Source organism: Pseudomonas sp. c313 (assembly GCF_055407145.1).
On sequence record NZ_JBUZRD010000001.1, the window covers coordinates 283,331 to 397,920 of the forward strand.

The window sequence follows — 114,590 nt, forward strand, 5'->3', positions numbered from 1 at the left end:
CCGGGCCAGGCCTTTGTGAAGGTCGTCCAGGCCGAACTCGAAAGCTTGATGGGCGTGGCCAACGAAGATTTGAACCTCAGTGCCGTGCCTCCGGCCGTTGTGCTGATGGCCGGTTTGCAAGGTGCGGGTAAAACCACCACCGCCGGTAAACTCGCGCGCTTCCTTAAAGAGCGCAAGAAAAAGACAGTGATGCTGGTGTCGGCCGACGTTTACCGTCCGGCGGCCATCAAGCAATTGGAAATGCTCGCCGGCGAAGTAGGCGTGACCTTCTTCCCGTCCGACCTGAGCCAGAAGCCGGTTGATATCGCCCAGGCGGCTATTAAAGAAGCCAGGTTGAAATTCATCGACGTGGTTATCGTCGATACCGCCGGTCGCCTGCACATCGATGAAGAGATGATGGGCGAGATCAAGGCGCTGCATGCCGCGATCAACCCGGTGGAAACCCTGTTCGTGGTCGACGCCATGACCGGCCAGGACGCGGCCAACACCGCGAAGGCCTTCGGTGATGCACTGCCGCTGACCGGCGTGATCCTGACCAAGGTCGACGGCGATGCCCGTGGCGGTGCCGCGCTGTCGGTGCGTGCCATCACCGGCAAACCGATCAAGTTCATCGGTATGGGCGAGAAGAGCGAAGCGCTCGAACCATTTCACCCTGAGCGGATTGCCTCACGTATCCTCGGCATGGGCGACGTGCTCAGCCTGATCGAGCAGGCCGAACAGACCCTCGACAAGGACAAGGCCGACAAACTGGCCAAGAAGCTGAAGAAGGGTAAGGGCTTCGACCTCGAAGACTTCCGCGATCAGCTGCAACAGATGAAGAACATGGGTGGCCTCGGTGGCCTCATGGACAAGCTGCCGAATATCGGTGGCGTCAATCTGGCGCAAATGGGCAACGCCCAGGGCGCGGCAGAGAAGCAATTTAAACAGATGGAAGCCATCATCAATTCAATGACCCCGGCCGAGCGCCGCGACCCTGAGCTGATCAGCGGTTCGCGCAAACGTCGGATCGCCATGGGTTCCGGCACCCAGGTGCAGGACATCGGTCGCTTGATCAAGCAGCACAAGCAGATGCAGAAGATGATGAAGAAATTCTCCGCCAAGGGCGGAATGGCCAAAATGATGCGCGGCATGGGCGGAATGATGCCTGGTCGCGGCATGCCGAAAATGTAAAGAATTCGCGCAAGAGCTTGCTCTTGCTCCGACCCACAGGGATGTGGGATCTCCAGCAAACCCGCACGTGCGGGAGCTGACTGGCCGTTTTTAACGACGGCTCCATTGCAGATCTGAATGGCACGCCGACTAGGCGCCAGAAAAAGACATTTGCAAAAGTCCGGATATTCCTTAGAATATGCGGCCTTTCGGGCACCTATGCCCGCTGTGCATTTAGTTTTGCAGCACCGACTACAGGAACGATCTTCACATGCTAACAATCCGTCTTGCCCTCGGCGGCTCTAAAAAGCGCCCGTTTTACCACTTGACCGTAACCGACAGCCGCAACCCGCGCGACGGTTCGCACAAGGAACAGGTTGGTTTCTTCAACCCGATCGCTCGTGGTCAAGAAGTCCGTCTGTCCGTGAACCAAGAGCGCGTAGCCTACTGGCTGAGCGTTGGTGCACAGCCTTCTGAGCGTGTTGCTCAGTTGCTGAAGGATTCGGCTAAGGCTGCGGCCTGAGCAATATGAACGCGACGCCTGTTGTTGCTGATGATTTGATCGTTATCGGCAAGATTTACTCTGTTCACGGCGTTCGCGGCGAAGTAAAGGTGTACTCCTTTACTGATCCGACTGAAAACCTGTTGCAATACAAAACCTGGACGCTCAAGCGCGAAGGTAGCGTTAAGCAGGTTGAGCTGGTCAGCGGACGTGGGAACGACAAGTTCCTGGTCGCAAAGCTCAAGGATCTTGATGATCGTGAAGAAGCTCGTCTTCTGGCCGGTTACGAGATCTGTGTGCCGCGCAACCTGTTCCCTGAATTGACCGACGGCGAGTACTACTGGTACCAGCTGGAAGGTCTGAAGGTTATCGACCAACTCGGGCAATTGCTCGGGAAGATTGATCATCTTCTGGAAACCGGCGCCAATGATGTAGTGGTGGTCAAGCCTTGCGCTGGCAGCCTGGATGATCGCGAACGCCTGTTGCCCTATACCGAGCAATGCGTGTTGAGCGTCGACCTGGCAGCGGGCGAGATGAAGGTGGAATGGGACGCGGACTTCTAAGCGTGGCTAATTTGCGCGTAGAAGTGATCAGTTTGTTTCCCGAGATGTTTTCCGCCATCAGCGAGTACGGCATCACCAGTCGGGCGGTGAAACAGGGGCTCTTGCAGCTCACCTGTTGGAACCCGCGAGACTACACGACGGATCGACATCACACTGTAGATGATCGCCCATTTGGCGGTGGTCCGGGCATGGTGATGAAGATCAAGCCCCTGGAAGATGCTCTGGTTCAGGCCAAGGCAGCAGCCGGGGAGAAGGCGAAGGTAATTTACCTGTCCCCTCAAGGCCGTCAGCTGAATCAGTCGGCGGTACGCGAGTTGGCGAATCAGGCAAGCTTAATCCTGATTGCCGGTCGCTATGAAGGCATTGACGAGCGTTTTATTGAAGCTCATGTCGATGAAGAGTGGTCGATTGGAGACTATGTCCTGTCTGGCGGCGAGCTGCCGGCGATGGTCCTGATAGATGCGGTTACACGACTGCTGCCTGGAGCTTTAGGGCATGCGGACTCCGCGGAGGAAGATTCCTTCACGGATGGTTTGCTGGATTGCCCGCACTACACCCGACCGGAGGTGTATGCGGATCAGCGTGTTCCCGACGTATTGCTAAGTGGCAATCACGCACACATCCGGCGTTGGCGTTTACAGCAGTCCCTCGGGCGGACCTATGAACGACGCGCCGATCTTCTGGAAAGCCGCTCGCTTTCTGGAGAAGAGAAGAAGCTGCTCGAGGAATACATCCTCGGGCGGGACGATAGTTAACAACGTATCGATGGTAGATCCGACGATCTACCTTAGGAGCACAGCATGACTAACAAAATCATCCTTGCACTCGAAGCAGAGCAGATGACCAAAGAGATCCCTACCTTTGCCCCGGGCGACACTGTTGTCGTTCAGGTGAAAGTGAAGGAAGGCGACCGTTCGCGTCTGCAAGCGTTCGAAGGCGTGGTAATTGCCAAGCGTAACCGTGGTGTGAACAGTGCTTTCACTGTTCGTAAAATCTCCAACGGTGTTGGCGTAGAGCGTACTTTCCAGACCTACAGCCCGCAAATCGACAGCATGGCCGTTAAACGTCGCGGTGACGTACGTAAAGCCAAGCTGTACTACCTGCGTGACCTGTCCGGTAAAGCAGCTCGCATCAAGGAAAAACTGGCTTAAGTCCAGCTTCCCGATGCAGAAAAAAGCAGCCTTCGGGCTGCTTTTTTGTGCCCGCGATTTGAGCCCGGCCTTGGGGAAAAATCCGGGCAACTGCTACGCTGGGCGCGATAGGATCTACCACATCACATGAATCCCCACCGAGCCCTCATGCCCGCCATCGATCATCCCCTGATAGACCGTTTCCTCGATGCCCTCTGGCTGGAAAAAGGCCTGTCGGACAATACTCGTCAGGCCTACCGCAGCGATCTGGCCTTGTTCAACGGCTGGCTGCAGGAGAAAAACCTGGAGTTGATCAATGCCGGTCGCGAGCTGATCCTTGACCATCTGTCCTGGCGCTTGGAACAGAGCTACAAGCCGCGTTCCACCGCGCGATTCCTCTCCGGTGTGCGTGGCTTTTATCGTTATTTGTTGCGGGAAAAGCTGATTGCCGTCGATCCAACCCTGCAAGTTGATATGCCGCAACTGGGTAGGCCTTTGCCCAAGTCCCTATCAGAAGCTGACGTCGAAGCCCTGCTGGCGGCCCCCGACCTGAGCGAAACCATCGGCCAGCGTGATCGAGCCATGCTGGAGGTGCTGTATGCCTGCGGTCTGCGAGTTACCGAATTGATCAGCCTGACCCTGGAGCAGGTTAATTTGCGCCAGGGCGTACTGCGGGTGATGGGCAAGGGCAGCAAGGAGCGGTTGGTGCCCATGGGCGAAGAAGCCATCGTGTGGATCGAGCGCTACATGCGCGATGCCCGCAGCGAACTGCTTGGCGGGCGTCCCAGTGATGTGCTGTTCCCAAGCCAGCGCGGCGAGCAGATGACCCGCCAGACTTTCTGGTATCGCATCAAGCATCAGGCCAAGGTCGCCGGCATCAGTAAGTCGTTGTCGCCCCACACCTTGCGCCATGCTTTCGCTACCCATTTGCTCAACCACGGCGCGGATTTGCGGGTGGTACAGATGCTGCTGGGGCATAGCGATTTATCCACAACCCAGATCTACACCCATGTGGCCCGGGCGCGCTTGCAGGATATGCACGCCAAGCACCATCCTCGCGGGTGAAATAGCTTGCGCAAAAGACCAATTTACCTGCGACAGTCTGCCCCCCGGCCCAACTGTGGTAGGCTTTGCCGGTTCGCAAAGGGGACGGCCCAAACCCGTGTTTCCAGATCGGTATTCTTGCTCCCGTCCCAGCATCTGCCTTCAGGAGTTTCCATGCGTTTGACCCAGATTTTTGCCGCCGCAGCCATTGCGTTGGTATCAACCTTTGCCGTCGCCGATGACGCCGCCGAGAAGGCGATTCGTAAGAGTCTGGAAAGCCTCCAGCTCGAAACACCGGTGGAAAGTATTAGCGCCAGCCCCATGACCGGCCTGTATGAAGTCAAGCTCAAGGGCAGCCGCGTGCTGTACGCCAGTGGCGACGGCCAATACATCGTCCAGGGTTACCTGTTCCAGTTGAAAGACGGCAAGCCGGTCAACCTGACCGAGAAAGCCGAGCGCCTGGGTGTGTCCAAGTTGATCAACGCCATCCCGGTAGCGGAAACCGTGGTCTACCCGGCCATTGGCGAGACCAAGACTCACATCACCGTCTTCACCGACACCACCTGCCCGTACTGTCACAAGCTGCACGCCGAAGTGTCTGAGCTGAACAAGCTGGGTGTGGAAGTGCGTTATGTAGCGTTCCCGCGTCAGGGCCTAGGCTCGCCAGGCGACGAGCAGTTGCAAGCGGTCTGGTGTGCGGCTGACAAGAAAGCGGCCATGGACAAGATGGTCGACGGCAAGGAAATCAAGTCCGCCAAGTGCACCAACCCGGTTTCCAAACAGTTCGCCCTGGGCCAGTCCATTGGCGTGAACGGTACGCCGGCCATCGTTTTGGCTGACGGCCAGGTCATTCCGGGCTACCAGCCTGCACCACAAATCGCCAAACTGGCGCTGGGTGCAAAATAAACAGTATCGTCGAGCCTTTGACGATCATGCCCCGCCGACAGGTCGACGGGGCATTAATAGAGAGCCGCAGTTGTGCGGCTGTTTTTCACGGCCGACCTTGAGTCGGCCGTTTCATGGGGAGTTCTTCAGTGAAACCGGTCAAAGTAGGCATCTGTGGGTTAGGGACCGTCGGTGGCGGCACCTTGAACGTACTTCAGCGTAACGCCGAGGAAATTTCCCGCCGTGCAGGGCGTGGGATTGAAGTGGCGCAAATTGCCATGCGTACGCCAAAGCCCCAGTTCCAAACGACCGGTATTGCGATTACCAACGATGTCTTTGAAGTCGCCACCAACCCAGAAATCGATATCGTCATCGAGCTGGTGGGCGGTTACACCATCGCCCGTGAACTGGTGCTCAAGGCCATCGAAAACGGTAAGCACGTGGTCACCGCCAACAAGGCGCTGATCGCCGTGCACGGCAACGAGATCTTCGCCAAGGCCCGCGAGAAGGGTGTGATCGTCGCCTTCGAAGCAGCAGTCGCTGGCGGTATCCCGGTGATCAAGGCCATCCGTGAAGGCCTGTCGGCTAACCGCATCAACTGGGTCGCCGGGATCATCAACGGCACCGGTAACTTCATCCTTACCGAAATGCGCGAGAAGGGCCGTACCTTCGAAGACGTGCTGGCCGAAGCCCAGGTACTGGGTTATGCCGAAGCCGATCCGACCTTCGACGTCGAAGGCATCGACGCCGCCCACAAATTGACCATCCTGGCGTCCATTGCCTTTGGTATCCCGCTGCAGTTCGACAAGGCCTACACCGAAGGCATCACCAAGCTGACCACCGCTGACGTGAACTACGCCGAAGCCCTGGGCTACCGCATCAAGCACCTGGGCGTAGCGCGCAGCACTGCGGCCGGTATCGAGTTGCGTGTACACCCGACGCTGATTCCGGCCGATCGCCTGATCGCCAACGTCAATGGCGTGATGAACGCCGTGATGGTCAACGGTGACGCTGCCGGCTCGACCTTGTTCTACGGCGCTGGCGCCGGCATGGAGCCGACGGCTTCGTCGGTGATCGCCGACCTGGTGGACGTGGTTCGCGCCATGACCAGCGACCCGGAAAACCGCGTGCCGCACCTGGCCTTCCAGCCTGACTCGCTGTCGGCTCACCCGATCCTGCCGATCGAAGCCTGCGAAAGCTCCTACTACCTGCGCATCCAGGCCAAGGACCATCCGGGCGTGTTGGCCCAAGTGGCCAGCATCTTGTCGGAACGCGGCATCAACATTGAATCGATCATGCAGAAGGAAGTCGAAGAACACGACGGCCTGGTGCCCATGATTCTGCTGACCCACCGTGTGCTGGAACAGCACATGAACGATGCCATTACCGCGCTGGAAGCCCTGCAGGGCGTGGTTGGGCCGGTGGTGCGGATTCGCGTCGAACATCTTAATTAATGCAGCTGCAAGCTATCAGCTACAAGCTTCAAGTAAGAGCCGAGTCGCTCTAACTTGTAGCTTGCAGCTTGAGGCTTGAAGCCCAAACCGAAGGTTTGCTTTTATGCGCTACATCAGCACCCGCGGCCAGGCACCGGCCCTGAATTTTGAAGACGTCCTGCTGGCCGGTTTGGCTACTGACGGCGGCCTGTACGTGCCGGAAAACCTGCCACGCTTCACCCAGGAAGAAATCGCCTCCTGGGCCGGCCTGCCGTACCACGAGCTGGCGTTTCGGGTCATGCGCCCGTTCGTCACCGGCAGTATTCCGGATGCCGATTTCAAGAAGATTCTGGAAGAGACGTATGGCGTGTTTTCCCACAGCGCCATCGCCCCATTGCGTCAGCTGAATGGTAACGAATGGGTCCTGGAGTTGTTCCACGGCCCGACCCTGGCGTTCAAGGATTTCGCCCTGCAATTGCTGGGTCGCCTGCTCGACTACGTGCTGGAAAAGCGCGGCGAGCGCGTGGTGATCATTGGTGCTACCTCCGGTGATACCGGCTCGGCGGCCATCGAAGGTTGCAAACACTGCGAAAACGTCGACATCTTCATCCTGCATCCGCACAACCGTGTATCGGAAGTGCAGCGCCGGCAGATGACCACGCTCTTCGGCGACAACATCCATAACATCGCCATCGAAGGCAACTTCGATGACTGCCAGGAAATGGTCAAGGCCAGCTTTGCTGACCAGAGCTTCCTCAAGGGCACGCGCCTGGTGGCGGTGAACTCGATCAACTGGGCGCGGATCATGGCCCAGATCGTCTACTACTTCCATGCAGCCCTGCAGCTGGGCGGCCCGGCGCGTTCGGTGTCGTTCTCGGTGCCGACCGGCAACTTCGGCGACATCTTTGCCGGCTACCTGGCGCGCAACATGGGCCTGCCGATCAACCAACTGATCGTCGCCACCAATCGCAACGACATCCTGCACCGCTTCATGAGCGGCAACCAGTACGTCAAGGAAACCCTGCACGCCACACTGTCGCCGTCGATGGACATCATGGTTTCGTCCAACTTCGAACGCCTGCTGTTTGACATGCACGGTCGTAATGGTGCGGCCCTGGCTGGCCTGATGGACAGCTTCAAGCAAGGTGGCGGCTTCAGCGTTGAGCAAGAGCGCTGGACCGAAACCCGCAAACTATTCGACTCCCTGGCCGTGGATGACGCCCAGACCTGCGAAACCATCGCCGAAGTCTACGCCCAGACCGGCGAGTTGCTGGACCCGCACACCGCCATCGGCGTCAAGGCCGCGCGGGAATGCCGTCGCAGCCTGGACATTCCGATGGTGATCCTCGGCACCGCCCACCCGGTCAAGTTTCCGGAAGCGGTGGAAAAGGCTGGTATCGGCAAGGCGCTGGAACTTCCGCCACACCTGGCGGACCTGTTCGAGCGTGAGGAGCGTTGCACGGTATTGGCTAATGACCTGAAAGCAGTGCAGGCGTTTGTCAGTCAGCATGGTAATCGTGGCAAGCCGCTCTGATCCCAAGGCTTTACGTGGTTGATCAAGCCCGTCTTCGTGACGGGCTTTTTCATTGTGGCGAGCCATACTTGCGCAGGCGACTGACAAGAACAATCAAGGAACCAACACGGTGTGTTTATCGACCCGAGGGTACGTATGGCTGGTGTGTGTGCTGTTGCTCGGCCATGGGCCTGCAAGCCTGGCCGCTGTCAGTCTGCCCTTCAAGCTGGTGCCGGCGTTTATCCCGCTGGAGCCTTTGTCCCTGACCCCCGCCGAGCAGCAATGGATGGCGGCCCATCGGACATTGAAGGTGGGCATTTCCATTGATGACTACCAGCCGATTGATATCACCCGCGACCACAATCGCTACCAGGGCATCAGTGCCGATTACCTGAGCCTGATCGGTGCGCGTCTCGATGCGCCGATGCAAGTACTGGGCTTCGCCGAACGAGAACAGGCGGTAGAGGCCTTACGTACCGGAGCTATCGATATTCTCACCAGCGCCAACGGCTACGAGCGCGACGTGCCCGGGCTGCGATTTACCCGTGACTACATGCCGGATCGCTCGGTGGTGGTCGTGCGCCGGGACGACACTACCCAGAACGACGACCTCAAGGACAAGAAGGTGGTGTTGCTCGACGGCTACGCCAACGTCAATAACGTCCATAGGGCGTATCCCGACAGTCATATCATGTTGGCGCCCAACCTCTACAGTGGCCTTGAAGCGCTCAAGCAAGGCGATGCCGATGCGTTTATCGGCAACGAAGTGATCGTGCGGGCCTACAAGTCGCTGCGCCCCTACCTGGGCTTGCAGATCAAGGTGGAGAGCAGGCTCGCGCCCATTGGCTTTGCCTTTGCCACGCGTGAGGTCGACCCGCTATTGGGGACGATGATGGACCGGGCGCTGTCGAGTATCGATGAGTCGGTGCAGCGGGAAATCCTGGCGCGCTGGACCACCGGCCTGGGCGTCGGCCTTGCGGCGGAACGTATAGCCTTGTCGGCCTCGGAGCGGGCGTGGGTGCTTCGGCATCCTCATGTGGTGGTGGCGTCCCAGCAACTGTCGCCGTATGTATTCAAGGACAAGGAGGGCCAGTGGGTGGGCCTGAATGTCGATCTGCTCAACCGGATTTCTCGTATGACCGGCGTGCAGTTCGTCCTGGAGGAAGTGTTTTCTACCACGCAAACCCTGGCGTTGCTGGAGACGGGCAGGGCGGATATGAACACCACCTTGGTCGAGAATCAGGAGCGCAAGGCATTTCTCAATTTCAGTCATGGTTTTGGTGGCTCCGGATGGGTGTTTATCCAGCGCGTCGACGCACCACCACTGACCGGTTTGAGCGAGCTTTCCGGCAAGGTGCTGGCGCTGCCGGCACGCCATGTTCTGGAAAGTTACATTCGCCGTGAGCATCCCGAGATTGAGCTGCGGTCGGTGGGTAACTATGCCCAGGCCCGTGAGCTGGTGATCCGGGGTAATGCGGCGGCGACCATACAGAGCGAAGTGGAGGTGCAGAGTTACCCGGCCGATGAGTTGCGCGTCGGTCGCAGTGTCGAGGGCAAGTGGTCGGTTAACAGCCTGTCGGTGCGCAAGGACCAACCCGAGCTGCTGAGCATTTTGAACAAGGCGCTGGAAGTGCTACCCGTGGCCGAGTTGAGCGCTTTGCGCCTGCGCTGGCTGGGCACTGTGCCGATCCCCGTGCCGGCCTGGCAGCGTGTGCCGCCTTGGGCTTATTGGACGGTCGCCATGGCGATCCTGTTTGTGCTGGTGTCCCTGGCCTGGAACAGCCGGCTCAAGCGCCAGATCCGCCAGCGGCTGGAGGCTGAGCATCGGCTCAACGATCAGTTGGCCTTCAAGAGCGCTCTGCTCGATGGCATGCCCAACCCGGTGTTTGTGCGTGATCTGGCTGGCCGCTTGGTGACTTGTAACACCAGCTATGAGCAGCAGTTGGCCACCCGGCGTGAACAGATTCAAGGCCTGACGCTGATGGAAAGCGGCCTGATGCCCGAGGCGACAGCTGCGCGCCTGCACGCCGGTCACATGGAGCAACTGGCGACGCAACAGTCGCTGTTTGTCGATCGGCAACTGGAATTCAACGGTGGGACCTTTCACGTCTATCAATGGACGGTGCCGTTTTTTGACGCTCAGGGCCAATTGCAGGGCTTGCTCGGTGGCTGGATCGACATCAACGAGCGCAAGGTCCTGGAAAACCAGTTGATGGACGCACGCCAGGCCGCCGACGAGGCGAACTATGCGAAAAGTGCTTTCCTCTCGACCCTGAGCCACGAGATTCGCACACCAATGACCGCCATCATCGGTTTGCTTGAATTGGAACAGGAGCGAGCCTTGGCCGAAGGCAAACCCGTGTCCGAAGCGCTGCGTGTGGCCCATCGCTCGGCGCGGGAGCTGATCGCGCTGATGGGCGACAGCCTGGATCTGGCCAAGATCGAAGCGGGTCATTTACAGCTGGCGCCGCAAACCACCGACCTGAAGGGCTTTTTCGTAGGTATTCAGCGGCTGTTTGAAGCCATGGCCCAGAAAAAGAACCTGCACTTGACCCTGGCCTTTGATCCGGCGGCGCAAGGGTATTACTGGTTCGACCCGCTGCGCCTGCGCCAGGTGATGCATAACCTGTTGGGCAATGCGCTCAAGTTTACCGAGCGCGGAGAGGTTCGCGTCAGTGTCGCCTGCAAGCTGGACAAGGTAGGTGGCCATTACCTGCACTTGTGTGTCGAGGACAGCGGGCCGGGTATCGGTATCGAGCAACAGGCACGGGTGTTCAAGCCGTTTATCCAGGTTAGCGCGCTGACGGCGGCCGAACACGGCGGGACGGGCCTGGGCTTGAGCATCTGCCAGCAACTGGTGGAGTTGATGGGCGGCACTATCACCCTGAAAAGTGTCGTGGGGGAGGGCACAGTGGTGTGCATCGACCTGTACCTGGACCGGGTCAGCAGTGACGATGTGCCGGCGGCGCCTGTTGTGCCGTTGCCGGCTGCCGGCCGCAGCCTGTCGGTGTTGATCGTGGATGACCTGCCGGCTAACCGTCTGGTGCTGGCTCAGCAGTTGCAGTTTCTCGGCCATCAGGTGGTGGCCCTTGATTCGGCCGAGGCGGCCTTGCAGCGTTGGCGCCACGAGGTGTTTGACGTGCTGGTGACCGATTGCAACATGCCGGGCATGTCCGGCTATGCCTTGAGCGAAGCCATCCGCCGGATTGAAGCGCAGGAGCAAAGACCGCGCAGCGCGCTGGTGGGCTGCACGGCCAATGCCCTGGATGACGAGCAGCAGCGTTGCCAGGAGGCGGGAATGGACGAGCTGCTGGTCAAGCCGATCACCCTGGAACACTGGGCCCGGGTGCTCGCCCGCGTGGCGCCTTCGCGCTCCTTTGATATCCATACCCTGCGCACCATGACTCAGGCCGACGGGCCGGTCCTGCAGCGGATGTTGCAGGAACTGGCGAAGAGCCTTGAGCATGAACAGGAAGTGATGGCCGCGGGCTTGGCGGATCAAGACCTGGGGCGATTGACCGCCTCGCTGCATCGCCTCAAGGGGATTTGTTGCCTGGTGGATGCGTTGCCGCTGGCTAAGGCCTGCGTGGCGCTTGAAACCTGTGTCCGAGAGCAGCATGGCGACGAGATCGAGGCGCATTGGCTGACGCTGTGCCAAGCGCTGATTGAGTTGCGCAGTGACCTTGAACCTTATCTGGATGAGGGCAAATAGGACTCGTCCTATGGGGTTTTACCGGGGCTTTGGCTAGTCTGGGCAGCCTCGCGTCTCCCCGGTAGAGTTTCTCATGCGCTCCCTTAACGTCCTGATCCTTGAAGATAACCCGTTCCAGCTGATGGCCCTGCACCAGATGCTCAATGCCAACGGTGTGTTCAACGTGCTGACGGCCGAAAGTGTCGAGGCCGCCCGCCAGTCACTGGAGAGCAAGGGGCCGGTGGACATCGCTATTTGCGATCTGTACCTGGAGCAGGGCGATGGCCTGGAACTAATCCGTGAGTTGGCCGAGCGTCGGCTGGCTCAAGTGCTGATTCTGTTGAGCAGTGCCGAGCCGGACGTTTTGGAGGGCGTCGCGAACATGGCACGCCAGGCCGGGCTCAATGTGCTGGGGTGCTTGCCCAAGCCAGCGTCGGCCAAGTTGATCGGGCAATTGTTGACGGCTTGCCAGCAGCGCTTGCGTCCAGGGCCGCCGGTCATGTCTTGGGAACTGGTGCGTCAGTTGCTGGGCTTGAGTGAAGTAGAGACGCTGCCACCCTCGCCGGATGTCAGTCAGGCTGCCATCGCGCGCTGCGCCAATGCCTGGTTTCAGCCTATCGTCAGTCAGGCGGGAGAGTTGCAAGGGGTTGAGGCGCTTGCCCGGTGGCAGCATCCTGAGGGCGAATTGCTGTTGCCCGAGGAGTTTCTTCCGGCGCTGGAGTTTGCTGGCCTGGAAGAAGCGTTTACCTGGCATATCCTGGAAGAGGCGCTAGGCATTGCCTCTCAGGTATTACGGGATACGGGCAAGGTACTGCCGGTGGCGGTCAACCTTGCGGGTCGGATGCTGGAACATCCGCACTTTCCCCAGATGCTGCAAGGGTTGTTGCAACGCTACGCCGTACCTGCCAGCAGCCTGACCCTGGAACTGGTCGAAACTTCTCGTTTAAAGACCGATAGCGCCCATATCACCGGTTTGCTCCGCTTGCGGATGATCGGCTGCAAGCTGTCCATCGGTGACTTCGGCGTGGGTGGCACCAGTTTGCAGCGCTTGCTGGAGCTGCCCTTCACTGAACTGAAAATCCCGCCTGCCTTCGCCTGCGGGATGGCGGGCGATGAACGCAAAGCTGCGGTGGTCGCCGGGGCCATGGGTATGGCTGGGCATCTGGGCGTGGGTGTGGTGGTCACCGGTATTGAAACCGCTGCCGACCGTGACGCCGTGTGTGAATTGGGACCTGCCTGGTTGCAAGGCTGCTTTATCGCTCCCCCCATGTGCGCTCAAGCGCTAAAGAGATGGATCGTGCAGTACCCGGGGTTTGCGGTCTAGGTTAGACCGTGTTCTTGCACGTAAATGAACAGCGCTGCATCGCTGGCCAGTCCGAGCTTGCGCATGGCTCCGACTTTTTGCGCACTGACGGTCTGTTTGCTGCGATGGAGGTTCGCCGCGATTTCGCCCACCGTCAATCCGGCAGCCAGCAGGCGGATCACTTCCAGTTCACGGGGTGACAGTTGATCCTGGGAATGCAGCCGATCAGGGCCTGCCAGGCTTAGCGCCTGACGAATGGTGTGTGCCACATAGGGTCGTTGGTGCTGTGCCTGCCTGATCGCTTCAGGCAGCTCATTCGCTAGGCTGGCCTTGCTCAGCAGGCCCATGACGCCCAGTTCCAGGATGGCGTGAAATAACCCGGCGTTATTGAGCATGGTCACCACCACGATGGGCAGGGTCGGGTAATGGCGACGTAGCTGTTCAATCAGGCGCAAGCCATCTGCCTGGGGCTCGGCGGGCATCATGAAGTCGGTGACCAGCACATCGCAGGGGCAGTGTTGCAGCAGCTCGGTAAGGGCTTGGGGGGAGTTGGCTTCACCGACGATGCTCAGCCGTTCGTCGTGCTCCAGTACCGCCCGCAAACCGATGAGGAAAATCGGATGGTCATCGGCGAGGACGATGCGCAATGGCTTTTCAGACGCTCTCAAGGCGGGCTCCCGGGATAATCCGGGGATTCTAGCCTGTTAGCGGGGGGAGTGAGCTGAAGGCGGTGCGCAGCGATGCTCAAAAAATGCCGCTTTCCCTCCTTTATAGGTCTGGCCAATAACGTCAATGGCCCAAGAGTCGTCTGATTTCAGGTTATTAAATAAGCAGTTATGAGCGATCGTTTTTTCATTGTCATGTTGCAAGCGCATGCTCTTTAAGTTATTCCCCTACAGGCCCCAAAGACGAAAAGGCGAACTTTCCTACGTCACAAGTAGTCACTAAGGGTAGATGCAGCTCCCGTTTACACGATTGTTTTCGAACTATTGAGTGGTGATCGAGATGGAAAGTATCAGCCTATTGCTCGGTGAAGCACTGAGCCCTTATCAGGTTACGCTGACCACCTCTGGTGTGCAGGGCGAATGCCTGGTGACCGTGATGAACCCAGCCGGTGCCATTGTTGTCGAGCGTGAAGTCGACCGGGCGCAATTGACCAACAAGCGCTCACTGGTGGACGTAGTGGACTGTCTGCACCGCGACTTGATGATCGCCGAAGGGCGCCTGGAACCCTCGGTTATCGCGGCGTTGCGCAACGCGGCCCTGACCCGTACCGGCGCGGTGGCATGAAGAATTATTTTTATTTGGAACCTTCCTACGGTAGGGCGAGTCAGATTTTGTAACAGCAAGATCAAGCATTGTGCTCCGGTGCTTGTAGCTTGTTGTACTGGTCTTTATAGGCCACGTTTAACCCCGAGTCGTCTCCCCACTTCTCGGGGTTTCTTTTTGCCCGGGATTTGTCATTGGCCTGGAGAGTCTTCGAAAAACTGCGGGTTGTCTTTCAGGTATTGTTCGCGCAGCACCGGGTCGAGCCATGAGGCGTAGGACTGTAGCAGTGGCTCCTGGGGAATGCTTTGCAACACGTGGTCGATGTGTTCAATGGCTTGTCGACCCTGGGCCGTGTCGGAGCAACCGATATGGATTCGCTGATAAAGCGCGGTGCCGGTGATCGGATAGAAGATCAAGTCGTTGGGATCAATACCCTGTTGCCGGGCCTGATAACGAATTTCCGTCCAGTAGCCCAGCACAGCTTCCAGTCGCCCCAGGCGCTGCATTTGCAACAGGCTTCCCAGTGCATCGTTGCCGTAATGCGGCGCTAGTTTGTGCGGGTCAGTGTGTTGCAATCGCTCATCAATGAAAGGGCCATAGCTGCGCTCGGCGACTACCCCAAGGCGCGCGTCCCTGGCGTCCAACAGCTTTCCCAGGTCGACCTTGCCGTCAACGACGAAAGGCGCCAGCGCGTCCTGTTGGGATCGACGGATCGCCACGCCATTGCTTAGCACCGCGAACGCTTGGGTGGAAAATACAATCGACTTTGCTCGTGCCGGCGTCCACAGCAAGGACGGATCGCAGGTGAAGGAGGGCGCCAGCAGCATTTGCATGCCTCGGGCACGGTTGACGTGGAGGATCTGGTGCCGGTATTCCGGCAAGTGTTCAATGAGTATTGGCAGAAATTGGTCGACGGTGCCCTGACCCTTTTGCGGGCCTTCGAAAATGGTCATCGGCGGCAGGTCGCGCACCAGCCACGTCAAGGTTTCCTCGGCCTGGCTCGATAGCGGCAGCGCCCCGAGCAGCGAAGTAATGAAAAACAGGCGAAGGAAGCGTCTCTTGAGGCGACAGGCCATTATCTTGAGTGTTCTCCTGAAAACCGCATCAGATAGCGCCATCTTTACGCAAACGGGTAATGGCCGCGTCGTCGTAGCCCAGTGAGTTGAGCACCACAGCGTTGTGCTCTCCCAACTGCGGGCCGACCCACTCGCAGCTGCCGGGGGTGTCCGAGAGTTTGGGCACGATGCCGGGCATCTTGAAGTCCTTGCCCCCTGGCAGCTTCGCCTGGAGGAACATCTCGCGGGCGAGAAATTGCGGATCGCCGAGCATGTCTTCAGCGCTGTAGATCCGGCTGGCGGGTACCTCGGCCTGGTTCAACTGCTCTACCACTTGTTCCAGTGGCAACGAATTGACCCAGCGATCAATCACCCCATACAGCTCGTCGCGCCGGCTGTCACGGCCATCGTTGCTGGCAAGTTGCGGGTCATTGGCCAAATCCTCGCGCCCAATGACCAGCATGAAACGCTTGAAGATCGCATCGCCATTGGCGCCTATCTGCACATGCTTGCCGTCGGCGCTGGTGTGGATCGACGAGGGTGTAATTCCCGGCATGATATTGCCGGTGCGCTCGCGGATAAAACCGAACACGTCGAACTCCGGAATCATGCTTTCCATCATGGCGAAGATGGCTTCATACAACGCCACATCCACCACCTGGCCCAGGCCACCGTTGACCTCGCGATGACGCAAAGCCATCAGCGCGCCGATCACCGCCCACAAGGCGGCAATCGAATCGCCGATGGAAATCCCGGTTCGCACCGGCGCACGGTCCTCGAAACCAGTGATATAGCGCAGGCCACCCATGGATTCGCCCACCGCGCCGAATCCCGGTTGATTCTTCATCGGCCCGGTCTGGCCGAAGCCCGAGAGGCGCACCATCACCAGTTTAGGGTTCAGCGCGTGCAAGGTTTCCCAGCTAAGGCCGAGTTTTTCCAGCACCCCAGGGCGAAAGTTCTCGATCAGAATGTCCGCATCTGCCAGCAATTGCTTGAGGATCGCTAGGCCGTCCGGGTGTTTGAGGTTCAGGGTCAGCGACTGTTTGTTGCGCGCCTGGACGAACCACCACAAGGACGTGCCTTCATACAGCTTGCGCCATTTGCGCAGAGGGTCGCCGCCATCCGGGGATTCGACCTTGATCACCTCGGCACCGAACTCGGCGCAGATGCGGGACGCGAAAGGGCCGGCGATCAGAGTGCCGAGTTCGATGACTTTCAGGCCGGCAAGCGGTTTGGCGGTAAACGACATGAGGATCCTTTCAGGCGCGTGGCGTGTTTGTGATGCCTTTTAACATAGGCGAGCGGTGCAGGGATAAGGATGATATAGCGCAGGATTCGTTGAATGCCCCCTCCATCGGTTAGACTTGCCGCCTTTCCCTGTCTCTAGAAGTCCGTTCATGGCCCAGCCGTCCACGACCTACAAATTTGAACTCAACCTCACCGACCTCGATCGTTCGGTGTACGAGAGCGTCAAGCGGACCATCGCCCGCCACCCGTCGGAAACCGAAGAGCGCATGACCGTGCGTTTGCTGGCCTATGCCTTTTGGTACAACGAGCAGTTGTCGTTTGGTCGTGGTCTGTCAGATGTAGACGAGCCAGCCCTGTGGGAAAAAAGCCTGGATGATCGGGTTTTGCACTGGATCGAAGTCGGCCAGCCCGATGCCGACCGCCTGACCTGGTGCTCGCGTCGCACCGAACGCACCAGCTTGCTGGCTTACGGCAGCTTGCGGGTCTGGGAAGGCAAGGTGATTCCCGTGGCGAAAAACCTGAAAAACGTGCACATCGCTGCCGTGCCCCAGGAGATTCTCGAAACCTTGGCCAAAGACATGCCACGGGTGATCAAGTGGGACGTGATGATCAGCGAGGGTACGATCTTTGTGACCGATGACCGTGGCCAGCATGAAGTCCAGCTTGAATGGCTGGTTGGCGAGCGCGGCTAGGCATTGGTTTTATGCGGCCTCCTGTAGGAGCGAGCTTGCTCGCGATGAACCTGAGGACAACGCGTTTATTCAGGCAACACGCGTCATCGTTAACGACCATCGCGAGCAAGCTCGCTCCTAGAATTTAAGAGAAGCCCCCGTCACCCCATGCGTATCGAACCTCGCCCGCTGCCCGCCGTCCTGCCATTTCTCGGTGAACTGCCACCGCTGTTGACCCGACTCTACGCCGCACGTGGGGTGGAGTCGGAAGCCGAGCTGGATAAAAGCCTGGCACGGTTGATCCCGTATCAGCAGCTCAAGGGTATCGATGCCGCAGTGGACTTGCTGGTGATCGCCCTGGAGCAGCGCCAGCGGATCCTGATCGTCGGTGACTTCGATGCCGACGGCGCCACCGCCAGCACCGTGGGCATGCTTGGCCTGCGCTTGCTCGGTGCCGCTCACGTCGACTACCTGGTGCCCAACCGTTTTGAGTACGGCTATGGCCTGACCCCGGAAATCGTCGCCGTGGCCCTGCAGCGCGAGCCGCAGTTGTTGATCACCGTGGACAACGGCATCTCCAGCGTCGAAGGCGTGGCGGCGGCGAAAGCGGCGGGGCTCAAGGTGCTCGTCACCGACCACCATTTGCCCGGCGACGAACTACCGGCGGCTGATGCTATTGTCAACCCGAACCAGCCAGGCTGTGAGTTCCCCAGCAAAGCCCTGGCCGGTGTTGGCGTGATCTTCTACGTGCTGATGGCCTTGCGCGCCCGTTTGCGCAGCCTTGGCTGGTACGAGAGCAAACCCCAGCCGAACATCGGCGAGCTGTTGGACCTGGTGGCCCTGGGCAGCGTGGCCGACGTGGTACCCCTGGACGCCAACAACCGCATCCTGGTCTATCAAGGCCTGGAACGCATTCGCGCCGGTCGCGCCCGGCCGGGGATCAAGGCGATCCTCGAAGTGGCCAAGCGCGATCACGCGCGCATCACGTCCACCGACCTGGGTTTTATCCTTGGCCCAAGGCTCAACGCCGCCGGCCGTCTGGATGATATGAGCCTGGGCATCGAATGCCTGCTCACCAGCGACTTCGCCGCTGCCCGGGAAATGGCCGCGCAACTGGACGGCATGAACCAAGACCGCAAGTCCATCGAGCAGGGCATGCAGCGCGAAGCGCTGGCCCAACTCAAGGACTTGCCGGTGGAGTCCATGCCGTTCGGCCTGTGCCTGTTCGATCCGGAGTGGCATCAGGGCGTCATCGGGATTCTGGCGTCGCGGATGAAAGAACGTTACTTCCGCCCGACCATCGCCTTTGCCGATGCCGGCGACGGCCTGCTCAAGGGGTCGGGGCGCTCGGTGCCGGGCTTTCATATTCGCGATGCCCTGGCGGTGGTGGCTAGCCAGCACCCGAACCTGATCGCCAAGTACGGCGGCCACGCCATGGCGGCCGGCCTGACCTTGCCTGAAGCCAATTTCCCGCTGTTCGCCGAAGCCTTCGACGCCGAAGTACGTCGGCAGTTGCGCGAAGAAGACCTCACCGGCCGCCTGCTATCTGATGGCACCCTGGCGGTCGAGGAATTCCACCTGGAACTGGCCCGCGCCCTGCGCAACGCCGGGCCGTGGGGCCAGCATTTTCCCGAGCCGTTGTTTCACGGTGTGTTCCAGTTGGTGGAACAGCGTGTGGTGGGCGAGCGGCACCTCAAAGTGGTACTCAAGAGTGAATGTGGCTCGGTGAAACTGGACGGCATCGCCTTTGGCATCGACCGCGAGATTTGGCCAAACCCGACCATTCGCTGGGTGGAGTTGGCCTACAAGCTGGACGTCAATGAATTTCGTGGCCAGGAAACCGTACAGTTGATGATTGCCCACATCGAGCCGCGCTGAACCCTGTGCAATCCCCCGTTGTCGACTAATCTCTAAGTACTGTGTGATTGGTCTTGTGACCTTGTCTTTTTTCAGCCCGCCGGGGACGGGTTTTTCGTCGACCTTTCAAACAGAACCCTGGAGCCTGCCCACTGCATAAAAGAGGTGCCCCATGAGTCTGCTGCTTGAACCCTATACCCTACGCCAACTGACCCTACTCAACCGCATTGCCGTGTCGCCAATGTGCCAGTACAGCGCCGTTGACGGCCTGGCCAATGACTGGCACCTGGTGCACCTCGGCAGCCGTGCCGTCGGCGGCGCTGGGCTGATTTTTACCGAAGCCACTGCCGTGACTGCCGATGGTCGGATCACCGCCCAGGACCTGGGGCTTTGGAACGACGAACAGATCGAACCCCTGCAACGTATCACCCGCTTCATCAGCGCCCAAGGCTCGGTGGCGGGGATTCAATTGGCCCACGCCGGGCGCAAGGCGAGCACCCATCGGCCGTGGATCGGCAAGCACGGCAGCGTCAAGCCCGAAGACGGCGGCTGGGTACCTATCGGGCCATCACCGATTGCCTTCGACCCGCAGCACACCGCACCGAAACAGTTGGACGAAGAGCAAATCCAGGGCGTGATTGCTGATTTTGTCGCCGCCGCCAAGCGCGCCTTGAGCGCAGGTTTCAGCGTGGTGGAAATTCATGCCGCCCATGGCTATTTGTTGCATCAATTTCTCTCACCCCTGAGCAATCAGCGCCAGGATCAGTACGGCGGCTCCTTTGAAAATCGCATCCGCCTGGTGCTGCAGGTCACCGAGGCGGTGCGCGAGGTCTGGCCGCAAGAACTGCCCCTGTTTGTGCGGGTGTCGGCCACTGACTGGGTTGAAGATGGCTGGAACCCGGACGAAACCGTGGAGCTGGCCCGGCGCCTGAAAGACCTGGGCGTCGACCTGATCGACGTATCGTCCGGCGGCACCGCCGCCAATGCGGAAATCCCTATAGGCCCCGGTTACCAGACCCGCTTCGCCGAGCGCGTGCGCAAGGAATCCGGTATTGCCACCGGCACCGTGGGAATGATTACCGAGCCTGCTCAAGCCGAGCACATTCTGCGCACCTGCCAGGCAGACATCATCTTCCTGGCCCGTGAGCTGTTGCGTGATCCGTACTGGCCGCTACATGCCGACGATGACCTAGGCGGACGCAAGGCCATCTGGCCGGCGCAGTATCAGCGTGCGACGCACAGGGATCAGCCTATTCATGAGTCTGACCTGCGGGATTGATCGTGCGTTACGTGTATTTGCGCTTGTCCGGTGCTGGCGGGAAGTACTGGTACAACCAGGTTTCACTCAAGGTCCGGTCATTGGTGCGGATGAACAGTCGCAGTTCCACGGGCTCCACACTGTCACTGGTCGGATACCAGTCGAACAGGATTCGATAGCCCTTGATGGCATCCAGCACCAGCACGCTGAAGTCCTTCAGTTCGCCATGGGAGCAGGTGACTACCGGCTCGATCCCCGTGCCCTCTGGCAAGCGGTCGAGGCCGCCCCCTTTGAAGTCCACGGCAAAACGTCGTGCCCAGACGGGCGGGTAATGCTCGCCCGGCGCCCAACCTTCAGTGAAACCACCCATGCCCGAACGGGTGGCGTCGACCTGCGCCAGAGGTGTACTGACCGGCGGTAACGCGCTCCAGTACAGCTTGTAGCCGTAGTTCAACGAGTCGCCTGCGGCCACTGGTTTTTTCGGAGTCCAGAAAGCCACGATGTTGTCCATGGTTTCACCGGTAGTAGGAATTTCCAGCAGGTCGATAGAGCCTTCGCCCCACGAGGTTGTCGGTTCTACCCACAGGCTTGGACGCTTGCTGTACCAGTCGACCGTGTCCTGATAGCTGGCGAACTCATGGTCGGTCTGCACCAGGCCGAAACCTTTCGGGTCTTTGTCGGCGAAGGCGTTGAACTGCAAGGTCGCCGGGTTGTTCAGCGGGCGGCAGATCCACTCACCGTTGCCGCGCCACATCGCCAGGCGATCCGAGTCGTGGATTTGCGGGTGGATGGTGTCGCACATCCGCCGTTCATGGGTGCCACAGCTGAACATACTGGTCATCGGTGCGATGCCCAGTTGTTCAATGGTGGTGCGGGCGTTGATATGGGCGTCGATGGCCATGACGACCTGGTTGGCCTGGCAGTCGATGTCGAAACGGTAGGCACCCGTGGCGCTCGGCGAGTCCAGCAGGGCGTAGACCACGAAACGGGTGCTGTCCTTGTCCGGGGTCTCGAACCAGAACTGGGTGAAATCGGGGAATTCCTCGCGCTTTTTCGCGTAGGTGTCGATTGCCAGGCCGCGGGCAGAGAGACCGTACTGACCAGTGGCATCCACCGCGCGGAAATAGCTGGCGCCGAGGAAAGACAGCACGTCGTGCCGATCCAGTTCTGGGGCCTTGAACAGCTTGAACCCGGAAAAACCCAGGTCACCTGTGAGCTGTTTGGTATCTACCGTGGTTTTTTCGTAGTTGAACAGCTCTGGTCGAAAATGCACCTCGCGAGCCTGGCGGGTTTTCGGGTCGACGCTATGCATGCGCACTGGCGTCTTGAAGCCCATGCCGACATGGAAAAACTGCACGTCCAATTGGCCGTTCACCTCTTTCCACAACGAATGCTTGCCGTCGTAGCCGATGGCATTGAAGTTCTGCGGGGTCATGGTCGCCAGGGTCGGCGGCAGCACCTGCTTGGTGTCCTGGTAGCGCTTGCCGGCCAGTTGCTTGGCCTGGATCTTCAGTGCGTCGAAGTCGAACGCCTGGGCCTCGCCATCAGCGGTGCGATTACCCGCCCAGGCCTGTGCAGCCAAGAGGCCGCTGGCCGATAGACCGGTGTAAGCCGCGATGGCCATGGACGCTTTGAGCAAATTCCTGCGGTGCATAGAGACAACCTGTCGTGGACAATCCCGCGCCGTTCCTGGCACGTGCTGGATCAGAAATAACGGTTCGGACATGCCTTCGGCCAAACGCAACGGACATTAAACAGATGCCAAATAGCTTAAGCCGTTCGGTGGCGGATAAAAAATGATTGATAGCGGGTTGATGGCGTTGCATATGAAACAAAATATGTAGGAGCGAGCAAGCTCGCTCCGAAATGCTGGTTAGCCCACTTCTCCTACCGCCCGCCACGCCTCATCAATCGCCGCATGGGCATAAGCGCTCCACGCCGCATCCGAGTTGGCGATGCTTACATGCCCCACGGGCTTGCGCGCCAGGTTCATCAGCTTTTCGCTTTCGTCGGCATCATCAAACAGGCTGTTGGAAAAGTACGCATAACCATGGGTCCAGCGATTGATCGTGATCGCCAGGATGTCCGTCTCATGGTTGAACCCGCCTGGGCCGAGCATGCGTTGCAACTGATCGCGCAGTTGCGCCTCAAGCACTTCGAAGGTCTGCCCATACAACCGACCGCGTCCGGCGCGGGCCTGGTCGCGGGCGTTCATGCCGCTGTTGGGGCTGGTGGGCACGTAGACCATGTGCAAACCAATCGGCTGCGTTGGATCGCGAGGGTGATCGTAGCCGCCCATGCTCACCGGGTAGTCCAGCTTGATCCGGCTGTAGGGCTGGGTGGCCGCGTAAATCTCATGCACGCCGAGCTTCTGGAACGACTGCCAGTTGCGGATCACCACCTTGGTGTACACCAGCGGGAATTTCACATTCTGGCTCAGGGCGTGGGCCTGTTCCGCCGGGAGGTCGCGCAGCAGGTACGGAATCATCATGTTGTAGCAGGCCAGGATGCAGCGTTTGCCGCGTACCTGGGCGAGCTTGCCGCCACGGCTGTAGCCGATATGCACGCCGTCGCCAACGTTGCGCACGCTGACTGCGGTGCTGTTCAAGCGTATCCGCACCGGTGCCTTGGGCTGATCAAGCTTGGCGTAGTCAAACGCTGCCAGCACCACGTCATCCATGGTGTGCCCCGGCGCCACGGCCGGAATCAAGCTGCGCACCATCAGGCGTGCCAGGGACGCGTTGCCATCGGGGAAGTGGTAGATGTAGGGCTCTTCCATTTCCGCCGCAGCTTCTTCGCTGATGGGCGCCAGGTTCATCCCGCCGAAGCCGGGGAAGCCCACGTTGTAGGCATCGGACGACGCAACAGCATCAATGCTCAGGGCCATGAAGTCATTGGTACGGCTCTGGAAGTACTTCACCGCGCCTTCAGACAATCCCACGTCCTTGAGCAGGAAATTGCGATAGCTGGTGACGGCCAGGTAGTCGGCCTTTTCCTCGGCGGTCTTGCCTGGCAGGTAGTCCTTGGGTGCGACGTGCAGGGCGATCAGTGCCTGGCGGTCGGCTTCGGGTAGCGGGAAGTCGTTGATGAAGTCGCTGATGGCGCGGGCATGCAACTGATCCGGGGCGATATCGTCGGCCACCATTGGCGTCGGGTCGCCGGTGACCAGTTTGTCTTCACCGAAGTTTTCCTTATCGAAGAACACCCCGCGCGACAGGCCCAACCCCGGATAGAACTGACGGTCGAAGGCGGTCTCGAAGCGTTTGATATTCACCCCGAGTTTTTTCAGCAGGCCGTTCACTTCCTGGCTGTACAGATGATTGGGCGACTGGAACGCCTCGCTGCCGCCATAACCGATGATCATCCGGCCACCGGCCTGGAGCTCGTTGCGCTTGGCATGGCCGCCGAAGTCATCGTGGTTTTCCAGGATCAGGATCTTCGCCTTCGGATGTTTCTCGCGGTAGAACCAGGCCGCTGACAAACCGCTCAGGCCACCACCGACCACCACCAGGTCGTAGTCTTCAGTGATCGGCAGTTTTTCGGTGTCGAAGACCTTTTTCTCCCAGCCCATCTGGTGGGCAATCTCGAACGAGCCGACGTGGCTGCCCCGAAGGCCCGTGAGGGCCGGCGGGTAGTAAGGGCCATCGGGGGCGGCCTGGAGGATTTGCAACGGCGTCATACCGGCAGCGATGGTGATGGCGACGCCGTTGAGGAAGTCGCGGCGGGTAATGTCCATGGGAGAACCTACAAATATTTATTGTTATGAGGACCCCTGTGGGAGTGAGCTTGCCCGCTCCCACAGGGGTAAAACGTCAGTGCTTGAACATCACATGGCGAACCGTGGTGTAGTCCTCCAGCCCGTACATGGACATGTCCTTGCCATACCCGGACAGTTTCTGACCGCCGTGAGGCATTTCGCTGACCAGCATGAAGTGGGTGTTTACCCAGGTACAGCCGTACTGCAAGCGTGCAGCCAAACGATGCGCACGACCGACATCGGCGGTCCACACCGAGGATGCCAGGCCGTAGTCAGAATCGTTGGCCCAGGCCAAAACCTGTGCCTCATCGGTGAACTTGGTTACCGACACCACCGGCCCGAACACCTCGCGCCGCACGATCTCATCGTCTTGCTGCGCATCTGCGAGCACCGTAGGCTCAAAGAAGAAGCCATTGCCTTCCACCGCCTTGCCGCCGGTGATCAACCGAATGTGGGATTGCGCCATCGCACGCTCGACAAAGCCGGCCACGCGGTCACGGTGTTGCGCGGTGATCAGCGGACCCAGTTCGGTGTCCGGATCATCCTGCAAACCATATTTGATGCTGGCAACGGCCGCGCCCAGCTTCTCGACGAAGGCATCGTAGATACCCGCTTGCGCGTAAATCCGGCACGCGGCGGTGCAATCCTGCCCGGCGTTGTAGAAACCGAAGGTACGAATTCCCTCTACAGCCGCATCGATATCGGCGTCATTGAAGATGATCACCGGTGCCTTGCCGCCCAGTTCCATGTGCATGCGTTTAACGCTGTCGGCGGTGCTGGAAATGATATTGGCACCCGTGGCGATGGAGCCTGTCAGCGAAACCATGCGCACTTTCGGGTGATTGACCAGCGGGCCGCCAACACTTGGCCCACGGCCAAACACCAGATTGAGCACACCGGCCGGGAAAATTTCAGCGGCCAGTTCCACCAGGCGCAGGGCGGTCAGCGGGGTTTGTTCCGACGGCTTGAGTACCACGGTATTACCGGCGGCGAGGGCCGGGGCAATTTTCCAGGCGACCATCATCAGTGGGTAGTTCCACGGCGCGATGGAGGCGATGACGCCCACCGGGTCGCGGCGGATCATCGAGGTGTGACCAGGCAGGTATTCACCGCCCGCCGACCCGCTCATGCAGCGGCTGGCGCCAGCGAAGAAGCGGAACACATCGGCAACCGCCGGGATCTCGTCGTTCAGCGCAGTGCTGTAGGGTTTGCCGCAGTTGTCCGACTCAAGCTTGGCCAGTTCTTCGCCATGGGCTTCGATGGCATCGGCCAGTTTCAGCAACAGCAAGGAGCGGTCTTTGGGCGGCGTCTGCGACCAGCCTTCAAAGGCGGCATCGGCGGCACGCACCGCAGCGTCGACCTGTGCTTCACTGGCTTCCTTGATCTCCACCAGCACGCGGCCCAGCGCCGGGTTGAACACCGGCTGCGCCGGGCCTTCACCTTCGACCAGATGGCCGTTGATCAGCAGTTTGGTTTGCATATGAGTGTCCTCTTCAAACAATTATTTACCGCCGCTACCGGCCACGCTTTCACCGCCGCGGGTCAGGTAATAGGCACCGAGAATGGGGAACATCGTCACGATCATCACCAGCATCGCCACCACGTTGGTCACCGGCACATCCCGTGGTCGGCTCAATTGGTTGAGCAGCCACAGCGGCAAGGTGCGCTCGTGGCCGGCGGTGAAGGTGGTAACGATGATTTCGTCGAACGACAAGGCGAACGCCAACATGCCGCCGGCCAGCAACGCCGAACCGAGGTTGGGCATGATGATGTAGCGAAAGGTCTGCCAGCCGTCGGCGCCCAAATCCATCGACGCTTCGATCAGGCTGTGGGAAGTGCGGCGCAAACGGGCGATGACGTTGTTGTAGACGATTACCACACAGAAGGTCGCGTGGCCGACGATGATGGTGAACATCCCCGGCTCAATCCCCAGCGTCTTGAAGGTCGCCAGCAACGCAATACCGGTGATGATCCCCGGCAGGGCAATCGGCAGGATCAGCATCAGCGAGATGCCTTGCTTGCCGAAGAACTCCCGGCGATACAGCGCGGCCGAGGCCAGGGTGCCGAGCACCATCGCAATCAGCGTGGCGATGGCGGCGATTTGCAGGGACAACTTGATCGCTTCCAGCACGTCGGGCCTTGAGAAGGCGACGCTGAACCACTTCAGGGTGAAGCCCTGGGGCGGAAAGCTGAACGCCGCTTCTTCGGTGTTGAAGGCGTAGAGGAAGATGATCAGGATTGGGAAATGCAGAAAGACCAGTCCGCCCCAAGCCGCAACTTTTAGACTCCACGAAGCTTTTTCAGAGTGCATCGAAGGCCCCCAGGCGTTTGACGATAGACAGGTAAACCGCGATCAATACGATGGGCACCAGGGTGAACGCCGCCGCCATGGGCATATTGCCGATGGCGCCTTGCTGGGCGTAGACCATGCCGCCGACGAAGTAGCCCGGCGGGCCTACCAGTTGCGGCACGATGAAGTCGCCCAGGGTCAGCGAAAAGGTAAAGATGGAACCGGCAGCAATTCCTGGCACCGACAGCGGCAGAATCACCTGCATGAAGGTCTGGCGCGGCTTGGCGCCCAGGTCCGCCGAAGCTTGCAGTAACGACGGCGGCAAGCGTTCCAGGGACGCCTGGATTGGCAGGATCATGAACGGCAGCCAAATGTAGACAAACACCATGAACCGCCCCAGATGCGAGGTGGACAAGGTGCTGCCGCCGACACCGGGAATCCCCATGATGAACTGCAGCACCGGCTCCAGCCCCAGGTGCTGGACGAACCACTGCGCCACCCCACCCTTGGCCAGCAGCAGAGTCCAGGCATAAGCCTTGACGATGTAGCTGGCCCACATCGGCATCATCACTGCGATGTAGAAAAACGCTTTGGTTTTACCCGTGGTGTAGCGCGCCATGTAGTAGGCGATGGGGAACGCGACGATAGCGCTGGCGATAGACACCACAATCGCCATGCTCAAGGTGCGTAGGATGATGTCGAAGTTCGACGGCTGGAACAGCGCGGCGAAGTTGGCCAGGGTTAGGTCCGGCGTCACTGCCATGGTGAAGTCGTCGAAGGTGTAGAACCCTTGCCACAGCAAAGTCAGCAATGAACCCAGATAGATCGCACCGAACCAGATCAGCGGCGGTATCAGCAGCAGCGACAGGTACAGGTTGGGCTTGCTGTACAGCAGGTTGGAAAACCTGCGCATCGGCGATTGAGTCAGGGCCAGGCTCATGTCACACCTCGCCTGCGAAGTCGGTCAGCGGGGTCATGGCTTCCCGCGCCCAGCGGGCGGTGATCGGCTGGCCGGTCTGGTGGCCGACGCTGATGTCCAGCCACTGGTTGTTGGCCTGGCTGATGTTCAGCGCCTGGCCGTTTTCCAGTTTCAATTCATAGCGGGTGGCGCTGCCCTGGTACTGGATGTCATGCAGCACGCCGCTGACTTCCACTTCGCCACTGCCTAGCGGGCCTTCGGCGAAACGCACATGTTCCGGGCGGATCGAGAACGGCTGTGGGCTGCCGCTCAAGCGCTGCGCCAGGTCGCCACGAATCACGTTGGAGGTGCCGACGAATTCGGCGACGAAGGTGGTGGCCGGTTTCATGTACAGGTTACGCGGGGTATCGACCTGTTCGATGCGGCCCTTGTTGAAGACCGCAACCCGATCAGACATCGACAGCGCTTCAGTCTGGTCGTGGGTGACGAAGATGAAGGTGATGCCGAGCTGGCGTTGCAGCTTTTTCAGCTCGCTTTGCATTTGCTCGCGCAGCTTCAGGTCGAGGGCGCCCAAGGGCTCATCGAGCAGCAGCACGCGAGGGCGATTGACCAAGGCGCGAGCCAGGGCTACCCGCTGGCGTTGGCCACCGGACAGTTGCACCGGCTTGCGCTCGCCATAACCGCCGAGGGCAACCATGGCCAGCGTTTCTTCGGCGCGATTGAGGCGCTCGGTCTTGCCCACGCCTTTGACTTTCAGGCCGTAGGCGACGTTGTCCCGCACGTTCATGTGGGGGAACAGCGCGTAATCCTGAAACACGGTGTTGACGTCCCGCTGATAGGGCGGCAACCCGGCGGCTTCTTTACCGTGAATGCGGATGGAGCCGGCGCTTGGCTGCTCGAAACCGGCAATCAGGCGCAGGCAGGTGGTCTTGCCCGAGCCGGAAGGGCCGAGCATGGAAAAGAACTCGCCGTCCTGGATATCGATGGAAACCCGGTCAACGGCTTTCACTTCGCCGAACTGACGGGAAACGTGGGTGAATTGGACTGCAAGCGTCATGGTGCGGTGCTCCAAAAAGGCGCGCTTTGTATAAAAATTGAATCTGAGGCGATGCGGAAAGTTCGCAGCCTCGTTTCACTCGACAGCTCCTACAGTCGGCGTAGGAGCTGTCGAGCGAAGCGAGGCTGCGATGTTTTGAGGTTGGGACTAGCGACCGCCCATGATCGCAATGTAATCCTGGGTCCAGCGGCTGTACGGCACGAACTTGCCGCCTTCAGCCTGCGGGGTTTTCCAGAAAGCGATCTTCTCGAACTGGTCGAAACCGTTGGTCTTGCAACCCTCGGCGCCGAGCAGTTCACTGCCCTGGCAGGCAGCCGGTACCGCTGGCAAGGAGCCAAACCACGCCGCGACATCACCCTGGACTTTCGGCTGCAGCGACCAGTCCATCCACTTGTAGGCACAGTTGGGGTGTTTGGCTTCGGCGTGCAACATGGTGGTATCGGCCCAGCCGGTTGCGCCTTCCTTGGGGATGGTCGAGGCAATCGGCTGCTTCTCGTTGATCAGGCCGTTGACCTGATACGGCCAGGCGCTGGACGCCACCACGCCTTCGTTCTTGAAGTCACTCATTTGCACGGTGGTGTCGTGCCAGTAGCGGTGGATCAACGGTTGCTGGGCACGCAACAGATCGAGCGCGGCCTTGTACTGGGTTTCGGTCAGCTCATACGGGCTCTGGATGCCCAGTTCCGGCTGGGTGCTCTTGAGGTACAGCGCCGCGTCGGCGATGTAGATCGGGCCGTCATAGGCCTGCACGCGACCTTTGTTCGGCTTGCCGTCCGGCAGGTTCTGCGCCTCGAACAGCACGTTCCAGCTGGTAGGTGCGGTCTTGAACACGTTGGTGTTGTACATCAAAACGTTCGGGCCCCACTGGTACGGGGTGCCGTAGGTTTGCTGGCCAACCACGTACCACGGCGCATCTTTGAGGCGCGGGTCGATGTTCTTCCAGTTGGGGATCAGCGAGGTATTGATCGGCTGCACACGCTTGCCGCCGATCAGTCGCAACGAGGCATCGCCCGACGCAGTGACCAGGTCGTAGCCACCCTTGGCCATCAGGCTGACCATCTCATCGGAGGTGGCGGCGGTCTTGACGTTGACCTTGCAGCCGGTTTCCTTCTCGAAACCGGTGACCCAGTCGTAGTTCTTGTCGCTTTCGCCACGCTCGATGTAGCCGGGCCAAGCGACGATATCCAACTGGCCTTCACCGGCCCCGACCGCCTTGAGCGGTTCGGCGGCCTGGATACTGACGCTGGCCAGCAGCGCGGTGGTCAGGGCACTGAGCAGTGCGGTCTTGTGCGCAGACATGGGGATTCCCTCTTCTTTAATTATGGTCGGGGCAGTTTTTGCAGCAGGTGATGTGTGAGCTTAGTTGTTGTTTTAAAGATGCTGACCGTGACGCGCCATGATGTGGCGCACTACGCTGTAGTCCTGTAGCGAATCACTGGACAGATCTTTCCCATACCCCGAGCGCTTCAAGCCGCCGTGGGGCATTTCGCTGACCAGCATGAAATGGCTGTTGATCCAGGTGCAGCCATATTGCAGGCGCGCCGCCACTTGCATGGCCTTGTCCAGGTTCTGCGTCCACACCGAGGAAGCCAGGCCGTATTCCGAGTCGTTGGCCCAATCCACCGCCTGCTCCAGTTCGTCGAAGCGGGTCACGGTGACCACCGGGCCGAACACTTCGCGCTGGACGATTTCATCGCTCTGCTTACAGCCAGCCAGTAAGGTCGGCTGGTAATAGAAGCCAGCGCCGGAATGCACGGCCGCGCCGGTCACGCGTTCGATATGGGGTTGGCCGAGGGCGCGCTCGACGAAGCTGGCCACGCGGTCGCGTTGGCGGGTGCTGATCAGCGGGCCGAGTTCGTTGTCGGCGTCGCGCTTGCCGGCAAAGCGCAGGCTGCTGACTGCCGCGCCGAGATCGGCCACCAGCTTGTCGTGAATTCCCGCCTGGGCATAAATGCGGCACGCAGCGGTGCAGTCCTGGCCGGCGTTGTAATAACCGTAGGCGCGTACGCCCTCGACCACGGCCGCCAGGTCGGCGTCGTTGCAGACGATCACTGGCGCCTTGCCACCCAGTTCCAGGTGGGTGCGTTTCAGTGTCTTGGACGCGGCTTGCAGAATTTTTTGCCCGGTGACGATATCGCCGGTCAGCGACACCATGCGCACTTTTGGGTGGCTGACCAGATGACTGCCAACACCTTCACCGCCGCCACACAGAATGTTGATCACCCCACGCGGCAGCAATTGGTTCAGCGCGGGCGCCAGGGCGAGGATCGACAGCGGCGTGTGTTCCGATGGCTTGAATACCAGGGTATTGCCGGCGGCCAGGGCCGGGGCGATTTTCCAGGCGGCCATCATCAGCGGGTAGTTCCACGGCGCAATCGAAGCAACGACCCCGATAGGGTCGCGGCGCACCATGCTGGTGTAGCCCGGCAGGTATTCGCCGCTCAGTTGCCCGGTCTGGCAACGCACGGCGCCAGCGAAGAAGCGAAACACATCGACGGTGGCGCTCAAATCGTCCTGGCGCGCCAGGTGCAACGGCTTGCCGCAGTTCAACGATTCCAGGCGGGCTAGATAGTCAGCTTGTTTTTCGATGGCATCGGCGATGCCCAGAAGAATGTTCGAACGCTGCTGTGGCGTGGTTCGCGACCAGCCGGCAAAGGCGCGGTGGGCGGCGAGGATGGCGGATTCGACCTGCTCGGTGCTGGCTTCGGCGATATGGGTGAGGATTTCACCGGTGGCCGGGTTGACGATTGGTTCGACGAAACCCTGGCCTGGGACCAGTTCGCCGTCGATCAGCAACGCGGTGAGCAGCGGTGTGGGCGCGCCAGACATTTTTCGCGATCTCTTTTCTTGTGTGGTCATGGGCGGTCTCTTGCAAGGCGCCTGACCTTCTCTTATGGATGAGCAGAGACTAGAGGTCAGGCGCGAGGTCAACAAATACTAAATACTGAAAGCAGCATTCGATTAAATAGATGGCTTGCGCGGGTGAGGTTGTTCACGGGCCACGGTGAGGAACGGGTCCACCAGGGGCGGGCGCGCCGTGCCCCGGCGCCAGGCCAGGCCGATGTCGAGGGTTTGGCTGAGGTCGGCAATTGGCCGTGCCTCAATGATGTCGCCTTCCAGGGACCAGGGGCGGTAGGTCATGTCGGGTTGGATCGACACGCCCAAGCCTGCTGCCACCAGGCTTCGAACCGCTTCGGTGGAGGCGGTGCGCAAGGTGACGCGGGGTTGCAGCCCTGCACCGGCCCACATGCGCCGGGCGTTGTGGTCCATTTCGTCGACGTTCAATTGAATCAGCGGTTCGCGGGCCACGTCGGCGAGGTTGATGCTGTCGTGTTCCAGCAAGGGATGTTGGGCCGGTAGCCACAGGCGGTGGGGCGAGTGAGTGAGGACTTCGGTCTGCAAGGCATGACGATCTTCGAGGTTGGAGACTATTAGCACGCCGACATCGATTTCGCCGCTGACCAGCAAATGCTCGATATACGGGCGTTCATCTTCCATCACCCGAAGCTCGACGTTTGGGTAGGCGCGCTGGAAGCGGGTCAGCAAATCGGCCAAATAATAGCCGGCCACCAGGCTGGTCACCCCGATGATCAGTTGCCCGGCCACCTGGTCGGTACTCTGTTGCAGGCTGCGCTTGGCATTGTCGACGGTGGCGAGGATCAAGTGTGCCTGGCGCAGGAACTGATGGCCCTGGTGGGTGAGGGTCATGCCTTTGGCGTGGCGGTTGAACAGGTTGACGCCGATTTCCTGTTCCAGTTGCTGGATGGCCAGGGTCAGCGTGGACTGGGAAATGAACGCGGTTTGGGCGGCGGCGGAGATCGAGCCGGTCTCGGCCACGGCGATGAAGTGACGGATCTGACGCAAGGTCATCATGCTGGAATTACCAGTGGAGTGTTTTTATAGATTTGCTCGAGTGTATATCGGTTTTAGAGAAGGGCAGCTGCAAGCTTTAAGCTGCAAGAGCGCGTTACATCTGGAAGCACTCTAGATCGGGGCTTTTTGGCACTTAGTTTTACGCTGGGGGCCTATTGGTCCTATGAACCCTAGTGTCTGGAGGCTACGAATGAATACCCGTGGATTGCTCGATCAGTTGCTCAAGTCCGGCCAGGACATGCTGAAAAACAAGGCTGGCGGTCAGCACAAAGGTGCTGACAAAGGTGCCCTGGGCGGTTTGCTCGGCAGTGGCGGGCTCGGCAGCCTGCTGGGTGGGGCGGGCGGTGGTGCCCTGGCGGCCGGGGCCATGGGCCTGTTGCTGGGCAACAAAAAAGCCCGCAACTTTGGCGGCAAGGCCCTGACCTACGGCGGCCTCGCAGCGTTGGGTGTGATTGCCTACAAAGCCTACGGCAACTGGCAGGCGCAACAGGCCAGCGCGCCACAAGGTGAGCCGCAGACCATTGATCGCTTGCCGCCGGCCCAGGTTGAACAGCACAGTCAGGCGATTCTCAAGGCGTTGGTCGCTGCGGCGAAGGCCGATGGTCATGTCGACGAACGCGAGCGGGCGCTGATCGAAGGCGAGTTCACCAAACTGGACAATGACCAGGAGCTGCAACACTGGCTGCACGCCGAACTCAACAAACCCCTGGACCCCGCCGACGTCGCCCGTGCCGCCAGCACCCCGGAAATGGCGGCCGAGATGTACATCGCCAGCGTGATGCTGGTGGATGAGGAGAATTTCATGGAAAAGTCCTACCTCGATGAATTGGCCCGCCAACTGAAGCTGGAGCCAGGTCTCAAGGCCGAGCTGGAAAAACAGGTGCGCCAAGCAACGGTTTGACCCCACAGTCCACATCCCAAACGCCCCGGCTGCATTACTGCTCCGGGGTGTTTTTGTATTCCATGAGACTTGTCCCGCAACCCTTTGATAATGATGTCACCTGCTCAGCTATACTCCTCTCCATTTGAATGGCCCACGAGGAATTACTGTGAAGAACTGGACCTTGCGCCAAAGGATTTTGGCGAGCTTTGCGGTCATTATTGCCATCATGTTGCTGATGGTGGTGGTCTCGTTTTCAAGCTTGCTGAAGATCGAGAGCAGCGAGAAAGTGGTCCGTGACGATGCAGTGCCTGGGGTCTACTTGAGTTCGATGATTCGCAGCGCCTGGGTCGATAGCTACCTGCAGACCCTCGAGCTTATTGGTCTGCGTGAGGACAAGGGCTTCACCGACGCCGATAAGACGGACTACAAGGCCTTCGAAACGCGTATCGAACAGCAGATGGCCAACTACGAAAAAACCATCCACAGTCAAACGGATCGTCTGGATTTTGATAACTTCAAGACGGCCCACCAGACCTATAAAAAAATGCTGGCCGGCGTACTGGAAAAAATCCAGGGCAACGACCTGGCGGCTGCACGAGAGCTGTTTGATGAGCAACTGACGCCAGCCTGGACCGATGGGCGAATGAGGCTTAATGACCTCATCACTGAAAACAAGCATGTGGCCGACCGCGCCACCAAGGCCATCGACGATTCAGTGTCGGCGGCAAAAATCAGCATGGGCATCTCGCTGATCCTGGCGATCCTCGCCGCCGGCCTCTGTGGCCTGCTGCTGATGCGCGCGATCATGGCGCCGATGAAACGCATCGTCGACATCCTCGAAACCATGCGCACCGGCGACCTGAGCAAGCGCCTGAACCTGGATCGCAAGGACGAATTTGGCGCCGTGGAGACCGGTTTCAACGACATGATGACCGAGCTGACCGCCCTGGTGTCCCAGGCCCAGCGCTCGTCGGTGCAGGTCACTACGTCGGTCACCGAGATCGCCGCCACCTCCAAGCAACAACAGGCCACGGCTACCGAAACGGCCGCCACCACCACCGAAATCGGCGCCACATCCCGGGAGATCGCCGCGACCTCCAAGGATCTGGTCCGCACCATGACCGAAGTGTCCACCGCTGCCGATCAGGCCTCTGTTGCCGCCGGCTCCGGCCAGCAAGGCCTGGCGCGCATGGAAGAAACCATGCATTCGGTGATGGGCGCCGCCGACCTGGTCAACGCCAAGCTGGCAATCCTCAACGAGAAGGCAGGCAACATCAATCAGGTGGTGGTGACCATCGTCAAGGTCGCCGACCAGACCAACCTGCTCTCACTCAACGCTGCCATCGAGGCCGAGAAGGCCGGTGAATACGGCCGCGGTTTTGCCGTGGTTGCCACCGAAGTGCGACGCCTGGCGGACCAGACTGCCGTGGCCACCTACGACATCGAGCAGATGGTCCGTGAGATCCAGTCGGCGGTCTCGGCCGGGGTGATGGGCATGGATAAATTCTCTGAAGAAGTGCGCCGTGGCATGTTCGAAGTGCAACAGGTGGGCGAGCAGCTGTCGCAGATCATCCATCAGGTCCAGGCCTTGGCGCCGCGGGTGTTGATGGTCAACGAAGGCATGCAGGCCCAGGCCACCGGCGCCGAGCAGATCAACCATGCGCTGGTGCAATTGGGCGATGCCAGCAGCCAGACGGTGGAGTCCTTGCGCCAGGCCAGCTTTGCGATTGATGAGCTGAGCCAGGTCGCGGTCGGCCTGCGCAGTGGCGTGTCGCGTTTCAAAGTCTGATGAGCGATCTGGTGGCTAAAGGCGGTGCCGTGTCGGCAGCGAAAAAAGCATTGTTCCTGGTGTTCTATATCGGTACTGAGCGTTATGCCCTCAAAGCCACGGAAGTGGCCGAGGTACTGCCGCGCCTGCCGTTGAAACCCATCGCCCATGCACCCGCGTGGGTGGCCGGGATCTTCGTCCATCGCGGGGTGATGGTGCCGGTTATCGACCTCAGCGCCTTGACCTTCGGCACAGCGGCCCAGGCCCGCACCAGCACGCGTCTGGTGCTGGTCAACTATCGGCCCGAACCCTGGATGGATGCATGCTGGCTGGGGCTGATCCTTGAACAGGCCACCGACACCCTGCGCTGCGACCCGGCCGACTTCCAGCCCTACGGCCTGGACAATCGCCAGGCACCTTACCTGGGGCCAGTGCGCGAAGACGAACGAGGCTTGATGCAGTGGATTGGTGTCGCCGACCTGCTGACGGCCGAGGTGCGCGCCTTGCTGTTCGCCCCTGACATGACCCCTGGGGTGTGTGATGAGCAGTGACCAACGCTTTTTCGACTTCCTTAAAGAACGCATCGGCCTGGACGTCGCCTCGGTGGGCGAAGCCATCATCGAACGCGCCGTGCGCCAGCGCAGCCTGGTGTTGCAGGGGCTGACGGCCGATCAATACTGGCAGCGCCTGCAGACGTGCAGTGAGGAACAGCAAGCACTGATCGAAGCGGTAATTGTCCCCGAGACCTGGTTTTTTCGTTACCCCGAATCCTTCGCCACCCTGGCCCGGCTCGCCGTCGCGCGCCTGGCCGAGATCAAGCAGATGCGTGCCCTGCGCATCCTCAGCCTGCCGTGTTCCACCGGCGAAGAACCCTATTCGATTGCGATGGCCTTGCTCGATGCCGGGCTGGCGCCCCATCAGTTCAAGGTCCAGGGCATGGACGTCAGCCCGTTGTCGGTAGAGCGGGCGCGGCACGGGGTGTATGGCAAGAATTCCTTTCGTGGCCAGGGCCTCGATTTTCGCGAACGCCACTTCAGCGTCGAGCATGACGGCTATCGCATCGCCGACCGGGTGCGCGAGCAAGTGCGCCTGCAAGTGGGCAACCTGCTGGACCCGCAGTTGCTGGCCAATGAACCGACCTATGACTTCGTGTTTTGCCGCAACCTGCTGATCTACTTCGATCAGCCGACCCAGAATCAGGTGTTCGAGGTGCTTAAAGGCCTGACCCATGTCGACGGCGTGCTGTTTATCGGCCCCGCCGAAGGCAGCCTGCTGGGCCGCTTGGGCATGCGCTCGATTGGTGTGCCGCAGTCCTTTGCTTTCAGCCGCCATATTGAGCCTGCGCCGGAGCCGGTTTTTGTGCCAATGGCGGCACCCGTGCCCCAACGCAGCGCAGCGCCGATTCCCGTCAAGCCCCGGCCTTTCACTTCAGCCCCTGCGCAGGTGGTGCCGATCAAGGCTGCGCCCGTACAGTCGGACGCAGCCGATCTGCTCAGCCAGATCGCGACCCTGGCCAATGAAGGCAAAAGCCTTGACGCCCGTGCCGCCTGTGAACGTTATCTACAGAGCCATCCGCCGGCGGCGCAGGTGTTCTATTGGTTGGGGCTGCTCAGCGACGTGGCCGGCAGCGCCCTGGAAGCCCAGGGGTACTATCGAAAAGCCTTGTATCTGGAACCCCAGCACCCGCAGGCCTTGATGCATTTGGCCGCCTTGCTCCAATCCCAGGGCGACACGGCGGGTGCCCGTCGCTTGCAGGCCCGAGCGGCGCGCAGCGAGCGAGCCGCTGACAGTGAGCGTAAACAATGAGCAGCCCTACCTCCCTGGACACTGGTCTGAATCTGGCTCTGGCCGACACTCAGGCCATCGACGACTGCTGGAATCGCATCGGCATCCATGGCGGCAGATCCTGCCCGTTGTTGGTCGAACACATTCACTGCCGCAACTGTGCGGTGTATTCCGCCGCCGCTACCCGGCTGTTGGACCGCTATGCCTTGCAACAGGACGACCATCGTCCGGTGGCGGCTGTGGAAGCGCACGGCGATGTCGTCACCCGTTCGCTGCTGATGTTTCGCCTCGGCGAGGAATGGCTGGGGATCGCCACGCGCTGCCTGGTAGAAGTGGCGCCGTTGCAGCCGATTCATTCCTTGCCCCACCAGCGCTCCCGGGCGTTGCTCGGCGTCGCCAACGTGCGCGGCGCCCTGGTGGCCTGCCTGTCGCTGGTGGAGTTACTGGGGCTGGACAGCACCAACAACGGCTCGAGCGGCGGGCGGATCATGCCGCGCATGTTGATCATCGCAGCGCTTGACGGTCCGGTGGTGGTGCCGGTGGATGAAGTGGACGGTATCCATGCCATCGACGAGCGCATCTTGAAAGCGGCCTCGGCCTCCGGCACCCAGGCCAGCGCCCGTTACACCCAGGGCGTCTTGCAGTTCAAAGGCCGCAGCCTGCGCTGGCTGGACGAAGAACAATTGTTGTCCGCCGTGACCCGGAGTCTCACATGACCCCCGACCAGATGCGCGATGCCTCGCTGCTGGAGTTGTTCTGCCTGGAAGCCGACGCACAGACCCAAGTGCTCAGCGCCGGCCTGCTGGCCCTGGAACGCAACCCAACCCAGGCCGACCAGCTCGAAGCCTGCATGCGCGCCGCCCATTCTCTCAAGGGCGCGGCACGGATTGTCGGGGTGGATGCTGGCGTCAGCGTGGCCCATGTCATGGAAGATTGTCTGGTCAGCGCCCAGGAAGGGCGTTTGTACCTGCAACCCGAACATATTGATGCGTTGTTGCAAGGCACGGACTTGCTCATGCGCATTGCCACTCCCGGCAACACTGTCGGCCCGATGGACGTCCAATCCTATGTGGCGCTGATGGAGCGTTTACTCGATCCGTCGCAGCTGTCTGCCAAGGTCGTACCGCCCGCACCACCGCCGCGGCCTGAGCCGCCCGTGCATGCGCAACCTGAGCCTGCACCACTGGTCAGCGCCGACTTACCACGGCAGAGCAAGCCCATGACCGAAGGCGGTGAACGCGTGCTGCGGGTCACCGCTGAGCGTTTGAACAGCCTGCTGGACCTGTCCAGCAAATCCCTGGTGGAAACCCAGCGTCTCAAGCCTTACCTGGCCAGCCTGCAACGTATCAAGCGTATTCAGAGCAACAGTGCCCGCGCCCTGGATAACCTTGACGGCCAGCTCAAGGCCGTCGAGCTGAGCCTGGAAGCCCAGGAAGCCCTTGCCGACACCCGCCGCCTGTTGAGTGAAGCGCAGTTGCTGCTGGCGGAAAAAACCGCCGAGCTGGATGAGTTCGGCTGGCATGCCGGGCAGCGCGCCCAGGTGCTCTATGACACGGCGCTGGCCTGTCGCATGCGACCGTTTGCCGATGTGCTGGCCGGGCAGGTGCGGATGGTCCGCGACTTGGGCCGCAGTCTGGGCAAGCAAGTACGCCTGGAAGTTGAAGGCGAGAAGACCCAGGTTGACCGCGATGTTCTGGAAAAGCTCGAAGCCCCGTTGACCCATTTATTGCGCAATGCCGTCGACCACGGCATCGAAATGCCTGAGCAGCGGCTGCTGGCGGGCAAGCCGGCTGAAGGCTTGATCCGCCTGCGAGCCTCGCACCAGGCGGGTCTGCTGGTGCTGGAGCTGAGTGACGACGGCAACGGCGTGGACCTTGAGCGCTTGCGCGGCACTATCGTCGCCCGGCATTTGTCGCCGCTGGAAACTGCCCTGCGCCTGAGTGAAGAGGAACTGCTGACTTTTCTGTTCCTGCCGGGCTTCAGCCTGCGGGACAAGGTCACCGAAGTCTCCGGGCGCGGGGTCGGCCTGGATGCGGTGCAGCATATGGTCCGCCAACTGCGTGGCGCGGTGGTGCTGGAGCAGACGGCGGGGCAGGGCAGCCGCTTCCATCTGGAAGTGCCGCTGACCTTGTCGGTGGTGCGCAGCCTGGTGGTGGAAGTTGGCGAAGAGGCCTACGCCTTTCCCCTGGCCCATATCGAACGTATGTGCAACCTGGAGCCCGACGAGATTGTGCAACTGGAAGGCCGCCAGCATTTCTGGCACGAGGGCCGGCATGTCGGCCTGGTGGCCGCCAGCCAGTTGCTGCAACGCCCGCCGGGGCAGAGCAACGAGGAAACCCTTAAGGTGGTGGTGATCCGCGAGCGGGATGTGGTGTACGGCATTGCCGTGGAGCGTTTTATCGGCGAACGCACGCTGGTGGTATTGCCGCTGGATGATCGCTTGGGCAAGGTTCAGGATATCTCTGCCGGCGCCTTGCTCGATGATGGCTCGGTGGTGTTGATCGTCGATGTCGAGGACATGCTGCGTTCGGTGGACAAACTATTGAATACCGGCCGACTGGAGCGCATCGCCCGGCGTACTCAGCAGGCTGCCGAAGTGGCGCGCAAGCGTATTCTGGTGGTGGATGATTCGCTCACCGTACGCGAATTGCAGCGCAAGCTATTACTTAACCGTGGGTATGACGTGGCGGTCGCCGTCGATGGCATGGATGGCTGGAACGCCTTACGCTCCGAAGACTTCGACCTGCTGATTACTGACATTGATATGCCTCGCATGGACGGTATTGAATTGGTCACACTCTTGCGCCGTGATACTCGCCTGCAATCGCTGCCGGTGATGGTGGTCTCTTACAAGGATCGGGAAGAGGACCGGCGCCGGGGACTGGACGCTGGCGCCGACTATTATCTAGCGAAGGCCAGCTTCCATGACGACACACTGCTGGATGCGGTGGTGGAACTGATCGGAGGCGCTCGGGCATGAGGATTGCTATCGTCAATGACATGCCCATGGCGGTAGAGGCATTGCGCCGTGCGTTGAACTTTGAGCCGGCCCATCAGGTGGTGTGGGTGGCCAGCAACGGCCTGGAGGCGGTGCAGCGCTGTGCCGAACTGACGCCGGACTTGATCCTGATGGACCTGATCATGCCGGTGATGGACGGCGTGGAAGCGATCCGGCAAATCATGGCCGAGACCCCATGCGCCATTGTCATTGTCACTGTGGACCGCGAGGCTAATGTCAGCCGCGTCTTCGAGGCCATGGGCCATGGCGCCCTGGACGTGGTGGATACCCCGGCGCTGGGTGTGGGCAACGCCAAGGACGCGGCGGCGCCGCTGCTGCGCAAGATCCTCAATATTGGCTGGCTGATCGGTCAGCGCGGCAGCCGTGTGCGTGCCGAGTCGGTGCCCCAGCGGGCCATGGGAAAACGCCAGAGCCTGGTGGCCATCGGCTCGTCTGCCGGCGGTCCGGCGGCCCTGGAAATCTTGCTCAAGGGCTTGCCACGGGATTTTTCGGCGGCCATCGTGCTGGTGCAGCATGTGGACCAGGTATTTGCCGCTGGCATGGCCGAATGGCTAAGCAGCGCTTCGGGCTTGCCGGTGCGCCTGGCATGTGAAGGCGAGCCGCCGCAAAGTGGCGTGGTGCTGCTGGCCGGTACCAATCATCATATTCGGCTGTTAAAAAACGGCACGCTGGCCTACACCGCCGAGCCAGTGAACGAGATTTATCGTCCGTCTATCGACGTGTTTTTCGAGAGTGTTGCCAGCTACTGGAGCGGAGATGCCGTCGGTGTATTGCTGACCGGCATGGGGCGCGACGGGGCCCAGGGGCTCAAATTGATGCGTCAGCAAGGCTATCTAACCATCGCTCAGGATCAGCAAAGCTGTGCGGTTTATGGCATGCCCAAAGCGGCAGCGGCGATAGACGCGGCTGTTGAAGTTCGCCCATTGGACAGAATCGCGCCACGATTGCTGGAGGTATTCGCAAAATGACCGATATCACTCGCTGGCCTGGCCTGCAGGTAGTAATTCAGGTGACTGCACATGAATAATTTACAGCTCGACGACTTCAAGACCGACGAAAACGCCGCCATGGTGTTGCTGGTCGACGACCAGGCGATGATTGGCGAAGCCGTGCGGCGTGGCCTGGCCCATGAGGACAATATCGACTTCCACTTTTGCGCTGATCCGCACCAGGCGATCGCCCAGGCGATCCGCATCAAACCGACGGTCATTCTCCAGGATTTGGTGATGCCGGGCCTCGACGGCCTGACGTTGGTGCGTGAATATCGTAACCACCCGGCCACGCAGAGTATTCCGATCATCGTCCTCTCGACCAAGGAAGACCCGCTGATCAAAAGCGCGGCGTTTGCGGCCGGGGCCAATGATTATCTGGTCAAGTTGCCGGACAATATCGAACTGGTGGCCCGCATTCGCTACCACTCGCGCTCCTATATGACCCTGTTGCAGCGGGACGCGGCGTATCGAGCGCTGCGGGTCAGCCAGCAGCAACTGCTGGACACCAACCTGGTGTTGCAACGGCTGATGAACTCCGACGGTTTGACCGGGCTGTCGAACCGTCGGCACTTCGACGAGTACCTGGAGCTGGAATGGCGTCGCGCCATGCGCGACCAGACTCAGTTGTCGCTGCTGATGATCGACGTGGACTTCTTCAAGTCCTACAACGACAGCTTCGGCCACCTGGAAGGTGACGAAGCCCTGCGCAAGGTGGCCGCGACCATTCGCGACTCCAGCAGCCGCCCCTCGGACCTGCCGGCCCGTTACGGCGGTGAAGAGTTTGCCCTGGTGCTGCCCGGCACCTCACCTGGCGGTGCGCGATTAGTGGCCGAAAAGCTGCGGCAGGCCGTCGCAGCCCTGAAAATCCCTCATATAGCCCCGGCTGAAGGCGCGAGCCTGACCATCAGCATTGGTTTGGCGACCATGACGCCAGTGCAGGGCACGGATTGCCGGCAGTTGATCTCGGCGGCGGACAAGGGGTTGTATTTGGCCAAGCACAACGGGCGCAATCAGGTCGGCATCGAGTAAATAGGCCAGGGGGCAGCGCCCCCTAGCCAGAATCGACCAAGCGGACTGCCGTTTTCAGGCGTTTGCCGTTATACTCTTCGGCTTTCAAAAGTTCGCCAACGAGTGCTGCCCGCCATGGAAATCAACCCGATCCTTAACAGTATCAAGGACCTGTCCGAGCGCTCCGAAACTATTCGGGGGTATCTTTGACTACGATCAAAAGCATGAGCGTCTGACTGAAGTCAATCGCGAGCTTGAAGATCCTAGTGTCTGGAACAACCCTACCTATGCTCAGGAACTGGGGCGCGAGCGCTCCCTGCTGGCGCAGATCGTAGACACCCTTGACGAGATGCACTCAGGTCTGGCCGATGCCAAGGACCTGCTGCTGATGTCCGCCGAGGAAGAAGACCAGGCTGCCGTCGATGACGTCGCCGCTGAAGTCGAGCGCCTGCGCGAGTCCCTGGAAAAACTCGAATTTCGCCGGATGTTTAGCGGTGAGATGGATGCCAACAACGCCTACCTGGATATCCAGGCCGGTTCCGGTGGCACCGAGGCTCAGGACTGGGCCAACATCTTGCTGCGCATGTACCTGCGCTGGGCTGACAAACGCGGTTTCGACGCGACCATCATGGAACTGTCTGCCGGTGAAGTTGCCGGGATCAAGGGTGCGACCATCCACATCAAGGGTGAATACGCCTTTGGTTGGTTGCGTACCGAGATCGGCGTACACCGCCTGGTACGCAAGAGTCCATTTGACTCCGGTAACCGTCGCCACACCTCGTTCTCGGCCGTGTTCGTGTCGCCGGAAATCGATGACAACATCGAAATCGACATCAACCCGTCGGACCTGCGCATCGACACCTACCGTTCCTCGGGTGCCGGTGGTCAGCACGTAAACACCACTGACTCGGCCGTACGTATCACCCACGTACCGAGCAACACCGTGGTCTGCTGCCAGAACGAACGTTCCCAGCATGCGAACAAAGACACCGCGATGAAAATGTTGCGGGCCCGTTTGTATGAGCAGGAAGTGCAGAAGCGCAACGTCGCCTCCCAGGCCCTGGAAGACACCAAGTCTGACATCGGCTGGGGTCATCAGATTCGCTCCTACGTGCTTGACGCGTCGCGAATCAAGGACCTGCGCACCAACATCGAACGCAGTGACTGCGATAAAGTCCTCGACGGCGACATCGACGAGTACCTGGTAGCCAGTCTGAAACAAGGCCTGTAAGGCACTGTAGGAGCCGGTTTGCCGGCGATCCCCAGCCGAAGGCTGGGGACAACGAACCTGTGATGGAATTTCAAAAGACATGAGCGACCAACAACTCGACCCGCAAGCCCTGCAACAGGAAGAAAACTCCCTGATCGCCCTGCGCAAGGAAAAGCTTGCTGCTGAGCGCGCCAAGGGCAATGCCTTCCCCAACGACTTCCGTCGCGACGCCTACTGCGAAAAATTGCAGAAACAGTACGCGGACAAGACCAAGGAAGAGCTGGCAGAGGCTGCTATCCCGGTCAAGGTGGCAGGTCGCATCATGCTCAACCGTGGCTCGTTCATGGTAATCCAGGACATGTCCGGGCGGATTCAGGTCTACGTCAACCGTAAGACCCTGACCGAAGAAACCCTGGCCGCGGTGAAAACCTGGGACCTGGGCGATATCATCGCAGCCGAAGGCACCCTGGCCCGTTCCGGCAAGGGCGACCTGTACGTTGAAATGACCAACGTGCGCCTGCTGACCAAATCCCTGCGCCCACTGCCGGACAAACACCACGGTCTGTCTGACACTGAGCAGCGCTACCGCCAGCGTTATGTTGACCTGATCGTCAACGAAGATGTGCGCCATACGTTCCGCGTGCGTTCGCAAGTGATTGCCCACACCCGTGCTTTTCTGATGCAGCGTGACTTCCTCGAAGTGGAAACGCCGATGCTGCAAACCATCCCCGGTGGTGCCGCAGCCAAGCCTTTCGAAACGCACCACAACGCGCTGGACATGGGAATGTTCCTGCGCATCGCGCCTGAGCTATACCTCAAGCGGCTCGTTGTTGGCGGGTTTGAAAAAGTGTTCGAGATCAACCGCAACTTCCGTAACGAAGGCGTTTCGACTCGTCACAACCCTGAATTCACCATGTTGGAGTTCTACCAGGCCTACGCCGACTACGAAGACAACATGGACCTGACCGAAGAGCTGTTCCGCGAATTGGCGCAGTTGGTCCTGGGCAGCACCGACGTGCCGTACGGCGACAAGGTGTTCCACTTCGGCGAACCGTTTGTGCGCCTGTCGGTGTTCGATTCGATCCTCAAGTACAACCCTGAGCTGACCGAAGCCGACCTGACCGACATCGACAAGGCCCGCGCCATCGCCAAGAAAGCCGGCGCCAAGGTGCTGGGCTTCGAAGGCCTGGGCAAGTTGCTGGTGATGATTTTCGAAGAGTTGGTGGAGCACAAGCTGGAACAGCCACACTTTATTACCGAGTACCCGTTCGAAGTCTCGCCGCTGGCCCGTCGTAATGATGGCAACCCGAACGTCACCGACCGTTTCGAGCTGTTCATCGGCGGCCGCGAAATCGCCAACGCCTACTCCGAGCTCAACGATGCTGAGGACCAGGCCGAGCGTTTCATGGCCCAGGTGGCCGACAAGGACGCCGGCGACGACGAAGCCATGCACTACGACGCCGACTTCGTGCGTGCCCTGGAGTACGGCATGCCGCCGACCGCCGGTGAAGGCATCGGCATCGACCGGTTGGTGATGTTGTTGACCAACTCACCGTCGATCCGCGACGTGATCCTGTTCCCGCACATGCGGCCAGAAGCATAACCGTAGCGAAATCTGAAGCCGCCTTTTATAAGGCGGCTTTTTTATGGGGCCTGCACAAGCGCCAGGCTTTTAACCTGTATCGAGGATGTGTGTGGTGAACCGCGTAATGGCTCAAGAAGGCGCCGCCGGCATCGCTGCTGCCGTGGCTGAAAGTGTTCAGTACCAGGGCCGCAAGGCCAGCCGACAGGGCAGCGAGCAGCGCCGGCAAGACATTCTCGATGCGGCCATGCGCATCGTTGTGCGTGATGGTGTCCGCGCCGTGCGTCACCGGGCGGTGGCGGCAGAGGCGGGTGTGCCGTTGTCGGCCACCACCTATTATTTCAAGGATATCGATGACCTGCTCACCGACACCTTCGCCCAGTACGTGGAGCGCAGCGCGGCGTTCATGGGCAAGCTGTGGGTGCGCAACGAAGGTCTGCTGCGGGAAATGGTTGCCTACGGTGATGGCAGTGCGCAGTCCCGTTCGCAGTTGGCCGATGATATTGCGCGGCTGACTGCCGATTATGTCCATCGCCAGTTGCTGACCCGTCGCGAGTACTTGATGGCCGAGCAGGCATTTCGCCAGGAAGCGCTGTTGAACCCGCGCCTGGCCGAATTGGTACGCTCTCACCAGCAAATCCTGTTGCAGGGCACTTGCCAGTTTTTCCAGGTGTTGGGCTCTCGCGAGCCGCAACAGGATGCCAAAGTGTTGACGGCGATTATCGGTCGGATGGAATATCAGGGCCTGCTGGGCGGATTAGAGCCTCTGACCAGCGACGAGATGCTTGAGATACTCAAACGTTACATGCATCTGGTGTTGGCTTCGGTATAACCCTTGTAGGAGTACTCAATGAAAGCCTGGCGTGTGGTCGTGATCGCCGTGTCGTTCCTGTTGCTCAGCGGTTGCCTGGTGACCTTCAAGGATCCCCTGCCGGCCAGCGAGGCGGCGCCTGATGCCTTGCTTGGCAAGTGGGCGAGCAAGAACGCCTGGGGTGAGCCGCTCAATCTGCAAATCAGCCGCGCTGGCGAAAATCGCTATAAAGCTGTGAGCTACCCTAAAGCCAAGCCAGGGGCGCGTGATGAATACCTGTTCAGCGTGTCCCGCCATGGCAACCGCTGGTACCTGTCGGCGTCATTGCCCGACAAGTTTGGCGGTCACTTCATCCTGGCGGGGTTTGAGTTTGATGAAAAGCACGCACTGGTGGTCTACAACCTCGACCTTGAGCAGATCAATCAGGCTATCGGGCAGAAAGCCTTGAGTGGTGTTGCGGTAGAAACCGTGGAGGGTGATGGTGTGCTGATCGACAGTCCCATGAGCCAGGTGTTTGCCTACCTGGATGATCCGGCCAATGCCGACGTGTTCGTCGAAGCCGTACGCTATCAGCGTGCAGGCAAATAACGTTTAGAGAGGAAGCACCGGGTGGACGATTACCAGCAGACGATACGCACCTTGTCTGATCGCATTGTGCTGGCGCAAACACCGATTCGCGTCCTCGACGCCGTAAAGTGGGATGACAACATCCGCAAGGAGTTCCTCAAGGGCAAAGGCAAGGAAATGCCGGCCGTGGACCGCGACTATTACCTGAACCGGCCGCTGTCGTTCGATTCCAGTGCGGTGAAGCTGGAGTTCCAGAACATCGAGCGCGACATCACCCGCCAGCTCGGCCAGTTCAACCCGGTTGGGCAGATCATGCGGCGCATGTGCAAGGAATACCGCATGGTGGTGCGCATGCTCGAAGCACGGGGCACCGAAGATTTCGGCCTGATTTCCCAGGAACTGTATGGCGCCGCCTCCGATGCGTTCCATGCCGGTGACCCGACCCTGGCCGACCTCGGCCTGATGCTCTCTGATTACCTGAACAACATTGATGGCCGTGGTGATCTCAAGGACGAAGCCAAGACCTTGACCGCCAAGGACGCTGTCAGCCTGCTGCAAAGCCGTCTGAACAAAGTGTTTGGCGAGGCGGAAGAAACCATCCGCGTATTTGAATCCGACGGCATCGTCGCCGATGCGGCGGCGGGTGCCGACTACATCAAGATCCGCGCCGATGCGATGTTCAACGAGCGCGACGTGCGTGCCCTGGAAGTCCATGAAGGTCTGGTGCATGTCGGCACTACCCTCAATGGCCAGAATCAGCCGATCTGCACGTTCCTGTCCAAGGGCCCGCCCTCGTCTACCGTGACCCAGGAAGGCCTGGCGATTCTGATGGAGATCATCACCTTTGCCTCCTACCCCAGCCGCCTGCGCAAACTGACTAACCGCACCCGCGCCATTCATATGGTGGAAGAGGGCGCTGACTTCTTGCAGGTCTACGAGTTCTTCCGTGAACAGGGCTTTGAAATGGCCGAAAGCTACGGCAATGCCAGCCGGGTTTTCCGTGGTTCGACGCCTACGGGTCTGCCGTTTACCAAGGATTTGTCCTACCTCAAGGGCTTTATCATGGTTTACAACTACATTCAGTTGGCTGTGCGTAAAGGCAAGCTGGAGCAAGTGCCGCTGCTGTTTTGCGGCAAGACCACCCTGGAAGACATGCGTACCTTGCGCCAATTGGTGGATGAAGGCCTGGTGGTGCCGCCCAAGTATCTACCGGAGCAGTTTCGTGACATGAACGCGTTGGCGGCGTGGATGTGCTTCTCCAACTTTCTCAACCACTTGAGCCTGGACCGGATCGAAGCGGATTACTCCAATATTCTCTGATCGCCTGTGGCGATCCGACATGCCCGCTCACTACAGAGGCTTCAACGGATGAGAGTCCTCGGTATTCTTTGCCTGCTACTGACCCTGAACGGCTGCAGCTCCCTGCTGTTCTACCCAGAGCCGGGCCTGCCGTTCACCCCGGAAAAAGCTCACCTGCAATACCGCGACATCACCCTCACCACCGCCGACGGCGTCAAGCTGCACGCTTGGTGGTTGCCAGCCAAGGCCGGTGTGCCGCTCAAGGGCACGGTGCTGCACCTGCACGGGAACGGCGGCAACCTGGCCTGGCACCTGGGTGGCAGTTGGTGGTTGCCGGAGCAGGGCTATCAAGTGCTGCTGCTGGACTATCGCGGTTACGGCTTGTCCGAAGGAAAACCCTCGCTGCCAGCGATTTATCAGGACCTGGGCGCAGCTTTCAGCTGGATCGACAAGGCGCCAGAAACCCAGGGCCAACCGCTGATCATTCTCGGCCAGAGCCTGGGCGGCGCGCTGGCGGTGCATTACCTGGTGGAGCATCCTGAGCGTCAGCGCCAGCTCAAGGCCCTGGTGTTGGATGGCGTTCCGGCCAGTTATCGTGATGTAGGGCAATTCGCCCTGAGCACGTCCTGGTTAACATGGCCGTTCCAGGTACCATTGTCCTGGCTGGTGCCGGATGCCGACAGTGCAATCAACGCCATGGCGCAACTGACCGGTGTGCCGAAACTGCTGTTCCACAGTATGGATGATCCGATCGTGCCCCTTTCCAACGGCATCCGTCTGTATCAAGCTGCGCCCCCGCCGAGGGTGCTGCAACTGACCCGTGGAGGTCATGTGCAGACCTTCGCCGACAAGACCTGGCAAACCGTGATGCTGCGCTATCTTGACGACCCGCAGCATTTCGATGGCTTGCGCCGCCTGGGGGAAATCCCCAATTACCGGCCCGCCCCGAATCCAAAAGATGAATCATCAGAGAGCCCGCAATGAGCGAAGAACGCAACGCAATCCCCCTGATTCTCACCGGTATTGGCACTATCATCGGTACCGTTGGCTGCCTGTGGTATTACGGCTACCTGCACTTTGCCAAACCCGAGGATGCCTTGCTGCTCAGTGACTTCACCATGCTCAAGACTGTTCCAGGCGAGGATTACAAGATCTCCCTGACGCCGGCTGCCCAGGTGGCCCAGTGCGTTGACGGCGTGCTGGTGATGTTCGATACGGAACAGAAAGGCCTCAGCGGTGTATTGGTGAACAGCAAGAAGCAGGCTGTGCGCTGCATCGGCCAGGAAACGCCGCAGTTGCAGCAGTAAAAGCGGTTGCACGTGTGCAGGAGCGTGTTGTGCTCCTGTACATGGGACGCTTCTACGAAATCGAACACTCGGCTAACCGCTTGTACCCCCCGCCCTCCGCCTGAGCATTCACTGCGCCTACCCAGATGAGTTTTCTCTACCCGCGCATGACATCCACTTTCAGAAAAAGCCGGCGCCTGGAACCATTTCCCATAAGAAACCACTGAACGGATTGTCAGCGCCGCTGATAGATAACTTACGAATAGTTAATGTTGGAGTGCGGATATGAGTATGGGAATTGGTGGCATTGGGCGCATGGCGGGCGCAGGCATGCAAGGGATGGGTGGCGGACAGCAGGTTGGCCAGCCAGGGGGAATGGATCAGCAGAAGTTGCTCGAAATGCTCATGAAAATGCTGGGTGGTGCGGGCGGCGCTCAAGGAGGCGGTGGTAGCCAGGGCGGCGGCGCAGCAGGTGGTGATCAGGCCGACATATTGGAAAAAATGAAGCAGATGATGCGCGGCCAGCAGGGCATGCAGGGCATGCAGGCCATGATGCCAGGTAATGACAGTGGCCGGAATATCAGCTTCGGGTAGGCAAAAGGAAGCCCCCTTGCATTGAAGGGGGCTTTTTAGTCCAACGACAGTCGATCGGTTATTGAACCGACGAACGTGGTTTGACCGGCTGGTTGTCGTTGGAGATGGTCACTTCAACACGGCGGTTCATGGCGCGGCCCGAAACGCTGCCGTTATCGGCAACCGGGTATTCCTTGCCGTAACCCGTGGTCACGATGCGGCGCGGGTCAACGCCCATCTTGATCAGTGCAACCTGGACCGAAGTGGCGCGGCGCTCGGACAGGCTCTGGTTGTAGGCATCGGCACCGGTGCTGTCGGTGTAGCCTTCAACGATTACCTGGCGATCCGGGTTTTCCTGGAGGAATTGCGCCAGTTTGTTGATGTTTACCAGACCGCTGGATTTCAGGTCGACCTTGTTGGTGGCGAACAGCACGTCACCGAAGGTCACCAGGGTGCCACGTTCGGTCTGCTTGGCGTTCAAGCTGTTTTGCAGCTGCTTGATCTGCGCATCACGGGCTTCCAGCAGGGCGCGGGCACGTTCGTCGCCGGCGCCTTTCAGTTTGGCTTCGGATTCGCGCAGGGCAATGGTGTCCTTGGCCACTTCAACGCGCTGGTTGGTCAGGTAGGCCAGTTGGTCGACTTTCTTTTCGTCTTCCTTGTCGCGGTAGGCTTTGTCAGCCTTATCCAGCCATTCGCTGGCGTCCTTGGTTTCCAGGGCGGCGATTTTGGTCGCTTGCGGGTTGGATTGCAGGGCCGAGTAGTTGGTCCGTGCATTTTCCAGGTTCGCGTTCGGCGGGGTGGAGCAAGCCGCCAGAGCAACGCTCATCGCCAGCAGGGCAGGGATCATCAATTGTTTACGCATAGTGGTGTCGTCCTTTCAATTCGATTTCGGGTGCAATGCGATCACGGGTTGCTGGCTTACTGCTGCTGAGTAGCAGCGGGGCGCATACCTTCGTTACGCAGCTCCTGAACAGCCTTCTGGGAGTCCTTCACAGCCTGGTCAGCCTTGGCAGCCTGGGCCTTACGCTCTGCTACGCGAGCGTCCCATTCGGCTTGTTCGGCCAGGCGACGAGCTTCGTCATACTTCTTGTCGTGCATGGCAATTTCGGCTTGCTTGAGCTTGTCCTGGGCGGACCTCATTTCCACCGCTGCGAACTCGGTACCGCCAGCGCTGACTGCGCTGTTCACCGCCGATTGGGTCACGGCGTACTGCTCGGTCGGTGGGTTGCCGGCGCAACCGGCCAGTACGAAGCTGGTACCGATTGCCAGCGCGGCCAACTTGAGCCCGCGCAGGTGGTTAAATGAGGATTTGGCAATGCTGGTCTTCATGGTCTTCAACTCCATTGGATAACTCCTGAAAAACATCAAATCCATCTCGGTGGGCAGCGTGTGCGGTCTGGCGGTAAAGCTCAGAACACCTTTTCAAACGGCTGTTCCAAGTGATGGCTTACTGGTTGTGACCTAAGGCTTTTTTGAATAGTTCAGAGAAGATGGCGATTTGCCTAAAAAACTATTTGGCGGGACTGTCAGCATTTAAATGTTGGAACTTTTGCATTGCGCAGAGGTATTCAGGGCCTCTGAGAGGCCCGGAATAGATGGGGTGGCAAGTTTTTTAACGAATGTTTATCAGTGTTTTTGCTTGTCGGGCAGGGCTGACAAATCGTGTAGGTAACGCCGTGACAGCGTCAGAAAACGTGGCGTAGGGCCGACGTCCTCGGATATAGGTTATACAAAGGAAAATTTCGTGGCCGAGGTTGTCCCTCACAGCCTAGCTCAGTCCAAATCGGTCGAGGGTAGTGGTCGTATCCGGGTGGCAATCCCCAGCACCATTGCTTGGTGTGCTTGAGCGTTCGATGTTAAAACGCCTGTACAGGATTCCGCTCATACGATAGCGAGTTATGAACGATGGCACCACGGAAGAACAGAGCACCAAAAGTTGTTGACGATGGAGCCAGCGTGAGCACCCGCGACGATTTTTCTGATTTGACTAAGATCGAGCTGCTTGTGAGAGCGGCGAACCTCTGTTCGCGTTGCCATGTCTTCACGGTGGGCTCAACAGATGCAGGTGACAGGAAAAATAGCATTGGTGTCGCTGCACACATCTGTGCGGCTGCGAGTGGGCCGGGTGCCAAGCGGTTTGACGCGAGCCAAACGAAAGCCCAGAGAAGACATTTCGATAACGGTATCTGGCTTTGCTATTCGTGCTCCAAGCTGATCGACAACGAAGAGACATTTCACACAGTAGCTCATTTAAAAGAAATGAAGGCCCGCCATCAAGTCTATGTGTCTGGATGGGTCGGTGTAGTGCCAATGGCACCATTCGAAGCCAAATCTGAAATTCGTGCGGGGATTCTTGAAGCAACCATCTTCCTGATTACAAAGGCAGGCAGTCCGGCAAATTTCGATGTCTCTGCTGTCGTAGAAGGCTATGAACAAACAATAAACAGTATCGATCCAAATTTTAAGGTTGTCGTTACCGCCACGAGCGGTTCTGTTGTGCACGAATTGGTCCCAGTCACCAGCCCTGCACCGCCAATTCAGATGGTTTTTAATGATGATGATGCTAACATTTCTGCTGATCTCGCTTGGCAGAAAATGATTGAGGTAGGGGAGAGTATCCACATCCCTACAAATGATTTCAAATTCGTAGGTTCAAAACTATTCGAACATCTTAATGATGTCATCGTAGGTGGAACTCTTACGCTCACGCCCGGTAAACGACGACTTGAAACCTGTATCTATTTTGTGAGCGATGAAGCTGAATTTGAGTTGGCTGCAACTGAATCATTCATGGGGAAGGGATCTAAACAGTTCGATATTGAAGGTTCTGCGTTAAACGGATTCTTTACTTTTCGTTATTTTATTCATGACCGCTATAAGGTAGACGCAACTTATACATTCGATGTTGCTGGATGGTTGGGTCAGCCGATCAACAATTTGAGGCACTATCACCGTATCAAGCGAGCCTATGACTTTGTTATAAAATATCCAAAGTCCAGAATTTCGGTTGAAATTGTTTTGAACGGCGAACCTATGCGGCTTTGGGATGGAACGTATGATGACTACACTGAGCTTTTTAATCGATTGAAAAAGATTGTTGAGGTTGCTGAGTGCTCCAAAATCATCGCCTCGAAAGTCCCTGAACAACTGAGATTGAAAACCTTAGACCTAACGCTGCAGGATGAACGATACATCGAACTCTACGCCCAGCTCTTTAAAGGTGATGTGATTCGGAAGCTCGACTATGGGGAGAGTATTTTCACTGCCCGAATAGATGATATTGAAAGCAGGGCAATCAAGGTTTTCTGTTCGGAAGAACAAACTGAGGTTGTGATTGCAAAATCTCCTACAATAGATTTTTTTGGAAATATTATTAGATTGCCACGAATGTCGAAAAAAGTATCATGTTTCGATCTGGTTTTCTTCTCGAGCATTAGAAAAGAAGATTGGCAATCTCTGTGGTGTATTGGAAGAGCAAATCATTCCAGTAATTCGGTAATTTCAATTGCTCCCGATGAAGTTCCGCTGCTCTGCGATGATAGGGTAGTCATAAATGAATAAGGTCAAGGGAGTGCGTTAATGTCGGTTAAAAAGGTCAAGTTAGCCCTTGTAGATTTCGTCAAAGGCGAAAAGGATAGGGCAATTGTTCTGAAAGGGGATTGGGGAACGGGTAAGACCCACCTTTGGAAACAAGTCGTGCTTGAAAGCCGGGATTCGTTCCATAAACGTAATTACTCTTACGTTTCTCTCTTTGGGCTGAATAGCCTGAAAGACTTGAAGAAATCAATCTATGAAAACAAGGTTTATCGGGAGCGTGCTCATATCGCTTCTGATGAAAGCTCGTTTGAAGAGAACCTTAAAGACATTTCAGGTCGATTCGCGGGGTGGATGCGTAAAGGTTCATCCCTGTTCAATGATGTATCAGCGATGGGCGTTAAAGGTATTGGCCCAATCGTTGAGAGTCTTCAGTTCCTCCGCGTTACTGATACGCTGGTCTGTCTCGATGATTTCGAGCGGAAAGGTTCAGGGCTACATGACAGAGAAGTATTAGGTCTAATCTCCCTGTTGATTGAAAGCAAAAACTGCCGCGTTGTAATGCTGCTCAACGATGGAACGCTAAAATCTGGCGATGATTTTTTCTCGTATCATGAGAAAGTCTTTGACTATGAGGTGACGTTCAATCCTTCTGTAGAAGAATCGGTAAAGCTCGTTTTTTCTACTAATAGTAAATTACATGAGATTCTTACCAAGAATGTCACTAGGCTGGATATCAACAATATTCGATTGCTCAAGAAGATTGATTATTTTGCTGGTCTTCTCAAAAAGACATTAGATGGTGCTAACGATCACGTCATTGAACAGGCTCTTCATGTTTTGCCGTTAGCTATTTTGTCTAAATATGGCGGTGATGCTGCGAAGGTCGATCTTGATTTTATTCTGAATTATGGGGAAGGGTATATTGATACCGACCTTCCCGGCGATGAAGTGGATGAAGTCGAGGCCAAGCTGAAAAAGTCTATCGAGGAAAAGACTAACTACCTTGAAGACTACGGCTTCACCCGGTGCGATGAATTTGATGTTGCTATCATTGATTTGGTGAAGAAGGGGTATGCTGACGAAGAATCTTTGAAGGAAGTTATCAAAGCTCTGGAAGATAAAATCAAGCATGATTCAGAAATCGCTTTGCTGCAGGATGCTTGGAATATCTATCATGCGTCTTTTCTTGATAATGACGATAAAGTGTTTGAAGCTTTCGATTTGGCGATTGAAAAATCTCTTGTCAATTTTGAAGTTAGTAATTTGGATGCTGTCGCTTGTGTTTACACTGAGGCCGGACGTGCTGATAAAATTAAACCAGTTATTGATAAATACTTCGATACGATAATAGTTGCTAAAAATATCCAGAAGAAGAGTGATGTGTTTCGTTGGCCGGAACACGACTACGTTCAGAAAAAACTTGACGAATATTTTGATGGTTTAGTGGTTGAGAAAAGCCTAGCTGAGCTTATTGAGCATGCCTACAAGGTGTCTGGATTTAACAGTACAGATGTCAGAAACAGTGCCGCGAAAAAGACCGAGGCTGAATATTATGATTATTTCAGCTCGCTTGATGATTACAATCTCACTCACTACGTCAGAATGTGTCTGAAGTGTGGTCAGGTCAGTTCGCCTGAACAACACATTCAGAATTCATACAGCGAAATTTTCGTTAAGACTTATCGTTGTCTGATGAAATTGTCTGAGGTTTCTCTGCTGAACAAGTCAAGAATGGGCAAATTCAAAGGTTACGAAAAATTATTTGCTCAGGCAGAGGAAGAATTGCGGCTTCAACAAGATCAAACTGAATAGCCCCTTGCGAGGCTAGTGTTTCGTCTCTAAGACCCTATCCCCGTAGGGTCTTTGAAATTGCTTGTTCAGCTTCGACGTAGGCGGGTGTCTTACCAGCGTCGGCAAAAATCTCTTCACCTTCTTCCACTCGGATCACATCAGTCCCTTTGACGTAGGGCATGGCTGTTTCCGCTTCTTTTATAGCAGAGTGAATCAGACCTTCCGTGATGATGCTTTGATCTAGTCCATAGGCTTCCGCAAACGCCTTGATTTTCACTAGGTCTTGTTGGCGAATGGTCAGGGTGATTTCAACAAGCTTCGAGGTTTCGTGAGCTTTGTTTTCCCAGTTGCTGAGCATCGTTTTGAAGGTGTCCATGGGGTATCTCCGGCGTGGCTACATGTGTTCGTAAATCTAGGACTGTCTTTACCACTCATGGTTCTCTGAAATGATCGCTAACCCATGTTCTACGCGGCTTTCAAGAGATCTTGAGTTTTTCCTATTGCGTGCTCGCTTTCTTCGTACAGTGGGTCGCCCTCTTCATCGGTGGTAATCACATGCTGACCCTTGATGTAAGGGAAGCTGGTTTCCAGCTCTTCAAGGGCGGCACCGATCAGTTCGCCGAGCAATTCTTCGGTATTGCGTTTGGGGTACATCTCGCAAATGGCCGCGAGTCTGGCGGCGGCCTCTACATCCAAATGGATCGCGTATTCAGTATTGGTCAGGCGACCCTTGGCGTTTTCTTCCCAATGCTGGGCCAGTTCTCGGATTTTCATGGCAACCTCAATTGAACCCACGGTCAGCGGGCGGTGATGAGTGACCAGTCAGCGCATGGATAATGCGGCAACTCATTATTGAGACTAGCTGCAAGCCACAAGGTTTAAAGTCGATTGTCCTGGCCCTTGTAAGAAGCCGGCGCGGGCGGCACTCTTGAAGATCAAAGCGTCCCGGATTTCTGGCTGGAGATTGGCTGATGAGCGATATCGATGCACGCTTGCGTGAGGATGTTCACCTGCTGGGTGAACTGTTGGGCAATACGATTCGAGAGCAGTACGGCGATGAGTTTCTCGACAAGATCGAGCAGATTCGCAAAGGTGCCAAGGCTGATCGCCGGGGTGCTGCCTCGGAACAGGCGGCAGGCGAAGAGCTGAGCGCCAGTCTCAATCAACTGAAGGAAGATGAACTGCTGCCAGTGGCACGGGCCTTCAACCAGTTCCTCAACTTGGCCAATATCGCCGAGCAATATCAACTGATTCACCGCCGCGATGAATCGCAGCCGGCACCTTTCGAATCGCGGGTGTTACCAGAGTTATTGGCGCGTTTGCTGAGTGAAGGTCATAGCGCCGAATCCCTGGCCCGCCAACTGGGTCGCCTGGATATTGAACTGGTCCTCACCGCCCACCCCACCGAAGTCGCCCGGCGCACCCTGATCCAGAAATACGACGCCATCGCCGCGCAACTGGCGCTGCAGGATCACCGCGACCTCACGACCGCCGAACGCGAACAGATTCGCCTGCGTCTGCAACGGCTGATTGCCGAAGCCTGGCACACTGAAGAAATCCGCCGTACCCGGCCGACCCCGGTGGACGAAGCCAAGTGGGGCTTTGCGGTGATCGAGCATTCCCTGTGGCATGCCATCCCCCATTACCTGCGCAAGGCTGACCACGCGTTGCACGCTGCCACGGGCCTGCATTTGCCGTTGGAGGCAGCGCCGATTCGCTTCGCGTCATGGATGGGCGGCGACCGCGACGGCAATCCCAACGTCACCGCGCCGGTTACCCGTGAAGTTTTATTGTTGGCTCGCTGGATGGCTGCTGACCTGTACTTGCGCGACATCGATCACTTGGCGTCCGAACTGTCGATGCAACAGGCCAGCCCTGAGTTGCAGGCCAAGGTCGGCGACAGCGGCGAACCCTACCGGGCGCTGCTCAAGCAACTGCGCGAGCGCCTGCGGGCGACCCGCAATTGGGCCCACGCGTCGCTGACGGTCAGCACCCCGGCACCCGCCGATGTGCTGCAAAATAACCGCGACCTATTGGAGCCGCTGGAGCTGTGCTATCAGTCCCTGCACGCCTGCGGCATGGGCGTGATTGCCGACGGTCCGCTGCTCGATTGCCTGCGTCGGGCGGTCACGTTCGGCCTGTTCCTGGTGCGTTTGGATGTGCGCCAGGACTCAAGTCGCCACTCGGCGGCCATGACTGAAATCACCGACTACCTGGGCCTGGGCCGTTATGAGGACTGGGACGAAGACGCGCGCATCAGCTTCCTGATGCGTGAATTGACCAACCGTCGGCCCTTGTTACCGAGCTATTTCAAACCGTCGGCCGACACCGCCGAGGTGCTCAATACCTGTAAGGAAATTGCCGCTGCGCCAGCGGCGTCCTTGGGTTCCTACGTCATCTCCATGGCCGGTGCTGCGTCGGATGTCTTGGCGGTGCAGTTGTTGTTGAAAGAGTCCGGCGTGCAGCGGCCGATGCGTGTGGTGCCGTTGTTCGAAACCCTCGCTGACCTGGATAACGCCGGCCCGGTGATTGAGCGCCTATTGCTGCTGCCGGGTTATCGCGCACGGTTGCAGGGCCCGCAGGAAGTGATGATCGGCTATTCGGACTCGGCCAAGGATGCCGGCACCACCGCTGCAGCCTGGGCGCAATATCGAGCCCAGGAACGCTTGGTGGACATCTGCCGCGAGCAGCAGGTGGAACTGCTGTTGTTCCATGGTCGTGGCGGCACCGTCGGCCGTGGCGGCGGCCCGGCTCACGCGGCGATTCTGTCGCAGCCACCGGGTTCGGTGGCCGGGCGTTTCCGTACCACTGAGCAAGGGGAAATGATCCGCTTCAAATTCGGCCTTCCGGATATCGCTGAGCAAAACCTCAACTTGTATTTGGCCGCAGTGCTGGAAGCGACCTTGCTGCCGCCACCACCGCCCGAGCCCGCCTGGCGCCACTTGATGGATGAGTTGGCCGCCGACGGTGTCAGTGCCTATCGTGCCGTGGTCCGGGAAAACCCGCAGTTCGTCGAGTATTTCCGCCAGTCCACCCCGGAGCAGGAACTGGGCCGCTTGCCTTTGGGCAGTCGCCCGGCCAAGCGTCGTGCCGGCGGTATAGAAAGCCTGCGGGCTATCCCATGGATCTTCGGCTGGACCCAGACCCGCCTGATGCTGCCGGCCTGGCTCGGTTGGGAAGCCGCCTTGAGCAAGGCTCTGGAACGCGGTGAAGGCGAGTTGCTGGGGCAGATGCGCGAGCAGTGGCCGTTCTTCCGTACCCGCATCGATATGCTGGAAATGGTCCTGGCCAAGGCCGATGCCGATATTGCCCGGTTGTATGACGAGCGCTTGGTGCAGCCTGACCTGCTGCCATTGGGTGCGCATTTACGCGACCTATTGTCGCAGGCGTGCGGTGTGGTGCTTGGCCTGACCGGTCAGTCGCAGTTGCTCGCTCATAGCCCGGACACCCTGGAGTTCATCCGCCTGCGCAACACCTACCTCGACCCGCTGCATCTGTTGCAGGCCGAACTGCTGGCCCGCTCTCGCCAACAGGAAGTAGCCCAGGACAGCCCTCTGGAACAGGCGCTGCTGGTGTCTGTGGCCGGTATTGCCGCCGGTTTGCGCAATACCGGCTAACATTTTTGGCGTGTTCTCAAGCGCTTGCAGATAAAACCGCCGGCGGCCTCGAAAGGGGTTGCTGGCGTTTTTATGCTGGGGTTGCACTAGGGGATACCTCGACTAAAAGGCTTGTTCAGCGCGGGTTCCTCCGACTTTTGGCGGCTTGTGTGGTTAGGGCCTGCTGTGTATCTTGATCAGCCTTTGGCCGTTTGGGCGGCCTAGACCCATATTTTCCGAGATTGGCCCCATGCGGCGAATCCGAGCGTTATCTCTATAAAAAAATTGAGGAGCACATCGATGCGCGTCATTCTTCTGGGAGCTCCCGGGGCCGGTAAAGGTACTCAGGCAAAGTTCATCACTGAAAAATTCGGCATTCCACAAATATCCACCGGCGACATGCTGCGTGCGGCCGTCAAGGCTGGCACCGAGCTGGGCCTGATCGCCAAAAGCGTGATGGACAGCGGCGGCCTGGTATCCGATGACCTGATCATCAACCTGGTCAAGGAACGCATCAGCCAGGATGACTGCAAGAACGGCTTCCTGTTCGATGGCTTCCCGCGCACCATCCCCCAGGCTGAAGCGCTGGTGAAGGCTGGCGTGGAGTTGGACAATGTGGTCGAAATCGCCGTCGACGACGAAGAAATCGTCCAGCGCATTGCCGGTCGTCGCGTTCACGAAGCCTCGGGCCGCGTCTACCACACCGTCTACAACCCGCCAAAAGTGGCAGGCAAGGACGACATCACCGGCGAAGAGCTGGTGCAGCGCAAGGACGACACCGAAGAAACCGTGCGTCATCGCCTGTCGGTCTACCATTCCCAGACCAAGCCGCTGGTGGATTTCTACCAAAAACTGGCCGATGCCCATGGCAAGCCGAAGTACAGCCACATCGCGGGTGTCGGTTCGGTTGAAGCCATCACCGGCAAGGTGTTGGAAGCACTGAGCTGATAAGTCGATTAGCTTGATGTTCAACGGCCCGCTTGCGGGCCGTTGTTGTTTATACTGGCGCACTTTTTCAATGTGGACGCAAATACCGATGAGCACCTTGCTGGCCCTGGACACCGCGACTGAAGCTTGCTCCGTTGCCTTGCTGCACGATGGCAAGGTAACGAGCCACTACGAGGTGATCCCGCGCCTGCACGCGCAAAAGCTGTTGCCGATGATCAAGCAGTTGCTGATCGATGCGGGCACCACCTTGTCTGCGGTGGATGCCATCGCCTTCGGGCGTGGCCCCGGTGCGTTCACCGGCGTGCGGATTGCCGTTGGCGTGGTCCAGGGGCTGGCATTTGCCCTGGAACGGCCGGTGCTGCCAGTTTCCAACCTCGCCGTGCTGGCCCAGCGGGCGTTTCGCGAACATGGCGCACGCCAGGTCGCGGCAGCCATCGACGCGCGGATGGATGAGGTCTATTGGGGTTGCTACCGAGAAACCGCTGGCGAGATGCGCCTTGTTGGTGTTGAAGCCGTGCAGCCGCCTGAAGTGGCCGCTTTGCCAGAGGATGCCAGCGGTGAATGGTTCGGTGCCGGTACCGGTTGGGGGTATGCCGAGCGCATCGCAGTCCCGCTCAACGGCCAGGACGCCGCAATGTTGCCCCATGCCGAAGACTTGTTGACCCTGGCGCGTTTTGCCTGGGCGCGGGGCGAGGCCATTCCCGCCGATCAGGCACAGCCGGTTTACCTGCGCGATAAAGTGGCGAAGACCAAGGCTGAACGTCAGTAAAAACACCACCAATCGTCAGAAATCACCCCTGCTTTTAAACCTTTGCGAATTAATGTGTTCTAGTTATCACCAGAGCATTTGCGCGCCATGGAAAGTGCCGCTAAATTGCCATCATTGATACCGAGTCTGCATGTATGCGTATAGACGGCTTTTCATCTCAGTCCTACCCCCTCAAGCGTAAGCCGCGCAAGGCTAACGTGACGGTAGACGAGTCCGTCGAGGACTCGCCCGACTTTGTTGAAATCCAGCCAGAAATGCCCTCAGGCTCTGCTGTCTCTGCCCGCTCCCAGGGTGCCTCCGGTGCTCGTATTGGCGGCGTTCCTGCCCGCCAGCAAGACATGGTTTTCCCGCGTTCCATGAGCAAAAGCGTTGCCAACGCCCTGGCCAGCTACCTGACCACTGCCGGCTTTGTCGAATGGGATATGGAAGTGCTGGGCCTCGATATACACATCTGATGCTGCTGCCTTACTACCTCGGTTGCCCGTCCTGGAGCGAAAACGCCTGGCGCGAGTACCTGTATCCGCAAGACGCCCGCGCCAGCGACTACCTCGGGCTCTATTCCCAAGTGTTCAACGCCGTTGAAGGCAACACCACTTTCTACGCCCGTCCTTCGGTGGCCACCGTGCAGCGCTGGGCCGAGATCATGCCCGAGCATTTTCGCTTTACCGCCAAGTTTCCGGGTGATATCAGCCATGGCGGCGACTTGCGTGAGCAACTGCCGGCGGCGCAGAGTTTTCTCGGGCTGATGAGCCCTTTGGGCCAACGAGTCTCACCCTTGTGGCTGCAACTGCCTGCCAGTTTTGCGCCTCATCGCCTGGGGGAACTGGCCGGCTTTATCGATGGGTTGGAGCGGCCGCTGGCCGTGGAAGTGCGCCACCCTGAATTCTTCGCCAAGGGCGATGCCGAACGCATGCTCAACCGTTTGCTGCGTGATCGTGGCGTGGAGCGCATCTGCCTGGACTCCCGTGCGTTGTTCAGTTGCACCTCGACCTCGGCTGCGGTGCTCCACGCCCAGTCGAAAAAGCCCAAGGTGCCAACTCGTCCGGCGGCGCTGACCCAGTTTCCCCAAGTGCGTTTTATTGGCCACCCAGAACTGGAAGCCAATGATCCGTTCCTGGTGCCATGGGTTGAAAAAGTCGCTGGCTGGATCGAAGAAGGCCGCACGCCGTACATGTTCCTGCACACCTCCGATAATCGCTTGGCCGCGCAACTGGCCCAGCGCTTCCATGAAAAACTGATGGCGCGCTTGCCTGGTTTATCGGCCTTGTCTGAGCTACATCGAGAGCCCGCAGCACAGCAACTGGGGTTACTCTAAAGCTCCTCTTCCCGCCAGGAGTCAGCAATGGACCCGCAAACCCTTCGCGCCGAAACCTTCAAGGCTTTGCATGAGCGCGACCGCGCATTCGTAATGCCTAATCCGTGGGACGCAGGCTCCGCCAAGATGCTCGCCAGCCTGGGCTACGAAGCGCTAGCCACCACCAGTGCCGGTTTTGCCTTCAGCCTTGGACGCCCGGATGCCGAAGGCGCGTTGTCCCTTGAAGATACCTTGGGCAATGCCGGGATGATCGCCCAGGCAACGATGCTGCCGGTAGCTGCCGATCTGGAAAACGGCTTCAGCGACAGTCCCGAAGGTTGCGCCGAGACTATTCTGCGGGCTGCGGCCACGGGGATCGTCGGGGGCTCTATCGAAGACGCCACGGGTATCGCCATCGACCCTATCTACCCCTTTGATCTTTCTGTTGAGCGCATTGAAGCTGCCGTTGCTGCCGCTCGCAGCCTGCCGTTTCCGTTCATGCTGACGGCCCGTGCGGAAAATTTCCTGCATGGCAAACTGGATTTGCCCGACACCATCCGCCGCCTGCAGGCTTATGCCGAAGCGGGGGCTGATGTGCTGTATGCACCGGGCCTGCACAGCGCCGAAGAAGTGCTGGCGGTGGTCCGGGCCGTGGCGCCCAAACCGGTGAATGTGTTGATGTCTGGCGGCCTCAGGCTCACGGTGGCGCAGTTGAGCGAGATGGGCGTCAAGCGCATCAGCGTCGGTTCGGCGATGGCCCTGGCGGCCTACGGTGAGTTCTTCAGGGCTGCGCGGGAGGTTCATGAGCTGGGGACGTTCACGTTTACCGAGCGTTCGATGCCGTTCAGTCAGGCCAATCAGCTGTTCAAGGGTTGAGCCGTGCGTTTTTTCAAAGTGCTGGGCGTGCTGCTGGTTTTAGCCGTTGGGCTGGCCGTGGCGGTGTGGCGCGGCTGGGTGCCGCTGCCTGATGAATGGAATCCCTGGGTGCCGCTGGACGTGCGTGCATCACCGAACCTGTTGACCCGGTTCAAGCTGGGGCGTTTGCAGGATGATCCGGCGTTGTGCGATCAGGTGCTGAAAACCTCCGGTTTGCGAGTCACTCATCAAGCGGACAGCCCCGCCGACGCCGCGTGCCCACTGCGCAATACCTTGCGTGTCCAGGGTGGCGATGTGGGCCTGAGCAGCAGCTTTCTCGCCAGTTGCCCGCTGGCCGTGGCCTTTGCCCTGTTCGAGCGCCACAGCCTGCAACCGGCGGCCCAGGCGGTGTTTGGCCAGGCGGTGACGCGGGTCGATCACCTGGGCAGTTTTGCCTGCCGCAATATGTATAACCGTACCGAAGGACGACTGAGCCAACACGCCTCGGCCAACGCCCTGGATATTGCCGGGTTTCGCCTGGCGGACGGGCGCAGTATCAATGTGCTTAAGGATTGGCCGGGCGAGGACGCGAGTGCGCGTTTTTTGCGTCAGGTGCGTGACAGCGCCTGCAATGATTTCAATGTGGTGTTGAGCCCGGACTACAACGCCGCCCACCGTAACCATTTTCACCTGGACATGGGGCGTTGGTGGGTGTGTCGCTGAGGATCAGGCAGCCAGGCGCAGATTGTGGAGGATCAGCGGGCGTGCCCAGCCGCAGTCGAAGTCCAGTTGCTTCTGCTGTTCCACCAGCTCTTCTGCCGGGAAGGGTTCGGCGGCCGGGGGTAGCAGCTCCATTTCGAACTCGGCAATCGGCAGGAACAGCGGCCGGGGTTGCGGTGCCGGGCCAGGCTCGGGCAGTGGCAGGCCTGCGGCCAGTACGATAGGACGCACCCAACCGCTTTCAAAGTTTTGCTGGCGCTGCTGGGCGACGATCTCTTCCTCGGGGAACGGGACGGCGGCCGGTGGCAGTAATTGCATTTCGAATTCGGCAATCGGCAGGAACAGCGGCTCAGGCGGGGCGATTTTGGTGTCCTGCACATTGCAGTGGCGCTGGGTGACGATTTGCGTCAGCAGGTCGCTGCCGGCGCTGGGCTCCACCGAGGCATCCACCGGCACCGCTTCCTTGGCGGCGAGCGCACCCGGCTCTTCGCCGAGCTGCTCGGCGAGCGCTCGGGCGAAGAAGTCCTGCCACACATGACTGACGCCGGCCAGCGCTTGGGAATTGCGCAGGCCGTAGTGGTTGTGGGTCGGCAGTACACCGGTGAATTGGGAAGGAATGTCTGACATTTCTCTCGGTCGACGCTCAGCTCTGGCAAAATGCCTGATCATTTTTTTATCGGCCGCTTTTTGCCGATCCTTAATATTTTTGAGCGTGGCGACAGATGAGCGAACAACCAGCGGCCAGCCGCATCCGGGTCGAGGCCCTGGCCGAAGGCTTTCAAGCCCGTGCCAAGCACTGGGCCGAGCAGCTTGGGCTGCCTTTGCAGTTGGAGGAGGCGGACTTTGCCTTGCAGGTGGGTGAACACGGCCTGCAGTTGCAACAACTGGGGCCGGACGCGCCTGGGCCGGTGCGGGTGGATTTTGTCGAAGGCGGCGCGGCCCATCGTCGTTTGTACGGCGGTGGCAGCGGGCAGATGATTGCCAAGGCCGTGGGCATCGCCCAGGGCGTGCGCCCGCGGGTGCTGGACGCCACGGCCGGGCTGGGCAAGGATGCGTTCGTGCTGGCCAGCCTGGGTTGTGAGATGAGCCTGATCGAGCGTCAGCCGCTGATTGGCGCCTTGCTGGAAGACGGCATCGCTCGGGGCGCGGATGATTTCGAGGTGGCGCCGATTGTCGCGCGGATGACCTTGCTCAAGGGCAATTCCATCGAGGTGATGCGCAATTGGGAAGGCGAGCCGCCCCAGGTCATCTACCTCGACCCAATGTTTCCCCATCGTGAGAAAACCGCCCTGGTGAAGAAGGAAATGCGCCTGTTCCGACCGCTGGTGGGGGATGATCCTGATGCCCCGGCCTTGCTGGCAGCAGCGTTGGCCCTGGCCAGCCACCGGGTGGTAGTCAAGCGCCCGCGCAAGGCACCTTGCATTGAGGGGCCCAAGCCAAGCCATGCGCTGGATGGCAAGTCCAGCCGCTATGATATCTATCCGAAGAAGGCGCTGAAGTCCTGAAACCAGACTCCCCGCCCGTGGGAGTCGGGCTAAACCCGATACGCCCGCATAAACAAGCCCACCACGTCCTGTACATGTTCCTCGGCAGCCTCAGGGCTCAACTGCCCGCCACAGCCATATAACAGCCGGAAATTCGCCGTGCCCTTGAGCAGGCAGAAAAAGTGTTCGGCGGCGGTAAGCGGCTTGTCGATGCTCAGGGCGCCGCTCTGATCAATCTTGCTCAGCAAGCGCTCCATGCCTTGCAGCATGCGCATGGGGCCTGCTTCGAAAAAGATCTGAGAGAGTTTCGGGTCCTGGCTGCCCGAGGTCATCATCAGGCGATGCAGGTTCACCGATTCGTCGCTGTTGACCAGCACATGAAAACCACGGGCGATATTCAGCAACACCTTCTCGACGCACACACCGTCAGGCAATTCGAAATACATCACCGGCAACTGCTCTTCGCACTTGGCGACGACGGCAGCTGAGAACAGCGTCTCCTTGTCGGTGAAATGGCTGTAGACGGTCAATTTTGATACACCCGCCTCAAGGGCTACCGCATCCATGCTGGTGTTGGCGTAGCCATTACTCAAAAACAGGATTTTGGCGGCTTCAAGGATCGCCTGGCGCTTTGCCATGTCCTTGGGGCGCCCGGGACTATTGGTGTTTACGAGATTGTCGGACATTTTCACTTTAATACTGGACTGGTGAGTTTGGTATTAATAACATACCGACCAGTATAATTATTCCAAGCACCATTAGCGAAAGGTCCTTCAGCATGCGTCGCTTTGTTCTGCCCCTTGCGTTGCCTGTCAGCCTGGTATTTCTGTTGGCTGCCTGCGGCCATGAAGATGCGGCGAAAACCACCGTCCGCCCGGCCATGGTGGTGCAGCCACAGCCTTCGGCGGCTACGTCCGACAGCTATCCGGGCGAGGTTCGCGCCCGCTATGAGCCGGATCTGGCCTTTCGCATTGGCGGCAAAGTCAGCCGACGACTGGTAGATGAGGGCGAAAGGGTCAAGGCTAACCAGCCCCTGGCCGAACTCGACCCCCAGGACGTGCGCTTGCAACTGGAAGCCACCCGCGCCCAGGTTGCCGCCGCCGAGGCGAACCTGAGCCTGGTACGCGCCGAGCGTGACCGTTACAAGACCCTGATGGACCGTCAGATGGTCAGCCGCTCCCAGTACGACAATTCCGAAAACATGTACCGTTCCGGGGACGCACGCCTCAAGCAGATCAAGGCTGAATTCGACGTTGCCAACAACCAGGCTGGCTACGCCGTGCTGCGTGCGCCCCAGGATGGGGTGGTCGCCAAGCGCTCTGTGGAAGTTGGCCAGGTGGTGTCCGCCGGCCAGACCGTGTTCACCCTGGCCACTGATGGCGAACGCGAAGTGCTGATCAGCCTGCCAGAACAAAGCTTTGGCCGCTTCAAGATCGGCCAGCCTGTATCCGTTGAGTTGTGGAGCCAGCCGGACCAGCGCTTCACTGGGCGCATTCGCGAACTGTCGCCAGCGGCAGACCCCAAGTCGCGCACTTTCGCTGCCCGTATTGCGTTCGCCAGCGGTAAAGTCCCGGCAGAGCTGGGCCAGAGTGCGCGAGTATTCATACAAACCGACGGCGTTATTGCGTTGTCTGTGCCGCTGTCGGCCTTAAGCGCGGAGAACGGCGCGTCCTACGTCTGGCTGGTGCAGTCCGACAACACGCTCAAGCGGGTGCCAGTACGAATCGGCGCCTTTGGCGAGAAAAGCGTACCGGTGCTGGAAGGCCTGAATCCCACAGACTGGGTAATCGCTGCCGGTGTCCATGTGCTCCATGAGGGTCAGCAAGTGCGCCCGGTGGATCGCTCCAATCGGGTGGTGAATCTGACGGCCAACAAGGAGTAGTCCCGATGGGTTTCAATCTTTCCGAATGGGCGTTGCGCAATCGCCAGATCGTACTGTTCCTGATGCTATTGCTGGCAGTGGTCGGTACTTTGTCTTACACCAAGCTGGGGCAAAGCGAAGACCCGCCGTTTACCTTCAAGGCCATGGTCATCAAGACCAACTGGCCGGGGGCCACGGCCCAGGAAGTCTCGCGCCAGGTTACCGAGCGCATTGAAAAGAAATTGATGGAGACCGGTGACTACGAGCGCATCGTCTCCTTCTCGCGCCCCGGCGAATCCCAGGTCACCTTCATCGCCCGGGACTCGATGTATTCGAAGCAGATCCCCGACCTCTGGTACCAGGTGCGCAAGAAGATCAGCGACATTCGCCAGACATTGCCGCCGGACATCCAGGGCCCGTTTTTCAACGATGAATTCGGCACCACCTTCGGCAACATTTACGCCCTGACCGGTGAGGGTTTCGACTACGCCGTGCTCAAGGACTACGCCGACCGCATCCAGATCCAGCTGCAGCGGGTGCCGGATGTGGGCAAGGTCGAGCTGCTGGGTTTGCAGGACGAGAAGATCTGGATCGAATTGTCCAACCTCAAACTCGCCACCCTCGGTTTACCGCTGGCGGCTGTTCAGCAGGCCTTGCAAGAACAGAACGCCGTCTCCACCGCAGGCTTCTTTGAAACACCCAGCGAGCGCATACAACTGCGGGTCTCCGGCAACTTCAAGACGGTAGAAGAAATTCGCGACTTCCCGATTCGCGTCGGTGATCGCACCTTTCGCATCGGCGATGTGGCTGAGATCCACCGGGGCTTCAACGATCCACCGGCGCCACGCATGCGCTACATGGGCGACGACGCCATCGGCCTGGCAGTAGCCATGCGCGATGGCGGTGACATCCTGGTGCTGGGCAAGGCCCTTGAAGGCCAGTTCGCTCGCCTGCAGAAGAACCTTCCGGTTGGCATGGAGTTGCGCAAGGTCTCCGACCAACCGGCGGCCGTGAAGACCAGTGTCGGCGAATTTGTCCAGGTTCTGGCTGAAGCGCTGGCGATCGTGTTGCTGGTGAGTTTCTTCTCCCTCGGCGTGCGCACCGGCATGGTGGTCGCCCTGGCGATTCCGCTGGTGTTGGCGATGACTTTCGCTGCCATGTACTACCTGGGGATTGGCCTGCACAAGATTTCCCTCGGCGCCCTGGTGCTTGCCCTCGGCTTGCTGGTGGACGACGCGATTATCGCCGTGGAAATGATGGCGATCAAAATGGAGCAGGGTTACGACCGGCTCCGGGCCGCCAGTTTCGCCTGGACCAGCACCGCCTTTCCGATGCTCACCGGCACACTGATCACCGCCGCCGGCTTCTTGCCGATTGCCACCGCGCAATCGAGCACCGGCGAATACACCCGTTCGATCTTCCAGGTGGTGACCATTGCGTTGCTGGCTTCCTGGGTTGCCGCCGTGGTGTTCGTGCCGTACCTGGGGGAAAAACTCCTGCCGGACCTGGCGAAGATTCACGCGGATAAGCATGGTGCCGATGGTCCTGATCCCTACGGCACGCCGTTCTATCAGCGGGTAAGACGCTTGGTGGAATGGTGCGTAAGTCGGCGCAAGACGGTGATTGTGCTGACCTTGCTGCTGTTTATCGGCTCGGTGGCGCTGTTCCGCTTCGTGCCCCAGCAGTTTTTCCCGGCTTCCGGGCGGCTGGAGTTGATGGTTGATCTGAAGCTGGCCGAAGGCGCGTCGCTGAGCAACACCTCCGATCAGGTCAAGCGTCTGGAGTCGCTGCTCAAGGAACACTCCGGTATCGACAACTACGTGGCCTATGTCGGCACCGGCTCGCCGCGTTTCTACCTGCCCCTGGACCAGCAATTGCCGGCGGCCAGCTTTGCCCAGTTTGTCGTACTCGCCAAGACCATCGAGGAGCGGGAAAGCCTGCGCACCTGGCTGATCGAGACCCTCAATGAACAATTCCCGGCCTTGCGCTCGCGGGTCACGCGCCTGGAGAACGGGCCGCCTGTTGGCTACCCGGTGCAGTTCCGAGTCACGGGTGAACATATCGAAGAAGTGCGGGCCCTGGCGCGTAAAGTGGCGGCCAAGGTTCGCGAAAATACCCATGTGGTCAACGTGCACCTGGACTGGGAAGAACCGAGCAAGATTGTCTACCTCAATATCGACCAGGACCGCGCTCGTGCCTTGGGTGTGAGCACCGCCAACCTGTCGAAATTTCTCCAGAGTTCCCTGGCCGGGTCCAGTGTCAGCCAGTACCGCGAAGACAACGAATTGATCGAAATTCTCCTGCGCGGCACTGTTCACGAGCGCACCGAGTTGTCGCTGCTGCCGAGCCTGGCAGTGCCGACCGATAACGGCAAAAGTGTCGCCTTGTCGCAGATTGCCACTCTGGAGTACGGCTTCGAAGAAGGCATCATCTGGCACCGCAATCGCCTGCCGACGGTGATCATTCGCGCCGATATCTACGGCAAGGAACAACCAGCGACTCTGGTCCAGCAAATCTTGCCGACTCTGGAAGGCGTACGCGCCGAATTGCCGGACGGTTACCTGCTGGAAGTCGGCGGTACTGTGGAGGATTCCGCTCGCGGGCAAAACTCGGTCAAGGCGGGCGTGCCACTGTTTATCGTGGTGGTGCTGACTTTACTGATGCTGCAACTGCGCAGCTTCTCGCGCACGGCGATGGTGTTTCTGACCGCGCCACTGGGGTTGATCGGCGTGACGCTGTTCTTGCTGGTGTTCCGCCAGCCCTTTGGCTTCGTGGCGATGCTGGGGACCATCGCGCTGTCGGGGATGATCATGCGCAACTCGGTGATCCTGGTGGACCAGATCGAGCAGGACATCAAGGCTGGGTTGGCGCCCTGGCAGGCGATTATCGAGGCGACGGTGCGACGTTTCCGTCCCATCGTACTGACGGCCCTGGCGGCGGTATTGGCGATGATCCCGCTGTCACGTAGCGTGTTCTTCGGGCCGATGGCCGTGGCAATCATGGGTGGGTTGATTGTGGCGACGGCGTTGACGCTATTGTTCCTGCCTGCGCTGTATGCTGCGTGGTTCCGAGTCAGGAAGGATGTTGTGTAATCATGCTGGCTACTGTTTCTGCCCTGATGTTGTTGCTGCTGGCGCCCGGGCCAACTAATACCCTGTTATTTCGTGCAGGTGTGTTGTTTGGCTTCGGCGCTTCTTGGCGGCTTGCCTTTGTCGAGTGCCTGGCCTATCTGCTTCAGGTCTCACTGTGGGGCGCAGCGTTACTCTATATTTCGGCGTATTCGCCTTGGGCCATGCGGGCCACACAGTTGGGCGCAGCCTGTTATTTGCTGTATCTGTCCTATAAATTGTGGCAGCGCAAAAACAGCGTCACTGCCCCGACAGGCGACCGCTTTGGTGGGCTGTATTTCTTTTTGCTTACGGTCATGAATCCGAAAGGCTTGCTGATCGTTTCGTTTATAGCGCCGATCAATGCATTCGCCGAGCTGGAAGGCTACCTGACCTTTATGGCGACCCTCGTGTTGGTGATCATTCCGGTAGGCTTTGCCTGGATATTATTGGGTGCGCGATTCGAAGGCCTGCAGCAAACGTGGTTGACGCCCCTGAAGATCAACCGGGCGACGTCCGTTGCCATCTGTTGTTTTGCCTCCATCATGATTGGACGGCTGGCTGATTCGGTTATTCACTGACGACGTGCTCTCAGGTTTGCAGGAAAGAGATCACAGAAGGAAGGAACCATTGCTCACTTACACAAACGCCCCGAATATTCGGGGCGTTTGTATTTATGCTCTGTTTTGATTGAAGTGTTCTTTTTGCCGTTTGGTTACAGCGCCCCGAACACCTTCTTCGCCAAACTGGTGGCCGCCGCCGCCGGATTCTGGCGAATGGTTTCTTCCTGCTGGGCAATCATCTTGAACAACCCGTCCAGGGCTTGCTCGGTCACGTAGTTTTCGATGCTGGCGCTCTTGTCGCCGAGCAAGCCCATCGGGGCTTTTTTGGCGAGGGCGTTGTACTGCTGGGCTACGCCGACCTTGTCAGTGGATTGCTTGACGATGGGCAGGAACTTGGCGCGGATCTGCTCGCGGCTACTTTTGTCCAGATACTGGGTGGCTGAATCCTGGCCGCCGCTGAGGATACCCTTGGCATCGCTCACGCTCATGTTTTTCACAGCATTCACCAGAATAGGCTGGGCCTGTGTCACGGCTGATTCGGCCGCCTTGTTCATGCTGGTTTCAAGTTGCGTGAGTTGGTCGCCCATGCCGAGCATTTTCAGCGCCCCGGCGGCTTTGTCCAACTTGCCTGGCAAGCCGATTTTCACCTCGGGGTTATTGCTGAAACCACCGGGTGTGCCCAGTTGCTTGACGGCAATCTGCGCGCCCTGGGTCAGTGCGTCCTTGAGGCCGCCGGTGGCGTCGCCCTGGGACAGGTCGCCCAAGGACAGGGCCATGGCGTTGGCGCCGAGCAGCAGGCCGGCACACAGGGCGGTGAGGCGCAGGGAGTTACGGAGCATGAGCACTTCCTTCTATTCGATTCAATCAGTGGGCGACGGCATCGACGCGCAGGCGCAACGGCTGTGGGTCCTGGCCGTTCAACTGCACCGAATGCCGTTCGGTGGTGATAAACAGTAGCTTGCCATCCAGTTCGATGCGAGCACTGACCGAGTAACTGTGGCCAGGCTTGACCTGGGCTGGGTCGTAGCTCAAGTGAAACGGCAGGGGCACCTGGCCGTTGACCGGGCCTTTTTGCTCGGCCAGGGTCACCGATGGTGCATCGGCCAGGGACACGTCCAGCAGGCTGACACTCAAGGTGGCGCTGGGTGGCAGCGCGATGCGTTGCAGGTAGAACACTTCACCGTCGAGGCTGGCCTTGGGAGCGGGTTGCATGGTTTGGCAGGCTCCCAGAAGGGCGGTCAGGCCCAGGAGGATGATTTTTTTCATGGTGGAACTCCTTGTCAGTGGCGCCAGAAACACCCTGGCGCCTCATTAAACCTAGCGGGTTTTTTCAGGTTCGACGGGCTTGTCAGTCGCCTCATCACTGCGATGCAACGCTACCTGGCGAATTGACAGGCGAATCTCCGCCGGCAACACGCGCTTGGCCGCGCCTTCGGCCAGTTCGCCCAGCAGCGGGTGATAACTCAGCTTGCCGGCTTCGTCGCGGCGCAGCACATCCTGCTTCAGAAGTGTCTGGATAAAATGTCGGAAAAGGCTCTTGTCGAAGAACTCCGGGGCGTTGAGACCATGGAGGATCGACAGGCGCTGAGCCATGACGGTGCAGAGGTCTTCCAGTTCTTCGGCGCTGATGCTGTTCTGGCCACTGTTGAGCAACAGCGAGATGGCCATGTAGAAGCGTTGCAGAGTCTGGGCAATGCTCTTGGACAGCAGGGTCAGCAGCACAAAGTTCCGCGAGCTCGGTGCCGGGCGCAGGTAGACGTCGTTCTCGAAGCGCAGCAGGCCTTGTTCGACGAACGCTTCGAGCCACTGATCGACCACCGCGTCCAACTCGTCAAGGGACCAGCGGATAAACAGTTCCGATTGCAGGTACGGATAGAGTGCGCGGGTGTAGCGCAGGATCTGTTCGCGGCTCATCCGCGAGCTGCTCTGGAAGAAACTGGCCAGCAGCGCAGGCAGGGCGAAAATGTGCAGTACGTTGTTGCGGTAGTAGGTCATCAGGACGGCATTTTGCTCGTCCAGGTAAAGAATCTTGCCCAGGGCATCGCTCTGTTCCGAGAGCAGGTCCATGTCCTTAACGTGCTTGATCAGCGCCTGGCCATCGCCTTCGGGCAAGGTGGTGTGGGGCGAGTAGGGCACCCGGCGCAGCAGCGCAAGATACAGGTCCAGCATCCGCGCCATGGCCTGGTCGTCCAGGGCCAGGCGGGTGGTGGACAGCAGCGCCAAGGCCACCAGGTTTACCGGGTTGATCGCTGCGGCTTCGTTCAAGTGCCGCGCCACCCGCTCGCCGAGTCGGTTGGTGGTTTCGTTAAGCCAGGCGGGCTTGTAGTTCGGGCCCAGTTCCTGGGCGCGCCAGTCGGGTTGCTCCTGATCAAGGAATTCAGCCAGTTTGATCGGTTCGCCGAAGTTGACCGCAACTTGGCCAAAGCGCTGCTTGAGGGCACCGAGAACCTTGAAGATATCGAAAATCGACTCTTTCTTTTTAGTCGCGCCGCGCAGTTCGCCGAGGTAGGTGCGGCCTTCCAGCACCCGTTCGTAACCGATGTACACCGGCACAAACACGATGGGCATGCGCGAGGAGCGCAGGAAACTGCGCAGGGTAATCGCCAGCATTCCAGTTTTCGGTTGCAGCATGCGCCCGGTGCGGGAGCGTCCGCCTTCGACGAAGTACTCCACCGGAAAGCCCTTGGTGAACAGGGTGTGCAGGTATTCGTTAAACACCGAGGTGTACAGCGGGTTGCCCTTGAAGGTACGGCGCATGAAAAACGCCCCGCCGCGGCGCAACAGGCTGCCGATCAGCGGCATGTTCAGGTTGATCCCCGCGGCGATGTGCGGCGGGGTCAGGCCGTTCTTGAACAGCAGGTACGACAACAGCAGATAGTCGATATGGCTGCGGTGACATGGCACGTAGATGATTTCGTAACCCTGGGCGACCTTTTGCACGCCATCGATGTTATTGACCTTCACACCGTCGTAGATCTTGTTCCAGAACCAGCTCAGCACGACTTCCATGAACCGGATGGCGGTGTAGGTGTAGTCCGAGGCGATCTCGTTGCCATAGCGCAGTGCCTGGGCCTTGGCCTTTTCCGGGGTGATCTTTTCCCGTTCGGCCTCGTCGAGGATCGCCTGGCGCACCAGTGGCATGTTGACCAGGCCTTTCACCAGGTTGCGCCGGTGAGACAGGTCGGGGCCGATCACCGCGGTTTTCAGGTTACGAAAGTGCACCCGCAGGATACGTTGAGCCATGCGCACGGTGCGCTCATGGCCTTTATTGTGCTCGATCAATTCGCGCAGATTAATTGGCGCAGAGAATTGCACTCGGGTCTTGCGGCCGAGGATCAGGATGCTCAGCAGTCGACGCAGGCGGCCGGTGACGGCCCAGCTGTCGGCGAACAGCAGTTTCCAGGGGCTTGACTCGCTTGCCGGCGACTGGCCCCAGAACACGCTGACCGGAATAATCTGCGCATTTTCTTCGGCGTGTTCGGCAAGGGTGCTGACCAAGCGGGTCAGGGTGGGCGGCGCGCCGCGCTTGTCCTGGCGGCCAAGCCAGTCCGGGTCGGGCGTCAGGTAGAAGAACGCCGCCGGCTCCAGCAACGAGCCGACCGATACCGGCAGCACCGGGCGCGGCAGGCCGGCCTTGGTGCACTCGGTATCGACCACGGCCAATTCGGTGAGTGAGGGCGATTGCAGGACGTAAAACACCGGTCGGCTGCGGTCCAGGTTCAGGGTGAGGGACGACTGGTTGATCGTCTCCGAGCGAACCCAGAGGTACAACAGTCGGCGCAAGGTGCCAAATACCAGACGGCGGAACGGGGAGCGGGTCATAGGTGTGCTGCTTTGAGTGGAAAAAACCGAGCAGATACTCGGGCCGCTAGTGTGCCGTATTCATCGAAAATCGGCAAAAAAGCGCCGATATAAACTTGAGTTGAGAGTTCTTGAGCCTGTCATATACTCGGCAGTTCAATGCGACTGACTCAACCATAAAACTCAACAATAAAAGCAGGTGGGGGCAAACAGATGGCAACGCGCGAGACAGGTAATGTGAAGTGGTTCAACGACGCCAAGGGCTACGGCTTTATCCAGCGTGAAGACGGCAAGGATGTGTTTGTACACTACCGCGCCATTCGTGGTGATGGGCATCGTTCCCTGGCAGAGGGCCAGCAGGTGGAATACGCCGTGGTGACCGGCGAGAAGGGCTTGCAGGCGGAGGATGTGGTCGGCCTGTAAGGCCATGCCTGTGTAGGGGCGGGCTTGCTCGCGATAGTCGCTAACGATAACGCGTGCATCCTGAATGACCGCGGTGCCCTTAAGGCCATCGCGAGCAAGCTCACTCCTATAGGTTCAGGCTGTTTTCCAGATGATCTCTTCTTCACCATCCACGCTGATCCGCATCCAGCGGTCGGCGGTTTCTTCGCCTTCTTCCTCAACCCAGCTTCCCGGAGCGCAACGTACTTCGACGTTGAGCGCGGCAAAGGCTGCACGGGCGCAGGCGATGTCGTCTTCCCACGGCGTCTGGTCGCTTTCCAGGTGCAGGCTGTTCCACTTGCCTACGGCCTTCGGCAACCATGTAACAGGTACGCTGCCGGCCTTGCATTTGTAGGTCTGGCCTTTCTGGACCCAGTCGGTGCATGGCCCCAGGGCTTCGCCGAGCCAGGAGGCAATGGCCTTGTAGTCGACGTCGGCGTCCTTGAGGTAAATCTCGATATCGGGTTGGCGCATGGATATTCCTCACTGCGGGTTTCGAAAATCCATTCGCGGATTCAGGACGGGCTCGAAAGCCCAAATAGGGGGTTATTGAAGCACGAAATAGTCGTAACGCATCGACACGGTGACCAGCAGCGGTTCAGGGTGCTCAATCACCTGGGCCCGGCGCTCGGCGCTGGCACGCCAGCCGTGGGGCGTCATGGCCAGCAGGTTGGCGCGGTCCTTGGGGTCCGCCAGGCTAAGCTTGAACTCCAGGGTTTCGCTGTGTTGCAAGCGCATGCCTTGCGGCACCAGCGCCAAGTGCTTGTCGTCGGTGTACTCGCGCACTTCGTCGTACAGGCGTTCGCGTAGCTCCATCAGGTGGCCGCTGGTAGGGCCGACTTTCATCAGGCCGCCGCCAGGGCTGAGCAGGCGCTTGGCCTCTAGCCAATCCAGTGGGCTGAACACGCTGGCGAGAAACTGGCAGCTGGCATCGGCCAACGGCACCCGGGCCATGCTGGCGATCAACCAGGTCAGCGCCGGGTTGCGTTTACAGGCGCGCTTGACCGCCTCCCGGGAAATATCCAGGGCATAACCCTCGGCGCGGGGCAGGGCATCGGCGATTTGCGCGGTGTAATAACCCTCGCCACAACCGATGTCCAGCCAACGCTGGGGCGATTGCTCAGCGGCCAGTTCTGCCAGGCGCTTGGCCACTGGCGCGTAATGGCCAGCGTTGAGAAAATCGCGGCGTGCTTCAACCATGGCCAGGTTATCGCCAGGGTCACGGCTGTTCTTGTGTTGTACCGGCAACAGGTTCAGATAACCCTGGCGTGCTCGGTCGAAGCGGTGTCCGACCGGGCAGGCCACGCCATTGTCCACTGCGTTCAGCGGTGCGCTGCAAATGGGGCAAGCGAGCATCAGGCGAGCAACTTGATCAGGGTCTGGTAATAGATTTCGGTCAGCACATCGAGGTCGCTGGCGAGGATGCGCTCGTTGACCTGATGGATTGTCGCGTTGACCGGGCCCAGCTCAACCACCTGGGTGCCGAGGGTCGCGATGAAGCGCCCGTCAGACGTGCCGCCGCTGGTGGAGGCCTTGGTCTCGCGACCGGTAATCGCCTTGATGCTGGCCGAGACCGCGTCGAGCAGCGCGCCCGGTTCGGTAAGGAACGGCAGGCCCGACAGCGCCCACTCCACATGCCAGTCCAGGCCATGCTTGTCGAGAATCACCGCGACTCGTTGTTGCAGGCCTTCGACCGTCGACTCGGTGGAGAAGCGGAAGTTGAACACCGCCACTAGATCACCGGGGATCACGTTGGTCGCGCCGGTGCCGGAATTGAGGTTGGAAATCTGGAAGCTGGTCGGCGGGAAGAAGGTGTTGCCATCGTCCCAATGCTCTGCGGCCAGTTCAGCCAGCGCCGCAGCGGCCAGATGAATTGGATTCTTTGCCAGATGCGGGTAGGCCACATGGCCTTGCACGCCGCGTACAGTCAGGGTGGCGCCGAGCGAGCCGCGACGACCGTTCTTCACTACATCGCCCACCAGCGTGGTGCTCGACGGTTCGCCAACGATGCACCAGTCCAGACGCTCCTTGCGGGCCGCCAGGCGCTCGATCACGGCCTTGGTGCCGTGGTGCGCCGGGCCTTCTTCATCGCTGGTGATCAGGAAAGCCACCGAACCCTTGTGGTCCGGGTAGTCGCTGACAAAGCGCTCGGCGGCCACCAGCATGGCTGCCAGGCTACCTTTCATGTCCGCCGCGCCACGGCCGCAGAGCATGCCGTTTTCGTCGATCAACGCGTCGAACGGATCGTTCTGCCAGGCTTGCACCGGACCGGTGGGCACCACGTCGGTGTGACCGGCAAAGCACAGCACCGGGCCTTCATGCTTGCCGTGGGTGGCCCAGAAGTTATCCACATCCTCGATGCGCATCGGCTCAAGCTGGAAACCGGCGTCGCCCAGGCGCTGCATCATCAGCTTCTGGCAATCGGCATCGATTGGCGTCACCGACGGGCGACGGATCAGGTCGATAGCGAGTTGGAGGGTCGGCGAAAGGTCGGCGTGGGCCGTCATGGGGAACTCCGGAAGCTTTTATAGATGAGCAGGCAAGGCGCGCAAAATGGCGGATATCTTAAAGCAAAACGGCGGCCAGAGGCCGCCGTTTAGTGCATTGCGCAAGATTTTACGAAGCTGGCACAGGTTCAGGCGCCGCGGCCGGTTTCGGCAGCGAAGACAGGAACGCCATGATCAGCGCCGCCAGGTAGGGTAACGACTGCACCAGCAGCATCACTACCCAGAAGCGCATGTCATTACTCGGCAGGCCCTGCACCAGGTAGATCCCCAGCGCCGCGCCCCACAACAGCAGCATGATGAACAATTCTTCCCGGGCTTCAGAAATAGCTACCCAGAAACCGTGGTTATCGGCGTTTTTCGGTGTGCGAAAGAACGGAATACTGGTGGTGAAGAAGCCGTACAGCACCGCCTTGGCGATGGTGTGGGACAACGCCAACCCGGCCAGCGCTGCGCAGAACGCATCCTTGAGGTTCACGCCAACGGCGCGACGGTAGAGGAAGATGATCTTGCCGACCTTGAACACGAAGAGCGCCAACGGCGGGATCGCGAAGATCAGCAGTGGCGGGTCGACCCGCGTCGGCACGATGATCATCGCTGCCGACCACAACAGGGCGCCGACGGTGAAGAAGATGTTCATGCCGTCTGCCACCCACGGCAACCAGCCCGCGAGGAAGTGGTAGCGCTGGCCGCGGGTCAGTTCGGTGTCCTTGCCGCGCAACAGACTGGCGGTGTGACGCTTGATGATCTGAATCGCGCCGTAGGCCCAACGGAAACGCTGTTTCTTGAAGTCGATAAAGGTATCGGGCATCAGGCCCTTGCCGTAGCTGGTGTGGTAATACGCCGCCGACAGGCCTTTTTCAAAGACTCGCAGGCCCAGTTCGGCATCCTCGCAGATGCACCAGTCGGCCCAGCCCAGTTCCTCCAGCACCGAACGGCGGGTCATGGTCATGGTGCCGTGCTGGATGATCGCGTCACGGTCGTTGCGCGTCACCATGCCGATATGGAAGAAGCCTTTGTATTCGGCGTAGCAGAGCTTCTTGAAGGTACTTTCGTTCTGGTCGCGATAATCCTGGGGCGATTGCACCACGGCGATTTTCGGGTCGGCGAAGTGCGGCACCATGTGCTTGAGCCAGTTGGGGTCGACGCAGTAGTCCGAGTCGATCACCGCGATCACTTCGGCGTCCTTGGCGGTGTGCGGGATCAGGTAGTTCAGCGCGCCGCCCTTGAAACCGGCCAGGGGCGAGACGTGGAAGAACTTGAAGCGCGGGCCGAGGGTTTCACAGTAGTCGCGCACTGGTTCCCACACGGCCGGGTCCTTGGTGTTGTTGTCGATGATCAGGACTTCGTAGTCCGGATAGTCGAGGGCGGCCAGGGCGTCGAGGGTTTGTTTGACCATCTCCGGTGGCTCGTTGTAGCAGGGCACGTGGATAGAGACTTTCGGGCGGTAGTCCGAATCCCCGGTCACCGGGAGGAATTCACGCCGACGCTTGTGGGTCCAGACCGCTTCCGCCAGTTCATGGGCCTCGGTCAGCAACACGATAAACACGCCCAGGGCGCCGAGTGCCAGCAGGAAACCCACCGTCAGGCTGAACCAGGTGCTGTATTGCTGGCTGTAGTCGTAGCCGATCCACACCAGCACCGACCCGCAGAGGAAGGCGATAAAGGTCAGAAAAGTACGACCGCGCTGGCGCAGGGCCGAGCCGTCGATCATCAGCAGGGTCAGAGACAGCAGCGCCAACACCACCGACCCGATGGCCAGCACACGCCATTGTGGGATCGCCACAACGGGGCCTTCAAAGTTGAATTTCTGCTGGCGCGCGGCGTTGAACACACCCCAATAGGCGCCCACCGAACCTTCATCACTGGCCTTCCACGGCTGATCGAAGGCTTCGATCACAAAGTAGTTGTAGCCCTGGCGGTTGAGTTTGTTCACCAACGTGCGCAGGTAAATTGCCTGGTCGGCAGGGGACGCATCCGAACCGCCACGCATCCGGCCATTGCTCGGCCAGCCAACCTCCGACAGCAACAACGGCTTTTTCGGGAAAATCTTCTTCAGATCCCGGGCACGGTCGAGCACGAACTGGCCGGCCTTATCCACCGGGATATGTTCCCAGTACGGCAGGATGTGCGCGGCGATCAGGTCGACGTGCTTGCCCAGTTGCGGGTTGTGTTCCCAGATGTGCCACTGCTCGGAGGTAGTTACTGGCACTTTCACTGCGGCGCGGACCCGGTCCAGCAGGACGATCAGCGCTTCGGGGGTGATTTCCTTGCGGAACAGGGCTTCGTTGCCCACCACTACCCGCACGACACTGCGCGAGCTGTTGGCGATCTCGATGGCGCGCAGGATCTCGCGCTCGTTGCGCTCAAGGTCCGGGCTGATCCAGATCCCCAGGGTTACCCGCAGGCCGAATTCTTCCGCCAGTTTGGGAATATCCCCCAGGGTGGCGTCGACCGAATAGGTGCGGATGTTGTCCGTCAGCTTGCTCATGATCTCCAGATCACGGCGCATTTGTTCGTCGGTGGGGTACTGGTCTTTCTGCGGGTACTGGCCTTGCTGGAATGGCGAGTAGGAAAAACCGGAGATCTGTTCAGGCCAGTTGGGGGTAGTGACCGGGCGGTTGATCAACGCCCAGAAGCCGGTGAACAGCGCGGCAATCGCCAGCACCACCACCAGGTTGAGTCCAAATTTACGCGATGACATAGCTATTTCGGGTTCCAAAGGGTGTGGAACGAAAAGAGGTGTCGGCCTGCGCCGAACGGCGCGCATCCTACACTGGCCTTCGACTTACCGTACAGCAAGCCGAGAAAAACCGGACATTGGGCAGCGAAAGTTCATCTAAGTTCTTAACTTGTAGTTTGTAGCTTAAAACTTGTCGCTGCGTAGCCCTATAATGCGCGCCGGTTTTTGGGGTAATGGTCATGAGTACAGAAGATCCACGGTTTGCTGGCATCGCCCGTTTGTATGGCATTGAAGGCCTGGAACGCTTGAAAGCGGCCCATGTGGCCATTGTCGGCGTCGGCGGTGTCGGCTCCTGGGCGGCAGAAGCTATCGCCCGCTGCGGCGTGGGCGAGATCTCGCTGTTCGACCTGGACGACGTCTGCGTCAGCAACAGCAACCGCCAGTTGCACGCGCTGGACAGCACCGTGGGTCAAGCCAAGGTCGAGGTCATGGCCGAGCGCCTGCGCGGGATCAACCCGGATTGCACCGTGCATGCGGTGGCGGACTTCGTCACCCGCGAGACCATGGCCGAGTACATCACCCCCAACATCGACTGCGTGATCGACTGCATCGACAGCGTCAACGCCAAGGCGGCGCTTATTGCCTGGTGCAAACGGCGCAAGATCCAGATCATCACCACCGGCGGCGCGGGCGGGCAGATTGATCCGACGTTGATTCAGGTGTGCGATTTGAACCGTACGTTCAACGATCCATTGGCATCGAAAGTGCGCTCGACCTTGCGCCGCGATTACGGCTTTTCCCGCACCGTGACCCGGCATTACAGCGTGCCGTGTGTGTTTTCTACGGAGCAGCTGCGTTATCCCAAGCCTGATGGCAGCATTTGCCTGCAGAAGAGTTTTGTTGGGGATGGGGTGAAGCTGGACTGTGCTGGTGGGTTTGGTGCGGTGATGATGGTGACCGCGACGTTTGGCATGGTGGCGGCGACCAAGGCGGTGGATAAGATTGTGGCTGGGGTGCGCAGGCCTTCTGATCGGGTCAAGATTACGTAGATTACGGTCGGTTTTCTGAGTACAAACTCAGCGCCCGCATCCTCTGCAGCACCGCATTCAACCCATTACTACGCGAAGGCGACAACTGCCGCGACAATCCCAGTTGTTCAAACCAGCCAGGCAGATCGATAGCTTGCAATTCAACCGCCGACAAGCCGTTAACCCGAGCCAGCAGCAACGCCACCAGCCCACGAATTAACCGCGCTTCGCTGCTGGCGGCAAACTGCCAATGCCCATCCTGCAAGTGTCCCACCAACCACACCAGGCTTTCGCAGCCCTGCACCAGGTTGGCATCGACCTTGTCCGCATCAGGCAGTGCCGGTAGCTGCTCGCCCCATTGCATCAACAGTCGGGCACGTTGCTCCCAACTGCCAACTGCCTGAAACGCTTCCAGAGCAGCCACTGCCTGCGCTGGCAAACTCATAGCAGCATGTCCAAAGCCTGATCCAGCGCCTCGAAGAAGCGCTCCAGGTCATCGGAATCGTTGTACAGCGCCAGGGAAACCCGGATCGCGCCCGACAGTCCCATGTGCTTGAGCAACGGCATCGCGCAATGATGGCCTGCGCGTACGGCAATGCCTTGTTCGGTCAGCAGGTGGGCGAGGTCGGCGTTATGCACACCCTCCACCACAAAGCTGGCCAAGGCCACTTGCGGTGGACCCAGCAGCCGTACGCCATTACGCGTCCGCAAGCCGCGCAACAGATAGTCATGCAGCGCAGCTTCGTGGGTCATCACCGCTTGCTGATCCAGTGAACTCAGGTAATCCAGGGTCGCCCCCAGGCCAATTACCCCGGCAATCGGCGGTGTGCCCGCCTCAAAACCCAGGGGGGCCGGGCGAAAGCTGGCACTGTGATAGTCGGCCTGCTGCACCATCTCGCCGCCAAACTGCCAATGGCGCAGGTGGTGTAAGGCTTCGTTGCGGCCGTAGAGCACGCCGACGCCATCCGGGCCGTAGAGTTTGTGGCTGGAAAATACATAGAAGTCGCAGCCCAGGGCCTGGACGTCGTGACGGCCGTGGACGATGCCTTGTGCGCCATCGACCACGGTCAACGCGTCCTGAGCCTTGGCCATCGCCAACAACGCTGGCAAGGGTTGCCAGGTGCCGAGCACATTGGACAGTTGGCTCACCGCCAGCAGTCGAGTGCGCGGGCCGATTAATTGGTCGGCGGCTTGCAGGTCGATCAAGCCATCATCGCCCAGGGGCAACACCACCAGCTCAAGCTCGCGGCGTTTGGCCAGTTGCTGCCAGGGCAGCAGGTTGGCGTGGTGTTCCAGGGCGCTGATGACAATCTCATCGCCAGGAGTAAAAAGATGCTCAAGGCCGTAAGCCAAGAGGTTCAGCGCTGATGTCGCGCCGTGGGTGAAGATGATTTGCCCGCCCTCGCCAACATTGAGCCACTGCGCCACCTTGCTGCGACTGTTCTCGAAGGCTTGGGTCGCATGGGCGCCCGGCAAATGCTGGGCACGGTGCACATTGGCTGCGCCATTGGCGTAGTAATGGATGGTCGCGTCCAGCAGGGCTTGAGGTTTTTGCGTGGTGGCGGCGTTGTCCAGATAGGTCTGGCCTTGCCGTTGCAGGGTGGCGATGGCCGGAAAGTCGGCGCGCCAGGGAGAGGGCACAAGCATGGTGTTCAAGACTCGTATGAGCGAGCCGTACCCGAAGGTACGACCTGCTCCAGTGGCATCGAGTCGCTGCTTAGTTGTGAGCGTGCAGCGCTGCGTTCAGTTCGATGGCCGATTTGTGGGTTTTGCATTCCACGGCACCGGTCTCGGAATTACGGCGAAACAGCAGGTCAGGTTGACCCGCCAGTTCGCGAGCCTTGACCACCTTGACCAGTTGGTTCTGCTCGTCGAGCAGCGCCACCTTGGTGCCGGCGGTCACGTACAGGCCCGACTCCACGGTGTTGCGGTCGCCCAGCGGGATACCAATACCGGCGTTGGCGCCGATCAGGCAGCCTTCGCCAACCTTGATCACGATGTTGCCACCGCCCGACAGGGTGCCCATGGTGGAGCAACCGCCGCCCAGATCCGAGCCCTTGCCGACGAACACGCCAGCCGACACGCGGCCTTCGATCATGCCCGGGCCTTCGGTGCCGGCGTTGAAGTTGACGAAGCCTTCGTGCATCACGGTGGTGCCTTCGCCGATGTAGGCGCCCAGGCGGATCCGCGCGGCGTCAGCGATACGCACGCCGCTCGGCACCACGTAGTCGGTCATTTTCGGGAACTTGTCCACCGAGAACACTTCCAGCAACTCGCCACGCAGGCGCGCTTCCAGTTGGCGTCCGGCCAGTTCCGACTGGTCGATGGCGCCCTGGCTGGTCCAGGCCACGTTTGGCAGCAGCGGGAAAACCCCAGTCAGGTTCAGGCCGTGAGGCTTGACCAGGCGGTGAGACAGCAAATGCAGCTTGAGGTAGGCCTCAGGCGTGGAAGTCAGCGCCGCGTCTTCGGCCAGCAGGGTGGCGACCAGCGGGTTATGGCTTTCGGCCAGGCGAGTCAGCAGGGCGGCTTGGGTGGCATCTACATTTTTCAGTGCGTCAGCCAGTTGTGAGGCCTGGGCGATGCTCAGGGCGATGGCCTGGTTGCCTTCGCTGTAACCGAGGATCGGCGCGATGGCAGCAAGGATCTCTGCCGATGGATTGATCAATGGTTGTGCGTAAAACACTTCCAGCCAAGCACCTTGGCGGTTCTGAGTGCCGACGCCGAAGCCTAGGCTGAACAGGGAATTGGACATGCTGTTACCTCTACACAATTGGTATGGGCTGGCCTACTTGAGGGCCGCCGAATAAACATCTGGCTTGAAGCCAATCAGGGTTCTGTCACCCAGATCAAGCACCGGGCGCTTGATCATCGAGGGTTGTGCGAGCATCAGTTCAATCGCTTTCGCCTGGTCGAGATCGGCTTTGCGTTCGTCTTCGAGTTTGCGAAAGGTAGTGCCTGCACGGTTCAAAACCACCTGCCAACCGTGCTCATTGCACCATTGGGTCAAGTGTTCACGGTCGATACCGGCTGTTTTGTAGTCATGAAACTCATAGCTGAGAGCGTGTTCATCGAGCCAGGTGCGCGCCTTTTTCATGGTGTCGCAGGCTTTGATGCCGAAAAGGTGCAACGTTTTGCTTGAATCGGTCAAGGAATTGCCCCCCTTTGGGCTGCTGGAAACGAAAGGTCACGGATTATGCCACGGCCAGAGCATTTCGGTGCCGCTCGTCACCACCTCGTGTCAGGGTGTGCGACTTTTGTTCAACGGCCCGTCGGCAGCATAAGCGGCTAATATGGCACTTCAACGGCGAGGTGTTGCCTGATGTGTGTCGTAGTAAATCGATTGGCTGGGAATTCCGCGTTATGCAAACCGCTTACACCGTCCTTATTCTGCTGATGCTGGTCAGTGTTTCGCGTCTTGTCGGGCGTGTGATCCCGCTGCCGTTGCCGCTGGTGCAGATCGCCGCCGGGGCCCTGCTCGCCTGGCCGACCCTGGGGCTGCACGTGGCGCTGGACCCGGAATTGTTTCTTTTCCTGTTTTTGCCGCCGCTGCTGTTCTCGGATGGCTGGCGTATGCCCAAGCGCGAACTGTGGCGCCTGCGCGGGCCGATCCTGACGCTTGCAGTGGGGTTGGTGCTGTTCACAGTGGTGGGCGCTGGGTATTTCATCCATTGGCTGCTGCCGACCATCCCCTTGCCGGTGGCCTTCGCCCTTGCGGCGGTGTTGTCGCCGACAGATGCCGTGGCGGTATCGGCCATTTCCCAGAATCGCTTGCCAACACCCTTGATGCACATGCTTCAGGGCGAAGCGCTGATGAACGATGCATCGGGCCTGGTGACCTTTAAGTTTGCCCTGGTGGCGGCGGTGACCGGTGTGTTCTCCCTGGCCAATGCCAGCCTGACATTCGTGCTGGTGGCGCTTGGCGGGCTGGCCATCGGTGTGGCCTTGAGCTGGCTGGTGGGCCGCCTGCGGGCCTGGATGATCGCCCGAGGCTGGGACGATCCGGCAACCCACGTGGTGTTCATGTTGCTGCTGCCGTTTGCCGCCTATGTATTGGCTGAGCGCTTGGGCGCTTCGGGGATTTTGTCGGCGGTGGCGGCCGGGATGATGCAGAGCTGGCTGGACTTGCTGCCGCGTCAGACCAGCACGCGTTTGCTCAATCGCAGCGTCTGGTCGCTGCTGGAGTTTGCCTTCAACGGCCTGATCTTCCTGTTGCTGGGCCTGCAACTGCCGGACATCATCAAGGCGGTAACCAGCCACGAAGCTACCTTGTGGCCGACCTTACTGTATCGCTGCCTGGACGTGATCGCGATTTTCCTGGTGTTGCTGGTGCTGCGGTTTATCTGGGTGCAAAGCATCTGGCGACTGTCGGGATTGCTACGGCGCTTGCGGGGTAAAAGCGAACTGACGTTGGTGCCGACAGCCCGTTCCTGCTGGCTGTTGACGGTGGGTGGAGTGCGTGGGGCAGTGACCCTGGCAGGTGTGATGTCGGTGCCGTTGCTGCTGACGCCCGGCGAGGCCTTCCCGGAGCGTGATCTATTGATATTCATCGCTGCCGGGGTAATTTTGCTTTCTCTGGTCGCCGCTTGCATCGCCTTGCCGTTGTTGCTGAGGGGGATCGAAAAGAGCCCGGATGACAAGCGTCGCGGCGAGGTGCGTGATGCCTGGAAGAAAACCGCCGAAGCGGCGATTCACGCCCTGGAGGCCGAGGAGGCAGCAGAAGCTGCGCCCCAGGACGCCGCCCAGGCCGCGCTGGCCACTGAACTCAAGGCGCGGATCATGTCGGAGTATCGCCATCAACTAGAAGTGTTCAACGACTCGGCCGAAGCCCAGGCCCTGGCGCTACACATGGATCAACTGGAGCGCAAGTTGCGGCTCAAGGCCTTGCGGGCACAGCGCCTGGAGTTATATAGCCTGAGTCGCCATCACCAGATTGGCGATGACGTGCTGCGGGAGGTGTTGGCGGACCTGGATATGAGTGAGGCGAATCTGGGCCATATCAAATGACCCGGATATCGAGTCTTACCGACGACGCTGGATAAAGTCGCGAATCCGCTCCGCCGCTTCCACGCACTCGGCCAGTGGCGCAACCAGCGCCATGCGCACGCGCCCGGCGCCGGGGTTGAAACCGTCGACTTCCCGGGACAGGTAAGAACCTGGCACCACGGTCACATGTTCTTCCACGAACAAATCCCGGCAGAAGGCCGCATCATCGCCTTCGACACTCGGCCACAGGTAGAAACTGCCATCCGGGTTTTGCACGTCCAGCACCGGCTTGAGAATAGCCAGCACAGCGGCGAATTTTTCCCGGTACAGGTCGCGGTTGGCTTGCACATGGGCCTCATCCTGCCAGGCGGCAATGCTCGCCAGCTGGGTTTGTACCGGCATCGCGCAGCCGTGGTAGGTGCGGTACAGCAGGAAGGCCTTGAGGATTTCGGCGTCACCGGCGACAAAACCTGAGCGCAAGCCTGGCAGGTTGGAACGTTTGGACAGGCTGTGGAACACCACGCAGCGTTTGAAATCCTGGCGGCCCAGTTCGACGCAGGCACTGAGCAGGCCCGGAGGCGGGGTTTGTTCGTCGAAGTACAGCTCGCTGTAGCACTCGTCGGCGGCGATCACGAAGTCGTATTCGTCGGCCAGGGCGATCAGTTTTTTCAGGGTGTCGACCGGAATCAAGGCGCCGGTCGGATTGCCTGGCGAGCATAGGAACAAAATCTGGCAGCGTTTCCAGACGTCGGCCGAGACCGCATCGAAATCAGGGTTGAAGCCGTTTTCGACCAGGCACGGCAGGTAATGTGGCTTGGCCCCGGCGAGAAACGCTGCACCTTCGTAGATTTGGTAGAACGGGTTCGGGCTGACCACTAGCGCGTCGTCGCCCCGGTTGACCACGGTCTGGGTGAAGGCGAACAGCGCTTCACGGGTACCGTTGACGGGTAGGATGTTGCGCGCCGGGTCCAGCCAGCCCTTGGGTACGCTGAAGCGGCGTTCGCACCAGGCGCCAATGGCTTCGCGTAACGCCGCAATGCCCAGGGTACTCGGGTACACCGCCATCTGATCGAGGTTGTTGGCCAGGGCCTCGGCGACGAACGTCGGGGATTTGTGCTTGGGCTCGCCGATGGACAGGGCGATCGGGCGTTTGTCCGGGTTCGGTGTGACGCTCCCCAGCAGGGCGCGCAATTTCTCGAACGGATAGGGCTGCAACTGGTTCAGGGCGTTGTTCATCGGTGGATCTCGTGCAAGGCGGTGAAAGCTGGATAAGAGGAGGCAGTGAGATAGCCCCCGTCAGTCAAATACTCAATCGCGACAACTCAACCCCTGGTTCCTGGCTCACGCTTAACTGCTCGACGATTGCATCCTGCAAGCGACGGCAAAGTTCAGGGTCGGAAAGAGGCTGATTGTCAGCATCGGTAATAAAAAACACGTCTTCCACTCGTTCGCCCAGGGTTGCAATCTTGGCGTTTTGCAACGACAGGTCGAACTCCAGGAAAATCGTGCCGATCCGCGCGAGCAGGCCCGGGCGGTCCGGGGCGCTGAGTTCCAGTACCGTCACTGGGCGCTGGGCGTCGTTGTGGATGGTCACCTGGGGTGCAAAGGCGAAGTGTTTGAGTTGGCGCGGCACCCGACGCTGGATGATGGTCGGGTAGTCGTCAGGGTTGCGCAGTGCTTCGGTGAGGCCTTCGCGGATCTTTTTTACCCGCGCCGGGTTGTCGCCGATGGACTCACCCTCGTTGTCGAGCACGATGTAGGTGTCGAGGGTGAACTGGCTGCTGGAGGTGATGACCCGAGCGTCGTGAATATTCAGGTTGAGCTGGTCCATCGCCGCCACGGTCACGGCGAAGAAGTCATGCTGGTCCGGTGCATAGATGAAGATTTGCGTGCCGCCTTCGAACTCGCGCTGGGTGGTTTCCTTGATCAGCACCAGCGGGCCGACATCGGCCGGCTGCTGCAGGATCGCGTCGCTGTGCCAGGCCACGTCGCCAGCAGTGTGGCGCAGGAAGTAGTCGTCACCCAGTTGCGACCAGAGTTGCTCGACATCGTCTGGGTCGTTGCCGCCGCGCACCAGGATGTCCAGGGCGGCACTTTGGGTGCGCCGGATCTGTTCTTCGCGGTCCACCGGGTTCTCCAGGCCGCGACGCAGGGCGCGCTTGGTCTCGGTGTAGAGCTGGCGCAACAGGCTGGCGCGCCAGGAATTCCACAGCGTCGGGTTGGTGGCGTTGATGTCGGAGACGGTCAGCACGTACAGGTAATCGAGATAGGTTTCGTCACCGACGGCCTGGGCGAAGTCATGGATCACCTGCGGGTCGGACAGGTCCTTGCGCTGGGCGGTGGTGGACATCACCAGGTGGTTTTGCACCAGCCAGACAATCAGGCTGCTATCCCACAGCGGCAGTTGGTGGCGCTGGCAGAATGCCTTGGCGTCCACCGCGCCGATTTCCGAGTGATCGCCGTGACGGCCCTTGCCGATGTCGTGGTACAGGCCGGCGAGGTAGATCAGTTCCGGCTTGGGTAGCTTGACCATAAGCTTGCTGGCCAGCGGGAACTTCTCTGATACCTGGGTGTACTGCAACTTACGCAGGTGCTTGATCAGGTTCAGGGTGTGGGCATCGACCGTATAGATGTGGAACAGGTCGTGCTGCATTTGCCCGACGATAAAGCCGAACTCCGGTAGGTAGCGCCCGAGAATGCCGTAGCGGTTCATCCGGCGCAGGTTGCGGTGGATGCCGAATTTGCACTTGAACAGTTCGATAAACAGGCTGGTGTTGCGGATGTCATTGCGGAAATTATCGTCGATCAGGTGACGATTTTCCCGCAATAGACGAATGGTATCGGCGCGTACGCCTTTGATTTCCGGCTGCTGGGCCATCAGTACGAAGATTTCCAGCATGGCGAATGGCGTGCGGTTGAACACGTTGTCGTTGCGGGCCTCGATGTAACCATCATGCAGTTGGAAGCGGGAGTTGATGGGTTGTGGCGGCGCTTCGTCTTCCGGAGCGAGGATCACTTCTTCGAAGTGCTGAATGATCAGGTCGCTGAGCTGGGCAATGCTCATGACCACCCGGTAGTACTGCTGCATGAAGCTTTCGATACTGGTCTTGGCGTCTTCGCCTTCAAAGCCCAGTAGGGTGGCGATGGCGCGCTGGTGATCGAACAGCAGGCGGTCTTCGGAGCGCCCCGCGAGCATGTGCAGGGCGTAGCGCACCTTCCACAGGAAATCCTGGGACGAGGCCAATAGAGCGTTTTCGCTCTCTACCAAGAAGCCTTCGCCGGCCAGTGCGCGCAGGTTCAGGGTGCCGTACTGGCGACGAGCTACCCACAAAATGGTCTGGATATCCCGCAGGCCGCCAGGGGAGCCTTTGACGTTGGGTTCCAGGTTGTATTCGGTGTCGTTGTACTTGTGATGACGGGCTTTCTGCTCGGCACGCTTGGCCAGGAAGAAGTCCTTGCTCGGCCACATGCGCTCGGTGCTGGTAACTTCCAGCATGCGTATGCGCAGGCGCTCGGGGCCGCTGATGGTGCGGCTTTCCATCAGGTTAGTGACCACAGTGAGGTCGGCGCGGGCTTCCTGAGCGCATTCATCCACCGAGCGCACGCTTTGTCCGACTTCCAGGCCGATGTCCCACAACAACGTCAGAAAACGCTCGATGGAGTCGCGGAAAATCTCGTGGTCGGCGCTGTCCAGCAGGATCAGCAGGTCGATGTCGGAGTAGGGGTGCAGTTCGCCGCGACCGTAGCCGCCGACCGCCACCAGGGCGATGTCGGCGTCTTCGCTCCAGGTGAACTGTTCCCAGGCCTTTTGCAGGATATTGTCGACGAACCAGGCGCGGTCTTCGATCAGCCGCCGGATATCCCGACCACTGCGAAAGCGCTCATCGAGCACATCCCGGGCCTGGCGGATGGCCTTCTTGAAGGCGGCGATGGGGCTTGCCTTCAGGGCCAGTTCAGCCTGGAACTGGCCACGATCGAAGAGTTCGGGATCCACCTGGGGCATTGATCGGCTTTCCTTTCTATCTATAAGTCACAACAGCTGTGTGCGAAAAACCGGTGCAAGCCTCAGGCCGAAACGCGGGGGATCGTGTCGTCGGCGCGCAGGGTGAAGATCTCGTAGCCGGTTTCGGTGACCAATAGGGTGTGCTCCCACTGGGCCGAAAGCTTGCGGTCCTTGGTGATGGCGGTCCAGCCGTCGCCCAGCACCTTGGTGTCGGCCTTGCCCTGGTTGATCATCGGTTCGATGGTGAAGGTCATGCCTGCTTTGAGTTCCATGCCGGTGCCCGCGCGGCCGTAGTGCAGGATTTGCGGCTCTTCGTGGAACACCTTGCCGATGCCATGGCCGCAGAATTCGCGAACCACCGAGAAACCGTTCTTTTCCGCGTGCTTCTGGATCACTTCACCGATGTCCCCCAGGCGGCAGCCGGGCTTGACGATCTCGATGGCTTTGTACATGCATTCCTGGGTGATCTGCGACAGGCGTTCGGCCCATACGGGAACAGTGCCGACGTGGAACATGCGGCTGGTGTCACCGTGGTAGCCGTCCTTGATCACGGTGACGTCGATGTTCAGGGTGTCGCCGTCTTTCAACGGTTTGTCGCCCGGGATCCCGTGGCAGACCACGTGGTTGATCGAGGTGCAGATCGACTTGGGGAAACCCTTGTAGTTCAGCGGAGCAGGGATGGCTTTCTGCACGTCGACAATATAGTCGTGGCAGATGCGGTCCAGTGCTTCGGTGGTGACGCCGGGCTTGACGTGTTCGGCAATCATTTCCAGTACGTCGGCAGCCAGTTTTCCGGCAACGCGCATTCCAGCAATATCTTCGGCGGTTTTGAGGGTGACGGTCATACAGGCTCTCTCTAGCGCATAGCGCTGAAATCAATACGGTTTACAGGCGTGCGACAAAAGGTTGCAGCATTCGCACAAGCCTAAAAAACGTGATTCTACCAGACGCGGGGTGCAAACCATGAACGTATGGGCATCGCTTCTATCTATTAGGTGTGGGCATTCTGGCTCTATTCAAAGGCTTGCGCAAAAGTGACTGGCGGCAAATGTGATTGCGGGTTTCGTTTTTTTCCTCTGTGTGGTATAAAATGCGCCGCTTTCCGGGGATACCCCGCAAAGCTTAAATCCACACACGTGTCGACACGATGACCTGGGTGCCGGAGGCTTAAAGCCGCTGGTTGGTCATTGGGATACGTGGAGGCCAAACCCGACTTACTAAGGAACTATCATGTCCCAAGTCAACATGCGCGATATGCTGAAGGCCGGTGTCCACTTCGGTCACCAAACCCGTTACTGGAACCCGAAAATGGGTAAATACATTTTCGGTGCACGTAACAAGATTCACATCATCAACCTTGAAAAAACCCTGCCAATGTTCAACGAAGCTCTGACTTTCGTAGAGCGCCTGGCCCAGGGCAAAAACAAGATTCTGTTCGTCGGCACCAAGCGTTCCGCTGGCAAGATCGTTGCTGAAGAAGCAGCACGTTGCGGTTCGCCGTACGTCGATCACCGCTGGTTGGGCGGCATGCTGACCAACTTCAAAACCATCCGTGCTTCCATCAAGCGTCTGCGTGACCTTGAAGTGCAAGCCGAAGACGGGACTTTCACCAAGCTGACCAAGAAAGAGGCGCTGATGCGCACTCGCGATCTTCAGAAGCTCGATCGTTCCCTGGGTGGTATCAAGGACATGGGCGGTCTGCCTGACGCACTGTTCGTTATCGACGTTGATCACGAGCGTATCGCGATCACCGAAGCCAACAAGCTGGGTATCCCGGTTATCGGCGTAGTCGATACCAACAGCAGCCCGGACGGCGTTGACTACATCATCCCAGGCAACGATGACGCAATCCGCGCTATCCAGCTGTACATGGGTTCGATGGCTGACGCTGTTATCCGTGGCCGCAACCACGTTGCTGGCGGTGCCGAGCAGTTTGTTGAAGAAGCTCCGGTAGCTGCTGCTGAGTAACTGACGCCTTGGCGTTGACTCAGTAAGCAAAAAGGGGGCTTGGCCCCCTTTTTGCCACCTCGAAAACCATTTGTCGGCGCCCACTTGTGGCAGCGCATCTATTGCGCTTGTAACGTGCAGCGGCCTACAAGGGTGGGGTTCGGGAAGAATTGATCGCCCGTTCGATCGGGTGGAATGGTTGAAGACCTATCCAAGAGGATTTTGAAAATGGCAGAGATTACTGCAGCGTTGGTCAAAGAACTGCGTGAGCGTACTGGCGAAGGCATGATGGATTGCAAGAAGGCCTTGACCAAGGCTGACGGCGACATCGAAAAAGCCATTGATGACATGCGTGCTTCGGGCGCCATCAAGGCCGCCAAGAAAGCAGGCAACATTGCTGCTGAAGGCGCGATCGCTATCAAGGAAGACGGCAAGGCTGCCGTTATCATTGAAGTCAACTCGCAGACCGACTTCCTGGCCCTGCAAGACGACTTCAAGAGCTTCGTCGCTGCCAGCGTTGAAAAAGCCTTCGCTGACAAACTGACTGACGCTGCTCCACTGATCGCCGCTCAAGAGCTGGCGCGTGAAGCACTGATTGCTAAAGTAGGCGAAAACGTCAATATCCGTCGTCTGGCCCGTATCGAAGGTGACGTTGTGGGTGCTTACCTGCACGGCAACAAGATCGGCGTAGTTGTGGCTCTGAACGGCGGCAACGTTGAGCTGGCCAAAGACATTGCGATGCACGTAGCTGCCAGCAACCCTGAGTTCCTGCTGCCGTCGCAAGTTTCCGCTGAAGCCATCGAACGCGAAAAAGCCGTGTTCATGAGCCTCAACGAAGACAAGATCAAAGGCAAGCCTGCTGAAATCGTCGAGAAAATGGTTGCTGGTCGTATCAGCAAGTTCCTCGCCGAAGCTAGCCTGGTTGAGCAGGCGTTCGTCAAGAACCCTGAAATCAAGATCGGTGAACTGGCCAAGAAAGGCGGCGCTGAAATCGTTTCCTTCACCTACTACAAAGTAGGCGACGGCATCGAGAAGCCGGTCGACAACTTCGCTGAAGAAGTTGCTGCCCAGCTGGCTGCCAGCAAGAAGTAAGACAGTTTTCAACTGTCGCCCAAAAGGAGGCTGCCCGCTTACGCGCGCAGCCTCTTTTCAAATGGGGTGACCGATTTTATTTGGTTTCCCTGCGGAACTGGCTTACAAAGCCGTGTTCCGATGGCGCTGTGACAGCGTCCAGCTAGAGTGAACGCAGGCCGTAAACGGCTTGCCAAGAATTTTTAAAAATACGCCGCAGGAGAGATTCGCAATGGCTCAGCAGGGCAGTGGTTATCAGGCTCGCTATAAACGCATTCTACTCAAGCTTAGCGGCGAGGCCCTGATGGGCTCGGAAGAGTTCGGGATCGATCCCAAGGTACTCGACCGCATGGCGCTGGAAGTCGGCCAGCTGGTCGGTATCGGTGTCCAGGTCGGCCTGGTGATAGGCGGCGGCAACCTGTTCCGCGGTGCGGCACTCAGCGCTGCTGGCATGGATCGGGTAACCGGCGACCACATGGGCATGCTGGCCACTGTGATGAATGCCTTGGCCATGCGCGATGCTCTGGAACGGGCCAACATTACGGCGATCGTGATGTCTGCTATTTCCATGGTTGGTGTAACCGATCACTATGACCGCCGCAAAGCCATGCGTCACCTGGATGCCAAGGAAGTGGTGATTTTTGCTGCCGGTACCGGCAATCCCTTCTTCACCACCGACTCTGCAGCCTGCTTGCGCGGCATTGAAATCAATGCGGACGTGGTTCTTAAGGCGACCAAGGTTGATGGCGTTTACACTGCTGACCCGTTCAAAGACCCGCATGCCGAGAAGTTCGATCATCTGACTTATGATGAAGTGCTGGATCGCAAGTTGGGTGTGATGGATCTGACAGCTATTTGCCTGTGTCGCGACCACAAGATGCCGCTGCGCGTATTTAACATGAACAAGCCCGGCGCCCTGCTGAACATCGTACACGGCGGCGCAGAAGGGACTCTGATCGAGGAGGCTCAACAATGATCAACGAAATCAAGAAAGACGCTCAAGAGCGTATGCACAAATCCCTAGAGTCTCTGGCCCATGCATTTGGCCAGATTCGTACCGGCAAGGCGCACCCGAGCATCCTGGGCAGCGTGATGGTGCCGTACTACGGCGCAGACACTTCCATCACCCAAGTGGCCAACATCACCGTAAAAGACTCGCGCACCCTGCAAGTCGTGGCCTTTGAGCGCAATATGCTCGGGGCAGTCGACAAGGCAATCCAGAGTGCTGGTCTGAACCTCAATCCGACCAACCTGGGCGAGTTGTTGTTGATCTCCATGCCTGCCCTGACCGAAGAAACCCGTAAGGGTTTTACCAAACAGGCGCGTAGTGCTGCGGAAGATGCTCGTGTTGCCGTGCGCAACATTCGTCGCGATGCCTTGGGTGACCTGAAAAAGCTGGTTAAGGACAAGGAAATCAGCGAAGACGAAGAGCGCCGTGCTGCTGCGGATATCCAGAAGCTGACCGATAAGGCTGAGTCTGATATCGACGCGGCCACCAAGCAAAAAGAAGCGGACTTGATGGCTGTATAAGGGTCAGGACGTTTTCATGGAAAACACCAAGCAGACTGTGCCCGCCGTGGTGCCGCGCCATGTCGCGATCATCATGGACGGGAATAATCGCTGGGCGAAAAAACGCTTTATGCCGGGTGTCGCCGGGCATAAGGCGGGTGTCGATGCGGTACGGGCTGTGATCGAAGTGTGCGCAGAGGCCAAGGTCGAGGTGCTGACCTTGTTTGCCTTCTCCAGTGAAAACTGGCAGCGCCCGGCCGAGGAGGTCAGTGCCTTGATGGACCTGTTCTTCAAGGCCCTGCGTCGTGAGGCCAAGCGCCTGAACGACAACAACATCAGCCTGCGCATCATCGGTGATCGCTCGCGCTTCCGTCCGGAGTTGCAGGCGGCCATGCGCGAAGCCGAGGCGATTACCGCCGGTAGTAATCGGTTCGTACTGCAAATCGCAGCCAACTATGGTGGCCAGTGGGATATCGCCCAAGCCGCGCAGCGTCTGGCGCGCGAAGTGCAGGCTGGTCATCTGCGACCCGAAGACATCACGCCTGAACTGTTGCAAACCTGCCTGGTAACTGGTGATCTGCCGTTGCCGGACTTGTGTATCCGTACCGGTGGCGAACACCGCATCAGCAACTTCCTGTTGTGGCAGTTGGCCTATACCGAGCTGTACTTCTCCGACCTGTTCTGGCCGGACTTCAAACACGATGCCATGCGCAATGCGCTGGCCGATTTCGCTTCCCGTCAGCGTCGCTTCGGTAAAACGAGCGAGCAGATCGAAGCTGGAGCCCGGGTTTAATGCTTAAACAACGAATCATCACGGCACTGATCCTGCTGCCGATTGCCTTGTGCGGGTTTTTCCTGCTCGAAGGTGCCGGCTTTGCGCTGTTCATCGGCCTGGTTGTGACCTTGGGTTCCTGGGAATGGGCGCGCCTGGCCGGTTTCACCGCGCAGCTGCATCGTGTGGTGTACGCCGTCGTCGTGGCGCTGATGTTGTTTCTGATGTACATCCTGCCAGATATGGCGCCTTGGGTGCTTGGCGCTGCGGTGCTGTGGTGGACGCTGGCGACCTTCCTGGTGCTGACTTACCCGCGAACCAGCGGCCATTGGTCCAGTGTCGCCTGCAAGCTGGTGATAGGTCTGTTGATTCTGCTGCCGGCCTGGCAAGGCCTGGTCTATATCAAGCATATGCCCTTGGGCAACTGGCTGATCATGGCGGTGATGGTGCTGGTCTGGGGTGCTGATATTGGCGCTTACTTTTCCGGCCGGGCCTTCGGCAAGCGCAAGCTGGCGCCGGCGGTAAGTCCTGGCAAGAGCTGGGAAGGTGTATACGGTGGTTTGTTACTGACGCTGGTGATTACTGCTGTCGTTGGTGTTGTGCGTGGCTGGACCGTCAAGGAAATACTCCTGGCCCTGGTGGGTGCTGCGGTGGTCGTGCTGATCTCGGTGGTCGGAGATCTGACCGAAAGCATGTTCAAGCGCCAGGCTGGGGTCAAGGACAGCAGCAATCTGCTTCCGGGTCACGGCGGCGTGCTGGACCGCATCGACAGCCTGACAGCAGCTTTGCCGATCTTTGCCGTGCTGTTGTGGATGATAGCCTCGTGAGCCGTCTGCAGCAGATTACCGTGCTGGGAGCCACCGGCTCGGTAGGGTTGAGCACGCTGGATGTGATTGCCCGTCATCCGGAGCGTTATCAAGTCTTCGCCCTGACTGGCTTTAGCCGCTTGAGCGAGTTGTTGGCGCTGTGTGTTCGTCACGTGCCGCAATTTGCGGTAGTGCCTGAGGCGGCGGCTGCGCGTGGTTTGCAGGATGATCTGCGGGCGGCGGGGCTATCGACTCAAGTGCTGGTGGGGGAGGAGGGGTTGTGTCAGGTATCCGCCGATCCTGATGTCGATACCGTTGTCGCTGCCATTGTCGGTGCGGCGGGCCTGCGTCCAACCCTGGCCGCCGTTGACGCTGGCAAGAAGATTCTGCTGGCCAACAAGGAAGCGCTGGTGATGTCCGGCGCACTCTTTATGCAGGCGGTGCGCAAGAGCGGCGCCGTACTGCTACCGCTGGACAGCGAGCACAATGCTATTTTCCAGTGTATGCCCGGTGATTTCGCCCGTGGCCTGAGCCAGGTGGGTGTACGCCGTATTTTGCTGACCGCGTCCGGCGGCCCGTTCCGGCAGACGCCGCTGGCTGAGCTGGAGCATGTCTCCCCTGAACAAGCCTGTGCCCATCCCAACTGGTCGATGGGCCGCAAGATCTCGGTGGATTCGGCCAGCATGATGAACAAAGGTCTCGAACTGATTGAGGCATGCTGGTTGTTCGATGCGCGGCCGGATCAGGTCGAGGTGGTGATTCACCCGCAAAGCGTGATTCATTCCCTGGTCGACTACGTGGATGGCTCGGTGTTGGCCCAATTGGGTAATCCGGACATGCGTACGCCGATCGCCAACGCCTTGGCCTGGCCCGAGCGCATTGATTCGGGTGTTGCTCCTCTGGACCTGTTTGCCATCGCCCGGCTGGATTTCCAGGCCCCCGACGAGCAGCGCTTCCCGTGCCTGCGTCTGGCGCGTCAAGCTGCCGAGGCAGGTAACAGCGCGCCAGCGATGCTCAATGCGGCCAATGAAGTGGCTGTGGCGGCGTTTCTCGAACGACGCATCCGTTTCCCGGAGATCGCGAGTATCATCGAGGACGTTCTGAGCCTTGAACCTGTGGTCGCCGTTGATGACTTGGGCGCAGTCTTCGAGGCTGATACAAAGGCCCGGGCCCTGACCGAACAATGGTTGAGCCGCAATGCGCGTTAACCTTTTTGGGCGCGCTTGAGCCTGTAGGCACTGGATTGGAATGCGGAGAAATTAGATGAGTGCGCTCTACATGATTGTCGGCACCCTGGTTGCTCTGGGTGTGCTGGTCACCTTCCACGAATTCGGCCACTTCTGGGTGGCGCGTCGTTGTGGCGTCAAGGTTCTGCGTTTTTCCGTCGGTTTCGGGGTGCCGTTGCTGCGCTGGCATGACCGTCAAGGCACCGAGTTTGTGATTGCCGCCATTCCCTTGGGCGGGTACGTCAAGATGCTCGACGAGCGCGAAGGCGAAGTGCCCGCTGATCAGTTGGACCAATCCTTCAATCGCAAGACCGTTCGTCAGCGCATTGCCATCGTTGCTGCGGGGCCTATCGCCAACTTTTTGCTGGCCATGGTGTTCTTCTGGGTGCTGGCGATGTTGGGCAGCCAGCAGGTGCGTCCGGTTATCGGGGCGGTGGAGGCGGGCAGTATCGCGGCCAAGGCCGGGCTGATCGCAGGCCAGGAAATTGTTGCCATTGATGGCGAGCCTACCACCGGTTGGGGCGCGGTCAATTTGCAGTTGGTGCGCCGCCTGGGTGAAAGCGGCACCGTGAAGCTGGTGGTGCGCGAGCAGGATTCCACGGCCGAAACGCCGCGGGAACTGGCCCTCGACAACTGGCTCAAGGGCGCCGACGAGCCTGATCCGATCAAGTCTCTGGGGATTCGTCCATGGCGGCCCTCCTTGCCACCGGTGCTGGCAGAGCTGGACCCCAAGGGCCCTGCGCAAGCTGCAGGGCTGAAAACCGGCGACCGCCTGTTGGCCCTTGATGGCCAGGCACTGGGTGACTGGCAGCAAGTGGTCGATCTGGTGCGTGTACGCCCTGATACCAAAATTGTGCTGAAAGTTGAGCGCGACGGTGCTCAAATCGACGTCCCTGTCACCCTGGCGGTGCGCGGGGAAGCCAAGGCGGCCGGGGGTTATCTGGGCGCCGGGGTGAAAGGTGTCGAGTGGCCACCTTCGATGGTGCGTGAGATAAGTTTCGGGCCGTTGGCCGCAATTGGCGAGGGCGCGCGACGCACTTGGACCATGAGTGTGTTGACCCTCGATTCCCTCAAGAAAATGTTGTTCGGCGAGCTCTCGGTAAAAAACTTGAGTGGACCGATAACCATTGCTAAAGTGGCGGGCGCTTCTGCCCAGTCGGGCATGGCTGATTTCCTGAATTTCCTGGCTTATCTGAGTATTAGCCTCGGGGTTCTGAATTTGTTGCCCATTCCAGTATTGGATGGGGGGCATCTGTTGTTTTATCTGGTCGAGTGGGTGCGTGGTCGCCCCTTGTCGGATCGGGTGCAGGGTTGGGGGATACAGATCGGTATCAGTTTGGTGGTCGGGGTGATGTTGTTAGCCTTGGTCAACGATCTGGGACGACTGTAACGCTTCGCTGAATTGCGAATCTGCCGCATTTTGCGGCAGTTTGTTTATTGCCAGTTGGAATAAGAAAGGACTTCATGAAACGTCTGCTGCTAACTGCGGTTCTCACCGTATTGATGATCGCCGAAGTTCACGCCGAGTCCTTCACCATCTCCGATATTCGCGTCAACGGCCTCCAGCGGGTTTCCGCGGGTAGCGTCTTTGGCGCCTTGCCGTTGAACGTCGGGGAACAGGCTGATGATCGTCGCCTGGTGGAATCCACTCGTGCGCTGTTCAAAACCGGTTTCTTTCAAGACATCCAATTGGGGCGCGAAGGCAACGTCCTGGTCATCACTGTCGTCGAGCGACCGTCCGTCGCCAGTATCGAGATCGAAGGCAACAAGGCGATCTCCACTGAAGACTTGATGAAAGGTCTCAAGCAATCGGGCCTTGCCGAAGGCGAGATCTTCCAGCGTGCCACCCTCGAAGGCGTACGTAACGAGCTGCAACGTCAATATGTTGCCCAGGGTCGTTATTCCGCCTCGGTGGAAACCGAGGTGGTGCCGCAGCCGCGTAATCGTGTAGGCCTCAAGGTCAACATCAACGAAGGTACCGTGGCGGCCATCCAGCACATCAACGTGGTGGGTAACACCAAGTTCGCTGACGAGGACCTGATCGGCCTGTTCGAGCTCAAGACCACCAACTGGCTGTCGTTTTTCAAGAACGATGACAAGTACGCCCGTGAAAAGCTTTCCGGTGACTTGGAGCGTCTGCGTTCCTATTACCTGGACCGTGGCTATATCAACATGGATATCGCTTCGACGCAGGTGTCCATCACCCCGGACAAGAAGCACGTCTACATCACCGTCAACGTCAACGAAGGCGAGAAGTATCGCGTTCGTGACGTGAAGCTCAGCGGCGACTTGAAAGTGCCTGAAGACCAGGTCAAGTCCCTGTTGCTGGTGCAGAAGGACCAGGTGTTCTCGCGCAAGCTGATGACCACCACGTCCGAACTGATCACCCGCCGCCTGGGTAACGAGGGCTACACCTTCGCCAACGTCAATGGCGTGCCCACCCCGCACGATGATGACCACACAGTGGACATCACCTTTGTCGTCGATCCTGGCAAGCGTGCCTATGTAAACCGCATCAACTTCCGTGGCAACACCAAGTCCGAGGACGAAGTGCTGCGTCGTGAAATGCGCCAGATGGAAGGTGGTTGGGCTTCGACCTACTTGATCGACCAGTCCAAGACCCGTCTTGAACGCCTGGGCTTCTTCAAGGAAGTCAATGTCGAAACCCCGGCCGTGCCAGGCGTGGATGACCAGGTTGACGTGAACTATGCAGTAGAAGAGCAAGCGTCCGGTTCGATCACCGCCAGCGTTGGCTTCGCACAAAGTGCCGGCCTGATCCTTGGTGGCTCCATCACCCAGAACAACTTCCTGGGTACCGGTAACAAGGTCAGCATCGGCCTGACCCGAAGCGAATACCAGAGCCGCTATAACTTCGGTTATGTCGACCCCTACTGGACAGCTGACGGCGTGAGCCTGGGCTACAACGCTTTCTATCGCACCACCGACTACAAAGACCTTGACGTCGACGTTGCAAGCTATGCAATCGACAGCCTGGGTGCTGGCGTCAACATCGGTTATCCGATCAGCGAGACCTCGCGCCTGACCTTTGGCTTTACCGCGCAACAGGATGAGATCAAGACCGGTGTCTACACCGTGGATGAGATCTTTGACTTCGTGCGTACCGAGGGTGACAAGTTCCTCAACTTCAAGGCCTCGGCTGGCTGGTCGGAATCGACCCTGAACAAAGGGGTGCTGGCGACACGCGGTCACTCCCAGAGCCTGACACTGGAAAGCACTACTCCAGGCAGCGACCTGTCGTTCTTCAAGCTTGATTACCGCGGCCAGTTGTTCACGCCGCTGAGCGACAACTACACCATGCGCCTGCACACTGAACTGGGCTACGGTGACGGTTACGGTTCGACCAATGGCCTGCCGTTCTACGAGAACTACTACGCGGGTGGTTTCAACTCGGTACGTGGCTTCAAGGACAGCACCCTGGGCCCTCGTGGTACCCCGAGCCGTGGTGTGGGTGTAACCGGTAACCGCGGTACCGATCCGGACTCGGACAACGACCCACTGCCATTCGGTGGTAACGTGTTGATTCAAGGTGGCGCGGAGATCCTGTTTCCTCTGCCGTTCGTCAAGGATCAACGCTCCCTGCGAACCTCGGTCTTCTGGGATGTGGGTAACGTGTTCGATTCCAAGTGTGATCAGATCACCAACCCGAGCGGTGTGAAGTCCCAGACTCAGTGCAACGACGTCAGTCTCAGCAACCTGGCAAGCTCTGTGGGTGTTGGCGTGACCTGGATTACGGCCCTAGGCCCATTGAGCTTTGCTCTGGCCATGCCGATCAAGAAACCGGATAACGCTGAAACCCAGATTTTCCAATTCTCCCTCGGCCAGACGTTCTAAGCGTCTGACCTAAGATAACGACAACGGATTCTGTAGGAGTGCATCGTGCGTAAGTTGACTCAATTGGTTCTCCTGGCGACTGTCCTGGTAGCAACCCCGGCCTTTGCCGAAATGAAAATCGCTGTCCTGAACTATCAGATGGCCCTGCTGGAATCCGATGCGGCCAAGAAATACGCCGTGGATGCCGAGAAGAAATTCGGTCCGCAACTGACCAAGCTCAAGACTCTGGAAAGCAGCGCCAAGGGTATTCAGGATCGTCTGGTCGCCGGTGGCGACAAAATGCAGCAAGGTGAGCGCGAGCGTCTGGAGCTTGAATTCAAGCAAAAGGCCCGTGACTATCAGTTCCAATCCAAGGAGCTGAACGAAGCCAAGGCTGTTGCTGACCGTGAAATGCTCAAGCAACTCAAGCCAAAACTCGACAGCGCCGTGGAAGAAGTCATCAAGAAGGGTGCCTTTGACCTGGTCTTCGAGCGTGGCGCCGTGATTGATGTCAAACCTCAGTACGACATCACCCGTCAGGTGATCGAGCGCATGAACCAGCTGAAGTAACCCATGACCGCGACTATAAAACTTGGCCAGCTGGCCGAGTTCCTGGGGGCCACCTTACATGGCTCCCCGGAGAAGGAAATCACTGGGCTAGCCACCTTGCAGGAGGCTGGCCCAGCTCAGTTGAGCTTTCTGGCAAACCCCCAATACCGTAAATACCTGGGCGATACCCAGGCCGCAGCCGTGTTGCTGAAGGCCGCTGATGCCGAAGGGTTTGCCGGGGACGCGCTCGTTGTTGCCGACCCGTACCTGTCTTACGCACGGGTGTCCCACCTGTTCGATCCAAAACCCAAGGCTGCTGCCGGTATTCATCCCTCGGCAGTGATTGCTGATGACGCCCAGGTTGATCCTGCGGCGAGCATTGGCGCTTTTGCGGTGATCGAGAGTGGCGCCCGCATTGGTGCCGGTGTGACGGTAGGGGCCCAGTGCTTTATCGGTGCCCGCAGTGAAGTTGGTGCCGGTGGCTGGCTCGCGCCGCGCGTGACCCTGTACCACGATGTGCGTATTGGGCAGCGTGTGGTGATTCAGTCGGGCGCCGTGATCGGCGGCGAGGGCTTCGGCTTCGCCAATGAAAAAGGCGTTTGGCAGAAGATCGCTCAGGTTGGCGGCGTATTGATCGGCGACGACGTAGAAATTGGCGTCAACACCGCTATTGATCGCGGGGCTCTGGCCGATACCGTGATTGGTAACGGCGTGAAGCTGGACAACCAGATTCAGATCGCTCACAACGTGCAGATTGGCGATCATACGGCCATGGCCGCCTGCGTGGGGATTTCCGGCAGCACCAAGATCGGCAAGCATTGCATGCTGGCTGGCGGCGTCGGGTTGGTGGGTCATATCGAAATCTGCGACAACGTATTCATCACCGGCATGACCATGGTGACCCATTCGATTACTGAGCCTGGGTCCTATTCTTCCGGTACGGCCATGCAACCTGCTGCCGAATGGCGCAAGAGTGCGGCCCGATTGAGGCAGCTCGACGACATTGCTCGACGCCTGAAACATTTGGAAAAGCGTGTTGGGGACGTGACCCCTGGCGGTAATGCTTCATCAGATGGCTGAGACCATTTCCATATCAAGTGTGCACAGCCGCTAGACTGCCTCCTTGATTTGCTAGAGGGGCGCGCCTTAGTCCGCGCGCTCCCAATCTTTATTACAGGCTTCCCCCCGAAATGATGGACATCAACGAGATTCGCGAATACCTGCCTCACCGTTACCCGTTCCTGCTGGTGGATCGTGTCGCGGAGCTGGATGTTGAGCGTAAGTACATTCGTGCCTACAAGAATGTCAGCATCAACGAGCCTTTTTTCAACGGTCACTTCCCTGCGCATCCAATCATGCCGGGTGTATTGATCATTGAAGCGATGGCCCAGGCTGCTGGTATCCTTGGTTTCAAAATGCTCGACCTGAAGCCTGCTGATGGCACGCTTTACTATTTCGTGGGTTCCGACAAGCTGCGTTTTCGCCAGCCAGTCACTCCGGGCGACCAGTTGATCCTTGAGGCCACGTTCCTGAGCTGCAAGCGTCAAATCTGGAAATTCCAGTGCCAGGCGTCGGTTGACGGCAAGCCTGTGTGCTCTGCTGAAATCATCTGTGCGGAACGCAAACTATGAGTTTGATTGACCCTCGCGCAATCATCGATCCGACGGCCGTCCTGGCCGCCGACGTCGAGGTCGGCCCTTGGTCGATCATCGGCGCAGGTGTGGAAATCGGCGAGGGGACAGTCATCGGGCCACATGTGATCCTCAAAGGTCCGACCCGGATTGGCAAACACAATCGCATTTACCAGTTTTCATCGATAGGCGAAGACACGCCTGACATGAAGTACAAGGGTGAAGAGACCCGCCTGGTAATCGGTGATCACAACATCATCCGTGAAGGCGTGACCATTCACCGTGGCACTGTCCAGGATCGTGCCGAGACCACCTTGGGTGATCACAACCTGGTGATGGCTTACGCGCATATTGGGCATGACAGCGTCATCGGCAACCACTGTATCCTGGTCAACAACACCGCGTTGGCCGGCCATGTGCATGTTGATGACTGGGCGATCCTGTCGGGCTTCACCCTGGTTCATCAGTATTGCCATATCGGTGCACACAGCTTTTCCGGCATGGGTACCGCCATCGGCAAGGATGTTCCGGCATTTGTCACGGTATTCGGCAACCCTGCCGAGGCCCGCAGCATGAACTTCGAGGGCTTGCGTCGTCGTGGCTTCAGCGAAGAGGCTATCCATGCCCTGCGCCGCGCCTACAAGGTGGTCTACCGCCAGGGGTTGACGGTTGATCAGGCCTTGGCCGAATTGGTTGAACCGGCATCGCTGTTTCCGGAAGTCGCGATGTTCCGTGATTCGATTCAGGCATCGACTCGCGGCATCACCCGTTAATCATGGCCAAGTTGCGTATAGCGCTGGTCGCCGGAGAAGCTTCCGGCGATATTCTCGGCGCAGGTCTAATGCGGGCCCTCAAGGCCCAGCACCCGGCGGTTGAATTTCTGGGTGTCGGCGGCCCACTGATGCAGGCCGAAGGGCTAACCTCCTATTTCCCCATGGAACGCCTTTCGGTGATGGGGCTGGTAGAGGTGCTGGGACGTTTGCGTGAGCTGCTGGCTCGCCGTAAAAAGCTGATCCAGACCCTGATCGAAGAAAAGCCCGACGTCTTTATTGGCATCGATGCTCCGGACTTCACCCTCAATATCGAACTCAAGTTGCGTCAGGCCGGAATCAAGACTGTGCATTACGTCAGCCCGTCTGTGTGGGCATGGCGGCAGAAGCGCGTGTTGAAGATTCGCGAAGGCTGCGACCTGATGCTGACCCTGCTGCCGTTCGAGGCCAGGTTCTACGAAGAGAAGGGTGTGCCGGTGCGTTTCGTCGGTCATACCCTGGCCGACACCATCCCGCTTCACGCTGACCGTGCCGCCGCCCGCGCCGAACTGGACTTGCCGGAAGGGCCGCTGGTGGCCTTGATGCCGGGTAGCCGCGGCGGTGAAGTCGGCCGCCTTGGTGCGCTGTTTTTTGATGCAGCTGAACGTCTGCAAGCCTTGAAGCCGGGTGTGCGGTTCGTATTGCCGTGCGCCAGCCCTCAGCGTCGTGCGCAAATTGAAGAATTGCTGGTGGGGCGCAACTTGCCGTTGAGCCTGCTCGACGGCGGTTCGCACCTGGCCTTGGCCGCTTGCGATGCCGTGTTGATCGCTTCCGGCACCGCCACCCTGGAGGCCTTGCTCTACAAGCGCCCCATGGTTGTGGCTTATCGCCTGGCGCCGCTGACCTATTGGATTCTCAAGCGCATGGTCAAAAGCCCGTATATCTCCTTGCCCAACTTGCTGGCCCAGCGTCTGCTGGTGCCCGAGTTGTTGCAGGACGATGCAACGGCTGAAGCCTTGGCGCAGACGTTGCTCCCTTTGATTGACGGCGGTGAAGAGCAAACCCGTGGTTTTGACGAGATTCACCGGACCTTGCGCCGTGACGCGTCAAACCAGGCCGCTGATGCGGTCCTGACCTTGATCGGCCACACACAGGAAGCCCTATGAAGACGCAAATTGGCCTGGATTTCAGCCTGGTCGCCGAAGCTCATGAATTGGTTGCCGGTGTCGATGAGGTCGGTCGCGGCCCCCTCTGTGGTGCAGTTGTCACGGCTGCGGTGATTCTCGACCCGACCCGGCCGATTATCGGCCTCAACGATTCGAAGAAACTCACCGAAGCCCGTCGTGAAAAACTCTACGACGAGATTTGCGAGAAAGCCCTGAGCTGGCATATCGCCCGGGCCGAAGTCGAAGAAATCGATGAACTGAACATCCTCCACGCTACGATGCTCGCCATGCAGCGCGCCGTAGAAGGGCTGCACATCGCGCCAAAACTGGCGATGATCGACGGCAACCGCTGCCCGAAACTGTCGATGCCGGCTGAGGCCGTGGTCAAGGGCGATAGCAAGGTCCCGGCAATTGCCGCTGCATCGATCCTGGCCAAGGTCAGCCGCGACCGTGAAATGGCTGCTTTCGAATTGATCTACCCCGGCTACGGCATTGGCGGGCACAAAGGCTACCCGACGCCCGTTCATCTGGAAGCTTTGGCTCGTCTGGGTCCGACCCCGATTCACCGCCGCTCGTTTGCCCCGGTTCGCCAGGCTTATGAGGCGCGGGAAAGCCTTATCGAGATCTAGCAGCAAGGCTGATGTTTTTGCCAAGGCCCGGTACAATCCGGCCTTTAAAGCGTACCAAGCGCAGTAGCTTTAAATGCCGGATTTCCGGGCCTTGTTGTTTTCACGTTTTGTACAGGATCACTATGCCGGCTTCATTCGTTCACCTACGCCTGCACACTGAATACTCCCTGGTCGACGGCCTGGTACGGATCAAACCGCTGGTCAAAACCCTGGTGGGCATGAAAATGCCGGCCGTTGCGGTTACTGATCAGAACAACATGTGTTCCCTGGTCAAGTTCTACAAGGCCGCCATGGGTGCTGGCATCAAGCCGATCTGCGGTGCCGACCTGTGGCTGTCCAACAAAGATCCGGATAACCCCCTGAGCCGCATCAGCCTGTTGGCGATGAACGGCGTCGGTTATCGCAACCTTACCGAACTGATTTCCCGTGGCTTTATCGATGGGCAACGCAACGGCTCGATCATCATCGAGCGTGAGTGGGTGGCCGAAGCCAGCGAAGGGCTGATCATGCTCTCGGCAGCCAAAGAGGGTGAAATCGGCATCGCCCTCTTGGGCGGCAATCCTCACGAGGCTGAAGTCCTCGCCCGTGAGTGGATGGAGGTTTTCCCCAATCGCTTCTACCTGGAAATCCAGCGCACCAACCGTCCCAACGATGAAGAGCAGTTGCACGCCGCCGTGGCCCTGGCCGAGAAAATCGGCGCGCCGCTGGTAGCGACCAACGACGTGCGCTTTATCAAGAAAGAAGACTACGAGGCTCACGAAACCCGCGTCTGCATCGGCGAAGGCCGGGCGCTGGACGATCCGCGTCGCTCGAAAAACTACAGCGAAGAGCAATACCTCAAAAGCGCCGATGAAATGGCTGAGTTGTTCAGCGACTTGCCCGAGGCGCTGGAAAACTCCGTCGAGATTGCCAAACGCTGCAATATTGAAGTGAAGCTGGGCAAGCACTTCCTGCCCAACTTCCCGATTCCCGATGGCCTGACCATCGACGAGTATTTTCGCAAGGTTTCTTTCGACGGGCTGGAAGATCGACTGAGCGTTCTGATGCCCAGGGACACCACCGAAGACTACGAGGCCAAGCGCCAGGTCTATGTCGATCGACTGAATTTCGAGCTGGATATCATTATCCAGATGGGATTCCCCGGTTACTTCCTGATCGTAATGGACTTTATCCAGTGGGCCAAAAGCAATGGCGTCCCGGTTGGCCCAGGTCGTGGGTCGGGTGCCGGGTCGCTGGTGGCCTATGTGCAGAAGATCACCGACCTTGACCCGCTGGAATATGACCTGCTGTTCGAACGGTTCCTGAACCCGGAACGGGTATCGATGCCCGACTTCGACGTCGACTTCTGCATGGACGGTCGCGACCGGGTTATCGAGTACGTGGCTGAAAAGTATGGCCGCAACGCCGTAAGCCAGATCATCACCTTCGGTTCCATGGCGGCGAAAGCGGTAATCCGTGACGTGGCTCGGGTGCAGGGCAAGTCCTACGGCCTGGCTGACCGCCTGTCGAAGATGATCCCTTTTGAAGTCGGCATGACCCTGGAAAAAGCCTACGAGCAGGAAGAAATCCTGCGGGACTTCATCAAGATCGATGAAGAAGCGGCGGAAATCTGGGACATGGCCCGCAAGCTCGAAGGTGTGGTGCGTAACGTCGGTAAGCACGCCGGCGGTGTGGTGATCGCGCCGACCAAGTTGACCGACTTTTCGCCGATCTATTGCGATGAAGAAGGCGGCGGCCTGGTCACCCAGTTCGACAAGGATGACGTGGAGGCGGCCGGCCTGGTGAAGTTCGACTTCCTTGGCCTGCGGACCCTGACGATCATCGATTGGGCGCTGAAGACCATCAACCGCGAGCGCGCCAAGATCGACGAGCCGCCGCTGGATATCGCCTTTATCCCGCTGGACGACAAACCGACCTACCAGTTGCTGCAAAAGGCCGAAACCACGGCGGTGTTCCAGCTGGAATCACGCGGCATGAAGGAGCTGATCAAAAAGCTCAAGCCCGACTGCCTGGAAGACTTGATCGCACTGGTGGCCCTGTTCCGTCCGGGCCCGCTGCAATCAGGCATGGTGGATGACTTCATCAACCGTAAGCACGGTCGCGCCGAGCTCGCCTACCCGCACTCCGATTACCAGTACGAAGGCCTCAAGCCAGTATTGGCGCCAACCTACGGCATTATCCTGTATCAGGAACAGGTGATGCAGATTGCCCAGGTCATGGCCGGCTACACACTCGGCGGCGCCGACATGCTGCGTCGTGCCATGGGTAAGAAAAAGCCCGAGGAAATGGCCAAGCAGCGCGGCGGGTTCATTGAAGGTTGCACGGCCAACAACATTGAGGCTGACCTGGCCGGTAACATCTTTGACCTGGTGGAAAAATTCGCCGGTTACGGCTTTAACAAATCCCACTCCGCGGCTTATGGCCTGGTCTCGTACCAGACCGCCTGGCTGAAAACGCACTATCCGGCGCCGTTTATGGCGGCGGTACTGTCTGCCGATATGCACAACACCGACAAGGTCGTGACCTTGATCGAGGAAGTGCGGACCATGAAGCTGCGCCTCGATGCGCCGGACGTGAACACCTCCGAGTTCAAGTTCACGGTAAATGACGAAGGCCGCATCATTTATGGCCTAGGCGCGATCAAGGGTGTGGGCGAAGGCCCGGTGGAGGCGATTACCGAAGCGCGTCAGGATGGGCCGTTCAAGGACCTGTTCGACTTCTGCGCGCGGGTCGACCTCAAGCGGATCAACAAGCGCACCCTTGACGGTTTGATTCGTAGTGGTGCGCTGGATCGTCTCGGTCCTTACTTTCATGACGAGCCGAAGGCTTACCAGGCCAATATCGACCGCAACCGTGCAGTCTTGCTGACCGCAATGGAAGAGGCGATCAAGGCCGCCGAACAAACCGCCCGCACCCACGACAGTGGCCATGCCGACCTGTTTGGCGGCCTGTTCGTCGAAGAAGACGCCGATGTCTACGCCAATCACCGCAAAGCCAAGGACCTGACCCTCAAGGAACGCCTCAAGGGCGAGAAGGACACCCTGGGCCTGTACCTTACTGGTCACCCGATTGACGAGTACGAAGGGGAAATTCGCCGTTTCGCCCGCCAGCGGATCATCGACCTGAAGCCGGCGCGAGATACCCAGACCGTCGCGGGGATGATCATCGCCCTGCGGGTGATGAAGAACAAAAAGGGTGACAAGATGGGCTTTATCACCCTCGACGACCGTTCTGGCCGAATCGAGGCTTCCTTGTTTGCCGACGCATTCCACTCTGCCCAATCGCTGTTGCAGACCGACGCCATGGTGGTGGTGGAAGGGGAGGTCAGCAACGATGACTTCTCCGGTGGCCTGCGCCTGCGGATCAAGCGGGTGATGAGCATGGAAGATGCGCGCACCAACCTTGCCGAAAGCCTGCGCCTGAAAGTGCGGACTGAAGCGCTTAAAGGTGATCAACTACGCTGGTTGGGGGACTTGCTCAAGCGTCATCGTGGTGCATGCCCAGTGACCATGGAGTACACCGGCAGCGATGCAAAGGCCATGCTGCAGTTTGGCGAGACCTGGCGAATCGACCCGGCAGACGGCTTGATTCAAGCATTGCGTGACCAGTTTGGGCGTGACAACGTCTTCCTCCAATACCGTTGACGGTCATGGGGCTTCTTTGCCATGAAGAGCAAGCGCCCTGACCTCGACCCAATATTTAATCTCGACCTAAACGCGCCTCTCCCTTAAGGTAGGGCGCGAATAGATAATCGGCTGGCCAGGCACCCCTTGGCCGTCGACCCAAGACGGACGCTTATGAACCCGAATTTTCTTGATTTCGAACAGCCGATCGCTGACCTGCAAGCCAAGATCGAAGAACTGCGCCTGGTCGGCAATGACAATTCGCTGAACATAGGCGATGAAATCTCCCGCCTGCAAGACAAGAGCAGCACGCTCACCGAAGACATCTTCGGCAAGCTGACCAGTTGGCAGATCGCGCGCCTGGCCCGCCACCCGCGCCGTCCGTACACCCTGGACTACATCGAGCACATCTTCACCGAGTTCGATGAGCTGCATGGCGACCGTCACTTCTCCGACGACGCTGCCATTGTTGGCGGTATCGCTCGCCTGGACGACCAGCCAGTGATGGTGATTGGTCACCAGAAAGGCCGTGAAGTGCGCGAGAAGGTTCGCCGCAACTTCGGTATGCCTCGTCCGGAGGGCTACCGCAAGGCCTGCCGCCTGATGGAAATGGCTGAACGCTTCAAAATGCCGATCCTGACCTTTATCGACACCCCAGGTGCCTACCCAGGCATCGACGCCGAAGAACGCAACCAGAGCGAAGCGATTGCCTGGAACCTTCGGGTCATGGCACGACTGAAAACCCCGATCATCGCCACCGTGATCGGTGAAGGTGGTTCCGGCGGTGCACTGGCCATTGGCGTGTGCGATCAACTGAACATGCTGCAATATTCGACCTACGCGGTGATTTCGCCGGAAGGTTGTGCCTCGATCCTGTGGAAAACTGCCGAGAAAGCGCCGGATGCCGCAGAAGCGATGGGTATCACCGCCGAGCGCCTGAAAGGTCTGGGTATCGTTGATAAGGTCATCGCCGAGCCATTGGGTGGCGCCCATCGCGATCCGGCGGCCGTGGCCGCTTCGATCCGTGCCGAACTGAGCGCACAGCTGTCGATGCTCAAGAAGTTCGACAATGACGCACTGCTGGCCCGCCGTTACGAGCGACTGATGAGCTACGGTCTCTGATCGATCACCGATCTGACAGACACTGAAGAGCTAATGTGGGGGCCGGACTTGCCTGGCTCCCACATTTGATCGCTATACGTTTCGAAGGTGATTCTGCTCGGACGATACTCGATGAAACCTTTCAAGCCGGATCTTCCCGTCAGGCTCCTGCAAGCACTAGCCCCCTGGCGCAATGCCCCGGCCTGGCACATCGCTTTCTCCGGTGGCCTCGACTCCACCGTCCTGCTGCACCTTTTGGCTACGCTGGCCAAGACCGAAAACCTCCCGCCACTCAGTGCTGTCCATGTCCATCATGGGCTGCAAGCTGCGGCCGATGCTTGGCCGGCTCATTGCCAAGCCTTGTGCGACACGCTGGGCGTGCCACTGCAGGTCATCCGCGTAAAGGTGCAGCCTGGCGCAAGCCTGGAGCGTGCGGCCCGTGAGGCGCGGTATCAGGCGTTCGGCCAAGTGACCAGGGCAGGGGAGCTGCTGCTCACGGGCCAACACCGCGATGACCAGGCTGAAACCCTGTTGTTTCGATTATTGCGTGGGGCGGGCGTGCGCGGGCTGGCGGCTATGCCTGTGCAGCGTCCATTGGGTGATGGCTACCTGCTGCGACCGCTGCTAGATACGTCGCGCATCGAATTGGAAGCCTACGCTCATGAGCAGCAGTTAACCTGGGTCGAAGACCCGTCCAACGCCGACCCGAGCTTCTCGCGCAACTACCTGCGCCATCACGTGCTCCCGCTGCTGATCGAGCGCTGGCCTAGGGCCGTCAGCACCATGGCCCGCAGCGCCGAGCATCTGAGCGAGGCCCAGGGTTTACTCGATGAATTGGCGCTGATGGACTTGCAGGCCGCCAGCCAGCCCTCGATGTTCCCCTGGCTGGCATTGCCATCCCTGGCCCTTGAACCGCTTTCCATGCTTTCCGAGGCCCGTCAGCGCAACGCCTTGCGACACTGGCTGACACCGCTGAGCCGTTTGCCCGACAGTGATCACTGGGCTGGCTGGAGTGCGTTGCGTGATGCTGCGGCAGACGCCCAGCCTCTGTGGCGCCTGGCAGACGGCCAGTTGCATCGGTCTGGCGGGCGTATCTGGTGGTTGCCTGCCGGCTGGTCGGATTTTTCTGACGCTCCGGCGAGCTGGTCACACCCTGAAAACCCACTACAGTTACCCGGTAATGGTCATCTGTATTTTAGCGGCACTGCGCCCAAAGGCCCACTGCACATACGCTACCGCCAGGGCGGCGAAGTCATGGAGGTGCCAGGGCGAGGTCGCCGCGACCTTAAGCGTTTGCTTAACGAAAGCGGGGTGCCGGGCTTTGTCCGTGGCAGATTGCCGCTGCTGTACCGCGACAAGCAATTATTGGCCCTGCCGAACCTGCCTGGGCTGGCGGCAAGTGCCCGTGGCGACTGGGAATTACATTGGATACCTGCAACACGCGATCAAGGTTTGAGCTGATAGCCCCTTTCCGGTAGACTACGCTCCCTTCTTGATACAACTTCTGTGGATTCGCCTGAATCGCAGCAGTTGCCGATTACCAAGCAGTCTTTGCTGGGCGATTCCAAAAAATGTGTAGCGATCAACGTACCGGTGTTCCACTGCTGGTCTGTCATAACGCGGCGGTTTTTTTGAAAGATGCACTGTGATTAATGCAGGTGATCGGGGGCTTCGGCCTTCCTTCGCTTTCCCCGGCGGCTCGGACCGCTTTAACGCAGACTTCTAGGGTTTTTCATGACGCGCTACATATTCGTCACGGGCGGTGTTGTTTCTTCATTGGGGAAAGGCATTGCCTCCGCTTCATTGGCGGCCATCCTGGAGGCGCGGGGACTTAAGGTCACCATGCTCAAGCTGGACCCGTACATTAACGTTGACCCGGGCACCATGAGCCCGTTCCAGCACGGTGAAGTGTTCGTCACCCACGACGGCGCCGAGACTGACCTGGACCTGGGCCACTACGAGCGGTTCATCCGCACGACCATGACCCAGAACAACAACTTCACCACCGGCCGTGTCTACGAGCACGTGCTGCGCAAGGAGCGCCGTGGCGACTACCTGGGTGCAACCATCCAGGTGATCCCGCACATCACCGACGAAATCAAGCGCCGCATCATCAAGGGTGCCGGCGATGCCGACGTGGCCATGGTCGAGATCGGTGGCACCGTTGGCGACATCGAATCCCAACCGTTCCTCGAAGCCATCCGCCAGTTGCGTTTCGAAGTCGGCGCCAAGCGCGCGATGCTGATGCACCTGACTCTGGTGCCGTACATCGCCACCGCCGGCGAAACCAAAACCAAGCCTACCCAGCACTCGGTCAAGGAACTGCGTTCCATCGGCCTGCAGCCAGATGTGCTGGTGTGCCGCTCCGACCACGCGATCGATATCGCTTCGCGTCGCAAGATCGCCCAGTTCACCAACGTTGAAGAGCGTGCGGTGATTGCCCTGGAAGACGCCGACACCATCTACAAGATCCCGGGCATCCTGCACGCTCAGGGCCTGGATGATTTTGTCGTCGAACGTTTCGGCCTGCAATGTGGCGGCGCTGATCTGTCCGAGTGGGAAGCTGTGGTTGACGCCAAGCTCAACCCTGAGCATGAAGTCACCATCGCCATGGTCGGCAAGTACATGGAACTGCTGGATGCCTACAAGTCGCTGATCGAAGCGATGAGCCATGCGGGCATCAGCAACCGCACCAAGGTCAACCTGCGCTATATCGACTCCGAAGACATCGAGAACCAGGGCACCGCGTTGCTGGAAGGCGTCGATGCCATCCTGGTGCCGGGCGGCTTCGGTCTGCGTGGCGTGGAAGGCAAGATCACTGCCGTTCAATACGCTCGGGAAAACAAGGTGCCTTACCTGGGTATCTGCCTGGGCATGCAAGTGGCGGTCATTGAGTTCGCCCGTAACGTGATGGGCTGGAAAGACGCCAACTCCACCGAGTTTGATCGCGCCAGCGGCCACCCGGTCGTCGGCCTGATCACCGAGTGGGAAGATGCCACCGGCGCTGTTGAGACCCGTACCGAAACCTCCGACCTGGGCGGCACCATGCGCCTTGGCGCGCAGGATTGCCTGCTGGAGTCAGGCTCGCTGGTTCACGATTGCTACGGCAAGGACGTGATCGTCGAGCGTCACCGTCATCGTTATGAAGTGAACAACAAGCTGCTGCCACAGATCCTGGAAGCCGGTCTGAAAGTTTCCGGTCGCTCCGGTGATGGCGCGTTGGTTGAAGTGGTCGAAGCGCCAGATCATCCATGGTTCGTCGCTTGCCAGTTCCACCCAGAGTTCACCTCGACACCTCGTGACGGTCACCCGTTGTTCAGCGGCTTCGTCAAAGCTGCACTGACGCAACATCAGAAGAAGGCGTAAACCTGATGGCCCAGAAGATCATTCGCGTAGGCGACATCGAGATTGCCAACGACAAGCCAATGGTGCTGTTCGGCGGAATGAACGTGCTGGAAAGCCGCGATATGGCGATGAAGGTCTGTGAAGAGTACGTCAAGGTCACCCAGAAACTGGGTATCCCTTACGTGTTCAAGGCCAGCTTCGACAAGGCCAACCGTTCGTCTGTGACCTCCTATCGCGGCCCGGGCCTTGAAGAAGGCATGCGGATCTTCCAGGACATCAAGCAAGCTTTCGGCGTGCCGATCATCACCGACGTCCACGAGTCTGAACAGGCCGCCGTGGTCGCCGAAGTGTGCGACATCATCCAGTTGCCGGCCTTCCTGTCGCGCCAGACCGACCTCGTGGTCGCGATGGCCAAGACTGGCGCTGTGATCAATATCAAGAAAGCCCAGTTCCTCGCGCCCCAGGAAATGAAACACATCCTGAGCAAGTGCGTGGAAGCGGGTAACGACCAGTTGATCCTCTGCGAACGCGGTTCCAGCTTCGGCTACAACAACCTCGTGGTGGACATGCTCGGTTTCGGCATCATGAAACAGTTCGAATACCCAGTGTTCTTCGACGTGACCCACGCGCTGCAAATGCCCGGTGGTCGCTCCGATTCCGCTGGCGGGCGTCGTGCCCAGGTATTGGATCTGGCCAAGGCCGGCATCAGCCAGTCCCTGGCTGGTCTGTTCCTGGAAGCCCACCCGGACCCGGACAACGCCAAGTGCGATGGTCCGTGTGCCCTGCGCCTGGACAAGCTGGAGCCATTTCTGGCCCAGCTCAAGCAGTTGGACGAACTGGTCAAGAGTTTTCCGACGGTAGAGACCGCGTAAAGCCGATTTCTCCGGTAAAGTATCCCACGCTAAATGCTCAGGCCCTCGGGCCTGAGTCTTGTCGTCTGCAAGTCTGCCCCGTTGTTCCACCCTTGCGGTCGGTCAAAAGATTTCCTTCAGCTGCGTCGTTTTCGTCAACTTTGGAGTGTTTACAACAATGGCAAAAATCGTCGACATCAAAGGTCGTGAAGTTCTCGACTCCCGTGGCAACCCCACCGTCGAAGCCGACGTGCTTCTCGATAACGGCATCATCGGCAGCGCCTGCGCGCCGTCCGGTGCTTCCACCGGTTCCCGTGAAGCACTGGAACTACGTGATGGCGACAAGAGCCGTTACCTGGGCAAGGGTGTACTCAAGGCTGTAGCCAACATCAACGGTCCGATCCGCGACCTGTTGCTGGGCAAGGACCCGCTGGACCAGAAAGCCCTCGATCACGCGATGATCAAGCTCGATGGTACCGAAAACAAAGGCAGTCTGGGCGCCAACGCGATCCTCGCCGTATCCCTGGCTGCTGCCAAGGCTGCTGCACAGGATCAGGACCTGCCGC

100 protein-coding genes and 1 pseudogene (2 of these 101 running past the window's edge) are annotated in these 114,590 nt (G+C 59.1%); 68 read left to right on the forward strand and 33 right to left on the reverse strand.

Annotated features, from left to right (window positions below):
* The 11 genes from ffh to ACZRKZ_RS01440 all read left to right on the forward strand — a co-directional run.
* Positions 1–1,170, forward strand: partial view of a signal recognition particle protein gene (gene ffh, locus ACZRKZ_RS01390; protein ID WP_463968157.1) — the 3' portion only. It extends 207 nt beyond the left edge of the window; 1,170 of the gene's 1,377 nt are visible here — the last part of the coding sequence; its start codon lies beyond the left edge, outside the window; its stop codon occupies positions 1,168–1,170.
* A gap of 250 nt (positions 1,171–1,420) precedes the next feature.
* A complete protein-coding gene (gene rpsP / locus ACZRKZ_RS01395; protein ID WP_025854836.1) occupies positions 1,421–1,672 on the forward strand; it encodes a 30S ribosomal protein S16 in 252 nt (83 codons plus the stop codon).
* A 5-nt stretch (positions 1,673–1,677) separates the two neighbouring features.
* A complete protein-coding gene (gene rimM / locus ACZRKZ_RS01400) occupies positions 1,678–2,214 on the forward strand; it encodes a ribosome maturation factor RimM (protein WP_133102130.1) in 537 nt (178 codons plus the stop codon).
* A complete protein-coding gene (gene trmD, locus ACZRKZ_RS01405) occupies positions 2,196–2,969 on the forward strand; it encodes a tRNA (guanosine(37)-N1)-methyltransferase TrmD (protein WP_178114431.1) in 774 nt (257 codons plus the stop codon). The genes rimM and trmD overlap by 19 nt, the downstream gene beginning before the upstream one ends.
* A 45-nt stretch (positions 2,970–3,014) precedes the next feature.
* Positions 3,015–3,365: a 50S ribosomal protein L19 gene (gene rplS, locus ACZRKZ_RS01410; RefSeq protein WP_063322826.1), complete on the forward strand. Its 351-nt coding sequence runs from the start codon at positions 3,015–3,017 to the stop codon at positions 3,363–3,365.
* A 147-nt stretch (positions 3,366–3,512) separates the two neighbouring features.
* On the forward strand, positions 3,513–4,409 hold the full coding sequence (xerD, locus tag ACZRKZ_RS01415) for a site-specific tyrosine recombinase XerD (protein ID WP_463968158.1): 897 nt from the start codon (positions 3,513–3,515) through the stop codon (positions 4,407–4,409).
* A 153-nt stretch (positions 4,410–4,562) separates the two neighbouring features.
* Positions 4,563–5,294, forward strand: coding sequence for a bifunctional protein-disulfide isomerase/oxidoreductase DsbC (dsbC, locus tag ACZRKZ_RS01420; RefSeq protein ID WP_463980498.1), 732 nt, complete (start codon positions 4,563–4,565; stop codon positions 5,292–5,294).
* Between the two features lie 128 nt (positions 5,295–5,422).
* Positions 5,423–6,727, forward strand: coding sequence for a homoserine dehydrogenase (locus tag ACZRKZ_RS01425; protein WP_463980499.1), 1,305 nt, complete (start codon positions 5,423–5,425; stop codon positions 6,725–6,727).
* A gap of 103 nt (positions 6,728–6,830) precedes the next feature.
* On the forward strand, positions 6,831–8,240 hold the full coding sequence (gene thrC, locus ACZRKZ_RS01430) for a threonine synthase (RefSeq protein WP_350613672.1): 1,410 nt from the start codon (positions 6,831–6,833) through the stop codon (positions 8,238–8,240).
* A 109-nt stretch (positions 8,241–8,349) separates the two neighbouring features.
* Entirely contained in the window at positions 8,350–11,931 is a 3,582-nt protein-coding gene (locus ACZRKZ_RS01435; RefSeq protein WP_463980500.1) for a transporter substrate-binding domain-containing protein, read from the forward strand.
* A 73-nt stretch (positions 11,932–12,004) separates the two neighbouring features.
* Entirely contained in the window at positions 12,005–13,234 is a 1,230-nt protein-coding gene (locus tag ACZRKZ_RS01440; protein WP_463980501.1) for an EAL domain-containing response regulator, read from the forward strand.
* On the opposite strand, the gene ACZRKZ_RS01445 is transcribed toward ACZRKZ_RS01440, so the two are convergent.
* Complete coding sequence (locus ACZRKZ_RS01445; protein ID WP_463980867.1) at positions 13,231–13,860, reverse strand: response regulator; 630 nt, start codon at positions 13,858–13,860, stop codon at positions 13,231–13,233. The two genes, ACZRKZ_RS01440 and ACZRKZ_RS01445, sit on opposite strands and share 4 nt — an antisense overlap.
* Positions 13,861–14,218: 358 nt before the next feature.
* Here ACZRKZ_RS01445 and ACZRKZ_RS01450 point away from each other — a divergent pair, with 358 nt between their 5' ends.
* Complete coding sequence (locus ACZRKZ_RS01450) at positions 14,219–14,503, forward strand: DUF3509 domain-containing protein (protein ID WP_463980502.1); 285 nt, start codon at positions 14,219–14,221, stop codon at positions 14,501–14,503.
* A 170-nt stretch (positions 14,504–14,673) separates the two neighbouring features.
* On the opposite strand, the gene ACZRKZ_RS01455 is transcribed toward ACZRKZ_RS01450, so the two are convergent.
* Positions 14,674–15,558, reverse strand: a complete 885-nt coding sequence (locus ACZRKZ_RS01455; protein WP_463980503.1) for a TIGR02285 family protein — start codon at positions 15,556–15,558, stop codon at positions 14,674–14,676.
* Positions 15,559–15,586: 28 nt separating this feature from the next.
* Complete coding sequence (locus ACZRKZ_RS01460) at positions 15,587–16,786, reverse strand: CaiB/BaiF CoA transferase family protein (protein WP_463980504.1); 1,200 nt, start codon at positions 16,784–16,786, stop codon at positions 15,587–15,589.
* A gap of 148 nt (positions 16,787–16,934) precedes the next feature.
* On the opposite strand from ACZRKZ_RS01460, the gene ACZRKZ_RS01465 reads away from it, so the two are divergent.
* The 3 genes from ACZRKZ_RS01465 (at position 16,935) to ACZRKZ_RS01475 (ending at position 20,592) form a co-directional block, all read left to right on the forward strand.
* Positions 16,935–17,477 carry a YaeQ family protein gene (locus ACZRKZ_RS01465; protein ID WP_463968164.1) on the forward strand — a complete coding sequence of 181 codons (543 nt, stop codon included), beginning with the start codon at positions 16,935–16,937 and terminating at the stop codon, positions 17,475–17,477.
* Positions 17,478–17,624: 147 nt separating this feature from the next.
* Positions 17,625–19,334, forward strand: a complete 1,710-nt coding sequence (gene recJ / locus ACZRKZ_RS01470) for a single-stranded-DNA-specific exonuclease RecJ (RefSeq protein ID WP_463980505.1) — start codon at positions 17,625–17,627, stop codon at positions 19,332–19,334.
* Between the two features lie 151 nt (positions 19,335–19,485).
* Entirely contained in the window at positions 19,486–20,592 is a 1,107-nt protein-coding gene (locus ACZRKZ_RS01475) for an NADH:flavin oxidoreductase/NADH oxidase (RefSeq protein ID WP_463980506.1), read from the forward strand.
* 7 nt (positions 20,593–20,599) lie between these two features.
* Here the strand turns inward: ACZRKZ_RS01475 and ACZRKZ_RS01480 are convergent, their stop codons facing one another.
* From ACZRKZ_RS01480 to ACZRKZ_RS01520, 9 genes are all read right to left on the reverse strand, one after another.
* The gene (locus ACZRKZ_RS01480) at positions 20,600–22,225 is read right to left on the reverse strand and encodes a glucan biosynthesis protein D (RefSeq protein ID WP_463980507.1); all 1,626 of its coding nucleotides are present in this window, start codon (positions 22,223–22,225) and stop codon (positions 20,600–20,602) included.
* A 219-nt stretch (positions 22,226–22,444) separates the two neighbouring features.
* Positions 22,445–24,307 (reverse strand): NAD(P)-binding protein, encoded by a 1,863-nt coding sequence (locus ACZRKZ_RS01485; RefSeq protein ID WP_463980508.1) that lies wholly within the window; start codon positions 24,305–24,307, stop codon positions 22,445–22,447.
* Positions 24,308–24,383: 76 nt separating this feature from the next.
* Positions 24,384–25,808, reverse strand: coding sequence for a gamma-aminobutyraldehyde dehydrogenase (locus tag ACZRKZ_RS01490; protein WP_463980509.1), 1,425 nt, complete (start codon positions 25,806–25,808; stop codon positions 24,384–24,386).
* 21 nt (positions 25,809–25,829) lie between these two features.
* Positions 25,830–26,639 (reverse strand): ABC transporter permease, encoded by an 810-nt coding sequence (locus ACZRKZ_RS01495; protein ID WP_149412467.1) that lies wholly within the window; start codon positions 26,637–26,639, stop codon positions 25,830–25,832.
* A complete protein-coding gene (locus ACZRKZ_RS01500) occupies positions 26,629–27,558 on the reverse strand; it encodes an ABC transporter permease (protein ID WP_350613652.1) in 930 nt (309 codons plus the stop codon). Before ACZRKZ_RS01500 ends, ACZRKZ_RS01495 begins: the two co-directional genes overlap by 11 nt.
* A gap of 1 nt (position 27,559) precedes the next feature.
* Complete coding sequence (locus ACZRKZ_RS01505) at positions 27,560–28,594, reverse strand: ABC transporter ATP-binding protein (protein WP_463980510.1); 1,035 nt, start codon at positions 28,592–28,594, stop codon at positions 27,560–27,562.
* Between the two features lie 147 nt (positions 28,595–28,741).
* Complete coding sequence (gene ydcS, locus ACZRKZ_RS01510; RefSeq protein ID WP_463968173.1) at positions 28,742–29,893, reverse strand: putative ABC transporter substrate-binding protein YdcS; 1,152 nt, start codon at positions 29,891–29,893, stop codon at positions 28,742–28,744.
* A 72-nt stretch (positions 29,894–29,965) separates the two neighbouring features.
* Positions 29,966–31,423 (reverse strand): gamma-aminobutyraldehyde dehydrogenase, encoded by a 1,458-nt coding sequence (locus tag ACZRKZ_RS01515; protein WP_463968174.1) that lies wholly within the window; start codon positions 31,421–31,423, stop codon positions 29,966–29,968.
* Between the two features lie 132 nt (positions 31,424–31,555).
* Positions 31,556–32,467 (reverse strand): LysR family transcriptional regulator, encoded by a 912-nt coding sequence (locus ACZRKZ_RS01520; RefSeq protein ID WP_463980511.1) that lies wholly within the window; start codon positions 32,465–32,467, stop codon positions 31,556–31,558.
* A 190-nt stretch (positions 32,468–32,657) separates the two neighbouring features.
* Between ACZRKZ_RS01520 and ACZRKZ_RS01525 the strand changes: the two genes are divergently transcribed.
* From ACZRKZ_RS01525 to ACZRKZ_RS01600, 16 genes are all read left to right on the forward strand, one after another.
* Positions 32,658–33,368, forward strand: coding sequence for a tellurite resistance TerB family protein (locus tag ACZRKZ_RS01525; protein WP_463968176.1), 711 nt, complete (start codon positions 32,658–32,660; stop codon positions 33,366–33,368).
* A 208-nt stretch (positions 33,369–33,576) separates the two neighbouring features.
* On the forward strand, positions 33,577–35,139 hold the full coding sequence (locus tag ACZRKZ_RS01530; RefSeq protein WP_463980868.1) for a methyl-accepting chemotaxis protein: 1,563 nt from the start codon (positions 33,577–33,579) through the stop codon (positions 35,137–35,139).
* Positions 35,139–35,669 carry a chemotaxis protein CheW gene (locus ACZRKZ_RS01535; protein ID WP_463980512.1) on the forward strand — a complete coding sequence of 177 codons (531 nt, stop codon included), beginning with the start codon at positions 35,139–35,141 and terminating at the stop codon, positions 35,667–35,669. The genes ACZRKZ_RS01530 and ACZRKZ_RS01535 overlap by 1 nt, the downstream gene beginning before the upstream one ends.
* Positions 35,659–36,924: a CheR family methyltransferase gene (locus ACZRKZ_RS01540; protein WP_463968178.1), complete on the forward strand. Its 1,266-nt coding sequence runs from the start codon at positions 35,659–35,661 to the stop codon at positions 36,922–36,924. The genes ACZRKZ_RS01535 and ACZRKZ_RS01540 overlap by 11 nt, the downstream gene beginning before the upstream one ends.
* Positions 36,921–37,619, forward strand: coding sequence for a chemotaxis protein CheW (locus tag ACZRKZ_RS01545; protein WP_463980513.1), 699 nt, complete (start codon positions 36,921–36,923; stop codon positions 37,617–37,619). The genes ACZRKZ_RS01540 and ACZRKZ_RS01545 overlap by 4 nt, the downstream gene beginning before the upstream one ends.
* The gene (locus tag ACZRKZ_RS01550) at positions 37,616–39,883 is read left to right on the forward strand and encodes a response regulator (RefSeq protein ID WP_463980514.1); all 2,268 of its coding nucleotides are present in this window, start codon (positions 37,616–37,618) and stop codon (positions 39,881–39,883) included. The genes ACZRKZ_RS01545 and ACZRKZ_RS01550 overlap by 4 nt, the downstream gene beginning before the upstream one ends.
* Entirely contained in the window at positions 39,880–40,890 is a 1,011-nt protein-coding gene (gene cheB / locus ACZRKZ_RS01555; RefSeq protein ID WP_463980515.1) for a chemotaxis-specific protein-glutamate methyltransferase CheB, read from the forward strand. Before ACZRKZ_RS01550 ends, cheB begins: the two co-directional genes overlap by 4 nt.
* Before the next feature lie 51 nt (positions 40,891–40,941).
* On the forward strand, positions 40,942–41,943 hold the full coding sequence (locus ACZRKZ_RS01560) for a diguanylate cyclase (protein ID WP_463968182.1): 1,002 nt from the start codon (positions 40,942–40,944) through the stop codon (positions 41,941–41,943).
* 114 nt (positions 41,944–42,057) lie between these two features.
* Positions 42,058–43,153 (forward strand): peptide chain release factor 2 gene (gene prfB / locus ACZRKZ_RS01565; RefSeq protein ID WP_463968183.1). Its coding sequence is split into 2 segments (ribosomal slippage): positions 42,058–42,129 and positions 42,131–43,153, totalling 1,095 coding nucleotides; the frame shifts between segments, so codons are not numbered across the junction.
* Positions 43,154–43,232: 79 nt separating this feature from the next.
* Complete coding sequence (gene lysS, locus ACZRKZ_RS01570; RefSeq protein WP_463980516.1) at positions 43,233–44,735, forward strand: lysine--tRNA ligase; 1,503 nt, start codon at positions 43,233–43,235, stop codon at positions 44,733–44,735.
* Positions 44,736–44,829: 94 nt separating this feature from the next.
* Positions 44,830–45,546 (forward strand): TetR/AcrR family transcriptional regulator, encoded by a 717-nt coding sequence (locus ACZRKZ_RS01575; RefSeq protein ID WP_463980517.1) that lies wholly within the window; start codon positions 44,830–44,832, stop codon positions 45,544–45,546.
* Between the two features lie 18 nt (positions 45,547–45,564).
* A complete protein-coding gene (locus tag ACZRKZ_RS01580) occupies positions 45,565–46,113 on the forward strand; it encodes a hypothetical protein (RefSeq protein ID WP_463980518.1) in 549 nt (182 codons plus the stop codon).
* 21 nt (positions 46,114–46,134) lie between these two features.
* On the forward strand, positions 46,135–47,412 hold the full coding sequence (locus ACZRKZ_RS01585) for a flavohemoglobin expression-modulating QEGLA motif protein (RefSeq protein ID WP_463980519.1): 1,278 nt from the start codon (positions 46,135–46,137) through the stop codon (positions 47,410–47,412).
* 48 nt (positions 47,413–47,460) lie between these two features.
* Positions 47,461–48,375 (forward strand): alpha/beta hydrolase, encoded by a 915-nt coding sequence (locus ACZRKZ_RS01590; protein ID WP_463980520.1) that lies wholly within the window; start codon positions 47,461–47,463, stop codon positions 48,373–48,375.
* On the forward strand, positions 48,372–48,698 hold the full coding sequence (locus ACZRKZ_RS01595; protein ID WP_149412484.1) for a hypothetical protein: 327 nt from the start codon (positions 48,372–48,374) through the stop codon (positions 48,696–48,698). Before ACZRKZ_RS01590 ends, ACZRKZ_RS01595 begins: the two co-directional genes overlap by 4 nt.
* 264 nt (positions 48,699–48,962) lie before the next feature.
* The gene (locus ACZRKZ_RS01600; protein WP_463980521.1) at positions 48,963–49,271 is read left to right on the forward strand and encodes a hypothetical protein; all 309 of its coding nucleotides are present in this window, start codon (positions 48,963–48,965) and stop codon (positions 49,269–49,271) included.
* Between the two features lie 58 nt (positions 49,272–49,329).
* Here the strand turns inward: ACZRKZ_RS01600 and lptF are convergent, their stop codons facing one another.
* The 3 genes and pseudogenes from lptF to ACZRKZ_RS01615 all read right to left on the reverse strand — a co-directional run.
* The gene (gene lptF, locus ACZRKZ_RS01605) at positions 49,330–50,112 is read right to left on the reverse strand and encodes a lipotoxin F family OmpA-related lipoprotein LptF (RefSeq protein ID WP_463968190.1); all 783 of its coding nucleotides are present in this window, start codon (positions 50,110–50,112) and stop codon (positions 49,330–49,332) included.
* Between the two features lie 56 nt (positions 50,113–50,168).
* Positions 50,169–50,594, reverse strand: coding sequence for a DUF4398 domain-containing protein (locus ACZRKZ_RS01610; protein ID WP_463968191.1), 426 nt, complete (start codon positions 50,592–50,594; stop codon positions 50,169–50,171).
* A gap of 282 nt (positions 50,595–50,876) precedes the next feature.
* Positions 50,877–50,975, reverse strand: a pseudogene (locus tag ACZRKZ_RS01615) (pilin assembly protein); the annotation flags it as partial.
* A 231-nt stretch (positions 50,976–51,206) separates the two neighbouring features.
* Here ACZRKZ_RS01615 and ACZRKZ_RS01620 point away from each other — a divergent pair.
* Together ACZRKZ_RS01620 and ACZRKZ_RS01625 are read left to right on the forward strand one after the other, a co-directional pair.
* Entirely contained in the window at positions 51,207–52,811 is a 1,605-nt protein-coding gene (locus ACZRKZ_RS01620) for a hypothetical protein (protein WP_463980522.1), read from the forward strand.
* An 18-nt stretch (positions 52,812–52,829) separates the two neighbouring features.
* Positions 52,830–54,599: a hypothetical protein gene (locus ACZRKZ_RS01625; protein WP_463980523.1), complete on the forward strand. Its 1,770-nt coding sequence runs from the start codon at positions 52,830–52,832 to the stop codon at positions 54,597–54,599.
* A 34-nt stretch (positions 54,600–54,633) separates the two neighbouring features.
* On the opposite strand, the gene ACZRKZ_RS01630 is transcribed toward ACZRKZ_RS01625, so the two are convergent.
* Together ACZRKZ_RS01630 and ACZRKZ_RS01635 are read right to left on the reverse strand one after the other, a co-directional pair.
* Positions 54,634–54,954: a hypothetical protein gene (locus tag ACZRKZ_RS01630; protein WP_463980524.1), complete on the reverse strand. Its 321-nt coding sequence runs from the start codon at positions 54,952–54,954 to the stop codon at positions 54,634–54,636.
* Positions 54,955–55,043: 89 nt separating this feature from the next.
* Complete coding sequence (locus ACZRKZ_RS01635; RefSeq protein ID WP_463980525.1) at positions 55,044–55,352, reverse strand: hypothetical protein; 309 nt, start codon at positions 55,350–55,352, stop codon at positions 55,044–55,046.
* A gap of 197 nt (positions 55,353–55,549) precedes the next feature.
* Between ACZRKZ_RS01635 and ppc the strand changes: the two genes are divergently transcribed.
* The 7 genes from ppc to ACZRKZ_RS01670 all read left to right on the forward strand — a co-directional run bounded on the left by ppc (position 55,550) and on the right by ACZRKZ_RS01670 (position 62,763).
* Positions 55,550–58,195 carry a phosphoenolpyruvate carboxylase gene (gene ppc / locus ACZRKZ_RS01640; protein ID WP_463980526.1) on the forward strand — a complete coding sequence of 882 codons (2,646 nt, stop codon included), beginning with the start codon at positions 55,550–55,552 and terminating at the stop codon, positions 58,193–58,195.
* A 279-nt stretch (positions 58,196–58,474) separates the two neighbouring features.
* Positions 58,475–59,122 carry an adenylate kinase gene (gene adk, locus ACZRKZ_RS01645; protein ID WP_133102175.1) on the forward strand — a complete coding sequence of 216 codons (648 nt, stop codon included), beginning with the start codon at positions 58,475–58,477 and terminating at the stop codon, positions 59,120–59,122.
* An 88-nt stretch (positions 59,123–59,210) separates the two neighbouring features.
* Positions 59,211–59,891, forward strand: a complete 681-nt coding sequence (gene tsaB / locus ACZRKZ_RS01650; protein WP_463980527.1) for a tRNA (adenosine(37)-N6)-threonylcarbamoyltransferase complex dimerization subunit type 1 TsaB — start codon at positions 59,211–59,213, stop codon at positions 59,889–59,891.
* Positions 59,892–60,025: 134 nt separating this feature from the next.
* Positions 60,026–60,346, forward strand: coding sequence for a hypothetical protein (locus ACZRKZ_RS01655; protein ID WP_463980528.1), 321 nt, complete (start codon positions 60,026–60,028; stop codon positions 60,344–60,346).
* Positions 60,346–61,206, forward strand: coding sequence for a DUF72 domain-containing protein (locus ACZRKZ_RS01660; protein ID WP_463980529.1), 861 nt, complete (start codon positions 60,346–60,348; stop codon positions 61,204–61,206). The genes ACZRKZ_RS01655 and ACZRKZ_RS01660 overlap by 1 nt, the downstream gene beginning before the upstream one ends.
* Positions 61,207–61,233: 27 nt before the next feature.
* Positions 61,234–62,061, forward strand: a complete 828-nt coding sequence (locus tag ACZRKZ_RS01665; RefSeq protein WP_463980530.1) for an isocitrate lyase/PEP mutase family protein — start codon at positions 61,234–61,236, stop codon at positions 62,059–62,061.
* Positions 62,062–62,064: 3 nt separating this feature from the next.
* Positions 62,065–62,763 (forward strand): extensin-like domain-containing protein, encoded by a 699-nt coding sequence (locus tag ACZRKZ_RS01670; RefSeq protein ID WP_463968198.1) that lies wholly within the window; start codon positions 62,065–62,067, stop codon positions 62,761–62,763.
* A 3-nt stretch (positions 62,764–62,766) separates the two neighbouring features.
* Here the strand turns inward: ACZRKZ_RS01670 and ACZRKZ_RS01675 are convergent, their stop codons facing one another.
* On the reverse strand, positions 62,767–63,387 hold the full coding sequence (locus ACZRKZ_RS01675) for an energy transducer TonB (RefSeq protein ID WP_463980531.1): 621 nt from the start codon (positions 63,385–63,387) through the stop codon (positions 62,767–62,769).
* A gap of 95 nt (positions 63,388–63,482) precedes the next feature.
* On the opposite strand from ACZRKZ_RS01675, the gene ACZRKZ_RS01680 reads away from it, so the two are divergent.
* Positions 63,483–64,265, forward strand: coding sequence for a class I SAM-dependent methyltransferase (locus ACZRKZ_RS01680; protein ID WP_350613624.1), 783 nt, complete (start codon positions 63,483–63,485; stop codon positions 64,263–64,265).
* Positions 64,266–64,294: 29 nt separating this feature from the next.
* Here ACZRKZ_RS01680 and ACZRKZ_RS01685 read toward each other — a convergent pair whose 3' ends face one another.
* Positions 64,295–64,930, reverse strand: coding sequence for a TetR/AcrR family transcriptional regulator (locus ACZRKZ_RS01685; RefSeq protein ID WP_463980532.1), 636 nt, complete (start codon positions 64,928–64,930; stop codon positions 64,295–64,297).
* Between the two features lie 92 nt (positions 64,931–65,022).
* On the opposite strand from ACZRKZ_RS01685, the gene ACZRKZ_RS01690 reads away from it, so the two are divergent.
* Genes ACZRKZ_RS01690 through ACZRKZ_RS01700 form a run of 3 tightly spaced genes read left to right on the forward strand, consistent with a single transcriptional unit; the run spans position 65,023 to position 69,793 of the window.
* Positions 65,023–66,126: an efflux RND transporter periplasmic adaptor subunit gene (locus ACZRKZ_RS01690; RefSeq protein WP_463980533.1), complete on the forward strand. Its 1,104-nt coding sequence runs from the start codon at positions 65,023–65,025 to the stop codon at positions 66,124–66,126.
* Positions 66,127–66,131: 5 nt separating this feature from the next.
* Positions 66,132–69,197 carry an efflux RND transporter permease subunit gene (locus tag ACZRKZ_RS01695; protein WP_463980534.1) on the forward strand — a complete coding sequence of 1,022 codons (3,066 nt, stop codon included), beginning with the start codon at positions 66,132–66,134 and terminating at the stop codon, positions 69,195–69,197.
* A gap of 2 nt (positions 69,198–69,199) precedes the next feature.
* The gene (locus ACZRKZ_RS01700) at positions 69,200–69,793 is read left to right on the forward strand and encodes a LysE family translocator (RefSeq protein WP_463980535.1); all 594 of its coding nucleotides are present in this window, start codon (positions 69,200–69,202) and stop codon (positions 69,791–69,793) included.
* 134 nt (positions 69,794–69,927) lie between these two features.
* On the opposite strand, the gene ACZRKZ_RS01705 is transcribed toward ACZRKZ_RS01700, so the two are convergent.
* Genes ACZRKZ_RS01705 through plsB form a run of 3 tightly spaced genes read right to left on the reverse strand, consistent with a single transcriptional unit; the run spans position 69,928 to position 73,597 of the window.
* Positions 69,928–70,614: a DUF4197 domain-containing protein gene (locus tag ACZRKZ_RS01705; protein WP_463980536.1), complete on the reverse strand. Its 687-nt coding sequence runs from the start codon at positions 70,612–70,614 to the stop codon at positions 69,928–69,930.
* A 25-nt stretch (positions 70,615–70,639) separates the two neighbouring features.
* Complete coding sequence (locus ACZRKZ_RS01710; RefSeq protein ID WP_463980537.1) at positions 70,640–71,041, reverse strand: YbaY family lipoprotein; 402 nt, start codon at positions 71,039–71,041, stop codon at positions 70,640–70,642.
* Between the two features lie 51 nt (positions 71,042–71,092).
* Positions 71,093–73,597 carry a glycerol-3-phosphate 1-O-acyltransferase PlsB gene (plsB, locus tag ACZRKZ_RS01715; protein WP_463980538.1) on the reverse strand — a complete coding sequence of 835 codons (2,505 nt, stop codon included), beginning with the start codon at positions 73,595–73,597 and terminating at the stop codon, positions 71,093–71,095.
* Between the two features lie 192 nt (positions 73,598–73,789).
* Between plsB and ACZRKZ_RS01720 the strand changes: the two genes are divergently transcribed.
* Positions 73,790–73,999 carry a cold-shock protein gene (locus ACZRKZ_RS01720; protein ID WP_032891681.1) on the forward strand — a complete coding sequence of 70 codons (210 nt, stop codon included), beginning with the start codon at positions 73,790–73,792 and terminating at the stop codon, positions 73,997–73,999.
* A 114-nt stretch (positions 74,000–74,113) separates the two neighbouring features.
* Here ACZRKZ_RS01720 and ACZRKZ_RS01725 read toward each other — a convergent pair whose 3' ends face one another.
* The 4 genes from ACZRKZ_RS01725 to ACZRKZ_RS01740 all read right to left on the reverse strand — a co-directional run bounded on the left by ACZRKZ_RS01725 (position 74,114) and on the right by ACZRKZ_RS01740 (position 79,225).
* Positions 74,114–74,491: a hypothetical protein gene (locus ACZRKZ_RS01725; RefSeq protein ID WP_133102190.1), complete on the reverse strand. Its 378-nt coding sequence runs from the start codon at positions 74,489–74,491 to the stop codon at positions 74,114–74,116.
* 72 nt (positions 74,492–74,563) lie between these two features.
* Positions 74,564–75,373 carry a putative RNA methyltransferase gene (locus ACZRKZ_RS01730; protein ID WP_463980539.1) on the reverse strand — a complete coding sequence of 270 codons (810 nt, stop codon included), beginning with the start codon at positions 75,371–75,373 and terminating at the stop codon, positions 74,564–74,566.
* Positions 75,373–76,524 carry a succinyl-diaminopimelate desuccinylase gene (gene dapE / locus ACZRKZ_RS01735; RefSeq protein WP_350613614.1) on the reverse strand — a complete coding sequence of 384 codons (1,152 nt, stop codon included), beginning with the start codon at positions 76,522–76,524 and terminating at the stop codon, positions 75,373–75,375. The genes ACZRKZ_RS01730 and dapE overlap by 1 nt, the downstream gene beginning before the upstream one ends.
* A gap of 109 nt (positions 76,525–76,633) precedes the next feature.
* Positions 76,634–79,225: a glycosyltransferase gene (locus tag ACZRKZ_RS01740; RefSeq protein WP_463980540.1), complete on the reverse strand. Its 2,592-nt coding sequence runs from the start codon at positions 79,223–79,225 to the stop codon at positions 76,634–76,636.
* Between the two features lie 218 nt (positions 79,226–79,443).
* Between ACZRKZ_RS01740 and tcdA the strand changes: the two genes are divergently transcribed.
* On the forward strand, positions 79,444–80,253 hold the full coding sequence (tcdA, locus tag ACZRKZ_RS01745; protein WP_178114484.1) for a tRNA cyclic N6-threonylcarbamoyladenosine(37) synthase TcdA: 810 nt from the start codon (positions 79,444–79,446) through the stop codon (positions 80,251–80,253).
* Between the two features lies 1 nt (position 80,254).
* On the opposite strand, the gene ACZRKZ_RS01750 is transcribed toward tcdA, so the two are convergent.
* The 4 genes from ACZRKZ_RS01750 to ACZRKZ_RS01765 all read right to left on the reverse strand — a co-directional run bounded on the left by ACZRKZ_RS01750 (position 80,255) and on the right by ACZRKZ_RS01765 (position 83,380).
* Entirely contained in the window at positions 80,255–80,677 is a 423-nt protein-coding gene (locus tag ACZRKZ_RS01750) for a SufE family protein (protein ID WP_463980541.1), read from the reverse strand.
* Positions 80,674–81,879: an aminotransferase class V-fold PLP-dependent enzyme gene (locus tag ACZRKZ_RS01755; protein WP_463980542.1), complete on the reverse strand. Its 1,206-nt coding sequence runs from the start codon at positions 81,877–81,879 to the stop codon at positions 80,674–80,676. Before ACZRKZ_RS01755 ends, ACZRKZ_RS01750 begins: the two co-directional genes overlap by 4 nt.
* Positions 81,880–81,949: 70 nt before the next feature.
* A complete protein-coding gene (gene dapD / locus ACZRKZ_RS01760; RefSeq protein ID WP_133102197.1) occupies positions 81,950–82,984 on the reverse strand; it encodes a 2,3,4,5-tetrahydropyridine-2,6-dicarboxylate N-succinyltransferase in 1,035 nt (344 codons plus the stop codon).
* 33 nt (positions 82,985–83,017) lie between these two features.
* Entirely contained in the window at positions 83,018–83,380 is a 363-nt protein-coding gene (locus ACZRKZ_RS01765) for an ArsC family reductase (protein WP_463968211.1), read from the reverse strand.
* A gap of 212 nt (positions 83,381–83,592) precedes the next feature.
* On the opposite strand from ACZRKZ_RS01765, the gene ACZRKZ_RS01770 reads away from it, so the two are divergent.
* Positions 83,593–85,236, forward strand: coding sequence for a Na+/H+ antiporter (locus ACZRKZ_RS01770; RefSeq protein WP_463968212.1), 1,644 nt, complete (start codon positions 83,593–83,595; stop codon positions 85,234–85,236).
* A gap of 15 nt (positions 85,237–85,251) precedes the next feature.
* On the opposite strand, the gene dapC is transcribed toward ACZRKZ_RS01770, so the two are convergent.
* The 3 genes from dapC to map all read right to left on the reverse strand — a co-directional run bounded on the left by dapC (position 85,252) and on the right by map (position 90,063).
* A complete protein-coding gene (gene dapC / locus ACZRKZ_RS01775; protein WP_463980543.1) occupies positions 85,252–86,451 on the reverse strand; it encodes a succinyldiaminopimelate transaminase in 1,200 nt (399 codons plus the stop codon).
* A gap of 64 nt (positions 86,452–86,515) precedes the next feature.
* The gene (locus tag ACZRKZ_RS01780) at positions 86,516–89,218 is read right to left on the reverse strand and encodes a [protein-PII] uridylyltransferase (protein ID WP_463980544.1); all 2,703 of its coding nucleotides are present in this window, start codon (positions 89,216–89,218) and stop codon (positions 86,516–86,518) included.
* Positions 89,219–89,280: 62 nt separating this feature from the next.
* The gene (gene map / locus ACZRKZ_RS01785) at positions 89,281–90,063 is read right to left on the reverse strand and encodes a type I methionyl aminopeptidase (RefSeq protein ID WP_133099422.1); all 783 of its coding nucleotides are present in this window, start codon (positions 90,061–90,063) and stop codon (positions 89,281–89,283) included.
* 385 nt (positions 90,064–90,448) lie between these two features.
* Between map and rpsB the strand changes: the two genes are divergently transcribed.
* The 21 genes from rpsB to eno all read left to right on the forward strand — a co-directional run.
* The gene (rpsB, locus tag ACZRKZ_RS01790) at positions 90,449–91,186 is read left to right on the forward strand and encodes a 30S ribosomal protein S2 (RefSeq protein WP_149412994.1); all 738 of its coding nucleotides are present in this window, start codon (positions 90,449–90,451) and stop codon (positions 91,184–91,186) included.
* Positions 91,187–91,393: 207 nt separating this feature from the next.
* The gene (gene tsf / locus ACZRKZ_RS01795) at positions 91,394–92,257 is read left to right on the forward strand and encodes a translation elongation factor Ts (protein ID WP_463968215.1); all 864 of its coding nucleotides are present in this window, start codon (positions 91,394–91,396) and stop codon (positions 92,255–92,257) included.
* A gap of 211 nt (positions 92,258–92,468) precedes the next feature.
* On the forward strand, positions 92,469–93,212 hold the full coding sequence (pyrH, locus tag ACZRKZ_RS01800) for a UMP kinase (RefSeq protein WP_133099419.1): 744 nt from the start codon (positions 92,469–92,471) through the stop codon (positions 93,210–93,212).
* On the forward strand, positions 93,209–93,766 hold the full coding sequence (gene frr / locus ACZRKZ_RS01805; RefSeq protein WP_133099418.1) for a ribosome recycling factor: 558 nt from the start codon (positions 93,209–93,211) through the stop codon (positions 93,764–93,766). The genes pyrH and frr overlap by 4 nt, the downstream gene beginning before the upstream one ends.
* A 16-nt stretch (positions 93,767–93,782) precedes the next feature.
* Complete coding sequence (uppS, locus tag ACZRKZ_RS01810; protein ID WP_463980545.1) at positions 93,783–94,538, forward strand: polyprenyl diphosphate synthase; 756 nt, start codon at positions 93,783–93,785, stop codon at positions 94,536–94,538.
* Positions 94,538–95,344, forward strand: a complete 807-nt coding sequence (locus ACZRKZ_RS01815; RefSeq protein ID WP_463968218.1) for a phosphatidate cytidylyltransferase — start codon at positions 94,538–94,540, stop codon at positions 95,342–95,344. The genes uppS and ACZRKZ_RS01815 overlap by 1 nt, the downstream gene beginning before the upstream one ends.
* The gene (gene ispC / locus ACZRKZ_RS01820; RefSeq protein ID WP_463980546.1) at positions 95,341–96,531 is read left to right on the forward strand and encodes a 1-deoxy-D-xylulose-5-phosphate reductoisomerase; all 1,191 of its coding nucleotides are present in this window, start codon (positions 95,341–95,343) and stop codon (positions 96,529–96,531) included. The genes ACZRKZ_RS01815 and ispC overlap by 4 nt, the downstream gene beginning before the upstream one ends.
* A gap of 55 nt (positions 96,532–96,586) precedes the next feature.
* A complete protein-coding gene (gene rseP / locus ACZRKZ_RS01825) occupies positions 96,587–97,939 on the forward strand; it encodes a sigma E protease regulator RseP (RefSeq protein ID WP_463980547.1) in 1,353 nt (450 codons plus the stop codon).
* A gap of 74 nt (positions 97,940–98,013) precedes the next feature.
* Complete coding sequence (bamA, locus tag ACZRKZ_RS01830) at positions 98,014–100,401, forward strand: outer membrane protein assembly factor BamA (RefSeq protein ID WP_463968221.1); 2,388 nt, start codon at positions 98,014–98,016, stop codon at positions 100,399–100,401.
* Between the two features lie 45 nt (positions 100,402–100,446).
* Positions 100,447–100,950, forward strand: a complete 504-nt coding sequence (locus ACZRKZ_RS01835) for an OmpH/Skp family outer membrane protein (protein ID WP_003219314.1) — start codon at positions 100,447–100,449, stop codon at positions 100,948–100,950.
* A gap of 3 nt (positions 100,951–100,953) precedes the next feature.
* On the forward strand, positions 100,954–102,009 hold the full coding sequence (gene lpxD / locus ACZRKZ_RS01840; RefSeq protein ID WP_463980548.1) for a UDP-3-O-(3-hydroxymyristoyl)glucosamine N-acyltransferase: 1,056 nt from the start codon (positions 100,954–100,956) through the stop codon (positions 102,007–102,009).
* A gap of 110 nt (positions 102,010–102,119) precedes the next feature.
* Positions 102,120–102,560 carry a 3-hydroxyacyl-ACP dehydratase FabZ gene (fabZ, locus tag ACZRKZ_RS01845; protein ID WP_133099411.1) on the forward strand — a complete coding sequence of 147 codons (441 nt, stop codon included), beginning with the start codon at positions 102,120–102,122 and terminating at the stop codon, positions 102,558–102,560.
* Entirely contained in the window at positions 102,557–103,333 is a 777-nt protein-coding gene (gene lpxA / locus ACZRKZ_RS01850; protein ID WP_463968223.1) for an acyl-ACP--UDP-N-acetylglucosamine O-acyltransferase, read from the forward strand. The genes fabZ and lpxA overlap by 4 nt, the downstream gene beginning before the upstream one ends.
* 2 nt (positions 103,334–103,335) lie before the next feature.
* Positions 103,336–104,475 carry a lipid-A-disaccharide synthase gene (gene lpxB, locus ACZRKZ_RS01855; protein WP_463968224.1) on the forward strand — a complete coding sequence of 380 codons (1,140 nt, stop codon included), beginning with the start codon at positions 103,336–103,338 and terminating at the stop codon, positions 104,473–104,475.
* The gene (rnhB, locus tag ACZRKZ_RS01860) at positions 104,472–105,104 is read left to right on the forward strand and encodes a ribonuclease HII (RefSeq protein WP_463968225.1); all 633 of its coding nucleotides are present in this window, start codon (positions 104,472–104,474) and stop codon (positions 105,102–105,104) included. The genes lpxB and rnhB overlap by 4 nt, the downstream gene beginning before the upstream one ends.
* Before the next feature lie 122 nt (positions 105,105–105,226).
* Positions 105,227–108,748 carry a DNA polymerase III subunit alpha gene (gene dnaE / locus ACZRKZ_RS01865; RefSeq protein ID WP_463968226.1) on the forward strand — a complete coding sequence of 1,174 codons (3,522 nt, stop codon included), beginning with the start codon at positions 105,227–105,229 and terminating at the stop codon, positions 108,746–108,748.
* A 153-nt stretch (positions 108,749–108,901) separates the two neighbouring features.
* Positions 108,902–109,849 (forward strand): acetyl-CoA carboxylase carboxyltransferase subunit alpha, encoded by a 948-nt coding sequence (locus ACZRKZ_RS01870; RefSeq protein ID WP_463980549.1) that lies wholly within the window; start codon positions 108,902–108,904, stop codon positions 109,847–109,849.
* A 111-nt stretch (positions 109,850–109,960) separates the two neighbouring features.
* Positions 109,961–111,289 carry a tRNA lysidine(34) synthetase TilS gene (gene tilS / locus ACZRKZ_RS01875; RefSeq protein ID WP_463980550.1) on the forward strand — a complete coding sequence of 443 codons (1,329 nt, stop codon included), beginning with the start codon at positions 109,961–109,963 and terminating at the stop codon, positions 111,287–111,289.
* A 273-nt stretch (positions 111,290–111,562) separates the two neighbouring features.
* Positions 111,563–113,194: a CTP synthase gene (locus ACZRKZ_RS01880; protein WP_463968229.1), complete on the forward strand. Its 1,632-nt coding sequence runs from the start codon at positions 111,563–111,565 to the stop codon at positions 113,192–113,194.
* A 5-nt stretch (positions 113,195–113,199) separates the two neighbouring features.
* On the forward strand, positions 113,200–114,045 hold the full coding sequence (gene kdsA / locus ACZRKZ_RS01885; protein ID WP_133099403.1) for a 3-deoxy-8-phosphooctulonate synthase: 846 nt from the start codon (positions 113,200–113,202) through the stop codon (positions 114,043–114,045).
* 157 nt (positions 114,046–114,202) lie between these two features.
* Positions 114,203–114,590: the 5' portion of a phosphopyruvate hydratase gene (eno, locus tag ACZRKZ_RS01890; protein ID WP_133099402.1), read on the forward strand. It continues 902 nt past the right edge of the window; 388 of the gene's 1,290 nt are visible here — the first part of the coding sequence; its start codon is at positions 114,203–114,205; the stop codon falls past the right edge of the window.

What these genes read in the sequence shown, in the direction of transcription:
- rpsP (WP_025854836.1), top strand. Translation starts at nt 1,421, where the DNA reads ATGCTAACAATCCGTCTTGCCCTCGGCGGCTCTAAAAAGCGCCCGTTT.
- rimM (WP_133102130.1), top strand. Translation starts at nt 1,678, where the DNA reads ATGAACGCGACGCCTGTTGTTGCTGATGATTTGATCGTTATCGGCAAG.
- trmD (WP_178114431.1), top strand. Translation starts at nt 2,196, where the DNA reads ATGGGACGCGGACTTCTAAGCGTGGCTAATTTGCGCGTAGAAGTGATC.
- rplS (WP_063322826.1), top strand. Translation starts at nt 3,015, where the DNA reads ATGACTAACAAAATCATCCTTGCACTCGAAGCAGAGCAGATGACCAAA.
- xerD (WP_463968158.1), top strand. Translation starts at nt 3,513, where the DNA reads ATGCCCGCCATCGATCATCCCCTGATAGACCGTTTCCTCGATGCCCTC.
- dsbC (WP_463980498.1), top strand. Translation starts at nt 4,563, where the DNA reads ATGCGTTTGACCCAGATTTTTGCCGCCGCAGCCATTGCGTTGGTATCA.
- thrC (WP_350613672.1), top strand. Translation starts at nt 6,831, where the DNA reads ATGCGCTACATCAGCACCCGCGGCCAGGCACCGGCCCTGAATTTTGAA.
- ACZRKZ_RS01440 (WP_463980501.1), top strand. Translation starts at nt 12,005, where the DNA reads ATGCGCTCCCTTAACGTCCTGATCCTTGAAGATAACCCGTTCCAGCTG.
- ACZRKZ_RS01450 (WP_463980502.1), top strand. Translation starts at nt 14,219, where the DNA reads ATGGAAAGTATCAGCCTATTGCTCGGTGAAGCACTGAGCCCTTATCAG.
- ACZRKZ_RS01455 (WP_463980503.1), bottom strand. Translation starts at nt 15,558, where the DNA reads ATGGCCTGTCGCCTCAAGAGACGCTTCCTTCGCCTGTTTTTCATTACT.
- ACZRKZ_RS01460 (WP_463980504.1), bottom strand. Translation starts at nt 16,786, where the DNA reads ATGTCGTTTACCGCCAAACCGCTTGCCGGCCTGAAAGTCATCGAACTC.
- ACZRKZ_RS01465 (WP_463968164.1), top strand. Translation starts at nt 16,935, where the DNA reads ATGGCCCAGCCGTCCACGACCTACAAATTTGAACTCAACCTCACCGAC.
- recJ (WP_463980505.1), top strand. Translation starts at nt 17,625, where the DNA reads ATGCGTATCGAACCTCGCCCGCTGCCCGCCGTCCTGCCATTTCTCGGT.
- ACZRKZ_RS01475 (WP_463980506.1), top strand. Translation starts at nt 19,486, where the DNA reads ATGAGTCTGCTGCTTGAACCCTATACCCTACGCCAACTGACCCTACTC.
- ACZRKZ_RS01480 (WP_463980507.1), bottom strand. Translation starts at nt 22,225, where the DNA reads ATGCACCGCAGGAATTTGCTCAAAGCGTCCATGGCCATCGCGGCTTAC.
- ACZRKZ_RS01485 (WP_463980508.1), bottom strand. Translation starts at nt 24,307, where the DNA reads ATGGACATTACCCGCCGCGACTTCCTCAACGGCGTCGCCATCACCATC.
- ACZRKZ_RS01490 (WP_463980509.1), bottom strand. Translation starts at nt 25,808, where the DNA reads ATGCAAACCAAACTGCTGATCAACGGCCATCTGGTCGAAGGTGAAGGC.
- ACZRKZ_RS01495 (WP_149412467.1), bottom strand. Translation starts at nt 26,639, where the DNA reads ATGCACTCTGAAAAAGCTTCGTGGAGTCTAAAAGTTGCGGCTTGGGGC.
- ACZRKZ_RS01500 (WP_350613652.1), bottom strand. Translation starts at nt 27,558, where the DNA reads ATGAGCCTGGCCCTGACTCAATCGCCGATGCGCAGGTTTTCCAACCTG.
- ACZRKZ_RS01505 (WP_463980510.1), bottom strand. Translation starts at nt 28,594, where the DNA reads ATGACGCTTGCAGTCCAATTCACCCACGTTTCCCGTCAGTTCGGCGAA.
- ydcS (WP_463968173.1), bottom strand. Translation starts at nt 29,893, where the DNA reads ATGTCTGCGCACAAGACCGCACTGCTCAGTGCCCTGACCACCGCGCTG.
- ACZRKZ_RS01515 (WP_463968174.1), bottom strand. Translation starts at nt 31,423, where the DNA reads ATGTCTGGCGCGCCCACACCGCTGCTCACCGCGTTGCTGATCGACGGC.
- ACZRKZ_RS01520 (WP_463980511.1), bottom strand. Translation starts at nt 32,467, where the DNA reads ATGATGACCTTGCGTCAGATCCGTCACTTCATCGCCGTGGCCGAGACC.
- ACZRKZ_RS01525 (WP_463968176.1), top strand. Translation starts at nt 32,658, where the DNA reads ATGAATACCCGTGGATTGCTCGATCAGTTGCTCAAGTCCGGCCAGGAC.
- ACZRKZ_RS01530 (WP_463980868.1), top strand. Translation starts at nt 33,577, where the DNA reads ATGTTGCTGATGGTGGTGGTCTCGTTTTCAAGCTTGCTGAAGATCGAG.
- ACZRKZ_RS01535 (WP_463980512.1), top strand. Translation starts at nt 35,139, where the DNA reads ATGAGCGATCTGGTGGCTAAAGGCGGTGCCGTGTCGGCAGCGAAAAAA.
- ACZRKZ_RS01540 (WP_463968178.1), top strand. Translation starts at nt 35,659, where the DNA reads ATGAGCAGTGACCAACGCTTTTTCGACTTCCTTAAAGAACGCATCGGC.
- ACZRKZ_RS01545 (WP_463980513.1), top strand. Translation starts at nt 36,921, where the DNA reads ATGAGCAGCCCTACCTCCCTGGACACTGGTCTGAATCTGGCTCTGGCC.
- ACZRKZ_RS01550 (WP_463980514.1), top strand. Translation starts at nt 37,616, where the DNA reads ATGACCCCCGACCAGATGCGCGATGCCTCGCTGCTGGAGTTGTTCTGC.
- cheB (WP_463980515.1), top strand. Translation starts at nt 39,880, where the DNA reads ATGAGGATTGCTATCGTCAATGACATGCCCATGGCGGTAGAGGCATTG.
- ACZRKZ_RS01560 (WP_463968182.1), top strand. Translation starts at nt 40,942, where the DNA reads ATGAATAATTTACAGCTCGACGACTTCAAGACCGACGAAAACGCCGCC.
- lysS (WP_463980516.1), top strand. Translation starts at nt 43,233, where the DNA reads ATGAGCGACCAACAACTCGACCCGCAAGCCCTGCAACAGGAAGAAAAC.
- ACZRKZ_RS01580 (WP_463980518.1), top strand. Translation starts at nt 45,565, where the DNA reads ATGAAAGCCTGGCGTGTGGTCGTGATCGCCGTGTCGTTCCTGTTGCTC.
- ACZRKZ_RS01590 (WP_463980520.1), top strand. Translation starts at nt 47,461, where the DNA reads ATGAGAGTCCTCGGTATTCTTTGCCTGCTACTGACCCTGAACGGCTGC.
- ACZRKZ_RS01595 (WP_149412484.1), top strand. Translation starts at nt 48,372, where the DNA reads ATGAGCGAAGAACGCAACGCAATCCCCCTGATTCTCACCGGTATTGGC.
- ACZRKZ_RS01600 (WP_463980521.1), top strand. Translation starts at nt 48,963, where the DNA reads ATGAGTATGGGAATTGGTGGCATTGGGCGCATGGCGGGCGCAGGCATG.
- lptF (WP_463968190.1), bottom strand. Translation starts at nt 50,112, where the DNA reads ATGCGTAAACAATTGATGATCCCTGCCCTGCTGGCGATGAGCGTTGCT.
- ACZRKZ_RS01610 (WP_463968191.1), bottom strand. Translation starts at nt 50,594, where the DNA reads ATGGAGTTGAAGACCATGAAGACCAGCATTGCCAAATCCTCATTTAAC.
- ACZRKZ_RS01625 (WP_463980523.1), top strand. Translation starts at nt 52,830, where the DNA reads ATGTCGGTTAAAAAGGTCAAGTTAGCCCTTGTAGATTTCGTCAAAGGC.
- ACZRKZ_RS01630 (WP_463980524.1), bottom strand. Translation starts at nt 54,954, where the DNA reads ATGGACACCTTCAAAACGATGCTCAGCAACTGGGAAAACAAAGCTCAC.
- ACZRKZ_RS01635 (WP_463980525.1), bottom strand. Translation starts at nt 55,352, where the DNA reads ATGAAAATCCGAGAACTGGCCCAGCATTGGGAAGAAAACGCCAAGGGT.
- ppc (WP_463980526.1), top strand. Translation starts at nt 55,550, where the DNA reads ATGAGCGATATCGATGCACGCTTGCGTGAGGATGTTCACCTGCTGGGT.
- adk (WP_133102175.1), top strand. Translation starts at nt 58,475, where the DNA reads ATGCGCGTCATTCTTCTGGGAGCTCCCGGGGCCGGTAAAGGTACTCAG.
- tsaB (WP_463980527.1), top strand. Translation starts at nt 59,211, where the DNA reads ATGAGCACCTTGCTGGCCCTGGACACCGCGACTGAAGCTTGCTCCGTT.
- ACZRKZ_RS01655 (WP_463980528.1), top strand. Translation starts at nt 60,026, where the DNA reads ATGCGTATAGACGGCTTTTCATCTCAGTCCTACCCCCTCAAGCGTAAG.
- ACZRKZ_RS01660 (WP_463980529.1), top strand. Translation starts at nt 60,346, where the DNA reads ATGCTGCTGCCTTACTACCTCGGTTGCCCGTCCTGGAGCGAAAACGCC.
- ACZRKZ_RS01665 (WP_463980530.1), top strand. Translation starts at nt 61,234, where the DNA reads ATGGACCCGCAAACCCTTCGCGCCGAAACCTTCAAGGCTTTGCATGAG.
- ACZRKZ_RS01675 (WP_463980531.1), bottom strand. Translation starts at nt 63,387, where the DNA reads ATGTCAGACATTCCTTCCCAATTCACCGGTGTACTGCCGACCCACAAC.
- ACZRKZ_RS01680 (WP_350613624.1), top strand. Translation starts at nt 63,483, where the DNA reads ATGAGCGAACAACCAGCGGCCAGCCGCATCCGGGTCGAGGCCCTGGCC.
- ACZRKZ_RS01685 (WP_463980532.1), bottom strand. Translation starts at nt 64,930, where the DNA reads ATGTCCGACAATCTCGTAAACACCAATAGTCCCGGGCGCCCCAAGGAC.
- ACZRKZ_RS01690 (WP_463980533.1), top strand. Translation starts at nt 65,023, where the DNA reads ATGCGTCGCTTTGTTCTGCCCCTTGCGTTGCCTGTCAGCCTGGTATTT.
- ACZRKZ_RS01695 (WP_463980534.1), top strand. Translation starts at nt 66,132, where the DNA reads ATGGGTTTCAATCTTTCCGAATGGGCGTTGCGCAATCGCCAGATCGTA.
- ACZRKZ_RS01700 (WP_463980535.1), top strand. Translation starts at nt 69,200, where the DNA reads ATGCTGGCTACTGTTTCTGCCCTGATGTTGTTGCTGCTGGCGCCCGGG.
- ACZRKZ_RS01705 (WP_463980536.1), bottom strand. Translation starts at nt 70,614, where the DNA reads ATGCTCCGTAACTCCCTGCGCCTCACCGCCCTGTGTGCCGGCCTGCTG.
- ACZRKZ_RS01710 (WP_463980537.1), bottom strand. Translation starts at nt 71,041, where the DNA reads ATGAAAAAAATCATCCTCCTGGGCCTGACCGCCCTTCTGGGAGCCTGC.
- plsB (WP_463980538.1), bottom strand. Translation starts at nt 73,597, where the DNA reads ATGACCCGCTCCCCGTTCCGCCGTCTGGTATTTGGCACCTTGCGCCGA.
- ACZRKZ_RS01720 (WP_032891681.1), top strand. Translation starts at nt 73,790, where the DNA reads ATGGCAACGCGCGAGACAGGTAATGTGAAGTGGTTCAACGACGCCAAG.
- ACZRKZ_RS01725 (WP_133102190.1), bottom strand. Translation starts at nt 74,491, where the DNA reads ATGCGCCAACCCGATATCGAGATTTACCTCAAGGACGCCGACGTCGAC.
- ACZRKZ_RS01730 (WP_463980539.1), bottom strand. Translation starts at nt 75,373, where the DNA reads ATGCTCGCTTGCCCCATTTGCAGCGCACCGCTGAACGCAGTGGACAAT.
- dapE (WP_350613614.1), bottom strand. Translation starts at nt 76,524, where the DNA reads ATGACGGCCCACGCCGACCTTTCGCCGACCCTCCAACTCGCTATCGAC.
- ACZRKZ_RS01740 (WP_463980540.1), bottom strand. Translation starts at nt 79,225, where the DNA reads ATGTCATCGCGTAAATTTGGACTCAACCTGGTGGTGGTGCTGGCGATT.
- tcdA (WP_178114484.1), top strand. Translation starts at nt 79,444, where the DNA reads ATGAGTACAGAAGATCCACGGTTTGCTGGCATCGCCCGTTTGTATGGC.
- ACZRKZ_RS01750 (WP_463980541.1), bottom strand. Translation starts at nt 80,677, where the DNA reads ATGAGTTTGCCAGCGCAGGCAGTGGCTGCTCTGGAAGCGTTTCAGGCA.
- ACZRKZ_RS01755 (WP_463980542.1), bottom strand. Translation starts at nt 81,879, where the DNA reads ATGCTTGTGCCCTCTCCCTGGCGCGCCGACTTTCCGGCCATCGCCACC.
- dapD (WP_133102197.1), bottom strand. Translation starts at nt 82,984, where the DNA reads ATGTCCAATTCCCTGTTCAGCCTAGGCTTCGGCGTCGGCACTCAGAAC.
- ACZRKZ_RS01770 (WP_463968212.1), top strand. Translation starts at nt 83,593, where the DNA reads ATGCAAACCGCTTACACCGTCCTTATTCTGCTGATGCTGGTCAGTGTT.
- dapC (WP_463980543.1), bottom strand. Translation starts at nt 86,451, where the DNA reads ATGAACAACGCCCTGAACCAGTTGCAGCCCTATCCGTTCGAGAAATTG.
- ACZRKZ_RS01780 (WP_463980544.1), bottom strand. Translation starts at nt 89,218, where the DNA reads ATGCCCCAGGTGGATCCCGAACTCTTCGATCGTGGCCAGTTCCAGGCT.
- map (WP_133099422.1), bottom strand. Translation starts at nt 90,063, where the DNA reads ATGACCGTCACCCTCAAAACCGCCGAAGATATTGCTGGAATGCGCGTT.
- rpsB (WP_149412994.1), top strand. Translation starts at nt 90,449, where the DNA reads ATGTCCCAAGTCAACATGCGCGATATGCTGAAGGCCGGTGTCCACTTC.
- tsf (WP_463968215.1), top strand. Translation starts at nt 91,394, where the DNA reads ATGGCAGAGATTACTGCAGCGTTGGTCAAAGAACTGCGTGAGCGTACT.
- pyrH (WP_133099419.1), top strand. Translation starts at nt 92,469, where the DNA reads ATGGCTCAGCAGGGCAGTGGTTATCAGGCTCGCTATAAACGCATTCTA.
- frr (WP_133099418.1), top strand. Translation starts at nt 93,209, where the DNA reads ATGATCAACGAAATCAAGAAAGACGCTCAAGAGCGTATGCACAAATCC.
- uppS (WP_463980545.1), top strand. Translation starts at nt 93,783, where the DNA reads ATGGAAAACACCAAGCAGACTGTGCCCGCCGTGGTGCCGCGCCATGTC.
- ACZRKZ_RS01815 (WP_463968218.1), top strand. Translation starts at nt 94,538, where the DNA reads ATGCTTAAACAACGAATCATCACGGCACTGATCCTGCTGCCGATTGCC.
- rseP (WP_463980547.1), top strand. Translation starts at nt 96,587, where the DNA reads ATGAGTGCGCTCTACATGATTGTCGGCACCCTGGTTGCTCTGGGTGTG.
- bamA (WP_463968221.1), top strand. Translation starts at nt 98,014, where the DNA reads ATGAAACGTCTGCTGCTAACTGCGGTTCTCACCGTATTGATGATCGCC.
- lpxD (WP_463980548.1), top strand. Translation starts at nt 100,954, where the DNA reads ATGACCGCGACTATAAAACTTGGCCAGCTGGCCGAGTTCCTGGGGGCC.
- fabZ (WP_133099411.1), top strand. Translation starts at nt 102,120, where the DNA reads ATGATGGACATCAACGAGATTCGCGAATACCTGCCTCACCGTTACCCG.
- lpxA (WP_463968223.1), top strand. Translation starts at nt 102,557, where the DNA reads ATGAGTTTGATTGACCCTCGCGCAATCATCGATCCGACGGCCGTCCTG.
- lpxB (WP_463968224.1), top strand. Translation starts at nt 103,336, where the DNA reads ATGGCCAAGTTGCGTATAGCGCTGGTCGCCGGAGAAGCTTCCGGCGAT.
- rnhB (WP_463968225.1), top strand. Translation starts at nt 104,472, where the DNA reads ATGAAGACGCAAATTGGCCTGGATTTCAGCCTGGTCGCCGAAGCTCAT.
- dnaE (WP_463968226.1), top strand. Translation starts at nt 105,227, where the DNA reads ATGCCGGCTTCATTCGTTCACCTACGCCTGCACACTGAATACTCCCTG.
- ACZRKZ_RS01870 (WP_463980549.1), top strand. Translation starts at nt 108,902, where the DNA reads ATGAACCCGAATTTTCTTGATTTCGAACAGCCGATCGCTGACCTGCAA.
- tilS (WP_463980550.1), top strand. Translation starts at nt 109,961, where the DNA reads ATGAAACCTTTCAAGCCGGATCTTCCCGTCAGGCTCCTGCAAGCACTA.
- ACZRKZ_RS01880 (WP_463968229.1), top strand. Translation starts at nt 111,563, where the DNA reads ATGACGCGCTACATATTCGTCACGGGCGGTGTTGTTTCTTCATTGGGG.
- kdsA (WP_133099403.1), top strand. Translation starts at nt 113,200, where the DNA reads ATGGCCCAGAAGATCATTCGCGTAGGCGACATCGAGATTGCCAACGAC.